Origin of the sequence: Streptomyces sp. NPDC014676 (assembly GCF_043084105.1) — a bacterium.
GTDB lineage: Bacteria > Actinomycetota > Actinomycetes > Streptomycetales > Streptomycetaceae > Streptomyces.
Genome location: NZ_JBIBZI010000014.1, coordinates 1 through 111,702, shown reverse-complemented (window position 1 = coordinate 111,702; position 111,702 = coordinate 1). Strand labels below are relative to the sequence as shown.

The following is a 111,702-nucleotide window of genomic DNA, read 5'->3' as shown; positions in this document are numbered from 1 at the left end:
TGAGCCCGCGGGCCGGGACCACGCAGGGGGAGCCGTCGTGCGGTTCCCGCCCGACACCCGCCGCTCGGGGGAAGCGCCCGGACGAGGTGGAGCGGACCACCCTCACACGACCGAAACCGCACCTCTGAATACGTCATGTGACGCATTGACCTCAGATCACCCTCACGATTGCATGCTCGTGGTCCTCCGGTGGGGAGCCGGAGAAGGGACCATGTCCTTACTGGGGGGAAAATGAGGGGAAACACGAACCGGAGCACCACCAGACGGGTGCGGACCGCCCTGAGCGCGGCGATCGCGGTCTGCGCGGTCACGGCGGTGCTGCCCGCGGCCGCCGCGAGTGACGGCGGAGCCGAGGTCGAGCGGATCAGTGTCGCGACCGACGGCACCCAGGGCGACGGCGACTCCACCGGCGCCACGATCACGGCCGATGGCCGACGTATCGCCTTCTCGTCGTCGGCGAACAACCTCACCTCCGCCGACCCGGTGACATGGAAAAGGGTGTTCGTCCGTGACCGGCGGACGGGCCGGACCACGCTGATGAGCACCAACACGCCCCCGATCGAGCGCCCGGTGATCAGTGGCGACGGGCAGTACGTCGCCCTGTGGGGGCTGTTGTTCAGGGACACGAAAACCTTCCTGTCCCAGGTGAGCTCGGGAAGCACGATCGGCATCAACTGCCCGGGCCTCAGCTGCAGCCAGCCGTCGCTGAGCACGGACGGTCGCTCCATCGCCCAGGCCGCCACCTCCGGCCGACCTCCGTCCCGGCAGCGCGTCGAGGTACAGGACTGGCACGCCGGCACCGCGCAGATCATCGCCGAGTTCGAACACACCGTCTCGTCCCGGCCGTCCCTCAGCGGCGACGGCCGCTACGTCGCCTACCAGGACGGCCAGGCCCAGGACGTCTTCGTGTGGGACCGGACCGGCGGCACCACCTCCGGCCCGATCGAGGGCCCGTCGAAGGCGGCGGAACTCGTCCAGCTCAGCAAGGACGGCGGCAAGGTCGTCTACCTCTCGGGCTCCGACACCCACGTCCACGACATGAGCTCGGGCACCGACCGACTGGTGCCGGACGTGCGGGGCGTGGCCATCGATCCCACCGGCCGCTACCTCCTGTACGCCCCGCACGGCACGGACGGGCCCTCGCTCGTGCTGCGCGACCTGGAGACGGGCACCGACGAGACCGTCTCGGACCGGCCCGCCTCGGCCGGGACCGACGCGGTCAGCGCCGGCGGGCGCGACGTGGTCTTCCACTCCGCGGCCGACGACATCGTGCCCGGTGACACCAACGGCACGTCGGACGTCTTCGTCCGCCGCTACTACTGAGAGCCCCGGCACCCGGAGAGGACCTGTAGTCCCAGTTCGGGCACCAGGGAACAAGCAACCCACGGGTAGTTCTCAGGGCTTCGCCGCGGTGGTCTTCTTCGGCCGGCGCGGCACGGTTTTGATCTTGTCAGGGTGCCCGTACACCGTGGAGCGGGGCACGCCGGACATGCCGGCGATCTGGGCGAGCCCGTCATGGGTGTTCGCCACGATCAGCTCGCGCTGAAGGTCGGTGTCACCGGAACCGGGACGAGCCGACTCGCGCAGTTCTCTGCGGTTGGCTGGGACGTGGTGGCCGCGCTTCCGTTTGAGACCGGCGCCCAGGCCCTGATCGTGGAGACTGCGGTCAAGCGCCGACTGATCACTGAACTTGGCCTGTCACCCTTCCTTACGGCTGAGGTGGGCAATCTCGGCGGGCATACGGAGACGTTCGACTCGGATCGGGTGTCGCCGTCCGTGTTGCTCGCCATGGCGGCGGAAGAGCGCAGCCGTGTCCCCGTCCAACGCGGACACGGGAAGGTCAAGACCACAACGGTGTCGTGGCACAGGCGACGCTCGGTCCAGGCGCAGTATGTATGTCCGAGCCCACTTGTTCCTGCGCCGATCCACCGAAAGTGGGGAACTCGGTGAGCAAGTCTGGCCAACACCTGAGCAGCGGATGGGGAAATTCAAAGAGCCCCATCAGTGCGGAAGTACTTCCACCCGTCCCCGGAGGCGATCGCCGAGGTCACCAGCCTGCTCGCCCCCGGTGACAGCCGACGCTGATCGTCAAGTGCTGGCGAGACGCCAAAGCGAAGTGACTTCCGCGGCGCGGGCAGCATGGAGGGGATCAGCGGTGTCCCTCGCTCGCGGATGCCGCGGCCGGGTGTCCGTTCTGTCCACCACGTGCAGACCCGCTGCCTTGATGCCGGCCAGAAGTTCGCTGCGCGCCCTGAGTCCGAGATGCTCGGCCAAGTCCGACAGGATGAGCCATCCTTCACCTCCCGGTTCGAGATGCGCGGTGAGTCCGTCCAGGAAGCTGCGGAGCATGCTGCTGCCCGGGTCGTAGACACCTTGCTCCACGGCGGAGGTGGGCCGGGCTGGAATCCAGGGCGGGTTGCAGACGATGAGGTCCGCGCACCCTTCGGGAAACAGGCCAGGGCCCACGATGTCGATACGCCCGGTGAAGCGCAGTCGGCGGACGTTCTCGCGTGCGCAGGCCAGGGCACGCGGGCTGATGTCGGTGGCCACGACGTGGTCGATCCCCCGGCGGGCCAGGACGGCGGCGAGTACTCCCGTCCCCGTCCCGAGGTCAAATGCGGTACGGCGACCCGCGCGATGGGCCGCCGGTGCGGGGAGCGGTGCATGTGCAATGAGGTCGACGTATTCGCCCCTGGCGGGGGAGAACACGCCGTAGTGCGGGTGAATGCGAGCGTCGAGGGCCGGTACCTCCACACCCTTCGTGCGCCACTGATGCGCTCCGATCACGCCCAGTAGTTCTGTGAGCGAGATGGCCATCGGCTCGGACGGCGGACCGTACGCCTCGGTGCATGCCTGGCGTACATCGGGGGCCCTGCGCAGGTTCAGGCGGTAGTCGTCTTCCAGCAGGACGAGGAGTCTGCCGAGCACGCGGGCACGGTGGCCGCGGGCCTTGCGGTGCGGGTGGAAGGAGTCTGCTGGGCTGCCGTCTTGCCGGGAAGGTTTCCGGTCGATACGGCGGCCCATCGCTTGCAGTAGTTGACGTGCGTTGTGGAAGTCGCCCCGCCACAGAAAGGCAGTTCCCTCGCAGGCCAGGCGGTAGGCAGTGTCGGCTTTCATACGGTCGTCCGCGCCGATGACCCGGCTGGGAGGCGGTGTCGCGCTCTCGGAATGCCAGTGGGCGGAACGGGGGGTGTTCGTCTCGGTCCAGTGGATCGTGGACACGATGTACTCCTCGTGATCGAACGTGCAGGGGCACGAAGAGCACTTCGACGAGGAGCAGGGCAAACGGCCCGTGCTGCAGCACGGGCGCGTGTGTCAGGGCAGGTAGGGCTACCGCTCCCGCGTCGAAGCGCGAGAGGAGGAGTCGCCGAGAACCATGCCAAGCGTCACGAGCAGCCCTTTCAGAGAGATGAGGTAAGAGGCTCGCACAGCCCTCTCTCCGCAGGCAAACCAGCGCATGGGCTGGGCGGGGAGAGCTGTCCCCGCCCAACACAGCTCGTCACTCCTCGGTGGCGTCCTTGTTGCGCAGCGGGCGCAGCCCGCCGGGCAGATCGGGCAGTTGGAAGGAGTACCGGCCGTGCATGTTGACGTGATGCCGCACGAACAGCGAGAGGCGGGCCACGTCCTCGTCACGGACGTCGAAGCAGTCCGCGCGCAGCTGGTTCACGGCGGCGTCCATGTACCTGGTGTTGAAGAGCACGAGTGCGTTGAGGACCAGGCCGAGGGCACCGATCCGGTCTTCCATGCCGTCCTGGTAGCGCTGGTAGAGCTGCCCGTTACGGCCGTGGAAGATCTTCCGGGCGAGGGAGTGGCGGCCCTCCTGGAGGTTGGCCTGGCTCTTGATCTGGCGGCGTAGCCGGGCTCGTCGGCCAGGCGCAGAATGTGGAGGGACTTGGCGATCCGCCCGTAGTGGGCGATGACGTCGCCGAGCGGGGTGGGGCGGCCGTCGCGGGACAGCATCCGGATCACGTCGTAGGCGCGGACGGCGCCGGTGTGGACGGAGAAGCCATCGACATCCAGCACGGGCAGTGCCTCCCGAACTGCCCGGGAAACGCTGCTCCTCATCATCGACAGAGCCATCAGTTCGCCGAATGGGGTCGCGGTCGACGACAGCAGCCGCCACGGGACCGTGAGCCAGGTGCCCTCGCGGTGGTCACGCAGCCGGACGAGCCGGATGGCGCAGGCGTCGACCGCCTGGATCGGATGCCACCTCCGCGCGGTGGATGGCATCCGACTGGCCGGGCGCCGGAACCGGCTACGCGCTCCGGGTCAGCAGACCGGCGTCGATGACCTCAGCGATAAGGGCGGCGCCGCGGCTGTTCTGGTGGATGTGGTCGGTCGTGAGCACGAGACCTCGCCGCCGCGAGATCGTGTCGAGGCTGCGGCGCAGCACCGCTTGCTGGACGAGGACGCCGACGGCCGCTGCGGGCGTCACTTCCCGGTATGAAATCGGCGGCGGGTCCGCTTGGCGCAGTTCCTCGATCTGGCGTTCGTGGAGCGGAAGGTAGGCCACCTCGTTGGTGGCGGCGACCTCGGCGATCATCCGGCTGTACGCCTGCGACGCCTGTGCCGCTGCTCCGTCGAGTCGTTGGCCGAGTACCGGTAGCGACAGCAGACCGATCGTCGCGTCGGTCTCCGCTCGCAGCCGTGCGACGACGGCTCCCAGGCACTGTTGGAACCAGCCTGCTGACGGACGATCGGGGAGCTGCTTGCGCTTCATGGCCCGCTCGACGGGGTAGCCGGCAAGGCTCGCTCGGGCGTCGTTGGTCCCGATCAACACGGTGATCACATCGGGTGGGTTCGTGACGACGGCGTCGAGGCGCTGCAAGAGGTTGTAGGCGAAGTCGCCGTTGGCGCCGAAACGGGCAAGCCGCACGTCACCGGGAGGGTGGCGTCGTCCGAGAAGATCCAGGTAGTCGACGCTGAACTGCGCGCGGGTGAGGCTGTCGCCGAGGCACGCGATGCGTGTCGTCACGGCGCTTCCTCCGGGCTGGGCGTGCCGACGCGTTCGGTCGGGCGGGTGTCGGTCCGAGGACGGTGGCCGGTGCCGAGGGTCGCAGTGATGGCCAGGAGGGACGCCGGCCTCTCCATGTCGACCACGTGCCATACCCCGGCCGGGTTGATGGTGGCCTCGCCCGGCCCGAGCAGAACGCGGTCGGGCACCCCGTCCACGTCGCGGGTGACCGTCACGGACCCGCTGAGGCAGACGACCAGTTCGTCGCCTGCGGGGTGGCTCTCCCAGTGGTCGCCGGGCCCGTCGCCGTCGAAGATCATCACCATCCGGCCCTCGGCGCCGTCTGCCGCGACCGCGGCGCTGTAGGCCTGGAGCACCTCCGGGTCCCAGGTGAAGCCCTCGACGGGTTTCGCTCTCGATCCCAGTCCGAGGTGCACGGGGGTGGTCCGCAGGTCCATGGCATTGCGTTCGTGGTGGACGAGTCTCATGCCGGCGATCGTCCACGCCGGCGATCGGGCGGTCTTGAAGAAAAGGGAAGAGAAGCCGACGCGACGGGCAGACGGTCGGCGGCTACCCGGCTCCGAGGAGGACTTCGCCGCGACGCCAGGCCGTCGGCGATCGGCCCGTGAACTCGCGCCAGTCCCGTACGAGATGGGCCTGGTCGGCGTAGCCGGAGACGGCTGCCGCATCGCCCCACGGGAGCGGGTCCTGCGCCGCCGCCAGTTCGTGCGCGTGCTCGAAACGCAGGACTCGGGCGAAGGTCTTCGGCGACAGGCCCACCTCACCGCGAAACCGCTCGGTGAGGTACCGACGGCTCCAGCCGAGTTCCGCGGCGACCGCACCGACCTGGACTCGACCCCGCGCGGCGACGAGGCGGCGCCACGCCTCGGCCACCTCGGGACGCACCCGGCGCACATGGTCGCCGCAGGCGCCACGGCCGACAGCTCGGAGGAGCAATTCGTCCAGCGCGGTGAACCGCGCCGCCCATGTCGTCGCCGATCGGAGCCGGTCGACCAGCTCGACGGCAAGCGCTCCGAGAAGCTCGTCGAGTGGGACCAGTCGGTGGGCGAGCTCGGCGGCGGGCATGCCGTAGACGGCCCGGGCCCCGAGCGGTGTCAGCGATATCTGAACACCTTGCTGGCGTCCGTCGTGGTGAATCGCGACGGACCGGCACATCAGACCGCCGGCCACGCTGCCGAATCGGGTGACCGGTGACCCGTCGTCAACGCCCGCCGCCACCTCCAAAGGGTCTGACAGGCTGATCACCGCAGTGAGCGCGCGGCTCGGCGGGCCGCAGTGCACCCCCGTCGGGAGCCCGCGGAGGTCGAAGCCGACATACGAGTCGACGTACTGCCGCAAGACGGGCGCCGGATGTGCAACGATCCCGGTGGCCGTGTGGTCCTCCATCAGGACCTGGCCAGGGGACGTTCCGCTTCAGCGGGGTGGGGAATGGCTTCTTGCACTGCTCTGACCTCGGCTTTCTGTACGGATCCGCACGGTTGTCAGTGGGGCCCGCTAGGTTGTCTGGACTGACTGTGACCGTGTGATGACGACAGGGGGTGGTTGGGGTGGTGCGTGCCTACAAGTTCCTTCTGCGGCCCACGGTGCGCCAGGAGCAGGCGCTTGCCGGGATGCTGGCCGATCACTGCTCGCTGTACAACGGCGCGTTGCAGGAGCGTCGGGACGCCTACCGGCACAGCCTGAAGACCAGTGTTCGGTACGGCGGTCAGTCCGCGCAGCTGAAGGAGATCCGGGCGTTCGATCCGGAGCGGCAGGGCCGATGGTCGTTCTCCTCCCAGCAGGCCACGCTGCGCTGTCTGGACAGGGCGTTCCAAGCGTTCTTCCGCCGGGTAAAGGCCGGTCTCACGCCGGGATACCCCCGGTTCAAGGGCGTCGGCCACTTCGACACGGTGGTCTTCCCGAAGGACGGGGACGGCTGCCGCTGGGACTCCACCCCGCACGAGGGGCAGACCCGGGTGCGGCTGCAGAGGGTCGGGCATGTGCGGGTGCACGGGCACCGGCCCGTGCGCGGCCGGGTCAAGACGATCAGCGTGAAGCGGGAGGGCCGCCGCTGGTACGTCGTCCTCGCCTGCGACGACGTACCGGCCGAGCCGCTGCCTCCGACGGGGAGCATCGTCGGCATCGACATGGGCGTGACGCACTTTTTCACCACGTCCGACGGTGAGCACGTGGACAACCCGCGCTTTGTGGAGACGATGGCGAAGGAGCTGGCCGCCGCCCAGCAGCACCTTGCGACGTTCCCCCACCGCACCCGGCAGCGCACGAAGAAGCACCGGGCCGCCGCCCGGAAGGTCGCCACCATCCACGCGAAGATCCGCAGGCAGCGGCTCGACCACCACCACAAGCGGGCGAACGAACTGATCCGCGACCACGACGTGGTCGCCCACGAGAAACTGAACACCGCCGGGATGACCAAGAGCCCGGCAAGCAGGCCCGACCCCAGGCAGTCCGGCGGCTTCCTGCCGAACGGAGCCGCCGCCAAAGCCGGACTCAACCGCAGCATCCTCGACGCGGGTTGGGGATGTTCCTGGGAATCCTGGCGCAGAAGGCTGAGAGTGCCGCTCGCCGCGTGATCCCGGTGGACGCCCGCAACACTCCCCCGCAAGCGGGAGGTACCCCCACCCGCACCTGCCCCCACTGCGGGCATGTTGCCAGGGAGAACCGCGTCACCCAAGCAAAGTTCGAGTGCACCGCGTGCGGCTTCCTCGCCAACGCCGACCACGTCGGCGCGCTCAATGTGCTCAGCAGGGCCGGGCTGGTCCTCTGCGACGGTGCTTAGCTACCGACGCAGGAAGCCCGCCGCTTCAGCGGTGGGTGGAGTCACCAGAGGCACCTTCAGCTCCACGTAATTCCCCAGTTGGTTGCAGCCGGTGACGGGCCGCCCGACTGCTGAGTGTGGGGCTGGACAGTGCCCTCAAGGGCGCCTTCGGCGGCACTCCGCGCTGGGCATTCGCCCACCCTTGACCGCCCTGACGAGCCCTGATGATCAGCGGCTGTCAGGTGGCCCGGAAACCGGGGGTTGAGGAACATCGGCGTCCGATCGTGCGCCTGTACGCTCCGTGATCACCGCGCCGCAGGTAATGCGCCGTTGTATGCGCAGTGCGGGGCGCCTCCTGCCCAGATGAGATGCAGGGATCATCGGCATGCAGAACACTAGTGCCGCTGGATAGCGTCATCATGGGGAGTGTCTGTGCAAGAGCGTCAAATTGGACGCGACTTGAGATTCGGGCGGACCGTTGAATCCGTGACGGGGATCGCTGCGCCACTCTTGGCGGCTGGTGCTGTTGCGATGCTGGGCGTGGTCGCTGCAGACGTAGAGAAGTTCCGATGGCCGGGCCCGGCTCTGCTGCTTCTGGCACTGTCAGCGATCTTCCTTGTGCTCTCGGTGCGTTGGGGATACCGGGCTAGGCCCTACCTGTACTCCATGGCTGAGGTTGAGCAATGGCTCAGCTCGCCACTCTCGGCGGTGGAACGTGCGCGATATGTGCAGCAGCAAGGTGTCGATCTCAAGCGCTGGCGGCGCAGAAGCCGCTTCGCTGCCTACTGCTACACCCTGGGACTGGTCACGCTGGGTACCGGAATCGCGTTGGTCTTGGCCCCCCAGCGGCCATCTGACGGAACACTGGCAGGGTGGCGCTGGGCGGCTTTCTGGGTCGTTTTGTTCGCCGTGGCTGTAGAAGCGTTCTGGACGTTGTTGAAGTGGGGCGACTCGACGTCCCGCGCCTGGGAACAACGGCGGCGGATCCGCCGAGCGCAGATCAGGCAGGCCACAGGAAGGGGTGGGGCAAATGGGTGAGGCGTTCGATGACGATTACGAAGAGGACTACTGCCCGTTCTGTTACGCGGTGTACAGAGGGTTCTTACACGGGAACAAGCATGCGGATGGATGTCGCATCGCCGTGCTGCCCTTGAGGCATGTGGCGGGATTGAATGAAACCGACGCGCTGCTGCTGCTTGCAGATCGCAGGTCAACGACCTCCGACTCTGAGCCCGGATCCACCGGTTGATGTGCGGTGCTGATCATTCTTGGTGACTGAGTCGGTGTGTCCGGCTGAGGGCATGGGTTGGCCGCTGGTCTGCTCAGCATTGCGGGGGTTGAGGAAGAACCGCGCCGAATCGTGCGGCAACGGCCTGCGGCGTGATACCGCAGATAACAGGGCTGCTTCGCGTGCCGCCCGCATCTCGTCTGGGCCGGTGGCGCCCCGTACTGCCGCAGATAACAGCGCATTACATGCGGCGCGGTGGTCACGGAGCGTACAGGCGCACGATCGGACGCCGATGCTCCTCAACCCCCAAACCCTGGTGACCGTGGGGAACGAGGAGCAGCTCCGGCGTCCGCATGGGAACGAAGGCGTCGGCGCCGTGATTCCCCTGGCCCCTTTCGTGAAGCTCCGGCTGGGGAATTACGCGACGTTCCACAACCCGGGAAGATCACCATCCAAGGGCTGATCACCGCCGTTTGCGGCTGGTGACGCGGTTCTTACCGGCACCCCCTTTGGTGCGTATCTCGGTCACACCCCGGGTTGGGGCAGCGGTGCCAGTACCGACTGGGACGGCCTACCGTGCCGGGCCATGACCACTTTGATCATCGGCGGCAGCGGTTTCCTGGGTGCCGAGTTGGTCCGGCAGGCGGCGGAGGCCGGGCACATGACAGCCGCGACGTACGCGACGAGGCCGGGCGACGCCTCTTGTGCCGTGTGCGGCCTCGGGGAACATCGGTACAGCGGTTAACGCTAAGCCGGTGATCATGGCGTCTAGCACAGGCGGCAGGCCCGACGGTGAAGTTCGACGGAAGATCCCTGAGCGGCTGCGGGCGCCGATAGCGTCGCGCTCGTGCCCGTGGAGTTCCTGACCGACGAGCAGGCGGCGTCGTACGGGAAGTTCGCCGAGGAGCCGACCCGGCCCGAGCTGGAGCGGTTCTTCTTCCTGGACGACGTCGACCGCGACCTGATCGCGAAGCGGCGCGGGGACCATAGTCGGCTCGGGTTCGCCCTCCAGATGTGCACGGTGCGCTACATCGGCCGGTTCCTCCCGGACGACCCGCTGGACGTGCCGTGGGCCGTGATCGAGCACCTGGCCGCGCAGCTCGGCATCGAGGACGTCTCGTGCGTGAAGCGGTACACCGAGCGCAAGCCGACGCCGTACGAGCACGCGTGGGAGATTCGGGACGCCTACGAGTACCGCGAGTACGACGATGCGGAGTGGTCCCGGCGGTTCTGTACCTTTCTGCACGGGCGGGCGTGGACGCACGCCGAGGGGCCGGTCGCGCTGTTCAACCAGACGGTGGGCTGGCTGCGCCGTCACCGGGTGCTGCTGCCCGGGGTGAGCGTGCTGGCCCGGCAGGTGTCGGAGGCCCGGAAGGTCGCCGGGAAGCGGCTGCACGCCACCGTCGCGGGCGCGGCCCGCCGCGCTGATCCGGCGCGCTTCCCGGCGAGCTGGTGGCGACGCTGAAGACGCCGGAGGGGGCGCGGTCTTCAGAGCTGGAGCGGCTGCGCCGGCCGCCGACACGGACGACGGGCACGGCGTTCGCCCGCGCGCTGGAGCGGGTGGACGAGATCGGCGCGTACCGGCTGGGGCGGCTGAGGCTGTCGCGGATCCCGCCGAACCGGATGGCGGCGCTGGCCCGGTACGCGCTGGGGTCGAAGGCGTCGCTGCTGGAGCGGGCGGCGGAGCCGAAGCGCACGGCGATGCTCACCGCGGTGATGCGGCACCTGGAGGCGAAGGCCATCGACGAGGCCCTCGACCTGTTCCAGGTCCTGATGGCCACCCGGCTGCTGAACACCGCGAAACGCAAGACGGAGAAGGAGCGGCTGTCGACGCTGCCTCAGCTGGAGAAGGCATCGCGGGTGCTCGCGCGGGCGGCGAAGGTGCTGTTCGAGGAACTGGAGCTGGTCGAGGAGCAGGAGGCGGACCTGGACGTGGTCGCGCTGTGGGCGGCGGTGGAAGAGGTCGCCCCGCGCGCCGCCGTGATGACTGCGGCGGCCACCGTGGTCACCCTGGTGCCCGAGGACGAGAACACGGCCGATGTCGCGATGCGGGCCGCGCTCGCGAACCGGTACGCCACGGTCCGCCCGTTCCTCGCGCTGCTGGGCGAGTCGAAGGCCCTGGACGCGGCGAGCGCGGGAAAGCGGGTCCTGGCCGGGGTGCACGGGCTTCCGGCGCTGGCGCGGCGGAAGGTGGGCATCAAGCCGCTGCTGCCGCGAGGTGGACGACAAGCTCGTGCCGCCGGTGTGGCGCAAGGCGGTGTACGCCAACCCCGATCTGCCGCAGGGGTCGGTGGACCGGGACGCGTACGTGGTGTGCGTGCTGGAGCAACTGCACCGGCCCCTGAACAACCGCGACGTCTTCGCCTCGCCCTCGCACCGATGGTCCAACCCGCGCGCCCGGCTGCTGGACGGGCCCGACTGGGCCGCGGTCGAGGAGGACGTGCTGGCCGGGCTGAGCCTGGACATGCCCGTCGGACAGCACCTGGCGGAGCTGGTGCGCGGCCTGGACGCCGCCTGGAAGCAGCTCGCCGAACGCCTGGAAAAGGCGGGGCCGGCGGCGAAGGTCTCCATCGAGGTGCAGGACGACGGTCGGGTGAAGCTGAACGTCGCCAAGCTCGGTGCGCTCGGCGAGCCGAAGTCCCTGACCTGGCTGCGCAAGCGGGTCGAGAAGATGCTCCCGAAGATCGACTTGCCGGACCTGCTGTTCGAGGTGAACGCCTGGACCGGCTTCCTCGACGCCTTCGTCCACCTCGGCGACGGCACCACCCGGATGAAGGACCTGTCCACCTCCATGGTCGCGCTGCTGGTCTCCGAGGCGTGCAACATCAACCTGGCCCCGGTGGTCAACCCCGGCTACGAGGCCCTGACCCGGGCCCGGCTCGTGCACGTCGACCAGTACTACCTGCGGGCCGACACCATCGCCGCGGCGAACGCCGCGCTGATCGCAGCCCAGGCCGAGATCCCGATTGTGCAGTTCTGGGGCGACGGGCTGCTGGCCTCGGTGGACGGCCTGCGGTTTTGTCGTCCCTGTCCGGACCGTGAACGCGGCGCCGTCGCCGAAGTACTTCGGGTTCAAGCGGGGTATCACCTGGCTCAATGCCGTCAACGACCAGGCCGCGGGCATCGGACAGATGGTCGTTCCCGGCACCCCGCGCGACTCCCTGCACATCCTGGACGCCTTGCTGAACCTCGATGGCGGGGTGAAGCCGGAGATGGTGGTGACCGACAGCGCCTCGTACTCCGACATGGTGTTCGGCCTGTTCAAGATCCTCGGCTACAACTTCAGCCAGCGGTTCCGCGATCTGGACGACCAGCGGTTCTGGCGGGCCACGATGCCCGGCGTCGAGACCGGCCACTACGGCGCGGTGGAGGACCTGGCCCGCAACCGGGTCAACCTGAACAAGGTGATCACGCACTGGCCTGACATGCTGAAGGTCGCCGGTTCCCTGGTCACCAACCAGGTCCGCGCCTACGACCTGCTGCGCATGTTCGGACGCGAGGGGCGCCCGACCCCGCTCGGGGCGGCGGTCGCGGAGTACGGGCGGATCGCCAAGACCGAGCACCTGCTACGCGTGGTCGACCCGATGGACGACACCTACCGCCGCCAGATGAACCGCCAGCTCACCGTGCAGGAGTCCCGCCACAAGCTTGCGCGGGACGTGTGCCACGGCAGGCGCGGCACCATCCACCAGGCATACCGCGACGGCATGGAGGACCAGCTTGGCGCGCTCGGCCTGGTCCTCAACGCCATCGTGCTCTGGACGACCCGCTACATCGACGCTGCCGTCGCCCAGCTCCGCGCGGAGGGACACGAGATCCGGGACGAGGACGTCGCCCGGCTCTCCCCGCTCAAGCACAAGAACTTGAATTTGCTCGGCCGCTACAGCTTCACCGCCAGTGTTCCCGCCGCTGGCGCCCTGCGCCCGCTTCGGGACCCTGATGCGCCAGAGCTGGACGAGGATGAGGACGAGTCGGTCGGCTCGGAGTGAGTTGGGGCTGTCACTGCCTGCCTCCCTACCGGCCGTCGCCCGGCGTCACAGGAGGGCGCCGCCGGAGACCTCGATGCGCTGGGCGGTGACCCAGCGCAGTCCCTCGGAGGCCAGCGTGGCGATGGCGTCACCGATCTCCTCAGGTTCGCCGACGCGGCCGAGCGCGGTCTGTCCGGCCAGAACCTGGCGCATTCCGGCGTCGTCCCGCATCGCTCCGCCGTTGAAGTCGGTGGCGGTCGGTCCCGGGGCGATGGAGTTGACCCGAATGCCGCGCGGGCCGAGTTCTGCGGCGAGGGTGCGGCTCAGAGCTTCGACGGCGGCCTTCGATGCGGAGTAGACCGAGGTGGCGGGGCTGGTGTGGCGGGTCAGTGACGTCGAGACGTTGATGACCTGACCACCCTGCGCCAGCAGCGGCACGAGCGACTGGATGAGGAAGAACGTGCCCCGGACGTTGGTGCCCATCACCGTGTCGAAGTCGTCGATCGTGACAGTCTCCAGCGGCCCGAAGACGCCCACCCCCGCGTTGTTGACCAGGATGTCGAGCCGCGAAGTATCCCAGCGCTCCAGCTGCGCGCCCAGTTCGGAGGTGAAGGACGCGAAGGAGGAGACGTCGCTGATGTCGAGCCGGAGAACAGCGGCCGTCCCACCCACGGCCTGCACCTGTTCCACCGTCTTCTCAGCCCCGGCCGCATCACCGCGGTGGGTGACCACGACCCGCACCCCGCGTGTGGCCAGGGCGATGGCCGCGCTGCGCCCGAGGCCGCGATTCGCACCGGTCACCAAAGCGATCTTGTCGACTGTCATGAACTTCCTCCACCGTGCGACAACCAGGATGCGCCCAGGTGCCACAGATCAGATGCGAGTCACTCGACTCGCCTTGCTGGTGCACCGTAAGCGGGCCCCCGAGGCGAGTCAAGTGACTCGCCTCGGGGCTGCGGCATACTCTCCGCATGGCAGCAGAACTCACCGCGCATCACCGCAGGCTCGCCCAGCAGAAGCGCGAGGCGATCACCTCCGCGGCCACAGAGCTGTTCCTGAACCGTGGCTACGACGGCACTTCCCTCGCACGGATCGCCGAAGCAGCCGGGGTCTCGAAGTCCACCCTGTTCAAGCAGTTCCCCACCAAGGCGGCCCTCTTCGAGGCCATCGTCACCGAGTCCTGGCAGCGCGACGCCGGCGATACCGCCGCGCGGCCGCAGGCGGGAGATCTGCGCTCCGGGCTGACAGCCATCGGCCACCGCTACGCCGACCTGATCGGCCAGCCCCGCATGGCAGGTCTGTTCCGGATCGTCATCGCCGAACTGCCTCGTTTCCCCGAGCTGGGACGGATGCAGTTCCAGCTCGGCAAACTGCCCTACTTCGCCTCCGTCCAGCACTACTTGGAATCCGAGCATGAGGCGGGCAACGCTGATGTGCCCGACGCCGAGAGCGCCGCGAACCAGTTCCTCGGCATGATCGCTAACTACGTCCTGTGGCCCCGCATGCTGCTGACCGGCTGGAACCCCGCAGCCTCCGACATCCACAACGCCGTCGAAGAGGCAGTCCAGACCATGCTCGCCAGATACACCCCCGACCCGCCGGCCTGACCCGAAGCCGGAATTCCCACACTGACGCACAATGCCCAAGACCGCGACGCCTTCACGCGGGATACCTGTCGGCAAACGATCGTTTGACGACAGGCGGGCGACGCGCCCAATGAACCCGTGCAATCCGGGGGTTCGAGGCGGCGCGAATCCAATCAAATCCGATGGTGATAGCTGACAGGGTTTGACGACAGATAGGGTCCGATCCTCCGTACGGAAGGGGCCCCGAGTGGCGAACCTGGTCTACAAGCGGGTCTCGACCGACCAGCAGTCGACCGCCCGGCAGAACCTCGTCCTGGACGAGGCCGGCCTCGAAGACCCGGTCGTCTTCGAGGAGGACGGCGGCACCTCCAGCCGTCTCCCCCCCCTTCAGCGCCCGAAGTTCCGCGAACTGCTCACCTACGCGCGGCCGGGCGACACCGTGCACATCGCCGAGATGTTCCGCCTCGTACGCGGCACCGGCCACATCCTCGACGTGCTCGACGTCCTCCACCGCGACCAGGTCGCCCTGCGCATCCACGACGGCGCGTTCTCCGCCATGCACCTCACCGCCCGCCACCCGCGCACCGGCGAACTGCTGTCCACCGTGAAGTTCATGGTGCAGACCCTCGCCGCCGCCGGCGAACTCCAACGCGACCTCCACCGCGAGCTGACCTACGACGGACTGCGCGCCGCCGAGGCCAAGGGCAGCAAAGGCCGCCGCCGCCCCGCCGTGGCGGCCGACAAGACCACCGACGTGCGCACCGCGTACCTGGAAGGCCGGTCCATCGCCGCCCTCGCCCGCGACCACAGCGTCAGCCGCGGCGCCATCCGCACCGCCGTCGCAGACCTCCTGCCCGACCACGCCGCCGCCGCGGAGGACTCCCCTGCGCCGGAGCTGCCGGTCACCCTCGACATGCCGGGCAAGGTCGCCGACTTCCTCCTCGCCGCCGAGCTGGAGCCAGCCGAGCGGGCCGCGCTCGACCAAGGGTGACCGTACGCCGCGGCCAGGGCTACACCCTGCGCGTCAGCGCCGTCCCCGCCGTGCACCTCAGACTCCTCACCCGCTGCCAGCCGCTCGACGGCGGCCCCGGCACCCCCGCCATCCCGGCCCAGCGCAAGGCCCGCCGCGAGTACGAGAACCGCGTCATCGCGCTCACACCGACCGGGCCATGATCACCGGCTTAGGGTTAACCGCTGTACTGATGTTCCCCGAGGCCGGTGTGGCACGAGCTCGACCTGCGGGATGCGGCGCGTATCGACGCCGTCATGGCCGGGCTCCGCCTGCGCTTCGTCGTCAACGCGTCGAGCGGTGCCGCCGACTGGGCGGTCACCGCGGAGGGGCCTGTCCGGCTCGCGATGGCCGCGGCGAGGTACGGAAGCCGCCTGGTCCACGTGTCGAGCGATGCGGTGTTCTCCGGTGCCCGGGTCCACTACGACGAGTTTTGTCTGCCTGATCCCGTCACCCCGTACGGTGCCGGGCGTGACGGGCTCGACGCTTCCCGGCTGCCTTCCGGGCTTCGGGTGCGCAGCGCGCTGCCCGGCGCCCTCGAGGGGTGCCTGGACAGCCGGGTGACCCAGTGGAGGCTGAGCACGAGGCTGCGTGGCGCGCGGCGGTTCTGCGGGCCAAGGCGTGATCGCCCAGCAGGTGACCGGATCTCCCGACTCTCGTTAATAAAAGCAAGAAGCCGAACACCCTGTAATCAGGGTCGACCGAGGCGGGAACGTATGTGGCCGGGAGGTCGGAGGACCGTATTGTACGTACCGGATCGACACGTACGTTTCGGTTCGACACGAGCCGAGACGATGGGCTCGCCGGAGGACGAAGCGGAATGATCAGTAGCTACTTGCTGTTATTTAATAGTACTGCAGTCGGATGCGGCCAAGGAGGAAAGACGTTGCCGAAGCTGACCCACCTCGCCGGGCCGGGCGCCTCATGAGCGTCCCCGACCGCGCCGTCACCGCCGTGAACCGGTTCCTCGACACCCTGCGCTCCGAGGCCACCCGACGCCAGCGCCGCGCCTACCTCCAGGAATACACCTCCTGGCTCGCCGCACAACGCCAGTGCGACACCGACCGGCTCACCACCGAAGACCTCCTGGACGAGGACAACGCCCTCGCCTGGCTCACCGCCGCCCAGCGCGGCACCACCCGGCGCCGCCCCGGCCTCCACGGCCCCACCGCACCCGCCGCCGCCAACTCCATGGCCGCCCGCACCAGCTCCCTCAACACCTTCTCCCGCCACTACGGCCACCCCCTCGACCTCCAGCCCCCCGCCCCCCACTTCGCCCCACGGCTCACCCCCACCGAAGCCCACCGCACCCTGCGCCTCCTCGCCGGCCACCACCCCGCCGGAACCCTCGAAGCCACCTGGCAGCGCTCGGTCGCCCTCATCGCCCTCGCCGTCTGCACCGGACAGGGCATCAGCACACTCCACCCCATGCGGCTCACCGACCTGGACCTGGACCGCCCCCTGCCCCGCGCCCGGGCCGCCGGCGAGTGGTACCCCCTGGACACCGTCTCCCGCGACGCCCTCACCCGCTGGAAAACCACCCACCAGGCCCTGACCGCCGGCCACCTCACAGCCCTGAAGGGCGGACGGGTCGAACACCTCTGGATCACCACCTCACCCGGCCGCCCCCGCGACGGACAACCCGCACTCCCCGCAGGCCTGCCCGCCGCCGTACGCACCCTGGAAGCCGCCCACCGCAAACTGACCGCCACCGCACTGGGCACACCACTACTACTCGAACAGTTCTGCGGAACCGAGGGCCCGCTCCCCCCGCCTGCCGACCGGTCACGAAGGAAGAACCACCACCCCGGGCCCACCCCGGCCCCATGACACCGAGTGAGCCGGCAGGGCGGCCGATCGCGGTCTGGGATGATCTCGCGGTGAGTGATGCGAGGGAGCCGGCCGCGGAGGCCGTCGAGGCACACGTCCGGGCGTTCTTCGCAGGGCACTCCGTGGAGGCCGTCGACCACGACCCCGGGCCGCAACGGCGAGCGGTGGTGCCCGGTCTGCGCGTTCTCGTCGCGGGCCCCGGTCCCCGCGGCGACGGCTGGGCCTATGTGACCGCCGGATGCTGGGCCGCGACGGAGAAGGACGGTCACGGCCTCGAGTTCGTCATGACCGCCCACGTCCGCGACCGGCGGTTCGTCGACCTCATGGCGATGATCGCCTCCTACCACCGCGGAGGACACCGGCTCGGCCTGGAGCACAGCATGCCGATCGGTGAACCGTGGGTGCCGGGGTCAGCCTGCGATCACCTGTTGATCAGCCTGCCCTACCTCCACGGACCCGACCTGGAACACTGCCCCGTTCCCGGAGGCCACGCCCGCATCCTGTGGACCCTGCCCGTGACAACAGCCGAGATCGAGTTCCGCCGGCGTCACGGACACGAGGCGCTGGAGCAGCTCTTCGACGAGGCAGGGATCGTCCCCACCGATCCCTTCAGGGCGTCGGCCGCCTGAGGTTCCGGCCTCCGGAAGTCACCGCTCGTGCCCGCCGGGGGCGTATCGGCTCCGGGTTCCGCCGGCCCCGGTGACCAGGCGGGCGAGGAGGCGGACAGCGTGATGCCGCGTTCGGCCAGGTGCGGCATGAGCTCGGCGGCGGTGAACACGCCGCGGGCGGCCATCAGCTCGCGCGGGCACCACCGGTGGCAGACCCGGCGTGGCATCACGAAGTCCTCCCCGGCCGCGGAGCGGCCTCGATACACCTCAGCGGGCGACGCGAGGCGAGAGGTGTTCGTGGTCGAGATCATTCACCGTCTGGTGTCGTTGCCGGGTGAGGGATGAGCGATGCCTCATGGGCCGCAAGCTGTTCGGGGGTTCCCACGAACGCCGGGCCCGCGTTGGCCGGCAGCCTCGCGATGACCATGGCGACGGCGGTTTCCGCGGTTGCGGCCGGACCGACTGTTTCGGTGCGCAGCGGACCCGGGTGTGAGTAGTTGCGGTACAGGAAGTGCCGCTGAGATTGATCTTGCTTGGGTCTGCCTACTTCGCGGGTGCTTCGAGCTGACGGGGCACTGTGTCGGCGCGTAGCTCGCGCAGGTCGGGGATGTGGTTGTAGAGGGTGCCCGGGGAGACGCCCAGCAGCTTGGCGATCGAGGTGATCGAGCGGCCAGGGTCGGGCAGCAGGTCGCGGGCGGCACGGATGACTTCCTCGGTGGCGACGCTGGGGCGTCCGCCGACCCGGCCGCGCTCGCGGGCGGCGGCTAGGCCCTCGTTGGTGCCGATGACGATGAGTTCGCGGATGAACTCGGCCAGGGCAGCGAAGACGTGGAAGACGAGGCGGCCGCCGGGGGTGGTGGTGTCGAGGTTCTCGTGCAGCGAGGTGAAGCCAATGCCTCGAGTGCGGAGTTCGGCGACCATGCTGATGAGGTCCTGGAGGCTGCGGCCGTAGCGGTCCAGACTCGGGACGACGAGGGTGTCGCCGGGGTCGAGGAAGGCGTGGCACGCCTTCAGCTCGGGGCGGAGCGCGTTCTTGCCGGACTTCTTGTCTGCGAAGATCTTCCGGCATCTGGCGGCGTTGAGTGCGTCGAGCTGTCGTTCGAGTTTCTGCCCGCTGGTCGAGACCCGGGCGTATCCGATCTTGATCTCGGTGCGGACGAGCGGTTCGGCGACGAGGAGATCCGGCTCGGCCGGTTCGGGGGCGGTCATGGCCCCGGATCATGTCAGAAAACGGTGGTCCGAGGTTGTTGAACGAGCCCGGTTTTTGAAGGGGTTTTTGAAGGCCGTGGGGGGTCCGGGCGGCCTTGCGGGGCGATCTTCAGAAAACGAAGGTTTTTTGAAGCTCGGAGGGTTCCCTCTCTGCCGCGTCGCCGCCGTGGTCGTTACGGTGCCGGCCATCAGGAGGCGGCGAGTTGGTTGATGTGGGCTGTGGCCAGCACACGGCGGGACACGCCGCCGCGTGCGGTCCGGATCATGGCCTGGCCCAGTTGCAGGCTCGTGGTGACGTAGCGCGGCGCGATGCGCCGCAGCACCGGGTAGAGCGGGCCGATCACCTTGTACAGCAGGACGTAGGACGCAGTCTTCGCCCTGGTGCCGGGCAGAGGAAGGATGAACGCGGGGCGGAACATGTGGGCCCGCGGTGACAGCTCCAGCAGGGTGTTCTCCGTCTCGCCCTTGACGCGTGCCCACATCATGCGGGTCTTGCCGGTGCCGTCGGTGCCGGCGCCGGAGACGTAGGTGAAGACGAGGCCGGGGCTGGCGGTCAGCAGGGCGCGGGCGGCGGCCAGGGGGAAGTCGTAGGAGACCAGGCGGTAGTCGGCCTCGTTCATACCGACGGCGGAGGTGCCCAGGCAGTAGAAGCAGGCGTCGAAACCGGCCAGATGGTCCTGGACGGCGGTGAAGTCGGTGAAGTCCTCGTGGTGGAGTTCGCGGAGCTTGAGATGGGCGCGACCAGTGGATGTACGGCCTATGGCGAGGACGTCGGTGACCTCCTCGTCGCGCAGGCAGGCTTCCAGCACTCCCTGCCCGACCATGCCGGTGGCTCCGAAGATGACGATGCGCACAGTGATCCTTTTTCTGCCGTACGGGGTGGTCGGCCGGATTGCCTTGGATGGGTCAGACGGGGAAGCGGACGTCGGTGAGCTGCTCGGATGCGCCCCGAGGCGCTGTTGGACCGTCGTGTCGTGGGACTTCTTGCCGGAGGCGACCGGCTCGGGGTAGCCGCGGGTTCCGCCCATGCCTGCGGGGCCGTAGTAGTGGACGCCGGTGACGGCGGGGTCGGTGGCCGCGCGCAGGATGGGCAGGGCGCCCATGGAGGCCGGCTGGGTGATCAGCTGGAGCTCCAGGTCCGCGGCCTTGCGCAGCGGGCGGGGCAGGTTCTGCCGGAGTTCGGTGGTGGCGGCGCCGGGGTGGGCGGCGACGGCGATCGTCGTGTGGTGCCGGGCAAGGCGGCGCTGGAGTTCGTAGGTGAACGTCAGGTTGGCGAGCTTGGCCTGCCCGTAGGCGGCGACGCGGTTGTAGGAACGGTCGAACTGCAGGTCGTCGAAGTGGATGTCGGCCTGGATGCGGTGGCCGAAGCTGCTGACGGTCACCACCCGCGAGCCGGGCACAGGCAGCAGTACCTCCAGCAGGAGGCCGGTGAGCGCGAAGTGTCCGAGGTGGTTGACGCCGAACTGCTTCCCTTTCATGGCGAACGGGAGCGGTTGCGTGGCCGCGAATGTCGCCCGGACCACGCGACCGCTTCCGCCGGAGGGTGTCAGACCGTCGCGTGCGCGGTCTGCGCCGCGAGGTTCTGGGTGAAGAACGGGAGGAGTTCGGTGGCGACCTGGGGTACGTAGCGGTCGTAGAGGTCGACGTGACTGGCTCCTTCGACCCAGTGCAGCCGCTTGGGCTCGTTCGCCTTCTTGACCGCTTCCTCGGACATCCAGGCGGTGGCCGCTTCGTTGCCGGCGACCATCAGGAGCGGTCGCGGGGCGAGCAGGCCGATGAGGTGGAAGGCGTCGAAGTTCACGATCTTGTCGACGCTGGAGAAGGTGAACTCGCCGGCCTGGCGCGGGTGCCGGCCGCGGTCGGTGCTGTAGTACTCCCAGGCTTCGTAGGAGTAGCGGCCGCCGGCGCGTGCCTCTTCCTCGGTTGGGAGCACGGACATCGTCGGGAGCGGCTCGTCGGCCGCCTCGGTGGTGCGTGCCGCGGCCGCCGCGTCGAGCAGCGCCTGGAGGACGGCGGGGTCCTGGGTGCCGTCGGGGCCGACCCGGAAGTACAGTCCGAGGTCGACGGCGCTGACCGTCGCGACCGCGCGGATGCGGTGGTCGGTGACCGCGGCGGGAATGACGTAGCCGCCGGAGGCACAGATACCCAGGGCGCCGATCCGGTCGGAGTCGATCTCCGGGCGGGTGGTGAGGTAGGAGACGGCGTTCTTGATGTCCTCGACACGCTGGGCGGGGTCCTCGGTGCCTCGGGGGGTGCCGCCGCTCTCGCCCTGGTAGGCGGCGTCGTAGGTGAGCGCGACGAATCCGGCGTCGGCAAGTCGCTGGGCGTAGGCGCCGGCGGTCTGCTCCTTGACGCCGGCGCCGGGGTGAGCGACGACCACGGCGGCGAGCGGGCCGGCGGCAGCGGTGTCGGGGGTGTACAGGTGGCCGGCGAGGGGGATCCCGGCGCTGGTGAAGGTCACATCGGTTCGCATGACCCCACCGTGCCCGCTGTGACCCGTGTGCGGGAGAGGAAGGTTCCTGCCTGGGAAAGGCGTGCCGGGGAAGATTCTTTCCCCCCTTGACGGCCCGAGTCCGCGGCACGGTGGACGCATAGTGGTGTCATGTCCGATTCGCGTTCATCCCGATCCGAGTTCGGTGCGTTCCTCAAGGCTCGCCGGGCCGAGCTGACGCCCGCGCAGGTGGGTCTCGCCGATGACGGAACCCTGCGGCGTGTCCCGGGGCTGCGCCGCGACGAGGTCGCCCGCCTTGCCACGATGAGCACCGATTACTACACCCGCATCGAGCAGGGGCGCGTGCGGGCCTCCGCGACCGTCCTTGCCTCCCTGGTACGGGCGCTGCGGCTCGACGAGGCACAGCAGGCCTACCTGTACGAGCTGGCGGGCAAGACCCCCGCCCCGCGCCGCCGCACTGGGCATCGGGTGCGGCCGTCGGTGCAGTGGATGCTCGACGCCCTCGGCCACTTTCCGGCGATGGTGCTGGGCCGCTACAACGACATTCTCGCCTGGAACACGGCCGCAGCGGCCCTCTACCAGGACTTCGGCAAGCTGACGCCATCCGAGCGCAACTACACCAGACTGCTGTTCCTCGACCCGGCCATGCGCAGCCTCTTCACCGACTGGGAGGACGCGGGCCGGCTCAGCGCGGCACTGCTGCGGATGGAGACGGCCAGCAACTCCGACGACCCGCGCCTGGCCACGCTGGTCGGCGAGCTGTCGGTACGCAGCCCCGAATTCCGCGAGTGGTGGAACGGACGGATCGTCTCCGACACCACCCACGGCCTCAAACGCTATCGGCACCCCCTCGTCGGCCCCCTCACCCTCGACTGCGACACCTGGACCAGTCCGAACGACCCCGACGTCATGTTCATGGTCCTCACCGCCGAACCTGGCACCCCTGAGGACCACGCACTGCGGATCCTCAGCTCCTGGCAGACCGCCCCCGCCCCGACTACACATCCGGCCGACACCCCCCACGACTGATCCGGCGATCCGACGCGTCCGGACCCGCCACCCGAAGGGCTGGACGCCGCGGCCCGCAGGCAACCACGGCGGCCGGCCGCCGGCAGCGGATGCGGTACTCAGGCTTCGTCCTCGGCGTCCTCCTCCGCGTCCGGGTCCCGGAAGGGCCGCAGGCCCTGGCCGGGCCCGCTGGCCTTGATGTTGAACAAATAGCGGCCCAGGAAGTTGATGTGCCGGTCCTTGAGCGGGGAGAGGCGGGCCACGTCCTCGTCCCTGATGTCGTGGCCCTCGGCGCGGAGCTGGGCAACGGCGGCGTCCAGGTAGCGGGTGTTCCACAGGACCACGGCGTTGAGCACGAGACCGAGGCTGGCCAACTGGTCTTCCTGGCCCTCGCGGTATGCCTGACGGATCTGGCCCCGGCCACCGTGGCAGATCGCGCGGGCCAGGCGATGGCGGGACTCCTGGACGGTCAGCTGCCGGTTCATCAGACGCCGGTAGGTGTCGTCGACCGGGTCGACCAGGGCGAGCAGGTGCATGGTCTTGTCGATGCGGCCGTACTCGGCGAACGCAGCCCCCAGCGGGGTGGGGTGGCCCTCGCGGCCGAACATCCGCAGCAGGTCGTAGGCGCGGACCTGGTTGGTGATGAGCGATCCGGCGACGCGGAGCATGTCCGGCCAGTGCGTGGCGATGCGCTTCAGGTTGACCTTGTTGCGGGCGAGGGCCTCCAGTGGCCCGTACCCGGCGGCCAGCTCCTCGCCCCCGGGGAGGTCAGCCCGCCAGAACCGCTGGTCGGCGAGGTCGCGGAAGCGCGGGGCGAAGCGGAAGCCGAGCATCTTGTACAGGCCGAAGGCCATGTCCGAGTACGAGGCGTTGTCCGTCGCGACCATCTCGGGGCGCACGCCGCCGTCGAGGTTGAAGAGGGTGTCCAGGGTGAACAGGCTGTCGCGCGGGGTGCCGCGTACGACCATCGCGCCGATCCCCGCGACCTGGTCATTGACGGCGTTTAGCCAGGTCAGGCCCCGTTTGTATCCGTAATATTTGGGTGAGGGAGCGGTGTTGATGCTCTTGACGGGGACGACGAAGCGCAGCCCGTCGACGGAGGCGAGCAGCCCGCCGCCCCACATTTGGGCCAGTTCGATACGGGACTGCGCGGTGATCAGCGCGGCGTTCGCCGCGGCGATGGTGTCCGCGCGCAGGTAGTTCTGATCCACGTGAGACAGCCGCGAGCGGGTCAGCGCCTTGTTGGTGGTGGTGGCGTCGATGACCGGGGTCAGGCCGATGTTGCAGCTCTCGGCCACCAGCAGCGCCACCAGGGAGACGAGCAGCCCTTCCATGCGGGTGGGCCGGTCGGACACATGCTTGAAGAAGTCCAGGAAGCCGGTCCAGGAGTGGACCTCGAACAGCAGGTCCGGCAGATCGATTCTGGGGAGCATCGCCTCGGTGGTCTGCTTCAGCCAGGTCAGCGACTCCGGCTCGCCCACCGCACCCAACTTGTCCACCGACAACTTGGCCCGGCCGCCGCCCTCGGGGACGACGACCTCCACCTTCGCCTCGTCCCCGGCCTCCTCCAGCCGGTCGGCCATCTGCCGCCACGCAGCATCCAGGCCCCGGACCAGCTGGTCCAGGTGCTCGGCGGCGTCCTCGGACAGTGACATGCCCGCCAGCACGTCCGCCTTCATCGCCTCCCACCGCGGCCCGTCCAACAGCCTCGCGCGAGGGTCCGCCCACCGGTTCGACGGCGAGGCGAACACGTCCCGCCGGTTCAGCGCACGGTACAGCTGCTCCAGCACGCACACCACGTACGCGTCACGGTCCACAGAGCCCTGCGGCAGCTTGGAGTTGGAGAACACCGCCCGCTTCCACATCGCCGGCACGAGTTCGGCGTCGACCTCACAGGGCAGCAGCGGCCGGTCCTTCACCCGCCGCCGTGACAGCGCGGGCAACCGGCGCACCGCCGCGAGCACCCGCCGCCCGGCCGGGGCCGCGCCGAGCGCATCCGACTCACCCAGCAGGGAAAGGAATGGGCGCACCGTGTTGTACCGCAGGGCCAGCTTCTCCCGCATCGCCGCCTCGGCCGACCCGTCGTCCTCCGGCACCAGAGCCTCCACAGTCGCGACCGCCCCAGCGACCGCCGTACGCGGCACGGCCTCCTCCACCGCCGCCCACAGCGCGCCCACGTCCAGGTCCGTCCCGGCCTCGGTGACCAGGTCCAGCTCCTTGGTCAGGATCTTCGACGCCTTCGCCAGGATGCGCGCCGCCTTCTCCAACTGCGGCAGCATCGCCAACCGGTCCCGGTCCGACGCCCGCCGTGCGGGGCTGATCAGCCGAGTCGCCATGAGCACTGCGAACAGGTCCAGCGCGTCATCAACCGCCTGCGCCTCCAGCTGGCGCACCACCGCCGTCAACAGAGCGGTCTGCCGCGGCTCCGGCGCCCGCTCGATCGTCTGCGCCTTGCTCAGCTGCCCGTACCGGGCCAGCGTGTTCAGCCGGTTCACCGGCACCGATGCGAGATTCACCCGCCCCAGCCCGCTAGTGTCCTCAGCCATGACCGAGCCGACCTGCCTGCATGCCACCCGCGTGGCCTACGACACCGTTGCCGAAAACTACGCCAAGCTCGTGCCCCCCGCGTTCGAGGACGACCTGTACGGCCGCGCGATGATAAGCACGTTCGCCGAACTCACTCGGGCTCTCGACGCCGGGCCCGTCGCTGACCTCGGCTGCGGGCCCGGCCACGTGACAGCACACCTTCAGTCCCTCGGGGTGACCGCGTTCGGCATCGACCTGTCCCCGCAAACGGTTGCGGTTGCCCGGCGCAGGCATCCGGAGCTGCGATTCGACGAAGGGTCGATGACCGACCTGGACCTGGCTGACGGCAGTCTTGGCGGCGTCATCGCCTGGTACTCCACCGTGCACACCCCTCCGGAGCTGCTGCCGGTCGTGTTCGCGGAGTTCCACCGCGTGCTTGCTCCAGGCGGCCATCTGCTGATCGCCTTCAAGGCCGGTGACAGGCTCCGGAACCTGGAGAACGCATACGGGCATGAGCTGTCCCTCGACGTCTACTGGGTCTCTCCCGACCGCATCGCCGAGCTGCTGGGTCAGACCGGGCTGCTGGTGGATGCCCGGCTGATCCGCGAGCCGAACGAGCAGGAGAAGCCCCGGCAAGGTCAGCAGGCGTACCTCCTGGCCCGGAAGCCGGCGAAGCCTGGAACAAGGGTTACCGACACCCTCGCTTGACGTGCTCCCTCGCCGGCACGGGAGGTATCGCCGGGGCATTCATCGCGCGCCGTGTCGCCGAAAATCGTCGGCTGCCGCCCAACAGCTTTGCACAGTCGAGTAGTTGGCCGCCCTGAACTGTCAGTACCGGCCGCTACTGTCGAATGTTGCGCCGAGGAAGACCCCGCCCCGTCCCAGCCCCGCGACGAAACCCGACCACGCACTCCGCGGGAAGGCGAGCCGGGGTCCGCCGCGGTCCTTGGAGTCGCGGACGTGTATGGAGGTGGTGTCGGGGGCGACTTCGACGCATTCGCCGCCTTCGTCGCCGCTGTAGCTGCTCTTCGACCAGGTGAGCCGTGCGGACTGTTCGGTGTTCATAGGTCTCCCAGCATCTTCTCGATGAGGCGCAGGGACTCGCGCGGGGTGAGCGCCTGCCCTCGGATGCTGCCATGTTTCGCGGCCAGGACGCGTACCTCTTCCTGGTCAGTGATGAGGCGGCTGATGTGCTGGACCTCCAGATAGGCCACCTGTGGCTTGCCTTTCGGGGTGAGCAGGGTGAACGGTCCGCCCATGCCTGCGTGCTCTTCACTCGCGGTAGGCATGACCTGGATCTCCACATGACGCAAGCGGCCTGTCCGCAGCAGTTGTTCCAGCTGTCCGCGCTGTACGTCCGGCCCACCGAAGGGATGGCGCAGAATGCTTTCCTGGATGGTCGCACTTACGGTCGGCGGTGGCCATCGTGTCATCAACTCCTGCCGAGCCATCCTCGCGATCACCCGTTGTTCGATGGTCTCCTCATCGAAGAACGGCTGTCGACTGGCGAAGACGGCGCGGGCGTAGTCCGGGGTCTGGAACAGGCCGGGCACCGCCTGGTTGGCGAAGTAGCGCAGTTCGACCGCCTCCGCCTCCAGCCGCGCGTAGTCCCGGAACCACTCCGGATGGCGAACCCTTCGCCGTGTCTTCGCCCGCTCCACGTCCTCCGCCGCGGAGGCCAGCAGGCCCCCGCACTCCAGCAACCGGTCCACGGCGACGAGGAGTTCCGGTTGCGGGGTGCGCCGGGCGCGCTCGACGGAGGAGACGGTCTCCTCGCCGTACCCGAGCCGGTCGCCCAGTTCCTTCTGGCTCAGTCCGGCCCGCTCCCGGGCGACCTTGATCTGGCGGCCGAGGGCCCGGAACAGGTCCGCTACCCCGTCCGTGCCGTCCGTCTCGCCGCCCGTGGGAACCCCCGCACCCGGCTGTGCTGTCATGCCGTACCACCACCTTGTTCCTTGTGCTGAGGACGAACCGGCGACAGCACGGTCAGGTCATGGCCGTACGCCCGTACTTCGCACCGTCCGCACCGGGACAGTCACCCTGCGTACCGCCCGGAACGCTCCACACGGTAGGACGCGTCGATCACTCTCGGTGAGGTGAATCAGGAAACTGTCACCGCACCCGGTGAACCGGCCGTACTCACCCGCCACTTCCGCACCCTGTTCCCCGCCACGGCGCGGGGCGCGCACGGCGCCCGCCACGCCGCCGAGCGCTGGCTCGCCGCGCAGTGGGAACAACCGGAGGCGGCGTCCGGCGAGGAGGACACGGCCACGGCGTCCCTCCTCATCGCGGAACTGACCGCCAACGCCGCCCTGCACGGCCGGGTGCACGGCAGGGACGCACGTCTCGCCCTCACCCTGACACCCACCACCCTGCGCGTCGAGGTCACCGACGCGCGCGGCGACCGTTTGCCCGTACGCACGCCGGACGCCGACACCGATGCCGACGGCGGCAGCGAGTCCGGGCGGGGCCTGCTCCTGGTCACCGCGCTCGCCGATGCGTGGGGGTGCGAGCCCCACCACCCGGGAGGCAAGACGGTGTGGGCGGAGTGCGTCCGGGGGACCGCCGGGGCCGGGCGGTGGACGGCAGGGGCCGGGGACCGTCCTCCCCGCGTTCCTTGACCGGCACTGGGCCGTCAGCGCTACCGGAAGGCGTCGTCATGAGTCTGCTGTGAGCGGCGCCGCTCGGTAGGATCTTGCCGGCCTTCCCGTCGCGGGAGGACGGAGGCCGGGGCGAGGCGGCGGGGCCGGGCAGGGACGGGATCCGGCCGTCTCCTGTTCCTGTTCCTGCTGAGCGCCTGCCCGGGTCGACGGGGCGGGCGGAGACACGAGAGACGGGGGCAGCGGTGGATGCGGCATCGATGACGCTGCGCGGACTGTTCGGACCGGACCAGCGGCTTGTCGTACCGGTCTTCCAGAGGCCGTACGTATGGACCGAAGGCAGGAACTGGCGGCCGCTGTGGGAGGACGTCACCGCTCTGGTCCGCCGGAGGCTGGCGGGGGACAAGGTACATCCGCACTTCCTCGGCGCCGTGGTGCTGGATCAGATGCCGACCCCCACGGGGTCGATGCCCGCCCGGCAGGTCATCGACGGCCAGCAACGGCTGACGACGCTGCAGGTGCTCCTCGCGGCGATCCGCGACGTGGCGAGGGAACTCGAGGTCGACGACAGGTACGTGCGCGCGCTCGCCAAGCTCACCGCCAACGACGACGACATGGCCGACGACCCGTACGCCCTCTACAAGGTGTGGCCCACCCACATCGACAGGGCGTCCTTTCGCGACATCGTGGACGGCCGGCTGCGGCGGGCCACCGACGTCGCGGCACCGGCCGCTCCGGGCGCCTCGGCGATCGTCCAGGCGTACTGGTTCTTCCGCGACCGCACCGTCGAGTGGGTACAGGAGCTGACGTACGCATACACGGTGGACGAGATCTTCGACGCCGTGGTGCGCGTGCTGCGCGACACGTTCGAGCTCGTCGTCATCGACCTCAAGCCCGAGGACAACGCCCAGGTCATCTTCGAGGCGCTCAACGACCGCGGCACCCCACTGCAGGCCTCCGACCTCGTCAAAAACCTGGTCTTCCAGAAGGCGGAGGAGCAGGGGCTGCCGGTGGAGGAGCTCTACCGGGACGTGTGGGCCCGGTTGGAGACGCCCGACTGGCGCAAGGAGGTGCGGCAGGGAAGGCTGAAGCGCCCTCGGCTGGACGTCTTCCTCACGCAGTATCTGACCTGCGAGCTCGCCGAAGAGGTGCTGGCTCCCGAGCTGTTCCTGACCTTCCGCAGGTACGTGGCCGGTTCCGGCACGCCCCTGGTCGACCTGATGCGGCGCATGGTGGACCGGGCAGGCGCCTACCGGCAGTTGACGGCCGAGGAGCAGCCGGCCACCCCGGAGGGCCGGCTCCTGCGCACCGTCGGTGTCCTGGACGCCAACACCGTTCTGCCCGTGCTGCTGTGGCTGGTCACCCGCTTCGACGAGGACGACCGGGCCGATGCGATGCGGGCCCTGGACTCCTATCTGCTGCGTCGCACGGTCTGCCGGCTGACGACGAAGAACTACAACCGGCTCTTCCTGGAACTGCTCAAGGAGTTGAAGGCCAAGGACGACCCGGCGGTGGTGACCGACTTCCTGCTGCGTCAGGACGCCGACTCCGGCTACTGGCCCCGCGACCGTGACATCCGGGACGTCTTCCGCTCACAACCGCTGTACAAGCACCTCACCCGCGCCCGGCTGCGGCTGGTGCTGGCCGAGCTGGAGGCCACGTTGTACTCGGGCAAGACCGAGCGGATCGTCCACGACGGGGAACTGACGATCGAGCACCTGTTGCCCCAGTCCTGGGAGGCGCACTGGCCGCTTCCCGACGACGCGGGCCGCGGCAGCGTCGAGGCTCATCAACGCAGGGAGGCACTCGTCCATACCCTGGGGAACCTGACGCTGCTCACCCGCAAGCTCAACCCGGCGGTCTCCAACGGCCCCTGGGAGCACAAGCGGGCCGAGATCCTCCAGCACAGCGCGCTGTCCCTGAACCGTTCCCTGGCCGCGCGGTGGGACGAGGAGACCATCCTGGCCCGGGCGGACCATCTGACGGAGGCGTTCTGCCGTCGCTGGCAGCGCCCGGAGGGAGGCGCACCCGCTCTTCCGGCCTCCGGGCCGGCGACACAGGAGAGCGCGCCCGTCGGCAGGCCGGCGACGGTGAAGGTGCCCCAGACCCGCCGTGACGTCGCCCTCCACATGCGCGAGGCCTTCGCGGGTCTCCCGGTCGGGAGCGTCCTGACGGTCGCGCAGATCGTGGCGGTACGCACCAGTCAGTACGAGGCGGGCGAGATCAGCGCCGGCGCGGTGGCCGCCAGACTCCACAGCGGCACCGTTCCCGGCATACGGGTCGTTCCCGGCTCCAGCCCGCTGTCCGCCCGCAAGATCATCTGACCCGCCGCCGTGGCGGAGCGAGTGATCGTCGGACGGCCCGGACAGCTCTGCGACGGCTCCCCGCGGGCTGTCGCGGAGAACGTCAAGCGGCCCGCAGCCACGGACCGAGGATCGTGAAGTCCTGGTCGGTCAGACCGCGGGACGACGCGACGTGGTGGAGGAGCGCCTGCGCCGGGTGATGGGCGGACACCCAGTCCCGGTCGGCGTCGGTGATCTCGTCGTCGACCCAGGCGAACGGGCGTCCGTCCGCCCACGCGACGATGGCTCGGGTCTTCCAGTGGAGCCCGAACCACTGGTCTTCGTGCACGTGGGCGGCCGAGGGCTCCGGCCAGAGCACGGCCGGAAGCCGCGGCAGACCGAGCCGCGGCGCCAGCTCGGTATGGGCTTCCTCTCCCCAGGTGGTGGCCCAGACCAGGTCGCACGGCAGCGCTGCGAGCCGCGGTCCGAGCCTCGGGTCAAGGCGTGCCAGGTGCGCGTTCGGTCCGGTGCCCGTCGGCGCGTACTGCGGGCCGGCACCGAAGGGCAGGAGTGGCCCGTCGACGTCCAGGAAGAACAGGGGGCGGTCACGGTGCATGGTCATGCCGCCACCTTGCCGCAGGTGACGGCAGGAGCGGCGGGTCGTACCCACACCGTACGCACGGAGCATCGCGCCCTCGAGACCCCGGCGGGGGCAGGACGTCGTCCGGGCCCTCACCTTCGCCGGACGCCCCGCTCCTCCTGACCGTGCGGGGCTACGGCTCATCGTGCTTCTCGTCCGCCCAGGTCCGAGCCCGTCGAAACGTTCGCCGCCGTTCCACGGGCCCACGCCCGGCGGCGCGCGTCGCCGCTTCCGGTGCGGGCTGCTCGCAGGAGTCCTTCTTCTCCATGCGGCTCTTTGCCCGAAGGAGTGCTCGTGTCGCCCATGCCCGACCGACGATCCCGCCGGCCGGCGGTGTCGGGTTCACTGTCCGTCGTCGCCGGGCGCGAGCATGGGTACACCCTCGGTACTCCGTGCGAGCACACGGGAAGAGGGGTGGGCGAGGTCGACGGCGGCCGGGATGCGCTGGGGGCGTCCGGCTGCTCGCGGAGTTCTACCGCGGGTAGAATCGGAGGTATGGGCAAGCCGACGAGCATCAAGACCAGCGAGGAAGTGCGGGACCGACTGCGCGTCCTCGCCGAAGAGCGCGGCACCACCATCACCGAGCTGCTGGAAGAGCTCGCCGGCCGCGAACTCACGGCGGCCGAGCGGGAGCAGCGTGCTGTCGAGGCCGCCCGTGAGCTCGGTATCGAGTACGGCGAGCAGGTGCGGCAGGCCGGCCAGGACGCCTGGGCGAGGATCCGCGCCCACCAGGGCGACGCCGCAGCATGAACCTGACGGCCGTCCTGGACCACACCGCTCTGACCGCCCTGTACCGTGCGGACCCTTTCTTCACCGGCCTCTACGTCGAAGCCTCGCGCGGCACCGGCCGCGTCCTGATCCCGTCGCTCTCCCTTGTCGCCGCCGAGCGGCAGGACGCCGGCGCTGGCAGGCACGCGGCATCCCTGCGATTCGCCGAGAATGTCCCGTTCACCGCTGCGCACGCGGCGGACGCGATGGGCTGGGCGAGCACGGACTGGCCGGTGGCTCACGCGGCGGCGATCGCCTGGCACGCGGTCAAGGCGGGAGAGCCGCTGACGGTCCTGTCCCTGGAACCCGAACTGTACGCGGGCACCGGCATCACTCCGTTGAATCCCACCTGACCCGACGCCCGCCCCGAACCGCGAAGCAGGGAGAGTTCCCCGCCCGGCCGGTCCGTCGGGCAGCGCCTCGTTCGACCGGGCTGTACCCGGTGGAACTGTCGTGTGACCTGCTCGCGGCCGCCTCGGTGGCCCTGTGCCGCGACCACCACGCCGAGCCGCCCGCGCCCGGGCCCGCTCCAAGGCCCTGGCCGCCGAGGAAGGCCCCGACGGGGGCGGCGCACATGGCCGGCATGCGGGAGGTGGAGGCGACCCGGCCCATGAGGTGCGCCGGTACGATCGCCTGCCTCAGGGAGGGCCCGAGCACCATCGTGGCCCCCATGGCGGCCCCGCAGACGGCGGGCGCCGGCCGGCCGCGTACGGGTTCGGGGCAGCAGCGAGGCCCAGGATGGCGAGCCCTTCGACCGCGGCCGTGCAGGTCAGTGCGGTGCCGGTGCCGAGTTGTCGGCCGAGGCGGGAGGCGATGCCCGCACCGAGCAGGCCGCCGGTGGCCTCCGCCGTGAGGAACAGGCCGAAGCCGTGGGTGTCGGTGCCGAAACGGTCGTGCGCGAAGAGGGCGAGGACGGTCTCCACGGCGAGGAAGGCGACGTTCCCGACCGCCGGCCGGAGCGCGAGGCCGAGCGGTTCGTCGCGGCAGTCTGAACGGGAACCCGGCGGATACTTGCCGGATGGACGGATCAAGGGCTTCTTGGGTCAGCACCACGCACGATTGGGCCGGCACCGTGGACGTGGACCATCTCGACCGGATCCGCCGGGGGCCCGCGGAGTTCGCGCCGGGCGGACCCGGACACCTTGTTCTCGAGGTCGTCGCTTACGCCGCTGACGAGGCGGCGAGCCGGGGCGGCGGACGGTGTGTGGTCACGCTGCATGCCGACGGCTCGGTGTCGGTGAAGGACGACGGCCGGGGCACCGACACTCGGGTCGACGAGCACGGCCACGTGGTGAAGAAGCCGGTCATGGCCACGAAGGATCTTCGGTTCTTCGACCTCCCGGAGGCGGAGCGGCTTCCGGACGGACATCCGCGTCGCGGCATGTCCGTCGTCGCAGCGCTCAGCGAGTGGCTGATTCATACGAACCGTCGTCTCAACGGATCCTGGAGCCGGCGCTATGAGCACGGCGTCCCGGTGACCGGTCTGCGGCCCGTCGAAGCCGACGGGACCACGGGGACCTGCGTCCGCTTCCTGCCGGACGAAGCCCTGCGTTCGCGGTGGTCGTTGACCGCGGGCGATTTGGTGCGGTGGTCCGAGCACTGGCCCGCCCTGGCTGTCCGCCTCGACGATCAGCGCGACGGCGAGGACCGGTCGGCTCCGTGACCGCGGGGCGGCACGGCCGGGCCGCATCGGGGGGAGCGGCCCGGCCGGCTCCCGACCCGCGGTTCTGGTGCCCGGCCCCGTGGTGTGGAGGTGGCAGGCGTCAAGGCCGGTCTCGGTCCGCCGCAGCGGGGACCTCCTCGGCCGCATGGTCGGTGACGCCTGCCGCGCGGGAGGACGAGCCGGAAGAGGAGTGAGCGTCGCCGTTCAGCCGCCGCAGGCGCAGCCCGTGGCAGCCGGCACCGGCGCGGTGCCCGCCTCCTGCCCGGCGCAGCAGGCGTCACCGCCGGCGACGGGACTCTTGCCCAGCCGGTCGGCGTCGGCCTTGACGACGTAGACCTCCCACGGCTCCTTGCCGGGGCCGGTCACCCACACCTTGTCCTGAAGCGCGTAGCAGCAGGAGGTGTCGTTCTCCTCGAAGGTCGCCAGCCCGGCCTCCTTCAGCCGGGTCGTGGCGGCGTCGACCTGCTCGGTGGAGGCGACCTCGACGCCCAGGTGGTCCAGGCGGGTGTCCTCGCCGGGCTCGCCCTCGATGAGGACGAGCTTGAGCGGGGGTTCGGTGACGGCGAAGTTGGCGTAGCCCTCGCGGCGCTTGGCCGGCTCGGTCCCGAACAGCCTGGAGTAGAAGGCGATCGAGGCGTCGAGGTCGGCGACGCGCAGGGCGAGCTGGACACGGGACATGGCGGTCTCCCATCGGACGGCTTGTTTCGATGTCTGTCGATACAGTCGACCTTGCCACCGGGATCGACGGCTGTCAATATTGAAGAATGTCGAAACAAGCTGGTCTGCCGGTGCTCGGACAGGACGATGCCGCGTGCTGCGCGCCCATGGTCCGCGAGCCGCTCGGTGAGGAGGCCGCGGCCGAGCTGTCGCGGATGTTCAAGGCGCTGTCGGACCCGATCCGGCTGCGGCTGCTGTCGTTGATCGCCTCGTACGAGGGCGGCGAGGCGTGCGTGTGCGACCTCATCGGCCCGTTCGAGGTCTCCCAGCCGACGATCTCCCACCATCTGAAGGTGCTGAGGGAGGCCGGCCTGGTCGGCTCCGAGCGGCGCGGAACCTGGGTGTACTACTGGGTGCTGCCCGAGGCCCTGGCGAAGCTGTCCGACCTGCTCCGGATCCCCGCCGTTCCCGCGAAGGTCCCGGCGTGAGCGCGCCCGCGCCGTTGGCACGGCGGGCGGTGGCCGAGGGGCTCGGGACGGCCGCGCTGGTCGCGGTGGTGGTCGGCTCCGGCATCCAGGCCACCGAACTGACCCACGATGTGGGAACACAACTGCTGGCCAACTCCCTCGCCACCGTCTTCGGCCTCGGCGTGCTGATCGCCCTGCTCGGCCCGGTGTCGGGGGCGCACTTCAATCCGGCGGTCACCCTCGCCGCCTGGTTCACCGGCCGCCGCACCGGCGAGGGCCCCGCCCTGCGCGAGGTCGCGGTGTACGTGCCCGCCCAGGTCGCCGGGGCGATCGCCGGCGCGGTGCTGGCCGACGCCATGTTCGGCAGGCCGCTGGTGCGCCTCTCCACCCACGACCGGTGGGCCGGGCACCTGTGGCTGGCGGAGACCGTGGCCACCGCGGGGCTGGTCTGGCTCGTCTTCGGCCTGGCCCGCGCCGGCCGCGCGCACCTGGCGCCGCCGCTGGTCGCCTCCTACATCGGCGCGGCGTACTGGTTCACCTCCTCCACCAGCTTCGCCAACCCGGCCGTCACGATCGGCCGGACGTTCACCGACACCTTCGCCGGCATCGCCCCCGCCTCCGTGCCGCCCTTCCTCGCCGCCCAGCTGATCGGCGCCGCCGCCGGTCTCGGCCTGGTCGCCGTCTGCTTCGGCCGCCCGGCCGCCGCGGGCGAGGACGAGGCCGTCGTCCCCCGCACCGGGCAGCAGCCCGCCGCCCCCGCCCGTTCCACCGAAGAAAGCGGCCTGGCCCGATGAGCACCTCCGCCGTTCCCTCCGTGCTGTTCGTCTGCGTGCACAACGCCGGCCGCTCCCAGATGGCCGCCGCCTTCCTCACCCACCTCGGCGCGGACCGGGTCCAGGTCCGCTCGGCCGGATCCGCCCCCGCCGACACGGTGAACCAGGCCGTGGTGGAGGCCATGGCCGAGGTCGGCATCGACATCTCCGCCGAGATCCCCAAGGTCCTCACCACCGAGGCCGTGCGGTCCTCGGACGTGGTGATCACCATGGGCTGCGGTGACGCCTGCCCCTACTTCCCCGGCAAGCGCTACCTGGACTGGCAGCTCGAGGACCCGGCCGGGCAGGGCGTCGCCGCGGTCCGGCCGATCCGCGACGAGATCGAGCAGCGCATCCGCGGCCTCCTCACCGAACTCGGCATCAAAGCGGCGTGACGGCCACCGGGACCGGCCCGCACATCGCGCCTCTGCGGCCGGGGCGGGCCCGGGACCGGTGCCCTGCCGGACCGTGGGCGGGCCGGACCGCCGGTACCGGGGTTCGCCGGCCGGCGCTGAAGCCGGGGCGGGACGCCCCGGCGACGTTGTGTCGATCACGGGGGACGTCCCGCGTCACTCGGGTCCGGTCGCCGGTCACGGGCGCGGCAGCGCACCGCCGTCGTGGTGCGGGGACGCCGTGGGCAGTTCCACGGTGACGCGGAGCCCGCCGGCGGGGCGCGGGGTGAGGACGAGTGTCCCGTCGTGCGCGTGGGTGATGGTCTTGACGATCGCCAGGCCGAGGCCGACGCCCGCGTGATCGGTGTGCAGGCGCTCGGTGCCGCGCCGGAACCGTTCGGTGAGGGTCGGGACCAGGTGCGGGGTGAGCCGCTCGCCGGTGTTCTCGACGGTGAGCACCGCGGTCCCGGCGTGGGCGCTGGTGCGGATCCACACGGTGCCCCGTCCGGGCAGGTTGTGGATGATCGCGTTCTGTACGAGGTTGGCGGTCAGCTGCAGCAACAGCGCCTGCGATCCGATGGCGGGGGTGATGTCGCCGGACGTCTCGATGGTGACGCCGTGCTTCTCCGCGAGGGGGAGGAGCGTTTCAGCGGTCTCTTCCGCCACGAGGGACAGGTCGACGTGTTCTCGGGTGAAGGACCGCTGCTCGGCGCGGCTGAGCAGGAGCAGCGCCTCGGTGAGGTCGATGGCCCGGGTGTTGACGGCGTGGAGGCGGTCGAGGAGCGGGTCGGCGGCGCGGTCCGGATCGGCGCGGGCCGCGTCGAGAAGCGACTTCGAGACCGCCAGCGGGGTGCGCAGCTCGTGGGAGGCGTTGGCCGCGAACCTCTGTTGTTCGGCGACGCGCGCTTCGAGCTGCGCGAGCATGGTGTCGAAGGCGTCGGCGAGTTCGCGGAACTCGTCCTTGCGGCCCGGCAGCCGGATCCGGTGGGAGAGCGACCCGTGCGTGGCCGTGCGGGTGGCGTGGGTGATGCGGGTCAGGGGGGCCAGCATGCGGCCGGCGAGGATCCATCCTCCCAGGAGGCCGAACACCAGCAGGAACGCCAGTACCGCGGCCGCCCGCGGAGCGAAGACGTCCAGGAGGGCGCTCCGGACGGGAAAGACGCCGCTCGTGAGTTCGTCGTCGGGGTTGATGAGCATCGCACGGTCGGGGACGTACCGCAGGAGGAACACCCACACCGCCGCGAGCATCAGGACGCCGGCGAGCATGAGGAATCCGGCGTAGCTGAGGGTGAGCTTGAGGCGCACGCTCAGCCCGGGTGCCCTATCCACGGTCTCCTCCCGTGCCGCCGGCCTCCGGTCGCGTGTCGATGCGGTAGCCGACGCCCGGCACGGTGGCGATGATCCAGGGTTCGCCGAGCCGCTTGCGCAGGGCCGAGACGGTGATGCGTACGGCGTTGGTGAACGGGTCGGCGTTCTCGTCCCACGCCCGTTCCAGGAGTTCCTCGGCGCCGACCACCCCGCCTTCCGCGGCGACGAGGACGTCGAGCACCGCGAACTGTTTGCGGGTGAGCGCCACGTAGCGGCCGTCCCGGTGGACCTCCCTGCGGAACGGGTCCAGGCGCAGGCCCGCGATCTCCCGCACGGGCGGCCTGGTGTGGGCACGCCTGCGGTCGAGCGCTCTGAGCCTGAGCACGAGCTCCCGCAGCTCGAAGGGTTTCGTGAGGTAGTCGTCGGCGCCGAGTCCGAAGCCGGAGGCCTTGTCGTCGAGACGGTCGGCCGCGGTGAGCATGAGGATCGGTGTGCCGCTTCCGGAGGCGACGATGCGTGTGGCGACCTCGTCACCGGACGGTCCGGGGATGTCACGGTCGAGGACGGCGATGTCGTAGGCGCAGACGCTCAGCATGTCCAGAGCGGTGTCGCCGTCACCCGCGATATCGGCCGCGATCGCCTCCAGGCGCAGGCCGTCGCGGATGGCTTCCGCCATGTAGGGCTCGTCCTCGACGATCAGCACGCGCATGCGTTCGATGCTACGAGTCGGCGCATATCGTCCGCGTATCGAGAACCGCATACGGGCCGGCAACATCGTGTCGCCTTGACTGGCGGCATGCTTCCCAGCACATCAGCGGCACGAGCCACCGCCCGGACGTCCGCGCACGTCCGGGGCGACGCGGTCGGCCCCGGGGACTCCGATGCGACGGCGTGGCTGTCCGGCCCGGTACGCCGGCCCCGCCCGGGGCCCGGGGGCGCGGCCGTGACCAGGACACCCGGCGTGCCCCGGCGCACCCGCCGGCCTCTCTCCTCGTGCGGGTACCGCCCGCGAACGGTGAACCGCGGGCACCACCCGCGAACGGTGGACAAGGACGGACGATGCCCCAGGTGAAGACGCCGAAGACGCCGAAGACGGCGGAGGCCGGGCAGGACGGCGCCGGCCGCCGGAACGCCGGCGCCGGTACCGGCCGGCCGGCCCGGTGTGTGCGCGTCCGCCGGGCGGTGGGCGGTCTCTTCCGGCCAGGGCCCTGGAAGCGCGGCCCGGTGCTCGTGGTGTCGGCGGTGCTCCTCGGCCTGATGCTGCTGCTGCACGCGCGGATCACGGACCGCTGGGGCCTCGGCAGTCTGGTGGAGACCTTCCTGCCGTGGTTCGGCCTCTGCGTACCGGTGCTGCTGGCCGGGGCGCTGTGGCGTCGTTCCGCCTCGGCGGTGGTCGCGCTGCTGCTGCCGGCCGGGGTGTGGCTGCACCTCTTCGGCGGGCTGCTCGGCACCGCCTCCCACCCGGGCGGCGACGCCGTCCTCACCGTGGCCGAGCACAATGTCGGCGCCGGCAACCCCGACCCGGCCGGCACCGCCCGCGATCTGGCCGCCTCCGGGGCGGACGTGCTGGCCCTGGTGGAGCTGACCGGGCAGGCCCGGGGCACGTACGAGAAGGAGCTGGCGAGGACGTACCCCCACCACACGGTGCTGGGCACCGTCGGACTGTGGAGCAGGCTGCCGCTGTCGGACATCCGGCCGGTCGACACCGGGATCGACCACGGGCCGCTGGCGGCCACCAAGCCGGCCGACGTCAGGATGACCTACAACCGGGCGCTGCGCGCCACGGTGGCCACGGACCACGGGCCGCTGGCGGTGTACGTGGCCCACCTGGGATCCGTACGGCTGATGCCCAGGGGCGGCTTCTGGACGGACAGCCGGGACCGCAACGCGCAGGCGCTCGGCGAGGCCCTCGCCGCCGAGCGGAGCGAGCGGGTGGTGCTGCTCGGCGACCTGAACGGCACGGTGGACGACCGCGCGCTCGACGGCATCACCTCGCGGATGCGCTCGGCCCAGACGGAGGCCGGGGACGGCTTCGGTTTCACCTGGCCGGCGAAGTTCCCGGTCGCGCGGATCGACCAGATCCTGGTCCGCGGTGCGGAGCCGATGAGCTCGTGGGTCCTGCCGGCCACCGGCAGCGACCACCTGCCGGTGGCGGCCGGGATCGGCTGGTGAACGTGGTGGAACGCCCCGGGATCCGTCACGCCTCCCGCGGGACCGGCCGCCGCGGGGCCCGAAGGACGGCTGCGGGGCCGGGCATCCGCGGTTCGGGTACGGGATCCCGCCGGCAGGCGGAGCCGGGGACGATCCGCGCGGGGGCATGAACCGGCGAGGGCGCCGCACCCTCGGGAAGGCGGCCGAGGGGGGAGCCGGGGCCACGGCCATGCCGTCGTCGTCCGCCGGGAGAGCCGCACGGGCCCGCGTCGGGCACTGACCGCCGGCCTCCCGGCCCGTGCCGGGACGGGCCGGTGGCGTCAGAGGCGGAAGAGCTCCGTGAAGCGGGTGAGGAGGGACTCCGGGCCCTTGAGGGCGATGCTCTGGCCGGCGAGTGCCTCGGCGGGGGTCAGGGTGGCGCGCATGAGGTCGAGGACGGGATGACCGGAGCGGGTCTCGATGACCAGGTCGGGGTCGGGGTGGGGGCCGTGGGCGACGCTGAGGCGGTCGCCGTCGACGGACAGGGCGAAGGTCGCGTCCGCCATGCGCACCTCGTAGCCGAGGGTCTCTCCGGCGGCGGCCTCGGGGCGGAAGGCCGTGTGGAAGGACAGGGCGCGGCTTTCGGTGGTGGTGATCTCGCCGGGGCGGGGCCCGGTCATGGTGCGGGCGCCCCAGCGGCCGAGGGCGGTCACGGCCGGCTGGAGCGCGTGGCCGTGTTCGGTGAGTTCGTAGACGACACCGCGGTCGGGGTGGGGCAGGGCGCGGCGGACGGCGACGCCGTGGGCCTCGAGCTGCTTGAGGCGGGTCGCGAGGATGTTGGTGGGGATGTTCGGCAGGCCGTTGCGCAGGTCGGTGTAGCGCTTGGGGCCGAGCAGGAGGTCCCGGACGATCAGCAGGGTCCAGCGCTCGCCGACGACCTCCATCGCGCGGGCGAGGCCGCAGAACTGGCCGTACTCCTTCACCGTCATGGTTCACATTCTAGTTCCCGCGCCATAGCGCGAACAGGGCTTGCGTTTTACAAGTAGACTTCAGTCTGCTTAGTTGGTTCCACCGGCACGGTCGGCATCGGCAGAGGGAGTGGGAGAGGACATGTCCTTTCAGGCGTACCTGGACAAGATCGAGGACAAGACGGGCCTGACGCCCCGGCAGTTCATCGCGCTCGCGCAGGAGCGCGGCTACGACAGCCCGGACACCAAGGCCGGCGTCATCCTGGAGTGGCTCAAGCAGGACTACGAGCTGGGCCGCGGGCACGGGATGGCGCTCGTGCACGTCATCAAGAACGGCGCGAAGATCTCCGACAAGCACGTCGGCTCGGGCGGGACCCACCAGGACGAGTCGGACACGCTCTGGCTCGACGGCAAGGCGAACCGTCCCTGAGACGGGCGCGGGGCTCTTCCGGCAGGTGGGGTCCGCGCTCCGGAGGTCCGTGGGAAGACCGCCGCTCCCGGTGGAGCGGCGGTCTTCCCATGTCCGGGGCGGTTCCTCAGCCGGCCACCGGCCCGCGCCGGGCTGCGGCCACCAGCAGGGCCGCGCAGACGACGCCGAGGACCGCCAGGGCGGTCCCGGCCCCCATGGCGTCGGCGTAGCGCAGCGTCGTGCCCGTCGCCGGGTAGAGGAAGGCGCCCACCACGGCGATCCCGGCGGCGGCCCCCAGCTGCTGGGCGGTGCTGAGCACGCCCGAACCGGCGCCGGCGTCCTGGGGCGGCACCTGGGCGAGCACGATGCCGGTGAGCAGGGGGACGATCATTCCGTTGCCGAGCCCGTAGACCGCGAAGCCGGCCATCAGCGGCAGGATCGCGTCGTCCGGTGTGCCCAGGCCGACGGTCGCGAGCGCCGCGGCGAGGCCGGCCGCGGTCAGGGCGGCGGCGACGACGAGCACCCGGATGCCGTAGCGCTTGTGCAGGGCGGGGCTGAGGCGTGATCCCACGGCGATGGCGACGGCCGCCGGGGTGAAGACGAGGCCGGCGGCGGCCGGACCGAGGTGCGACTCGTCCTGGAGGTAGAGGCCGAGCATGACGGCGAACGGCACGCTCGACATGTACAGCAGGAAATTCAGCAGGACGCCCAGGCTGAATGTCCGGCTGTGGAAGAAACGGACGGGGAGCAGCACGGGGTGGTTCTTCCCGCCGCGCCGCGTCTGGTGTCCGACGAAGAAGGCGAGGAGCAGGACGGCGGCGAGGAGGAGGAGCGGCCCGGTGGGCAGGAAATCCCCTTCCCGCAGGGTCGCGAGCGGCAGGAGGAGCAGGGCGAAACCGGTGGCGCTCAGGGCGATGCCGACACCGTCGATTCCCTGTCCGGTGCGCGGGGTGCGGTCGGCCGGCGCGGTCCGGGCGATGGCGATGTGGGCGAACGCGCACAGCGGTACCGCGACGAGGAAGACGGGACGCCAGCCCAGGCCCAGAAGGTCCCAGGAGGGAATCGCGCCGCCGAGTATCTGCCCGCTGACCATGCCCAGGCTCATGGAGACGCCGTACCAGGACAGCGCCTTGGCCCGCTCGGCGGGCGGGAACTGGACCCGGATGAGGGCCAGCACCTGGGGCTGGAGCACGGCCGCGGAAGCGCCCTGGGCGAGGCGCGCGACGATCAGGACCGCCGGTGACCAGGCCAGCGCGCACGCCAGCGAGGTCACGGTGAACAGGACGAGACCCAGGCGGTACATGCGGCGGCGGCCGAAGAGGTCGCCCAGCCGTCCGCCGGTGATCAGGCCCAGCCCGTAGACCAGGCCGTATCCGCCGACGACGGCCTGGAACTCGAAGGGCGACAGCGTGAACGACCGGTTGATCGAGGGCGCCGCGAGGTTGACGCAGAACTGGTCGAACAGGGAGAGGAAGGGGCCGATGGCCAGGACGGCGAGCGCCTGCCACCGGCGGGGGTTCAGCGGCGCCTCGTCCGCCGCCGGGGGCGGGACGGGGGTGCCGGCCGGGGACGGTGCGCGGCCGGCTGTGCGGGGGGCGGTGACCGTACGGCCCTGTTTCACGGGATTCTTCTCCTCACGCGGCCGGTCATGACTGCCGATTCGAGGAGCGGTACGGATCGGCGGTTCATCCAATCCACCGGTCGCCGCGCTCACAAGCGGACTTGGCGAAGTCTCCGCGGCGGCCGTTGTTCGCGGCGGCTTGCGCAACTCCGCATGGACAGCCTCGTACGGGCACGAACATCCTTCCGGTGGCAGCGTCCCCTTTCAGGAAGGCTGTGCCGTGGAAAGCCATCGCTCGGCGTCCCTGCTTTTCGGGGAGAAGCACCAAGGCGAGAAGGACCAAGGCGAGAAGGACCGGCAGGAAGAGGCCCGCTCGCTGTTGCTGCGCGTTCTGGACGGCTCCGTGCGTTCCGATCCGTATCCGGTGTTCGACCGGATACGTGAGGCCGGGCCCTTGTGGTGGGACGGGTCGACCGTCGTCTTCTCCTCGTACGAGCACTGCTCGGCCGTGCTGCGGGCGCCGGAGGCCGTCGCCCGGCGGGCCGACGCGTGTCCCGCCGGGCGGGACGGCCGGCCGGAGGGGCTGGCCGTCGCCGCGGCGGGCTCGGCGGAGCACGTGTGGCTGCGCCGGCTGGTGGCGCGGGTGCTCACGCCGGAGCGGCTGCGCGCCCTCGTCCCCTTCGTGCGCGCCCTCGTCGACGACCTCCTCGACGGGGTGGCGGCGCGCGGGCGGCTCGAAGTGGTCACGGACCTGGCGTATCCGCTGCCGGCGGCCGTGCTCTGCCGTCTGCTGGACCTGCCGCAGGAGGACGCGTCCTGGCTGCACCGGCAGGCCCTGCTGCTCTCCCCCGCCCTGGACCCGCACCCGCTGCTGACCGGCACGGCCCCGCCGGGGGGCGAGGCCCGTCTGCGGGCGGAGGAGGAACTGGCCGCCTACCTCGGCGAACTGGTGCGCTCGCGGAGCGCGCGGGGCGGCGAGGATCCGCTGTCGGTGCCGAAGGGCGCGGACGGGCCGTCCTCGGCGGTGCGGCTCGCCGCCGCGTGCCGGGCCCTGCTCGTCGCGGGGCACGAGACCAGCGTCGACCTGGTCTCGGGCGGCGTCCTGGCGCTGCTGCGGGCCCCGCACGTACGGGAGGCGGTGCGGCGGGACGCCCGGTACGCGGGCCAGGTGGTCCAGGAGGTCCTGCGCCTGGATCCGCCGGTCCAGCTCCTCCACCGTCACGCCGTCGCCGATCTCGACGTCCGCGGCACGCGGGTGCCCGCCGGGACCACCCTGCTGCTCCTGCTGGCCGCGGCTCACCGGGATCCGCGGGTGTGGGACAGCCCCGAGGTGTTCTCCCCGGACCCGGCCGGGGCGCCGCACGCCGCCTTCGGGCTGGGGCCGCACGCGTGTCCGGGTGAACCGGTGGCCCGGCTGATCGCCGAGACGGTTCTCATCCGGTTCGCCCAGCGGGTCACCGGTGCCCGCTTCGCCACCGGGACCCCGTCCTACCGACCGAACGTCACCCTGCGCGGCCTGCGGGCGCTGTGGGTCGATTCCGACGGCTTCGGCGACCGCGGTCTGCCGTGGCCGCCCTCGTGACGCACCCGCCGCTTCGCTTCGCAGCGCTCACCCGGCTCACCCATGGGAGCAAACTCGTGACAGTCCTTCACACCGCTTCGCGCACCCTGACGCTGGACTGCGTGTTCGACACGCCCGCCGGCGAGGACCGGGACGTCCTGGCCGGCCGGCACGTCCTGGCCCGCATCGTGTACGGGCACCACGGCGGGCAGCCGACGCTGTACCAGGGGTCCCCCCGGCTCGACGTGCACATGATGGCCGCGTCCGGCGTCCCGTTCACGGAGGCCTGGGTCACCGACCGTCCCGTGCGCTCCGGACTGCAGGACAACCTGGTCTACGCGGAGGACGGCGAGCACTTCTTCTGCGCGGTGCGCGTCGAGGAGAGCGGCGTGTACCGCGACGCGGTGCACGCCGCCTACAGTGCCGCGTTCCGGATGGCCTGGCAGCAGGGGTACACCGACCTGTTCCGCATGTGGAACCTGGTCGGCGACATCACCGGCGACAACGCCGAGGGCACCGAGATCTACCAGGACTTCTGCGCCGGCCGGGCGCTGGCCTTCGAGGAGTGGTCCGGGCGCTTCGAGGGCATCCCCGCGGCGACCGGCATCGGCTCCCTGGGGACGGGCATCGACCTGTACTTCCTGGCCTGCCGCCCCGGACGCACGACCCATCTGGAGAACCCCCGGCAGACCCCGGCCCACCGGTACCCCGACCGGTACGGGGCCCTGCCGCCGAGCTTCGCGCGCGGCACCCACCTGGCGTCCGAGGGGTACGGGACGGGGGCCCTCTACGTGTCGGGCACGGCCAGCATCCTCGGGGACGACACCGTGCACCCCGGCGACATCGAGCGGCAGCTGGACGTCACGCTGGCCAACATCGAGGCGCTGGTGAGCGGGGAGAACCTGCGCCAGCACGCCGTCGACGCCGGGTACGGGCTGACGGAGCTGGACAGCGTCAAGGTCTACGTCCGTGACGCGGAACATCTGCCGGCGGTGCGGGCCCGGTGCGCCGAGGTGTTCTCCGGCGCGGCGGACGTGGTCTTCCTCAACGTCGGCATCTGCCGGCCGGACCTGCTCGTCGAGATGGAAGGGATCTGCCGGTGACCACCGCCCCGCCCCGCCCCGCCGGTGACGCCGTCGCGCCGGCCTCGGTCTCCGGGACCCGCAGCGGCAACTTGGTCGAGCTGCTGGAGGAGACCGCACGCGCGCACGGCCTGCTGGACCGCACCGCCTACATCGACGAGGACGGCGAGCACTCCTTCCGCTCGGTGTACGAGGGGGCGGGCCGGGCCGCCGCGGCGTTCGCGGCGCGCGGTCTCGGGCCCGGCTCACGGATCCTCGTCGCGCTGCCCGACGGCATCGACTTCGTACGGGCGTTCCTGGGCGCCGTACGCATCGGCGCGGTGGCGATCCCCGTCAACTCGATGTTCCACCCGGACGAGATGGCGCGGGCCTCGGAGATCGCCGAGCCGGCGGCCGTGGTGGCCTCGCCGGAGTTCGACGGGCTGTTCACCGCGCCGGTGCTGACCGCCCAGTCGTTGACGCGGGACGACGGCGGTGCGGTGCCCCCGTACGCCGACTGCGCGCCGCACACGCCGGCGTTCGCCGCGTTCACGTCGGGCACGACCGGCGGCCCCAAGCTCTGCTTCCACACGCACGCGGACGCGGAGGTCCTCGACCGTGCGGCCGGCGAGGCGATCGGGGTGCGGGAGGACGACGTCTGCTACTCGGTGCCGCGGATGAACTTCGCGTACGGGCTGGGCAATTCGCTGTTCTTCCCGCTGCTGCGGGGTGCCGCCACCGTGCTCACCGGCCGGCGGCTGGGCCCGGCCGACTGCCTCGCCCTCATCGCCCGGCACGGCGTGAGCGTCTACTACAGCCAGCCCACCTTCTTCGCGCACATGCTCGCCCACCCCGACGCGGAAGACGTCCTCGGCCGGCTGCGCGTGGCGGTCGTCGCCGGGGAGGTGCTGCCCCAGGCGCTGGAGCGGCGGCTGCGCCGCATCATGGGCGAGCGCCTGCTCAACGTGTACGGCACGACCGAGATCGGGCACGCCCTGCTGGTCAACGGGGCGGGCTCCTACCGGGAGTTCACCCTCGGCAGGGTGCTGGCGCCGTACCGGCTGCGCGTCGTCGACGAGGAGGGACGCCCGGTGGCCGCCGGCGGCGAGGGCCGGCTGGAGCTGGCCGGGCCCACCATCGGTCCGGGCGTCGCCCGGGGAAGCGACACCCCGCTGCGGACGGCGCCCCAGGAGTGGTACGCCACCAGCGACGCGGCGACGGTCGACGCCGACGGGTTCGTCCGGGTGCACGGGCGTCTCGACGACGTCGAGATCGTCGGCGGCATCAACGTGCACCCCACCGAGATCGAGGACCGTCTCATGGAGCACCCGGCCGTGAAGGAGGCGGCGGTGTGCGCGGTGCGGCGCGACGACGGGGTCTCGGTGCTGCGGGCCTTCACCGTCCTGCGGGCGGGTGTCGACGCCGCGGCCGCGCAGGAGGTGCGCCAGGAACTGCTCGCCGCCTGCCGCAAGTCGCTGACCTGGTACAAGGTCCCCGAGGACGTCTTCTTCGTGACGTCGCTGCCCCGTAACCACATCGGCAAGCTGCTGCGCCGCACGGTCCGCGCGCAGGCCGCCGACGGTTCGTTCCGGCCCTGACATCCGCTGCCCCGACCTGTCCGCCGGTTCCTCGTCGGGTCCGGCCCCGTCCACCTGGAGTGAGAGCGTTGACAACAGCTGACACCGGCACCACCACGGTCACCTTCGACGGTGAGAGCCTCACCACCGACGCGGTCGGCCGTGTCGCGGAACTGGGAGCGCCCGTGGGGGTGTGCCCCGGTGCCGTCGCCAAGGCGCTCAAGAGCCGCGCGGTGCTCGAGGACCTGGCGGAGCAGAACATCCCCATCTACGGCGTGACCACGGGCTACGGCGAGATGATCTACATGCAGATCGACAAGTCGAAAGAGGTCGAGCTGCAGACGAACCTGGTGCGCAGCCACAGCGCCGGGGTGGGCCCGCTGTTCGCCGAGGACGAGGCCCGGGCCATCATGGCGGCGCGTCTGAACACGCTCGCCAAGGGGCACTCCGCGGTCCGCCCGGAGATCCTGGACCGCCTGGCGCTGTATCTGAACGAGGCGATCACACCGGCGATACCGGAGATCGGTTCGCTCGGCGCCAGCGGTGACCTCGTGCCGCTCTCGCACCTCGCCGGCACGCTCATCGGCGAGGGCCAGGTGCTGCGCGACGGCAAGCGGCGGGAGACCGGCAAGGTCCTGCGCGAACTGGGCATCACCCCGCTGCAACTGCGCTTCAAGGAGGGCCTGGCGCTGATCAACGGGACCTCCGCCATGACGGGACTCGGCTCCCTCGTCGTGGAGCGGGCGTTCACCCAGGTCCGCCAGGCGGAGATGGTCTCGGGCCTGCTCAACGACGTACTGCGCGGGTCCAGGAGCCCGTTCCTGGCCGAGGGCCACGACGTCGCCCGGCCGCACGCGGGACAGATCGACTCGGCGGCCAACATGCGGACCCTGCTCGCGGGCAGCCGGCTGGCCCTGGACCACGCCGACCTGCGCCGCGAGCTGGAGAAGGCCAGGCAGGGCGGCGGTGACGTCCAGCGCACCGACGTGTACCTGCAGAAGGCGTACACGCTGCGCGCCGTGCCGCAGATCCTCGGTGCGGTGCGGGACACCCTCGAGCACGCGCGGGGGCGGCTGGAGACGGAGCTCAACTCCGCCAACGACAACCCCCTGTTCTTCGAGGGCGAGGAGATCTTCCACGGGGCGAACTTCCACGGCCAGCCCATCGCGTTCGTCATGGACTTCACCACGATCGCGCTCACCCAGCTCGGGGTGCTCGCCGAGCGGCAGGTCAACCGGCTGCTCAACCGGCACCTCAGCTACGGTCTGCCGGAGTTCCTCGTCGCCGCCGACCCGGGCCTGCACTGCGGTTTCGCCGGCGCGAACTACCCGGCGACGGCCCTGGTGGCGGAGAACCGGACCATCGGGCCCGCCAGCACCCAGAGCGTGCCGTCCAACGGCGACAACCAGGACGTCGTCAGCATGGGCCTGATCGCGGCCCGCAACGCCCGGCGGGTGCTGCAGAACAACAACCGCATCCTCGCGGTGGAGTTCCTCGCCGCCGCCCAGGCCGTGGACGTCTCCCGGCGGTACGACGACCTGAGCCCGGCGAGCCGGGCCACGTACGACGCGGTGCGCTCCCTGGTGCCCACCCTGGGCGTGGACCGCTACATGGCCGACGACATCGAACTGATCGCCGCGGCGCTGTCGCGGGGTGAGTTCCTGCGCTCCCTGAGCCGGGAGGGAATCTCGCTGCGCTGATCCGGCGTACGGCGGTGCGGGGGACGGGGCACGACCGGTGCGCCGTCCCCCGCACCGCGTTCGGGGCCCTTCAGGGGCCCGGAAACACCGCACGTCCCGTCCCCTGTTCCGTCCTCTTCGGCGAAAGGCGTTTCCATGACTCAAGTGACACAGCGTCCCACCCTGGACGCCCCGGCCCCGCCGCAGGCCGGCACCTCGCGCACGCCCTCGTTCTTCTTCAACGGCCACGCGCCGCGACGGCGGCTGCTGGTCGCCGTGGTCAGCGCGCTGTTCGGCTTCGCCCTGACGGTGGTGTGGTCGGCGGAGTTCGTCGACAGCACCATCGGCGACAACGTCGCCGACACCCTGCTCGGACACCACGCCAAGGACAGCCCCATCGCCGGCGCCCTGGCCGGTCTGGCCTTCGCCGTGGCGACCGGGGTGGCGGGCACGTTCACCGCGTGCAACGTCGCCGTGTTCAGCGCGCTGGCCCCGCTGACCGGCGGCCCGTCCTCACCGCGCCGGCGGCTGACCGCCGCACTGCAGCCGCTGAGCGGACTCGCCCTGGGCGCGATCACCGTGTCGGCGCTGTACGGGGTGCTCGTCGCGCTGGTCGGCACCGGGATGCCGCAGTTCGACGACACCCCGTCCGGCAGCGGGCTGTCCGGCCGTCTGATCCAGGCGATGGTGGTGTACGGGCTCATCGGCCTGTGCATGCTGGTGCTCGGGCTCTCCGCGCTGGGGGTGGTGCGGGACCCGCTCGCGCGGCTGACGCGACGCTTCCCCGGCGCACCGATGCTGTTCATGGGCGCCCTGGTCGGGGCGTTCCTCATCGGGCGTCCGTTCCCGCTGTTCCGGCAGCTCTTCCGGGACGCGGCCGAGAGCGGCAACCCGCTCTACGGGGCGGCGGTGTTCGTGCTCCAGACGCTCGGCAACCTCGCCGTCGTGGCGGTGCTGTTCCTCCTGGTCACCGTCGCCTTCGGGGACCGGTTGAGCCGCTGGCTGACGGCCCGGCCGAGCCGCGCCTCGGCGCTGATGGCGGCGGCGTTCATCGCCGCCGGCGTCTTCATGCTCCTGTACTGGGACCTGCGGATCCTGGCCCGCCGCGACCTGATCTGGTACCCGATGGCCCCCTGGGCGCACTGAGGTACCGGCGGCACGCGGACGGGCCGGGCGCGGGGTGCGCACCCGGCCCGTCCGCACACCCACCACGCCGTCCGGCCCCTGCGTCTGATCGGCGGGCCGGACTCAGGACGCCCCGGCGTCGTCGCCGGAGCCGGCCGTCTCCTCCCGCGCCATGCCGAGGAAACGCCGGATCGCCTCGACCGGCATGTCGAGCCCCTCGGACGCGGACTGCTCGTCGCCGAACACCTGCACGGCCTCGGCGACCGCCCCGGCCAGTTCCATCTCCGCCTTGCGGACCTTCGCCTCGGCCTTGTCCACGGTGTCGACCACCGCCAACTGGCGGCGCTGCTTCTCCTGGAGCCGCTGCTTACGGGAAAGGGTCTTGTCAAAGCTCTGCACGGACATGACCAAGATCATAATCAGTTCACGTGAGCGTCCGACGCCCTCTCGCCTCCGCCCCCGGTTCCGTCGGCGGCTCCTCAGGCGGGCAGTTTCATGTCGATGACGAAGCCGATCTCGACGACCTGGCCGGGCAGGGTCAGTTCGGTGAGGCCCACGACCGTGCCGGCCGGGCGGTGGTCGCCGAAGTACGCCAGGTTGCCCTCCGCCGTCGCCGCGGCGTTCTGCCGCAGGTCCACCACGTACAGGGTCTGCGAGACGATCTGGTTCCGGGTGGCGCCGTAGTGGTTCAGGACCTTGTCCATGTTGGTGTGGGTCCGCTCGAGCTGGGCGGCGAAGTCGCCCGCGTGGAGGAACTCGCCCGCGTCGTCGAACGCGAGCTGTCCGGAGACGTGGACCAGCTCGCCGGACCTGATCGCCTGCGCGTAGCCGAAGTCGCTCTCGGCCGGTATGCCGTAGCTGAAGACATCGAGGGTGGTCATGGGGCTCGCCCTTCCGATCGACTCTCTTGTGGTTACTCGGGAACTGTAGGAGAGTGAGGGCTGACCTGGAAGAACGCACTTTTCGGTGACTGAGGAACCTCATGGTGACCAAGCAACTGCTCGAGGGCCTGCCCGAGGACGCCGACCTGCGGCGCGCGGACTCCCTGGCGCGGGAGATCTTCTCGGACGTCGCCAACAAGTGGGCGCTGCTGATCATCGAGGCGCTCGGCGAGCGCACCCTGCGCTTCAGCGAGCTGCGGGACGAGGTCGAGGGCGTCAGCCACAAGATGCTCACCCAGAACCTGCGCATGCTGGAGCGCAACGGCCTGGTCGACCGGAAGGTGCACCCCACCGTGCCGCCGCGGGTCGAGTACACCCTCACCGAGCCGGGCCGGGCCCTGCGCATCGCGGTCGACGTCATATGCGGCTGGACCCAGCAGCACCTCGGTCACATCGAGAGCGCGCGCGGCCGTTTCGACGCCTGACGGGCACGCGGCGGCACCCTCGGCAGAGCCGGCCGACCGGTCCTCCCGGGCCCGGTGAACGGCGCCGGCCCCGCTCCGGACAGTCCGGGGCGGGGCCGGCGCATGGGCGGGGCCGGTGTTTCAGCGCCGGGGAGGTTCAGACCGCCGCCGGCTTCGGCGCCGGCTCCTCCGCGGTCTCGGTCTCGGTCTCGGTCCCGGCTTCGGGCTCCGGCGGGGCCTCCTCCTGGCCGACCGGCGGGATGTGCCGCATCAGGACGACGAAGAAGGCGCCGGCGACGGCGATGAGGGCCGCGCTGACCCCGGCCACCGTGTGCAGGCCACTGGTGAAGGCCACGCGCACGGGCTCCATCAGCGTCTCGGCGAGCGGTCCGGACAACCCGTCGGTGGCGGCCGCGGCACCGGCGACGCTGTCGCGGGCGGCGTCGGCGGCGCCCTCGGGCACACCCGCCGGGACGGTGTCGGCGATCTCGCTCCGGTAGACGGCCAGGCCCGCGGTGCCCAGGGTCGCCACACCGAGGGCGGCTCCGAACTCGTTGCTCATCTGGGACAGGGCCCCGGCCGAACCGGCCTTCTCCACGGGGACGGTGCCCACGACCATGTTCGTGCCCAGCGCCACGATCGGAGCGCCGCAGAAGGAGAACACGGCGAACCCGGCGATCAGCACGGCCGTGCCGGAACCGGCGTCGAGCTGGGTGAAGGTGAGCAGGACGGCGGTCACGCCCGCGATGCCCGCGCCGATGACGTACGCGGGACGGACCTTGCGGGCGATGATCGGGCACACCGCGAAGGAGACGGTGGCCGCGGCCATGCCGGGCAGCATGCCCAGTCCCGCCTCGAACGGGGACATGCCCTGGGCGGCCTGGAAGTACTGGGTCATGAAGAGCATGACCGTACCGCCGATGAGGCTGTAGGCGAGCAGGCTGAGCAGCGCGGCGGTGAACCGGCCGTGGGCGAACAGGGTGACGTCGAGGAGCGGGCTGCTCAGCCGGCGCTGGCGCTGGACGAACAGCACGCCGATGACGAGCCCGGCGACCAGCACGGCGACGGGCAGGGCCTCGATGCCGTCGCGGGCGAGTTCCTTGATGCCGTAGATGACCGGGACGGTGCCGCCCAGGCTCAGCAGGACGCTCGCCGGGTCCAGGCGGCCGGCCTCGGGGTTCTTGAACTCGGGCAGGACACGCGGGCCGACGATCAGGGTGAGCACCATCACCGGGACGCCGATCAGGAACAGCGAACCCCACCAGAAGTACTCCAGCATCACGCCGCCGAGCAGCGGGCCGACGATCGCGCCGATGGTGAAGCAGCTCGCCCACAGGCTGATGGCGACCGTGCGCTGTTTGGCGTCCTGGAACATGGTGGTGATGAGGGCCAGGGTGGACGGCGTCAGGCTGGCGCCGGCGATGCCCAGGAGCACGCGTGCGGCGATGAGCATGCCCGGACTGGTGGCGAAGGCCGCCATCAGGGACGCGGCACCGAACGCGGCCGAGCCGATCAGCAGCAGCTTGCGGCGGCCGATGCGGTCACCGAGGGTGCCCATGGTGACCAGGAAACCGGCGACCATGAAGCCGTAGATGTCCATGATCCACAGCTGCTGGTTGGAGTCGGCGCCGAGATCCGCGCTCAGGTGCGGCAGCGCCAGGAGCAGTACGAAGACGTCGAGGGCCACGAGGAGGGTCGGCAGAGCGAGGATGCCCAGCCCGATCCACTCCTTCCGCCCGGCTTTGGGAGCACCGCCTGCAGTCATGTGCCTGTTACTTCCCCTCGTCATGGGTCGTGCGCGTGTGGGTGTGGGTGTGGGTGTGGTGGCGCCCGGGTGCCGCGCGTACCGCGCGTACCGCGTGTGCCGCGTGCCCTCGGGCCCACCCGTCACCGTCCTCCGGGGCCTGCCGCGCCCGCATCTCTCTGCGTGCTGAATCCGGATGCGGAATCCGCGAGTTGCATGAAGCAACTTGGAAGATGCCCAGGCGGAAGCAGGGCCCGTAACTTCATGGACACAGCAGCCGGAACGCCCGGCTCGCCACGATCCGCAGGGAGTCAAGGACATGACCGTCAAGAACAAGCTCGGCCTCGTCACCCGTGTCGGCGCCACCGCCGCCCTCGCCCTCGGCCTGGGTGCCGCGGTCGTCCCCGGCGCGTCGGCCGCGGCCGCGGCCCCCGTCGTCTCGGTGACGCCGGCCACGGGCCTCAGCGACGGCACCACGGTCACGCTCAACGCCTCGGGGCTGACGCCGGGGACCGTCTATCACGTGGGCCAGTGCGCCTTCGTCGACGGCGGGCAGTACGGCTGCAACAAGGCCACCGCCCTGGACGTCACCGCCGACTCCTCGGGCAACGTCAACACGAAGATCACCGTGAACCGGTCCTTCCAGGCCGTGGTCGGCTCCGCCACCACCCCGTGGGGCACCGTGGACTGCAAGGTCACCGCCTGCCAGGTGGGCCTGGGCAGCGACAAGGGGGAGGGCGGTGGCCAGCTGATCTCCTTCTCCTGACACCGGTACCCGGACCGGTCGCCTTCTGAGGCGCGGTCAGCTCACTGACGTCGGCCCGCTCTCCGTCCCCGCTCCGCCACGGCCCTCCCCCTCTGGGCCGCGGTGGCGGGGGCGGAGAGCCGCTTCAACTCCGCGGGTCGGTACCGAGACGGTGGCCGTGCCGGCGCCGGGCGGGCCGGGGCCGACGCCGTACGGGGCAGGGCCGGACCTCCAGCGCGGGCGCGGACGCGGCTGCGGCAGGAGGTACGGGGGTGGGGGTGGGAGACGCGGGTGTGCCCGGGGAAGCGGGCCGCGGGGCGGCAGACGCCTTCGGCGGACTCTCGGTCCCCGGCAGGTCTTCGGCGTCCGGCAGCCCGATGTCGAAGTCGCGCCAGGCCCAGGCCCAGGCGGCGGCCCGCCGGAAGGGCCCGTCGGGGCCGTCGTCGAGGCGGGCGCCGGCCGGGGTGCTCATCGTCCGGCCGTCGTCGGGGAGCCGCCGGCCGTGGTGCGCACCGGCGCGAGGCCGTAGCGGACGCCGGTCAGCGCCTCCGACAGTTCCCACAGACGGAGCCGCGCCGAGGCGTCACGTGACGCGCGGCTGGAGGACGCGGGAGCCGGCGCGCCCCGGCTCTCGAACCGTTCACCGGGGCCCAGATAGGCCCCTCCCGGCACATGGGGGTCGGTGGCGGCGCGCAGCACCGGCAGCATCGCCCGCTCGGGCGGCTGTGCCAGCAGCCGCAGCGCGATGCCGCTCACCGGGCGCAGCCACGCGGGCGCCTCCCCCTCCCACAGGGCGGTCGTCGACAGACCAGGATGCGCGGCGACGGAGAGGGTCTCGGCTCCGCTGCCGGCCAGCCGCCGCTGCAGCTCCCGGGCGAACATCAGATTCGCCAGCTTCGACCGGCCGTAGGCGCTCAGCGAGCGGTGGCCGGCGCCGTCACGGGCCCCCGGTCCGTCCACGGCGCCCCGGCCGGCCCGGTGGGCGAGGCTGGCCACCGTCACCACGCGGGAGCCGGGAACCGGGCGCATCAGGTCCAGCAGCAGTCCGGTCAGGGCGAAGTGACCGAGGTGGTTGACGCCGAAGTGAGGCTCGAAGCCGTCCTCGGTGCGCGGGCGGGAGGGGAACATCACCCCCGCGTTGTTCACCAGCAGGTCGAGCCGCCGGTGCCGGCGCCGTACCTCGTCCGCGGCCCGGCGTACCGAGTCCAGGGAGGCGAGGTCGAGACGGACGACCTCGGTGCTCCCTCCGATGAGGGCCGCGGCGGCCCGGCCGCGTGCGGTGCTGCGGCAGGCCAGGACGACGTGCGCACCGCGTTCGGCGAGTGCCCGGGCCACCTCGAGTCCGAGGCCGCCGCTGCCGCCGGTGACCAGTGCCGTTCTGCCGTACTGGCCGGGGACGCCGGCCGGGGACCAGTGCATGGGAGTCCTCCTCGGGTGGCGGCGTGCGCCGTGGAAGGTCAGGCCGCGGCTCCGTAGCCGTGCCGGACGATGAAGTCCGCCGTGACGTCGTAGTAGGCCGGGTCGGAGGGCGCGTCGGTGGCCAGGCCGCTGACGTAGCGGTTGTACATGCAGAAGGCCGCCGCGATCAGCACCGTGTCGTGCAGGTGGGCGTCGGTGGCGCCCTCGGCGCGGGCGGCGCGGACCGCCTCGTCGGAGACGGGACGGGCGTGGGCCCGCACCTCGGCGGCGACCCGCAGCAGGCTCTTCAGCAGTGCGGAGACCGGGGCGCCCTCCGGGTCGGCGAGGACCGCCCCCACCACGTCGGCACCGCCCTCCAACTGGGCGGCGGCGAACGCGCTGTGGGAACGGGCGCAGAACGGCGTGCTGTTGAGGTGCGAGACGTAGGCGGCGATCAGCTCGCGTTCGCCGCGGGTCAGGGGCGAGTCGCCGCTGCGCAGCAGCGTCTCCGCGAGCCGGTTCAGCGGGGCGCCGGTGTCGGGGCGCTGGGCCATCAGGCCGCTGATGCCGGGCAGGTCGTTGTCGATCGCGATGTGCGCCATCGGAGCACCCTTCACTGGGGCGGGCTCGGTCGGTGCCATCGTCGTCAGCGGCCGGGAGGGCGGCCAACTCCGAGGATGCGCAGCCCCGGTACCCACGACGGGCGGCCGTCGAAGGTGCGCACGCTCGGAGTTGGCCGGAACCCGTGCCGCTTTCCACGATGGGCACCGGCCGGCCGCCCCGGGCAGGGGCGGCCGGCCGCCCCTGCCCTTCGGGGCCGCCCAACGACTTACGGAGCCCCATGCCCGCATCCGTGTCCGCGTCCATGCCCGCGTCCGTGCCCGCGCACGGGAAGGCCCACCGGCGCTCGGTCGCCGCGACGGTCGTCGGCAATTTCATCGAGTCCTTCGACTGGCTGGCGTACGGGCTGTTCGCGCCGCTGTTCGCCGCCCGGTTCTTCCCCTCCGACAACGCCCTGACCTCCGTACTGGGGGTGTTCGCGGTCCTCGGTGCCGGTGTCCTGATGCGGCCGCTCGGCGGTCTGCTGCTGGGCCGGTTCGCCGACCGGCGCGGTCGGCGGCCGGCGCTGATGCTGGCCATCTCCCTCATGGCGGGCGGCTCGTTCCTCATCGGGGTCACCCCGACGTACGAGCGGATCGGACTGCTCGCGCCGCTCGTGCTGCTCCTGGCGCGGACCGCCCAGGGCATCTCGCACGGCGGCGAGTGGCCGGCCGCGGCCACCTATCTGATGGAGGTCGCGCCGGAGCGGCGCAAGTGCGCGTACGGCAGCCTGTTCTCGCTGACCACCTGCGCCGGCGCGTTCACCGCCTCCCTGCTGGGCGGCGCGCTGACCGCCACGATCGGTTCCGAGGCCATGGCGGCGTGGGGGTGGCGGGTGCCGTTCCTGGTCGGCGGCGTCCTCGGCCTGGTGCTGCTGGTGCTGCGCACCCGGCTGGCCGAGACCGACGTGTTCCGCCGCGAGGTGAGCAGCCGGACGGGCCGCGGCTCGGTGCGCCGGGTCCTGGGCGCCCACCGGCGCCAGGTCCTGCTCGCCGTCCTGTTCGTGGCCGGTACGGGCACCGTCGGCGGTACCTGGACCGCGGTCGTCCCCGCGCTGGGCGGGCGGATGGCCGAGCCCGGCACGATGATGTGGGTCGCCGTGACCGCCACCGCGTTCCTCATGGTGGTCAACGTCCCGCTCGGTCTGCTCGCGGACCGGATCGGGGCCGCCCGCTTCCTCGCCGCGGCGAGCGTGGTGTTCGCGGTGGCGGGCTCCTGGTCGTATCTGACCATGCGGGGCACCTTCACCAGCCTGCTGCTCGCCTACGGCTCCGGCGTGGTCTACCTGACGTGCGCGACCACGGTGCTGCCCAAGCTCCTGACGGAGATCTTCCCGCCGCAGGTGCGCGCCCTGGGCATCGGGCTGCCCAACGCCGTGACCAGTGCGGTGCTCGGTGCCGTCATGCCGGTGTCGGCCACGTTCGCCGCCGAGCGGGACGCCTCCGGCTGGTTCATCGCCGCGGTGATGGCGGCCGTCCTGCTGTCGCTGCCGGCGGCGGCGCTCTCCCGCCGCCCGGGCGCCGCCCGCCCCGCGCTGGACCGGGCCGGGCTCACGCTCACCAAGTGAGGGAGGAGAGCGGATCAGAGTTCGGGTTCGCGGTGGAAGTACGTCACCGCCCGTTCACCGCGGACGCCGAGGTCCCGGCGCAGGGCGTCGGGGTCGAGGAGCTGGGCCGTGTCGACGGCGACGAGGGCCTGTGCGCACCCGCGTCGGCGCAGTTCCGTGAGGGCCGCCGCCACCAGGGCGAGACCCACGCCGATCCCGCGCAGGGCGGGGGCGACGGCGGCCTCCAGGACGCGGCCCCGGTCGCTCGCCGCGTACGCCAGGACGTGACCGGCGGGGTGGCCGCCCACCTCCAGGAGCAGCGCGAACCCGGAGAACTCGCCCAGCCGCCGGATCCGGGCCCGGAAGAGGGCGGGGTCGTACGTCTTGGGGACCCGGGAACGGCTGCGCAGGTGCAGGCCGTGCAGCACCTCGGTGTCCTGGTCCGGCACGGCCGCCCGGATGTGCCCGGCCGGGGGCAGGGCCGCCGGCGGCGCCCCGTGCGACAGGTCGACGTCGTACTGGGTGAGCGCGGCGGCGCGTACGAAGCCGGTCTCCTCCAGGACGCGGGGCAGCACCGGGTCGCCTTCGAGGATCCCGCCGACGTCCAGGCCCAGCGGGGTGCCTCCGGCCAGTCCGAGCGCGTCCGTGCGGTCCAGCAGGTGCAGGATCAGGAAGCGGGCCGCCGGGGCGCTGCGCGGGCCGGGCGGGACCGTGAGGGCCGCCTCGGCGGCGGTGCCGCCGCCGAGGGCCAGTGACGCCCAGGCCAGCAGTTCGTCGCCGGGTCCGGTCAGGCACCAGCTGTTGTCCGCGTAGTGGGGGTGCGAGAGCGTCAGCCGGATGTCCTCGTGGGTGCACGCGGCCGTGCCCGTACTGCCTTCCTCGTACGCCCTGACCAGTCGCACCAGCGTGTCCACGGAGACGTCCGCGGAGCGTCTGAGGACGAATTCTCCCGGCACGGTCATGGAAATTCGTGCCCCTTCCTGGGGGATCGGTCGTGGGTCGGCGAGTCATCGCCCGGGGCGGTCGGCAGCGGGTGGGCGGCGCGGACGGGAGGGCCGGGTGCGCGCGGGCGCCCCTTCCCGGTCGCGGAGCCGGCGGAAACGGGGTCGCCGGACACACCGTGGGCCGTACGGGGTCGTCAGCGTCTGCGTCGTCCGGTGCGGGCGGGCAGCGATCCGGTGGAGAGCCGGACCGTGTCGGGCGCTCGGCCGGGTAAGGAGCCGGGGCGGAGGTGCGGACACCGCGCGGCGCGGGGCCGCCCGGGGGCAGCCGCGGAGGCAGCCGGGATGTGGCGCGGGGCGCCGGCACGGCGTCCGTCGAACGCCATGGCACCTCACCGCCCTTCGCTCCGGCCAACACCCTTCGGCGTAGTCGGATGCTACTTGGCGAAGTCGTTCCGGATCTTCTTCCAGATTGCTCTCTGCCTTCGTGACGTGCGGGAATTGTCCCCGTCTGCCGGACGGAAGCCGTTCGGGGACACCATGTCCACCGTGGCGGGGACGCCCGCCCGGAGAAGAAACGACGTGCTCGGACACCCTCGCGGGCGCCGGGCCGCCCACCCGCCTACCGCGGTTCACGCCGGACCGGACCGGCCGCGCCGGGGGCGACGTCCCCGGCGAACACACCGTGCGGGTCGACGCGGGCCCGCACCCGGCCGGCGGCGGCCGCGCGGTCCTGGTCGAGGTGGAGCTGCGGACGCCCGTACCCCTCGACCAGGGACGGCACGGTGCTCCCCGTGTCCCAGGGTGCGAGCGCCTCCCGCACGGTGGCGCAGTGGTCGTGCAGGGCCTGGACGGTGACCGGTCCGAAGGGCGGGCCGGACCCCATGTACGCGTAGGCCGCGTCCACCCCGGACAGCGCGCCGCCCTCCGGGTGGGCCTCGGCGAACGCCCCGCCGAGCTGGCGCAGTGTGGCCACGGCCAGCGGTGAGCCCGACCCTTCGCCGACGGCGCCCAGGAAGGCTTCGGCGCCGGCGTCGTCCAGCTCGCGCAGCAGCAGGTGGTCGCCGATGAAGGGGACCGGTTCGGCGGGGTCCATGTGGGCGTCCAGCACCCCGGCGGGTCCGGTCGGCGCCCAGGTGTCCAGCAGCGGCTCGGCGATGTCGCGCAGCGGGCCGAGGAGCCCCGCCGCCGTCTCGCGGGCCGTCGCGGTGTCCTCCGCACGGCGTGCGAGGACGGCGCCGTCGACGCAGAGCACCGGGCCGGCGGCGAGCTGCGGCGGGACGCCGGGGACCGGGGGCAGGTTCATGATGCGCAGGGACGTGGTGGCCTCGCGCGGCGCGTGGCGTGACCAGGCGCGCCACCGGTCGAGCAGCGGCCGGGCGTGCGCGGCGGACCAGTAGCAGGCGCCGGTGACGACCCGCGCGACGGGGAAGAGGCCGATCTCGACGCCGGTGACGACGCCGAACCCGCCTCCTCCGCCGCGCAGCGCCCAGAACAGCTCGGGGTCGTTCCCGGCGTCGGCGCGCACCGACTCCCCGTCGGCGGTGACCAGTTCGACGGCGCGGACGGTGTTGACGGCGAGTCCTGTACTACGGCCGTAGAAGCTGACGCCGCCGCCGAGCAGGTAGCCGACGACGCCGACGCCCTCGGCCGAGCCGTGCGCGGCGGCGAGCCCGTAGGGGGCCGCCGCGCGGACGACCTCGCCCCAGGTGGTGCCGGCCGGGACGCGGGCGGTGCGGCGGACGGGGTCGATCTCGACGCCGCCCGCGAGTGCGGTGCGGATGAGCAGGGCGCCGTCGGCGGGCCGTACGGCGCCGGAGGCGTGCCCGGTGCTGTGCACGCGCACCGGCAGGGCGGCCCGGACCGCGGCGCGCACGGCGGCCCGTACCTGAGCGGGGGTGCGCGCGGTGACGGCGGCGGCCGGACGGGGCGGTGCGGCGAGGTTGAACGCGGCGGTGGCCCGCTCGTACTCCGGGCTTCCGGGCCGGGCGAGGGCCGCCTCCCGGACGTCGGAGAGGGACATGGACGGATTCCTTCCGTAGCGGGCTTCCGTATCGGACTTCCGTATCGAGCTTCCGTATCGGCTTCTGCGGCGGCGGCCGGCCGGGCCGTCAGGCCTCTTTGACCGCGGTGAGGAACACGAAGGTGCCCGGCCCGCTCTCCTCGCGGACCGTCAGGCCCGCCTCGGTCAGCCAGCGCCTGAGGTCCCGCGGATCGAACAGCCGCAGTCCGCCCTCGTGCTGCGGGAAGCGGTGGGCCGACTGGAAGTAGCGGTAGACGGGGTCCTCGGAACGGCGGAACGTCATCGCGGTGAAGGTGCCGCCGGGCCGCAGGATCCGGCCGGCCTCGGCGATGGCGGCCGGCGCCTCGTCGTAGAAGGCCTGCAGGGCGTTCCAGCACACGACCGCGCCGACGGAGGCGTCGGCGAAGGGCAGGTCGGCGGCGCCGGCCAGCACGGCGGGCACGTCGGGCAGCCGGCCGCGCAGCACGTTGAGCATGGGCAGCGAGCTGTCGACCGCGACGAGGCGGTCGGCGCCGACGGCCTCGGCGACCACGGTGGTCCACCGGCCGGCCCCGGCGGCGAGGTCGACGACGGGGCCGTCGACGGGGATCACGTGCTCGGCGATGTAGCGGTCCTCGTCGTCGGGGGTGACGGCGCCGCCCCAGTTGGAGCCGGCGACCCGGAGGAACGAGGGGCGGGCCACGGCCTCGTAGAACAGGCCCATGCTGGGCACCTGGGACAGCTTCTCCAGGAAGTCGTCCACGCCCGCCTCCTCGCCGACGGGGGCGGTCAGGTCGAGGATGCCGCCCGCGGCCGGATAGTCCGCGGCGCAGCCGGTGCAGGTGAAGCGCCCGTCGCCCGGCTCGAGTTCCTTGTGGCAGGCGGGGCAGCGCAGCGCGGCGGTGTGCGCGGCGATCAGTTCGGGTCCGGCGGCGGGGGCGGTGGCACGGGCCCGGTCGGGGACGGCGGCGGCCGGGGCGTCGGCCGGGTCGCCGTGGCACACCGCCCAGTAGGCACGGGCCCCGGTGCAGCCGAGGACCGTGCGGGTGTCGTTGTCCCAGGCGGCCAGGAGCTGCTGCGGGCTCAGGGCCTTCACCCAGCTCTGGTCGAAGGCGACCTCGTCCTCGTTGAGGGTCCACACGGACGGGGAGGGCCACACCCGGCCCAGTCCGGGCCGGCCGGGGTCGAGTTCGCTCAGGGCGCGGTCGAGGCGGGAGAGGTCGGCGGGGTCCAGTTCCAGGCCGGATACGGCCGCGAGGATCTCGTCCCGGTCGGCCGGGAAGTGCGACAGCAGGTAGAGCAGGGCGAGGGTCAGCGGGGTGCCGATGCCCTCGGTGCGCAGCAGCTCCAGGTACGTGTCCAGGTGGACGCGGACCGCGCGGGCCACCGGCCCGGCGACGGTGGGGTGTTCGGACTCGGCGAGCAGACCGAGCAGGATCGCCAGGTGCCCGCGGCGCCCGTCGCCGGCCCGCTCGAGCGCGGCGGCCAGGGCGGGTACGGCGTCGAGGGCCGACGCGGTGGGTTCGCCGTCGTCCCACACCGCCTCGACCAGCGTGCGGTAGTGGTGCTCCGCCTGTTCCGGCGCGGCGTTCACGAAGGCGTCGATCAGGGCGTCGGTGGCGTGGGCGGTGGCTGCGTTCACGGGGCGTCCTTCCTGCATCGGTGCGGCGTCACCGGCATCACCCGGCTCCCTGCGTGACCGGCGCGCTGACCTGCGACGAAAGGGGCCGGTCGTGGGGATGCTGCCAGTGCCGCACGCGCCGTCGCATCTTCTGGGCTGCCCTCCTTGCGAGGGTCGCGGGACCGTCGGCGGACGCTGTCGGCGCACCCCCGAGGGACAGCCAGGGCACGCCGCGACGGAGAGCGATGGAGAGCGACGGAGAGCGAATCTCCAGGCAGAACAGCCACAAGTGGCGTTGCCGCCTGGAGATTCGCTCCCATCAGCGCCCTGTGACGGGACGCGCCGCCCTGTGACGGGACGCGCCGACAGCGACCGCGGAACGCCGGGGACCACGGAGCAATCGACAAGATGCGGGGCCGTTCCGCGGCGGCGCACGATACGGCTGGACGCACGTGTTTCGGGATCCGTCCCGCCGGGCGAGCCCTGTGACCTCCTTCAGTGAGCCGCGGCCTTCACGCGCGGACCGACTCTCCTCGGAGCGCTTCATGCATCCCTTCCGTATCGACATCCCGCAGGACCAGCTCGACGACCTGCACCGACGGCTGGAGGCGACCCGCTGGCCCGACGAACTGCCCGGTGTCGGCTGGAGCCGCGGGGTGCCGCTCGGTTATCTGAAGGAGCTCGCCGAGTACTGGCGCACGTCGTTCGACTGGCGTGCGGCCGAGGCGCGCCTGAACGCGCACCCGCAGTTCGTCACCGAGATCGACGGCGCCCCCGTGCACTTCCTGCACATCACCTCGCCCGAGCCGGACGCGACGCCGCTGCTGCTCACGCACGGCTGGCCGGGTTCCGTCGCCGAGTTCCTCGACGTGATCGGCCCGCTGTCCGACCCGAGGTCCCACGGCGGTGACCCGGCGCAGGCGTTCCACCTGGTCATCCCGTCGATCCCGGGCTACGGGTTCTCCCGTCCGCTGCCGGAGAAGGGCTGGGACACGGGCCGTATCGCCCGCGCCTGGGCCACGCTGATGGAGCGTCTGGGGTACGACCGGTACCTGGCGCAGGGCGGTGACGCCGGCGCGGTGATCTCCCTGGAGCTCGGACGGATCGACCCCGAGCACGTCATCGGCGTTCACGTGAACATGCTGATGACCTTCCCCTCGGGCGATCCGGCCGAGCTCGCCGGGCTCGGCCCGGCCGACCAGGCCCGCCTGGGCAAGCTGGCCCGCTTCGACGCGGAACTGTCGGGCTACATGAAGGTCCAGCAGACCCGCCCGCAGACGCTGGCCTACGCGCTGACCGACTCGCCGGTGGGCCAGCTCGCCTGGATCGTGGAGAGGTTCCTGGACTGGACCTCGGCCGAGCAGCGGCCCGAGGAGGCGGTCGACCGCGACCTGCTGCTGACCGTCGTGTCGATCTACTGGCTGACGGCCACGGCCGGTTCGTCGGCCCAGTTCTACTTCGAGGGCGCCGAGGGGGTACGGGCCGCCGCCTCCGGCGCGGTCCCGCCGCCGCTGACGGTGCCGGTGGGCGTCGCCGTCTTCCCCGACGACATCTTCGTGCCCGTCCGGAGCCTCGCCGAGCGCGACCTGCCCCACCTCACGCACTGGACCGAGTTCGAACACGGCGGGCACTTCGCCGCGATGGAACAGCCGGCCGCCCTGACCGGCGACATCCGCGCCTTCGCCCGCTCCCTCACGTCCGCCACCGCCACCGCCGCCTGAGCCGACACCCGTTCAGACAGAGAAGAGGCCGTACATGACCACCCCGACCGTGATCGACGTCTGGCTGGGCGACCTGACCTTCCCCGGCTACATGGACCGGTTGCACCGGCTGGGCGCCGAGTTCGAGAAGGCCCACCCCGAGTACCGGATCAACATCGAGGGCCGGGACTTCCGCAACCTGTCGAAGGAGATCGCCGAGGCGGCCGACGCGGGCCGCCCGCCGGCGATCGGCGAGTTCTACTTCGCCGTCACCCAGGCCGCGTACGACATGCGCGGGCGTGACGGCAAGCCGCTGTTCACCTCGGTGCAGCAGGCGATCGCCGGCCGTACCGAGATCCTCGGCGAGCCGGTCGTCGTCGACGACCTGCTGCCGGCCGTGCGCGAGCACTACTCCCGCGACGGCGACCTGGTCTCGATGCCCGCCGTGGTGACGGCGATGCTGATCTACGGCAACCAGGACCTGCTGCGCGCCGCCGGCGTCGAGCGTCTGCCCACCACCTGGGAGGAGCTGGAGGCGGCCTGCGAGGCGGTCGCGGCGCTCCCGGACGGTCCGCGCCACGCGGTGACCTGGGCCAACCACGGCCTGTTCTTCCAGCAGGCGCTCGCCGTCCAGGGCGGGCACCTGGCCGACCACGACAACGGCCGCTCGGGCCGGGCCTCCCGCCTGGACCTGTCGTCCAAGGAGATGCTCACCTTCGTCGAGTACTGGCAGCGGCTGCACCAGGAGGGCCACTACCTGTACACCGGCAAGATCCCGGACTGGGAGGGCAACCTCAAGGCCTTCGCCGACCAGGACGTGGCGCTGCGCATCACCTCGTCCAACGACCTCAACTACATGGCCCAGGCGGCCGAGCACGCCGGCTTCGAGATGACGGTCGGCCGCTTCCCCGGCCGGGCGGGCGAGCCGTACGGCGGGAACATCATCGCCGGCACCTCGCTGTGGCTGACCGCCGGTCTCGACGAGGTGACGCAGGACGGCGCCCTGGCGTTCATGCAGTTCCTGAACAACCCGCGCAACGCGGCCGACCGCCACATCGCGAGCAGCTTCGTGCCGGTGACCCGCTCCTCGTACCGGCTGCTGGAGGACGAGGGCTGGTTCGAGGCGAACCCCTTCCACCGGCTGGCCAGCGCCCAGCTCGGCAGCTACCCCGAGGGCGAGGGCGTGCCGCCGTGCCGGGGCGCGCTGTTCGGTGACTTCGCCGGCGCGCAGGACGTGATGACCCGCGCGATGGGCGACGTACTGCTGCGGGGCGCGGACCCGGCGTCCCGGTTCGCCGAGGCGACCGCGGAGGCGCAGGAACTGCTCGACGCCTACGAGCGCGACCGCGTCGACAACGGCGTGCGCAGCCCCGAGAGCCTGCGGGTGGAGTACTTCACCGGCGCCGAGGCCTACACGGGCGCGCAGCTGGAGAACGCGGTGCGCGGCAGCAACGGCTGACACCGGACACGCTCGAAGGGGCGCCCCCGGGTGGGGGCGCCCCTTCCGTGTGACGTCAGGCCACCAGAGTGCGGGCGGGCTCGCGGTAGTAGTCGAAGTCGACGGCCTGGCCGTCGAGGGCCAGGCGCAGTTCGGCCAGGCAGGTCCGTACCGAGGCGAGGACCGCGGGCACCTGGACGGTGTCCGCGAGGTGGGTCAGGGTGCGGTAGCTCTCGATGAGGTGGAGCTCCTGCTCAGCCGTGAGAGGTGAGGACGCGTTCGTCATGGAGTCGTGCCGCCTTCCATTGTGATCGGGGCAGGCTGCCGGCGGGGGCGAGCTCCACCACGGGTCGGATGCCGATCTCGCGCTTGAACTCCTCCGCGATACGGCCGCACAGCGCGTCGGCGACCGGGCCGGCGAGCTCGCCCGCGTCGACCCTGACGTGGACGGTGTCGAGCCCGCGTACGGTGCGGAGGGACGACTGGAACTCGTTGACCTCGTCGAAGGAGCGGACGACGTCCTCGATCATGACCGGGGTGACGGACACCCCGCGGATCTTGCGCATGTCGTCGACGCGCCGCAGGATGCCGCCGTCGTAGAAGTCCCAGGTGCGGCCGCAGCCGCACTCGGTGTGCGGGCGCCTGACGACGATGTCCTCGGTCCAGTGGCGGAAGAGCTGGACGCCCTCGCGGGAGAGTCCCGTGGTGACGCGGACGCCCTCCTCGCCGTAGCCGACGGGCTGTTTCGTCTCGGGGTGGAGCACCTCGTCGTAGCAGGACTGTTCGTTGATGTGGCAGGCGTTGCGCCGCGCGGGACACTCGAACATGAAGACGCCGCCGAACTCGGTGGTGCCGGCCGCGTTGAAGACGCGGGCGCCGAAGGCCTCCTCGATGGTGCGGGTGGTGAAGTCGGAACGCGGCTCGGCCCCGGCGAGGATGATCCGTACGTTCGCCTCGCGGGCGAGGTCGACGCCCATCTCGCGGGCCGTCTCGATCAGCCGCATGGCGTAGCTGGGGGTCAGGCCGAGGACCTCGATCCGCTGGTCCACCAGCAGGCGGACGCGGGTGCGGGAGTCGAGTCCGCCGGAGGGGAAGACGGTGCAGCCCATGCGTTCCAGCGCGTAGTGCATGCCCCAGAAGCCGGCGAGCAGGCCGTAGCCGAAGCACACCATGCCCTTGTGGTGCGGGCGCACCCCGTTGGCGTACAGGGCGGTGCAGAAGGTGTCCACGCACCACACCCAGTCCCGCTCGGTGTCGAAGGTGCGCACCGGCGGGTTGCCGCTGGTGCCGCTCGTCTGGTGGTGGCGCACGCCCAGCGACGGGTCGAGCGAGGGCCAGGTGCCGTACGGCGGTGCCTGTTCCTCGGCGGCGAGCAGGTCCGCCTTGTACAGCAGCGGCATCCGGGCGGTGTAGTCGGCGAGCGAGGTGATGCCCTCGGGTATGCGGGCGTTCCAGAACGGTGAGGAACGCCGGGCGTGGTCGAGGGCGCGTTCGAGGCGCTGCCACCGCCAGGCCTCCAGCCGTTCGCGCGGCATGGTCTCCGCTGTGCTGTTCCAGTAGTCCACGTGTGTCTCCCCCATGTACGCCCGGCGGCTGGTGACACCGGGAATCCTGACGTCCGCCGGCCCGGCGGCGCATCTTTGCGCGTGCGGTCCGTGGGCTCACGCCGAGCGGCGGTTGTCACGGCGTGATGATCCGGTGAGGGCCGGTCGTCTCAGGCGGCCGTGACGGTGGCCGCCCGGGTGCTGAACTCGCGTACGGTGCGCAGGTAGTTGGTGATGATGTCCATGCCGTGTTCGGTGCGGAAGCTCTCGGGATGGAACTGGACCGACTCCACGGGCAGGGTGCGGTGGCGCAGTCCCATCACATAGCCGTCGTCCGCCGAGCGGGCGGTGACCTCCAGGCAGTCCGGGACGGTCTCCTCGGGCACGACGAGGGAGTGGTAGCGGGTCGCCTCGAACGGGTCGGGCAGGCCGGTGAACAGGCCGCGTCCGTCGTGGCGGATCCGGCTGGTCTTGCCGTGCACGAGGTGCTCGGCGGGCACCACGCCCGCACCGTGGGCGCGTCCGATGGCCTGGTGTCCCAGGCACACCCCGAGCAGCGGCAGACGCCCGGCGAAGGCCCGTACGAGTTCCACGTGGCCCGACGCGTCCGGGTGCCCGGGGCCGGGGCCGAGGAGGATGCCGTCAAGGCCCATGGCGGGCACGTCGGCCGGGGTGAGCGCGTTGGAGCGGACCATGAGGGGGACGGCGCCCGCCGACATCAGGTACTGGCGCAGGATGTCGACGAAGCTGTCGAACGCGTCGACCACCAGGATCCGCGGGGGCGGACCGGAGGCGGGCCGGACGGTGAACATCCGGGTCACAGCAGTTCCTTTCCGGTGACCGCCCAGTGTGCGGCGCTCATCTTGGCCAGCGTCTCGCGCCATTCGGCGCGGGGCTCGGAGTCGGCGACGATGCCCGCGGAGGCGCGGGTGCGGTACACGCCGTCGCGGTGGAACAGGGTGCGGATGCACAGGGCGAGGTTGGTGTAGCCGCCGACGTCGAGGACGCCGAGGGCGCCCGCGTACAGGCCGCGGCGGCTGCGCTCGACGGATTCGATGATCTCCATGGCCCGGATCCGGGGGGTGCCGGTCATGGTGCCGGCGGGGAAGAGGGCGGCGATCGTGTCGAAGGCGTCCTTGTCCGGTTCGGCCTGCCCCAGCACGGTGGACACCAGGTGCAGCACGTGCGAGTAGCGTTCGACGGTGAGCCGGTCGGGCACCTGGAGGGTGTCGGCGCGGCAGATCCGGCCGATGTCGTTGCGGCACAGGTCGACGAGCATGGTGTGCTCGGCGATCTCCTTGGGATCGGAGGACAGCCGCCGGGCGCCGGCCTCGTCGTCCCCGGTGCGCGGCAGCGTGCCGGCGATGGGCCGCATGGTGACGGTGCCGTCCTCGATCCGCACGAACAGTTCGGGGCTCGCGCCGATGACGCACTGGCCCGCCAGGCTCGCGAGGTACATGTACGGCGAGGCGTTGCGCCGGCGCAGCCGCTGGTAGACGTCGGCCGGGCGGGCCGGGGAGCGGATGGTCAGCTCGTGCCCGATCTGCACCTGGTAGACGTCGCCGGCCGCGATGTGCTTCAGGCAGCGTTCGACGTCGGCGGCGAACAGGTCGGGCCCGCTGTCGTCGGTGACGACGGATGCGGGGAAGGTGTCGGCGGCCGGCTCGGGATGGGTCTGTTCGGCCCGCGCGAGCAGGCCGAGGACGCCGTCCTGGTCGAGGGGTTCCCAGTGCGCGGACTCGTGCAGCAGCAGCTCGGCCCCGCCGCCCTCCAGGTCGGCGACGACGCAGCCCTGGTGCAGGACGAGGTGGACGTCGGGCAGGTCGGGGCGCTCCTCGATGAGGTGCGGGAGGTCCTCGACGTAGCGGACGGCGTCGTAGCCGAAGTAGGCGAGGAAGCCGAAGCGGAAGCGGGTGGCCGAGCCCTCGGCGTCGAACATCCGCTGGGCGGTGCGCAGCAGCGCCCACAGGTCCTTGAAGGAGCGCAGCCGCGCGGTGGCGTGCCCCGCGCCGCCGGCCGTGTCGGTCCCGTCGGGTGCGAGCAGCGGCCGGGCGCGTTCCAGCAGCAGCCGTACGAGGCCGGGGCGGCCCGCGACGCGCACCGTCCCGTCGGTGACGGACAGCGACAGCAGGGTGCCGAAGCCGGCGAACTGGTAGCGGCGGTCGCGCAGCGGGCCGGCGGCGGACTCCAGGAGGTACACCTGGTCGGGCCCGAAGCGTTCGGCGAGGGCACGGTAGGCGGGGAGCATCGCCGGCTGGGGCAGGGCCCGCGCATGTGTCGTCACGCGGACCGGGGCGGGCGCCGCCGGGTGCTGGTCGGTCATGACAGGTCCTCGGGGGTCAGGTGGTGATCGCGTAGCGGTGCGCGACCTGTCGGGCGGTGCGCGCCGCGCCGTCGGGCCCGGTACGGCGGTCCAGGACCCGGGCCGCCTTCCAGCTGACGAACGAACCGGTGTGGGTCACGGGGTCGATGTCGGTGTCGACCACGACGGTGCTGTGCGCGCCGGTGCGTTCGCGCAGCCGGGCGGTGACGGCCGCGGCGACCCGGTCGGGCCGTGCGGCGCCGGGGAGGAGGTCCATGCGGACGGTGACCCGGTCGCCGCCGTCCGGTGCGCTGTCGACGACGACCTGGTAGCCCAGGCAGCCGCGGACGTCGGTGAGCACCGCCGCCTCCAGTTCGGCCGGCCACAGCAGGCCGTCGCCGAGCGGGATGCGGTCGCCGGCGCGTCCGACGACCTCGACGACCGGGCCGGGCAGGGCGGAGCCGGGCGGGGCGGGGGTGAGCCGGACCAGGTCCCCGGTGCGGTAGCGGATCAGCGGCTTGATGCCGTCGACCAGCATGGTCAGCACCAGTTCGCCGGTGCCGTACGGACCGAGCGGGGCGCCGGTGTCCGGGTCCACCAGTTCGGCCAGGTAGTTGGGCGAGGACAGGTGCAGGGAGCCGCTGTCGGCGCCGGAGGCGATGCACAGGGCCTCCTGCGAGCCGTACAGGGCGGGCCGTACGACGGCCTGCGGCCAGACCGTGGAGACGTTCGCCGCGAACTGCGGGGTGCAGATCTCGCCGAGGACGAGGAACAGCCTCACCGGCAGCGCGGCCGGGTCGTAGCCGTGGTGCAGGGCGGCCTTGGCCAGGCTCAGGCACAGCGCGGGCGCGCACACGACGACCTCGACGCCGAGTTCCTCGATGAGGCGCAGCGCCTTCCTGAAGCCGACGCGCGGCGACTCGGGCCAGATCTTGACGTGGCAGAGGTCGAGGGTGGCGGCCACGTCGGTGAACACGTCGCCGAACGCGTACAGCTCGGACGGCCCCATGAGGCCGACGACGGGTTTGCGGTCGCCGAAGCGGGTGCGCAGCAGGTGGCGCCAGGACTGCTCCACGGCGGTGTTGGAGGCGGCGATGTCGCGGGCGCCGCGCGGGCAGGGGGTGGCGGCCCCGGTGGTGCCGTTGGTCTCGTAGTAGATCCGCGCGTCGGCGAGCGGCCCGGACAGGACGTCGTACATCTCGCGGCGCAGGTCGTCCTTGGTGGTGAAGGGCAGCGTGGTGAGCGTGGCGGGGGTGACGGCCTCGATGTCCACGCCGGCCAGGTGGCGGCGGTAGAACGGGGAGCGTGCGGTGACGTGCCGCAGTACGGCGGTCAGCCGCTCGGCGTGCCAGTCGGCCAGCGCCCGCTCGGTGAGGGTGCCGTCGTGGAAGGAGTCGCTGATCCGGCGGTGGGCGGCGAGGAAGGCGTCGGTGCCGGCGGTGCCGTCGGCGGTCACGGCCGGGCCTGCGCGGAGAGGGCGGGCTCGGGGGTGGGCTCGGGGGTTTCCTCGAACTCGGCGGCGTTCAGGGCGAGTCCCACGCGTTCGTTGGCCTCGCCGGTGTGGATCGGGCCGTCCTGCCCGGTGAGCCTGCGGTGCTCGGCCAGCAGCTCCATCATGTCGATCATCCGGTCCACGAGCCGGGAGACGTTGGTCAGTCCCTCGTCGTCCTTCAGCGCGTCGCCGCGGTGCAGGGCGTGCACGGTGGCCGGGAATCCGCTGCCCACCACGATCATCCGGTTGAGCAGGGCGTTGACGGTGAGCTGCGCCCACACCTCGCCGGCGCTGTAGCGGCGGGCGACGGAGACGACTCCGGCGACCTTGTTGGTCAGCGGCCGGTCGAAGCGCAGATGGCCGACGCCGGCCCGCTCGATGAAGGTCTGCATGAGGCTGGCGGTGCCGAAGCCGTGGACCGGCGCGGCGAAGACGATGCCGTCCGCCTCGATCATCCTGGCCACCACGTCGGCGACGCCGTCCTCCACCGCGCAGGGGACCGTACGGGTGTTGCAGTCGCCGCACGGGCCGCAGCGGTCCATGCGGACGGAGCGCAGATCGACCGTCTCGAACTCGACCCCGCGCCGCGCCGCGACCCCGGCGGCGTACCGCAGGACGTCGGCGGTGTTGCCGTCACGCTCCGATCCGTTGATCGCCAGGATCCTGAGTGGTGCTGTCACGGGATGACTCCTTCGCATGCGAGGATTCGGCGGTTCCGGCGCAGTCGGCGGTGGGCCGCCGGAGAGCAGGGCGCGGAGGGCGGGATGCTCGGCTTCACCAAGTCGTCGTGGGGCCTGCCGACTTACCTGAATCGTCACGTCTGCGGGCGTGAGGGCGCATCTCTCTAAATGCTGTGCGAGAATCCCGGCCCCGCGGGCCCGCGGGAGGGGCGGCGACGCAGGTCAGGCACCGAGCACGAGGGGATACGTGTCGAGTCCGCGGACGACCCACCGGTCGCGGTAGACGGGGGAGGCGGCGGCCGTCAGGCGCGGGAAGCGGCGCAGCAGCCGGGGCAGGGCGATCCGGGCCTCCAGGCGGGCCAGGGGGGCGCCGAGGCAGTAGTGGGGGCCCGCGCCGAAGCTCAGGGGCCCCGGGGCGCCGCCGCGCGCGGGGTCGAAGCGGTCCGGCGCGGTGAAGCGGCGCGGGTCGCGGTTGGCGGCGGCCAGGATCAGGGTCAGCCGGGTGCCGCGCGGGACGGCGGTGCCGAGCAGTTCGGTGTCCTTCGCGGCCCAGCGGCTGGTGACGTGGACGGGCGGCTCGTAGCGCAGGATCTCCTCGACGTAGGCGTCGGCGAAGTCCGTGTCGTCGCACAGCCTCCGCGCGTACGGGGCGTGGTCCAGGGCGATCATCAGGCCGTGGCCGATGAGGAAGCTGGTGGTCTCGAAGCCGGCGGTGAGCAGCACCATGAGGTTGCCCATCAGCTCTTCGTGGCTGAGCCGCTCCGGTGCGTCGTCGTGGGTCGCGACGAGGAGGGTGAGGAGGTCGTCGGCGGGCCTGCGGCGGCGCTCCTCGGCGAGCCGGCCGAAGTAGCCGGCGAGGGCGTCCATCGCGGCATCGGCCCGGTTCAGGGCCGTGGGGTCGGAGAGGCCGTCGGTGGACACGGCGATGGTGGAGGCCATCTCCCGGAACCAGACCTGGTCCTCCTCGGGGAAGCCGAGCAGGGCGCCGATGACGGCGATGGGCAGCCGGGAGGCGAACTCGGCGATGACGTCGACGGGGCTGCCGTCGGCGCCGAGACGGGCCATGCGGTCCAGCAGGCGGTCGGCCATGTCCTCGACGACCGAGGTGAGTTCGCGCACCCGGGGCGGGGTGAAGGCGAAGGCGGCCAGGGACCTCAGACGGGTGTGGTCGGACCCGTTGCTGTAGAGCATGGAGCTGGTGAAGGCGCGCAGGGAGGAGTGGGAGCGCCAGGCCGGACCGGCGGCGTCGTAGGCCGTACGGTCCTGGACGTGCAGGCTGTTGTCGCGCAGGGCGCGGGCGCACTCGTCGTACCCGGTGACGACCAGCTTGCCGGGGCCGCGCCGGGTGAGGTCGCCGTGGGCGCGGATCGCCTCGTACAGCGGGTAGGGGTCCTGCCGCCCCCGCACGGTACCCAGGGCGGCGAACGCCTCCGTCAGGGACAGGGGGGCGGACTCGGCCATCCGGGGTCTCCTCTGCGGCGGGCCGCTCGGCGCGGGCGGGCGGGCCGGTCACGTGGTACGGGCGGGCGGGTCACACCGTGCCGGCGGGCCGGCCCGTGGCGCGGCCGGCGACGGTCACGTGGTGCGGTCTGCGGCGGTCAGTTCGATGATCGCCGAGGGGCCGGCGGGGTGAACGGCCGCCACCTTCAGGCCGGCGTCGGCGGCGAGCGCGGCGAACTCGGGCACGCCGCGCTCCTGGGCCCCGTAGACGCACAGCATCCGCAGGTCCATCCCGGTGTGCGGGGCGTCGCCCTGGGGGCCGACCGACTCGATGACGAAGACGGAACCGGTGCGGCCGGCGGCCTCGGCACAGCGGCGCAGGATCGCGGTCGCCGCGGTGTCGTCCCAGTCGTGCAGGATCAGCGAGAGCACGTAGCCGCCGGCTCCGGCGGGCAGCGGGTCGAAGAAGCTGCCGGTGACGGCGTCGGCGCGGTCGTCCAGGCCGGAGGCGGCGAAGGACCGTTCGGCGTCGAGCGCGGCCTCCTTCAGGTCGACGACCGTGCCGCGCAGACCGGGGTGGGCTTCGAGCAGGGCGGTCAGCAGGGAGCCGTCGCCGCCGCCCACGTCGACGACGTGGCCGAGGCGGCCCCAGTCGTAGCCGGTGACGATGTCCGGGGCGCGGACGGCCACGTCGGCGCCCAGCAGGGAGTTGAAGGCGGTGGCCCGCTCGGGGTCGGCGGTCAGGTCGTCCCAGTAGGAGCGCCCGTAGCGCACCGGGAAGGCGGCCTCGCCCGTGGTGACGCTGTGCAGCAGTTCCACGAAGGAGAGTTCGCCGCGCCCGCCGGTGTGGATGTCGAACCAGGCGCGCAGACCGGCCGGGTGGTCCTCGCGCAGGGGCCGGCCCAGGGCGGTGAGGTCGTACCGGCCGTCCTCGTCGCGCTCGAGCACCCCCCGCACGGCCAGGTAGCGCAACAGCCGCTCCAGGGCGCCGGGATGGGCGCCGACGGCCTCGGCCAGGGCCGGTGCCGTCCGGGTGCCGGCGGCCATGTGGTCGGCGATCCGCAGGGTCGCGGCCACGCGCACGGCCATCGGCGTGCCCAGGTTCGCCATCCGCCACAGCGCGGCGGCACTGCCGTCCTCGTCACCCAACACAGCGATGCCCTCCTTCACCGCGGGCACAGCGGGGCCCGCGGTGCCATCCTCGCGGAGCGGCGGGCGGGGGCCATCTCCTGGATTGCGCTCCTGGGATGCCGGGTTGTACGGGGGTGCGGCGGGCGGTCCTCGGCGTCACGCCGCGAACGCGCCCCTCCGCGCGGGCCGTTGACGGGTCGGCACGGCACAGAGGGCACCCCGGCATGCAATTGACAAACCACACTTGCAAAAGACAAGCTCACTTCCAATTCGGATGTCACGAGTTTCCACGGGAAGCTCTTCCAAGGAGTGATCGCATGACCGCAGGGCGCAAGATCGTGGCCGGGCTGTTCCTCTCGCTGGACGGTGTCGTGGAGAGCCCGGAGAAGTGGAGCATGCCCTACAGCACCGCTGAGACGACCGAGGCGTTGATGCGGCTGTTCGACGACGCCGACACCGCCCTGCTGGGCCGCAGCACCTATCAGATGTGGAGCACGTTCTTCCCGCACGCCACCAACGAGCAGGTGCCCACCGCCGGCTGGATGAACGCCGCGCCGAAGTACGTCGTCTCCTCCACCCTCACCGAGGTCGGGGAGTGGCAGGGCAGCCACCTGGTCACCGGCGACGACGTCGCCGGCCAGATCCGGGCCCTCAAGCAGCAGCCCGGCGGCAACATCAACGTCGGCGGCAGCATCACCCTCGTCCAGTGGCTCATGAGCAACGGCCTGCTGGACGAGCTCTACCTGCAGATCGCCCCCGTCATCGCCGGCACCGGCCGCACCCTCGCCAACGGCGAGCAGCTCCCCATGCGCCTGGCGTCCACGCGCGCCTTCGACAACGGGGTCGTCGAAGCCCACTACGTCCCTCAGCCGCGCTGATCCCGGCCGACCGCCTGTCCTTGTGGCCATGACAGCCCGGCCTCCCGAGCCTTCTCCGCGCCCTGCTCCACCGGGAGGGCTCCGCGCCTCTCACGACGACGGGGAGGCGTCTGCCGTGGACGGTCGACCGCGCGTCGGGGCGGGGCACGGGCTCAGCCCTTGCCCGCCCCGCGCCGGGGCGCAGGCGTGTTCCGCCGGGAACGGTGACTCGCCGAGAGCACCCTGTCCATCAGGCGGTCGGGCAGGTGGCGGGCGAGGGGAATGGTGAAGGCGGCGTCCACGCCGAGCGTGTACCGCGTGCGCGGTCGGGCTTTCGTCGCCACTTCGGCGATCCTGGCTCCGGCCTTCTCGGCGGGCATCGCCCGCTTGAGGAAGGCGGTGTTCGAGGCAACGGTCGATCTGACGAGGCTGCCGTAGAGGCGCTGGTGCTCGGGGCTCATCCTGTCGGCGAACTCCAGGGAGATGTCGCCGCTGTGGGCCGCCATCTCGGTCCTGACGCCGCCCGGTTGGACCACGACCACCTGGATGCCCTGCGCTTTGACCTCGCGGCGCAGGGCGTCGCTGGCCGCTTCGAGCGCGAACTTCGTCCCCGCGTAGGCACCGAAGATCGGGAGTGCGGCGACCCCGCCCACCGAGCTGATGTTCACGATCCTGCCTCGGCTGCGCCGCAGGAACGGCAGGAGCCGCTTGACGACGGCGATGTGTCCGAACAAGTTGACCTCGAACTGTTCCCGCCACAGCTCGAGCGGCAGTACCTCGACGGGCGCGTTGATCTCGATCCCGGCGTTGTTGACGAGGGCGCGCAGCGGGCGCTGCTCGGGGTCGTCGGCGATGCGCTGTGCGAGGGCCTCGATGTGCTGGGGAACGGTGATGTCCAGTGTGACGGGCTCCACGCCGTCGGCGCGGATGGCGTCGGCCTCCTCGCCGGTGCGCACACCGGCGAGGACGTGGAATCCCATGGAGGCGAGTTCGTGCGCTGTCGCGGCGCCGATGCCCGTCGCGGCCCCGGAGACGACCATGAGCTCTTTGCTGTGCGACTGCGTCATGACAGGAGGCCTCTTCGGGGAAGGGAGGGAGGAATCGAACACGGCCCAATGTAGTCATTGACAACAATGTCGTCAATGTAAACATGGGCTCGATATGCTGGCTCCATGCCTGAACCTGCTGGACATCGGCCCTACCATCACGGGAACCTCCGGGCCGCACTCCTCGACGCGGCCGAACACAGCCTGAGAGCACACGGAGCCGACCGGCTCTCACTCCGGGATCTGGCCAGGGAGGTCGGCGTCAGTCACGCCGCGCCGCGCCGGCACTTCGCGGACCGCCAGGCAGTGCTCGACGCCCTCGCGGAGGCCGGATTCGTCCGCCTGGGCGCTGCTCTGCGCGCCGCGCTGACCACGGGTGAAGGCGAACACGACTTCCCCACACGCGTACGGAACGCCGTATCGGCCTACGCCCACTTCGCGACCGAGAACGCCGCGCTCTGCGAGCTGATGAACACCAGCAAGCACCATCCGGGAGCGACCGTGGTCACCCAGGCCGCCGCGACCGCGTTCGGGCAGATGACCCACCTGATCGAAGAGGGGCAGGAGCTCGGCGAACTCGAGCAGGGCGATCCCGAACAGGTCGGGCTCATCCTCTACGCCACCGTGCAGGGCATCACCGCCATGGTCAACAGCGGCGCGATCGGCAAGGAGCAGCTCGACGGACTCGTCGACACCGCGGTGTCCCAGTTCCTACGGGGCGCCCGTCCCCTCCCCGACCGCCGGTGAGGTCTGCCGGCGACGACGCTCTCGCGCGTGACGGTGCCGTCCACCGGGCCGGCGCGCGGACAGGACGCCGGGCTTCCGCCGCAGCAGGGACGACACGGTCCCCGGGCGCAGGGACGACAGGGGAAGGAGCAGCGGAATATCCGGTGTCCCGCACGCTCCACGGGGACCCAGGATGGGGCGCATGACTTTGGCCACCCCCGTACTGCACACCGCCCGCCTGCGACTGCGGCCCTTCACCGACGCCGACGCGGACCCCCTCTTCGCCCTGCACGGCAACGCCCACGTGCTGCGCTACTGGGACTCCCCACCCTGGACCGAACGGGCCCGCGCCGAGCGCTTCGTCGCGATGTGCCGGAAGACGGCGGACGAAGGCACCGGGGCGCGGGTGGCGATCGACCGGGCCTCCGACGGGGCCTTCGCCGGCTGGTGCGGCCTGGTCGACTGGAACCCGGTCCACCGCAGCGCGTCGCTGGGCTACGTCCTCGGCGAGGCGATGTGGGGCCACGGCTATGCGACGGAGGCCGCGCACGCCCTGCTGCGGTGGGCCTTCGACACGCTGGACCTGAACCGGGTCCAGGCCGAGGCGGACACGCGCAACGCGGCGTCCGCCCGGGCCCTGGAGAAGCTCGGGTTCGTGCGTGAGGGGACGCTGCGGGAGGACTGCGTCGTCAACGGCGAGGTGTCCGACTCCTGGGTGTTCGGGCTGCTCAGACGCGAGTGGCGGCCGTCGGCCGTGTCGCGTCCGGACCACTGAGCGGTCGTCGAGGAGGGTGCGGCCCACACTCACTCGTGACGCGGGCGCGGCGGCTCCCGTTCGGCCTCCTCGATCCGGTCTGCGGTCAGGCCCGGCGGGTGCAGCTGGGGCAGCGTCCCTCGGCGCTGGTCGGCTGGGCGTCGGCGGGTGCCCGGAACGGCCGGGCGGCTCAGGAGAGTTCGTGCCGCGTGCCGTCGGCGACCGCGTGGAGCTTGTCGGGGTTGGCCACGTTGTGGATGGTCGAGATGCGGCCTTCCGCATCGAAGTCGAAGGTCAGCGTGGCGACCACGCGGTCCGGGCCGCGGAGGACCACGCCCGGTCCGCCGTTGATCCAGGTGATCTCCGCCCGCATCTGCCCGGGCTCGATGCCCTGGTAGGTCGCGGTGCCGAGCGCGGCGAACCAGCGGGCCACGGTCTCCATGCCGACGACCGGCTTGAGGGCCTGGCGGACCTTGCCGCCGCCGTCGGTCCACAGCGTCACGTCCGGGGAGACCAGCTCCATGAGGGTGTTGATGTCGCCGCCCGCCACCGCCGCGAAGAAGCGCTCGGTGACGTCGCGCTGGCGGGCACGGTCCGCGGTGAAACGGGGTCGGCGGGCCCTCACGTGCTCGCGGGCGCGGTGCGCGGCCTGCCGGACCGCCGCCTCCGAGCGTTCCACCGCCTCCGCGATCTCCACGTAGCTGAAGGCGAAGACCTCCTTCAGCACGAAGACCGCGCGCTCCAGGGGGCTCAGCGTCTCCAGCACGACCAGCAGGGCCGTGGAGACCGAGTCCGCCGTGGCCACGTCGTCAGCGGTGTCCGGGCCGGTGAGGATCGGCTCGGGGAGCCACGGCCCGACGTAGGTCTCGCGCTGGTGACGGGTCGAACGAAGCCGTTCCATCGCCAGGTTGGAGACGATCCGGGTCAGGTAGGCCTTGGGGTCGGCGACCCGGGAACGGTCGGCCGCCGACCACTTGAACCAGGCGTCCTGGACCACGTCCTCGGCGTCGGCGGCGGAGCCGAGGATGCGGTAGGCGACGGAGAAGAGCAGGGTGCGGTACTGCTGGAAGGCGAGCTGGTCGCGGTCGGCCTGCTGCGGCTGGGTCACTTGGCGCTCCGGATCCGGGTGTGGCGGCCGCCGTGCGGCCAGAACGCGCCCGAGACGGGCATCTTCTTCATGCAGGCGAAGGTCGGCCACGGCGCTGCGGTGACCGCCTCCTTGTACTTCACGGCCCGCCTGCCGGTCAGCACCATCCGGCGCGGGCTGTCGTCGGGGTGGGTGAACTGTACGACGGCGTCGTTCCGGCCCAGGCTGACAGGGGTGTGGTAGTAGCCGAAACGGAAGGGCTTGGGCTCCTTGCCGGCCAGCACCCGCAGGATCGAGAGGGCCGCGTGCACGCCGGTGGGCATGCCTCCCTGACAGGTCCCGTGCATCACGCCGTAGCCCTGACGGATCGCCGCCGCGTCGCCCACGGCGTAGACGTCCGGGTGGGAGACCGAGCGCAGCGCGCTGTCGGTGACCACGCGGCCGCGCTCGTCGACGGCCAGGCCCGCGGCGGCGGCCAGCGGCGGGACACGGGTGCCGCTGGTCCACAGCACCGCGTCCGCCGGGATGCCGGAGCCGTCCGCGAGCTCGACCCTGTCCGGCAGCACCTTGGCCACCTCGACGCCGCTGCGCACCCGCACGCCGAGCCGGGCGAACGCCGCGTCCAGGTGGGCCCTGGCCTTCGGGTGCATGCCCGCGCCCGGCTCCTGCCGGCCCAGCAGCACCACCTGGAGCTCCGGGTGCCGCTCGGCGATCTCCGCGGCGGCCTCGACACCGGTGAGGCCGCTGCCGGCGACCACGACGGTCCCGCCGTCGAGCCCGGCCAGCCGATCGGCGAGGACGGCGGCGTTCTCCGGGCCGTCGAGGGTGTGGGCGTGGTCGTCCGCGCCGGGGACGGCGACGGTGTCCGCGACGCCGCCCAGGGCGTAGACCAGGGTGTCGTAGCGCAGGACCCGCTCGTCGTCGATCCGGACGGTCCTCTCCTCTACGTCCACGGCGGTGACCCAGCCACGGACGAAACCGGCGCCGGTGCCGTCCAGCAGCTCCGGGATGTTCATCTCGGCCGTCTCCTGACCGGTGGCGGTCATGTGCAGCCGGAGCCGCTCGGTGAAGGTCTCGTAGGGGTTGACCAGCGTCACCCGCAGGTTCCCGCGCTTCCTGGTGCGGGCCGCGAGCTGGATCGCGGCGGAGAGCCCGGCGTAACCGGCACCCAGGACCAGGACCTCGTGCCGCTGCGCTGCTGTCGCGTTCATCGCTCTGTTTCCTCTTCCGTGTCGGTCGTTCCCGCTGTGCGGACGACCAGCAGACGCAAGTTGGCCTTCCGATCGTGACGTCGGTCCGATATGACCCGCGTCACATCGAAGAGGAGGGAGAGCGTGCACGGCACCGGCACTCCGAGCACCGCGACACGCTGCGCCCGATCATGATCGACTGATTCCGCACGGGAACCGACGGAGCAAGCGAAAGGCATCGTCCCGGTGGTCCGCCGCAGGTACGAGTGCAACGGGCGGGACGGCCTGTGCGACCGCCCCGTCGACGTCCAGGGCGACCGGTGCCCCGCGTGCGCGCGGATTCCGGAGCCCTCGCGATGAGGGCCCCCGCACACGGCTCCACCCGCCGCCGAAGAATTTCGGGGGCGGGCTGGGACACAGGGCGGGTTACAGGGTGGCGGGCTGCAGGTCGAAGGTGGTCGGTTCGGTGGTGCCGGCAACGAGGGCCTGGTCGAGACAGGTCATGTCGCCGGTCCCGCACAGATACACGCGGGCACCGGTCTCGGCGGCCAAGTCGGCAAGCCTCTGGGATCGGCCTGACCGGGCAGGCAGGCAACTGCTGGTGAGGCCCCTGGCCCTCCCAGCCAATTCGGTTGAGCAGGACGCGGGGGGAGGTCTCGGCGACAGCTGCTGTCCTACCGGGGCCGAAGGCTTCCAATACGGGGTCCAGGGAGGCTCCCCGCCTTTTCAGGCCTTGGCCACCGCGACCTCGCGCGCCCGGCCGGACAGCTCCCGTACCGCACGCGTCTTGGCGTACGGCGTGAGTTCCTTGCGCATCGTGGCGAAGTGGTCGTCACCACGGACGGACGACACGTGCTCGTACTCGTCGAGGAACCGGCCCCACGACTCGCATGACGCCTCGACGTGCCCGTACCGGAGCTGCCGCTGCGCCAGAAGCGCGTAGGCGTGGACGCGGCCCTGTCGTTCGTTGGCCGGCTGCACCTTGATGGACTGCTGCAGGGCGCTGATGCTGCCGGGCAGGTCGTTCTCCTCCGACAGCACGTGGGAGACGTGGAAGAGGTAGGCGGTCCGGTCGTAGCCGCCGATCGCGTCGCGCCGGTTGTCGGCCTTCGCGAGCGCCGTCTCGGCTTCGCGAAGCCGGGTGTGGGCCTGGCGACGGTCCCCGACCATGCTCGCCGCGTGCGCCTGCTGTCCCCGCAGGAACGCCACCAGACGCGGCCCGGCCGACGGCGCGGCCTCGGCCGCGGAGTCCGCCAGCTCCAGCGCCGTCCGTCCGTGCCGCAGGTTCGACGCCTGGAGCGACATGCCGCGCAGTGTGCGGCAGTAGGTGACGTGGTCGCTCGCCTCGTCGGCCAATTTGAGCGCTTGGACGTAGTACTTCTGGCCCAGTCCGTGAGCCTTCTCGTACATGGCCATCCACCCGGTGAGGTACGTCAGGTCCGACGCGGCGGCGAGCATGTCCTGCTTCACCGGCTCGGATGCCTGCGCCTTGAGCCACGGGCCTACGGTGTTGACGAGGAACGCGGCCGCCATGGGCCGGGCGTGGCCGGCGCCGAACTCGTCGAGGATGTCGGCGATGCGCTCCGTCATGGATCGTACCGACGCGACTTGGGATGCGCCGATGCGGGTGGTGACCTTGCCCGGGGTGACCGGGTCGTCGGCCGCCCGCGCCGTGTGCTGGAACGCGGGTACGGAGAGCGCTGCGGAGAACAGAGTGGCGGCCAGGACGCCGCGACGGGACGGGTCCATGTCCGCCCTTCCTAGGTCGATCAACTCCTCAACAGTGTCCACTGGTTGTGAGCCGTCAGTGGATACGGCGGGTTGCAGGCCGGCCTCCGCGTGAGTGACCGGCCGTCCCAAGCGAGCGGACAGTGCCTCCAGGATCAATGGCCTGACCTCGGGTTTCGGCGGGGTGCCGGCGATCCAGTGGGCGACTGCCGTTCGGTCGTACGAAAGATGCAGCCCAGCCTGCGGGCCGAGCCTGTTCACCTGCTGGGCAAGTTGCGTGCGCGTCCATCGGGCCTGTTCAAGCAGCCTGTCCAAGGCAGGATTGGGCGTGCGTTTTCTCGTGGCCATGCCCTCAACTCCCGACAGCTCCATGGCGTTCACGGTGTTCACGGTCCCACCTGCCCTCAACGGTACACACAGACAGTGATCACGCGGTTACCTCTTACGAGTCAAGCACCGATCTCGGCCCTTGGGAGCAGAGGTGACCAGCGCACCACCACTGAGAAGAGACACCGCCGCAGCGGCAGACGACCTCTGTCGTGAGCGCCGACCCGAGCGTCCACGGCTGACCGACGACCGGGTGAGCGTGTCCTTCGAGGTCCGCCCGCCCCGGGCCGGGGACGGTATCCACGAACAGGACGCGCTCCGCGTGGGGATGGCCCGGCGGGTGACCGCGGCCCGGCTGCGGTTCTGCGGCCTGGGACCGCTGGTCGACGACGCCCAGCTCATCGTCTCCGAGCTGGTCACCAACGCCATCCAGCACGGCGACGGCACGCGCGTCACCTTCACCATGACGGTCCGCGACGGCTTCCTGTGCCTGGCCGTGCACGGCGGGACACCCGGCCGGCCGGTCGTCCGCCACGCCGACCACGACGCCGAGTGCGGCCGTGGCCTCTTCCTCGTCGACCACCTCGCCACCGCCCACGGCGGCACCTGGGGGAGCAGCGACGACGGAACCACCACCTGGTGCAACCTTGCCGTCCACGAGGGCCGACCGTGACCGCCCCCCGGCCGGCGTTTCCTCCACCCCGTACGAGAAAGAACACTGTGCGCACCGAGCCGCCCCTGGTCCCCTTCGTCGTCCAGCGCGAGGGGGAGGAAGCCGCCCCCGACAACCTGGAGCTGTCACCGATCGGACGAGGCCGCTACCGGCTGCGCTACGCCGACGAGGACCCCCGCGACCGGGACCTGCGCGGTGTGCTGTGGGCCCGCTGCTCCTTCGGCCCCGTTGACGACCTCGGGAAACCGACGGGCCGGCCCCAGTGGCGGCTGATGCATCCCCTACGGCAGCGAGGGACGATGCAGACGCTGCGCTGCCAGGTCTGCGCCGAGCGCGCCCGGACTCCACTCGGTCACATCTTCCTCGCTAGGCCCGACACGGTGGACCCGGACGACCCGATGATCCTCACGAACCAGCCACCAGTGTGTCCCCAGCACGTGCGCCCCGCCGCTGAGCTGTGCCCGCACCTCACCCCCGACCCGCTGGTACTCCTCACACAGAGCGCCCCCCCTGTACGGGGTCAACGGCGTCGGCTACGGCTGGGGCGATCACGGTGTGCAGGTCGTCAAGCGACCGGATGGACCGATCCCGTACGGCCACGAACTCCTGCCGACCGTCCTCGCCTCCCAGATGGTGCGCCGGCTCAGCTCCTTCCGGCTCGTCGGCCTGACCCAACTGCTGTGGGAGCTGGAGCGCACCGCATAAAGCCCCTGTCCGGCGGCCCGGATGTCCTCCGGCCGAGCCGCAGGGCAGACAAGCCTCCTGGCGGGTCTCACTGACCGACTCGTGTCTCCCACGGCGAGGCCACTGTCCCGCAACCTCCTTGTGCCGCTCTCCTCCCGTCAGGACGCACAAGGAGGAGCCCGACCTTCACAGACGGTCTGGAGTTCAGCATGCAAAAGCTGCCCCTATCCGTGGAAACCGACACCATCGACTTCACGGCCCTGCAAAATTTCGCCGCCCTGCGCGGGCAACTCCGCGTCTCCCTCACGCCGCAGTGCAATATCGCCTGCTGGTTCTGCCACAACGAAGGCGACGTCCCGCCCCCACGGATCCGGGCGGACCGCTCCTTGCAGCCGCGCCCCCGGGCCCTGGACACAGAGGACTACCTGAGGCTGATCGGCGCCCTGATGGACGCAGGGCTCAAGCGGGTGTACTTCACCGGCGGGGAGCCCCTGACGTCTCCCATGGCCCGGCCGATCCTGGAAGGTCTGCCGGAGCCGAGCCCCGACGCCTCTTACACACTGATCACCAACGGAACCCGGACCCGCACCCATCAGGCGTGGCTGTCGCACACCCGCCTGGACAAGGTGAAGGTGTCGCTGCACTACTTCTCAGACGAGACTCTGCGCGCCATCGCCGGCACCCGCATCGGCATCACCACCGTCCTCGACGGCATCGAGGCGGCCCGGGAGATCTTCCCGCGGGTAGAACTCAACACGCTCCTGCAGAGGGAAAACGCGCACGAGGTACCGCGCATCCTCGACTTCGCCCTGGAGCGGCGTCTGCCGGTGCAGTTCATCGAGCTGGTGGGTACGGACTTCAACAAGACCCGCGCCTCTTCCGCGGTGTCGGCCGACGCGGTTGTCGCCCACCTGCGCACCCTCACCTCAGACGAGCACATTGAGATCGCCGGGGTCGGTCAGGGGCGGCGCGTCTTCCATGTCGACGGTGTGGAGATCGACGTCATCCACCGCAACCTGGGCCGTCACCACGTCGGCCAGTGCGGTACCTGCCCCCTGCGCCCTCAGTGCGTCGAAGGATTCTGGGCCCTGCGCATGGACCACAACGGCGGCGTCCAGCCCTGCCTTCTGCGCGATGACCTGCGCCTGAACGTGACCGATCTGCTGTCCGACCCGGAGCGGCTTGTCTCGACCGTCGCCGAGCACATCACGTCATTCACCGAAGGAACCCTATGACGCACCTGCCGCCGCCCTACCAGCCCTTCTCCTACTCGAGCGAGCCGTACCCGGCCATCGTCTTGGAAGGCGTCTCCGGCATCGGTAAATCCACGCTGGCGGACCTCCTCACCAAGCAGCTGAAGGCATCCGGCCTGCACACGCTTCCAGACCCGCACACCGGCTGGTCCCCCACGGCCAACAGCAAGCTGCGCTCTCTGCCGCAGTTCGCGTTCTACCTGTCCGGGCTGCTGCACGCCTCCGACCGACTACGCGTAGCCCGAGTACACGGCCCCGTGGTGGCAGACCGCTACCTGTCGTCCATCATCGCCTGCCACTCCGCCGTCCACCACGTGCCGGTGGACGTGGTCACCGATCTCGTGGGGCCCTTCCGCTCCTATCTGGAGACACCGACCCGCACCTACTACCTGCGTTGTTCGGAGGAAGAACTGCGCACGCGGATAACGGTCAAGACGGACGTGAAAAGCGACGACACCGACTTGTTCGAAGTCCCCGGCCGGCTCTCGCGGCTGCTTGCCAACTTCGCCCAAGTCGCTGCGGCAGACCAGACCGCGGTTTGGGTCGAGACCGACGGCAGGACACCGCAGGAACTCGCCGACTGGATCATCGCCGACTTGGAGCTCAACCATGCTTAACCCCATCGACACCGCCGCCGTCATCCGTGACGGCGGCGCGGTCGGACAGTACCCCGGCCAGATCCATGAGGGTGTGGGGTGGTGGCTGGGCGCCTGCCTGGTCGTCACCCTGCACGCTTCGCACCTTGCCGTGGCCCACGACGGACACCCGGTCAGCGCCGCATTCACCGACCGTCTGTGCCAGGGAGCGATCAACGCCCAGCACTACGCGTGCCACGTCCACCACCTCGGGCAGCAGCACGAACGGGACCTGCTCTCCAAGGCAGGCGCCCGCCAGACCCCAGGGGCGTGGCTGACCACGGAGACCACCGACGGTGTGACCACCGTGCGGGTCCGCCTCCACACCTCGCACGGCGCCCTGCTGGACGAGACCAACGGACTCGCGGCCATCCGCAACCTCATCGCCCAGGACCGTGTACCGATCCCCGTGAACTCCCAGGCCAAGGGCGTGATCGAGGCCTCGCACCACGAGATGACCGATGGAGTCCGCTTGTGATCGACGCAGCGCAGATCATCGCCTCCCGCACCGGCATCCTGTTCGTGACGCTCGACTCCCTGCGCCACGACGTCGCCCGCGATGCGCTGGTGAATGGCCTCACGCCGCGCCTCGCCGGTCTCCTGCCGGGCGGGCAGTGGGAACACCGGCAGACCCCCGGCACCTTCACCCTGCCCGCGCACATGGCGTTCTTCTCCGGTTTCCTGCCCAAGTTGCCCCAGCCCGAGCAGCCGACACGCCTGTGGGAGTGCCGCCCACCGGCCTTCAAGAAGGTGCCGTCCGAGACGTTCGTGTTCGACGCCCCGAACCTCCTCGACGGGCTCGCCCTGCACGGCTATCGCACCGTGTGCGTGGGAGGTGTCACCTACTTCTCCCGGGAGACTCCCCTCGGGTCGGTGCTGCCTGCGATGTTCCATGAAGCGCGCTGGCGTCCCGAGTTCTGCTCACCGGAGACCGACTCCACTCGCCACCAGGTGGACCAGGCTCTCGACATCGCCGACCGCTACCACGGTCGACGGCCGCTGTTCCTGTTCGTCAACGTCTCCGCCACACACGTACCTCACGGCCACTACCTCGGGAGCAGCCAGGACAGCACCGCCTCGCAGGCCGCAGCGCTCGCCTACGCGGATGGGCACGTGGGCCGACTGCTCGACGGGCTCAGTACCCGGGGCCAGTGGCTGGTCATCATGTGCGCCGACCACGGCGATGCCTACGGAGAGGACGGTCACCACGGCCGCGGCATCGCCCACCCCACCGTATGGAACGTGCCTTTCGCCGCCTGGGTGCACGGCTAGCCGCTACGCTCGCCCCGCATGAGCGATGGACATACGCGCGACGCCTCCGTGGTTGTAGCGCGCGACGCAGAGGGCCTGGTCGCCCTGCTGAGCGCTTCCTTTCCCGCCCACGGAGGCGAGTACCTGTTCCTTCCCGGCGGTCGCCGCGAGGAAGGGGAAACCTCTCTGGAATGCGCCCGCCGCGAACTCCGTGAAGAAGCCGGCGTCACCGCCCGGCAGTGGCGCCTTCTCGGCTCCCACGCGATCACGCTGTCCTCACTCGCACGCGTCCACCTCTTCGAGGCCCACGACCTGACGCTCGGCCCACAGGAACTCACCGAATCCGAGCAGGACTTCAAGCTGATGTGGTGGCCGATGAACGATGCGCTCCGGGCCGTCCGCGAAGGACGGTTCCTCCTTCCCGCCGGACCACTCGCCCTGCTCCTGGCGGATCAGCACCCCGCAGACGACTGACACGCCGCCCAAACACATTTCTGAGCACCCCGTTAAACGACGGGAAGAAGTACCGCGTGGAAGACGAGCCCTCAAGGACTCATCGGAGGTCGGCGCTGACCCTCTCACGCTCCCCGTAAGTAATACCAGATGAGGAGTGTGTTACTGCCGGGCGCAACTATAACTGGCGCACATGCCATACATAGTGGCACTCGGCAGGTTGAAGGCAGCCTGTGAGGTACGTCGCCGGTCGGTAGGGACTTCCCGGCCGGCGATTTCGCCGACCCGGATGCTTCACCACGGGCGCTCGCGTGGCACCTGACCACACTTCAGAGCACGGGCCGAAGCCGCGTCAGCGCAGGACTCACCGCTGCTCAGCCCTCCTTGCACCCCGGCTGGACCTCGGCCACCGAAGGTCAGCCCGCAGCGGATGGGACAGCCAGGCGGTCAGGCATGCGCGCACCCCAGCCATCACCCTCCGGAAAGCAACCAAGCGCTCTCTGCCCGGTATCCGACTGCCCTAAATTAGGCGTTTTCGATTCCTGACCTCAAGGCCGACGGTACCGCCCGCCCATGAAATGCCCGACCACCCGGTCGAATCGAACATGAAAAACGTAGCCGATTCACCATTTATAGTAGTGAAGCTTCATCAGAAAGCAGTAGGGGCACCGACCTCGCCCGGTCGATGCCCCTCGATCCCTACCCAATCAATAACCAGAGAGCGGTTACTGCACCAATAAACAGAGAGCGTTTACTGCACCAATAACCAGAGAGCGGTTACTGCACCAATAACCAGAGAGCGGTTACGGCACCAATAACCAGAGAGCGGTTATTGCTGGGCACCGAGCATACAGGTTATGTGGCGCGGACACAGGCTCCGCACCTATCTGTAGCGTCTCGATACGCAGTATCCGCCTCTCTGTTCGAATAGAGAGAGTGTTCATGACCGTCAAGCACATCGCGATGGCGTTCGACGCCGAAGGACTCGACGGGGCGGAGAAGCTGCTCCTGATCGCGTACTGCAACTACACCGACGCCCACGGGTACTGCTGGCCGGGTCAGCAGCGTCTCGCCGACGACTGCGGGACGTCCCCGGCCACGGTGAAGCGCGTGAAGAAGAGGCTTCTCGACAAGAAGCTCATCCTCTCCCAGCGGCGCATCGACCCCCGCACCGGCGAACCCATCTCCAACCTGACCCGCGTGAACCTCGAACTCCTGGCCGCCATAAGGCGTACTGACGCGGGTTACGACGACAACGTGTTGGAGCAGCTCACCTTCGATCCCGACGCGCCCTTGCCGACCAAGAGGAAGAAGGTCTCGAAGGCCACCGAACAGGGCGCTGACCTGCTGATGGCTCATCTTGAGCCCGACCCTGTGGATAACCCGGACACCCCCTCTGACCTGCTGATGGCTCAAGATGAGCCCGACCCTGGGCTCAAGATGAGCCCGACCCTGGTTCAAGTTGAGCCCGACCTCGGGCTCAAGTTGAGCCCGACCTGGGTTCAAGTTGAGCCCCTAACCGTTATTGATCCCCCAGAGAACCCCCAGGGATCCGTCCGTCCCTCCGTAGGTTCCACGGACGCCCCCGCGACGGAGGGAAGGACGGACGGGAAGAAGTCCCCCCGGCGAGAGATCCCCCTGACCGAAGGCGTGCGGTTCCTGCAGGAGCTCGGCAGCCGGAATCCGGAGTTGATGATCACCGGCAGGCCGCTGCGGGATCAGGGGCTGGTCGTCGACGAGCTGTTCGCCCGCGGCTGGAAGGACGAGGTGCTGTGGGAGCTGCTGACGCGGCCCCTGCCGCAGCCGCTGCGCAAGGACGTGAGCGCCGTCATCGCCAAGCGGCTGCGGGACGTCGGCGACTCGCCGATCCCCGGACCGCGCCGGACACGGGAGAACGAGCCGACCCCGACGCCGAGGCCGTACGCGGAGGGCGTCGACCCGGTGGTTCGCCACAGGTACGAGTGCGACGGGCGAGACGGCATGTGCGGCCGTCCCGTCGACGCCCGGGGCGACCGGTGCCCCGCGTGCGCGCGGATCCCGGAGCCCGCGTGGTGACGGCCCCCGCGCACGGCACCGCCCGCCGCCGGAGGGTTCCGGGGCGGGCGGGGACGCAGGGCGGGCTACAGGGTGGCGGGCTCCCGGTCGGAGGTGGTCGGTTCGGTGGTGTCCGGGGTGGCGGGGTCCTGGGACGTGGCCGGGCGGGCCGGCCACCAGAAGCGGCGGGCGCCCAGGTCGAGGGCGAGGGCCGGGACCAGGACCGTGCGGACCAGGAAGGTGTCGATCAGTACGCCGACGCCGACGATCACACCCATCTGGGCCATGGCGACCAGCGGCAGCACGGCGAAGACCGCGAAGGTCGCCGCGAGGACGAGGCCCGCGGAGGTGATCACGCCACCGGTGCCGCTGAGGCCGGTGACCACCGCTTCCCGGTGTCCGCGCAGCCGGGACTCCTCCTTGACCCGGTGCATGAGGAAGATGTTGTAGTCGACGCCGAGCGCCACCAGGAAGACGAAGCCGAGCAGCGGCACCGACCAGTCGGTGCCGGAGTAGCCGAAGACGTGCTCGAAGAGCAGGCCGGAGGCGCCGAGCGCGGAGAAGTACGAGACGACGACGGTGGCCAGCAGCACCAGCGGGGCCACCAGCGAGCGCAGCAGCCAGACGAGTACGAGCAGGACGACGAGCAGGACGGCCGGGACGACGGTCCTCAGGTCGCGCGCGGTGGCGGTCTCCTTGTCGAGGCTCTGGGCCGCCGTGCCGCCGACGAGGGCGTCGGTGCCGGCGCGCAGCGCCTCCACGGCGTCCTTGGCGGTCTCGCTGTCGGGCGTTCCCTCCAGGACCACGGCCAGCCGGGTCAGCTTCCCGTCGGCGGTGGTGGCGACGGTGGTGACGTCGACGACGCCGGGGGTGCCCTCGGCGGTCTTCGCGACGTCCGCCGCCTTCGGGCTGTCGGCGATGACGACGGCCGGGTCGCCGACGCCGGAGGGGAAGTGGGCCGAGAGCCGCTCCTGGGCGACGACCGACTCCGGCTCGTTCTGGAACCACTCCGACTGGTGCAGGCCCATGTTCAGGCCCAGCGCGCTCAGTGCGAGGCCGCCGGTGACCAGCAGGGAGACCAGCCAGGCGCGGCGCGGCCTGCGGGCCACGGCCTCGCCGACGCGGCGCCATCCGTCACCGGTGCGCGGGGCGGTTCCGTGGCGCGGCACGAGCGGCCAGAAGACCCAGCGTCCGGCGATGACGAGCAGGGCGGGCAGCGCGCTCGCCATGGCGAGGAAGCCGAAGAGGACGCCGATGGCGCCGACCAGGCCCATCGAGCGGGAGGAGTTGATGTCGGCGAGACCGAGGCAGAGCAGGCCGACGGCGACGGTGGCCGCGGAGGCCAGCACGGCGGGGAAGGTGCGGCGCAGGGCGACCCGCATGGCCGCGTGCCGGTCCTCGTGGCGGTGCAGCTCCTCGCGGTAGCGGGCGATGAGCAGCAGCGCGTAGTCGGTGCCGACGCCGAAGACCAGCACCATCAGGACGCCGGAGCTCTGCGGGTCGACCTGCAGTCCGGCGTGCTTGGCGAACAGGTAGGTGAAGGCCTGGGTCAGTACGGCGGCGAAGGCGACGGCGAGGACCGGGAAGACCCACAGCACGGGGCTGCGGTAGGTGAACAGCAGCAGGACGATGACGATGAGGCAGGTGATCCCCATCAGGGTGGCGTCGAGGGTGTCGAAGACGGTGAAGGCGTCGGCGGTGGCGCCGCCCGGGCCGCCGACCGCGGTGTCGAGTCCGGGCGGGGCGTTGGCGGCCGCGACGGTGCGCAGCTCCTCGACCTTGTCGGCGAGTTCGGCCTGCTCCTCGCCGGACAGCGGGACGACGAGCATCAGGGCCCGGCCGTCCTCGGAGGTCACGGCGGGCGGTACCTGCTGTCCCGGCTCGGCGATCTTCGCGAACGCCGCGCGGTCGGCCTCGACCTTGGAGCGGACCGCGTCGGTGACGGGCGTGTCGCCGGTGTAGACGGCGACGGCCGGCATCAGGTCGTGGCTGCGGAACTTCTCCAGTTCGGTGTTGACCTGCGCGGATTCGGCACCGCGCGGCAGGAAGGCGTTGGCGCTGGTGTCCTGCACCTCGCCCAGTTTGCCGGCCAGTGCTCCGAGGGCCATCGCGGCGAGCAGCCAGACGGCGAGGACGAGCCACTTGCCGCGCCGGCCACCGGGCACGGCGGTGCTCCGCTCGAGCCATGTGGACATGGGGGGTTCTCCTTCTGGGGTGGGGACGTACGGCGGTGCGCGCGGGGCCGTGCCGTCACGGCGGGACGGCGGGCGGGCCCAACGCGGCGGCGCCCGTGGGGCCGAGGCTCCACGGGCGCCGGGGCGGTGGATCTCAGCTCTCGAAGAACTCCTTCAGCACGGGGGCGAGGACCGGCGGCTCGACGGCGATGCCCTGGCCCGCCAGGGAGCGGTGCCGGGAGTCGGGTACGACGTCGGCGACGGCGCGGGCGCTCGCGTGCAGCCACGCGTCGGCGTCGCCGCCGTGGGCGACGAGGACGGGCACCTTGACGGCGGCCAGTTCCTCGGCGGGCAGGGCGAAGTCGTCGCCGGTGATCGTGGTGTCGTACGGGAGGGTGTGGGCCAGTGCCTCCAGGCCCGCCCAGAAGGGGGCGAACCGCATGCCCGCGACGGCCTCGGCCGGGGCGCCCATGCCCTGGGTCATGAAGAACGCCACGGCCTCGCCCCGGTCGGTCGCGGCGAGTTCGGTGAGCTTCTCGGTGAAGCCGGCCGGCGGCTTCGGGCCGGTCTCGTCCACCACGAACGGCGGGTCGTAGACGGCGACCCGGGTGATGTCCACGCCGGCCGCGGCGGCCTTGAGCGCCAGGACGCCGCCCGCGGACAGGCCGAACACCTTCGCCGATCCGCCCGCCTCGGCGATCACGGCGGCGAGGTCCTCGATCTCCCGCTCGACGGCGTACTCGGCTGCGTCGGCGCTGTCGCCGCGCCCGCGCCGGTCGTAGTTGTAGACGGTGAAGTGGGGGGCCAGTTCGGCGGCCAGCTCGGTCATGGTGGGGTGCGCGCGCTCGCTGAACGAACCACCGACCAGGACGAGGGGCTCGCCCTCGCCGGTGCGGTCGTAGGCGATGGCGGTACCGTCGGCGGACTGGACAGTGTTCATTGCTCTCCCGATACTGAGCGGCTTGGGGGGGCACATGCGGTGGTGCCGCACTCAGCGTCCCGGGTGGCGGGTCGCGGCCGCATCTTCGAGATTGCTGCCTTCGTGTTCAGGGCGGAGGATGTCGTGGTCACGCGGTGGGCGGCCGTCGGGACAGGCCGCCCACCGCGTGGGGTTCCGTCGTCACCGTCAGCGGGTGAGGACGTGCTCCTCCTTGGCGGGCGTCGCGGGCGCCGGCGCGGCGGCAGATGCGGCCGCCTCCTTGCGGCGGGCCCAGCGGCCGACCGCGTTGATGACCGGGCGTTCCACCAGGTAGTGGCTCAGCGACGCGGCGAGGATGCTGCCGACGAGCACCGCGGACATCAGTTCCGGGAAGGAGATGGTGCCGCGCAGCTGCTGCATGAGGGCCGGCTCGGTGCCGAAGACGCTGCCCGTCTCGAACCAGAAGTACATGACCGCGAAGTGCCACAGGTAGATGCCGTACGAGATGCGGCCCAGGTAGCGGGCGACGGGGTTGGCGACGACCGCGTCGATGACCCGTGACTTCGCCTCGGGGACCGACAGCGGCATCACGACCAGGAAGGAGAAGGCCAGCAGCAGGAAGTACTGGGTGACGGCCAGGCCGACGCCCTCGTAGTCGCCGTAGCCGGGGCGGCCGAAGGGCTGCGTGCAGTTGACGGCGTAGAGGGCGACGGCGGCGCCGCACAGCAGCAGCGGCCGGCGGGCGGCGATGCGGTACAGGGCGGGCCGGTCGTGCGGCTTCATCTCCGCCAGGACGTGGACGACGGCCATCGCCATGCCGAGGGCGAAGGCGCCGCCCACGGCGAACGGCCACCAGTACTCCTCCGGGTAGACGCCCATCTCGGGGCGGTGGATCCACCACGTCCACACCGCGGACGCCATGGTGATGACGGCCGGCGGGATCATCATGCGGCGGGCCTTCTTCACCGGGTCGGCGGTGCGGCCCGCCATCCAGTGCATGAGCACGGCCAGGAGGGGCAGGGCGAGGTAGTACTGCATCTCGGCCGGGACGGTCCAGGCCGGGTCCATGCCGGCGATCCACGTGTAGTCGTAGACCTGGAGCATCAGGATCGGCCGCAGTACGTACCAGGGGCCGTCCACGGCGTCGTAGTTGAGCAGGAAGACGCAGACCAGGGCGAGCAGGATGTACGCCGGCCACAGCCGGGCCAGCCGCTTGGCCAGGAAGGGGCCGAGCCGGGGCCGGCTGCCGCCGGTGAGGGTCCAGCGGGCGAAGGGGCGGTAGAGCAGCATCCCGGACAGGACGAAGAAGGGGCCGAGGGCCAGGGGTCGCAGGCCGGCCAGCAGGGTGGCCAGGACCTCGTTGCCCGGTTTGGCGGTGTAGGCGCCCATGACGCCCGCGGCGAAGGAGGTGTGGACGGCGGCGACGCCGAGGGCGCACAGTGCCCGGACCCCGTCGAGCCGCCCGACTCTCTTTGGTTGCTGGGCCCTTGCGGTGGCCCCGTCGGCATTCACTACGTCAGCGCTCCTTTGTCGGTGGCCCGTTCAGCATGGGTGTGGCTCAATACCGGTGCCATCTTCTGAAGTGCGGTGTTGGCGGTACCGGGCATTCCGCGGGTGCTCAGGCCACGGACGGGTGCGGCCGTACCAGCGGGGCGGCGTCGCCGAGCACCGACTTCAGGTGGGCGGGGTCGAAGTTGACCGCGCTGCACCAGCGGCCGTCGGTGAACCTGAACCAGACGGAGCTGACGATCTCGCCGACCGGGTTCTCCCCCTCGACGACCTCGTCGCCGAGGGCCCAGCCCTCGGCGGTGTGGGCGGTGACGCCGTCGGGCAGCAGCAGGTCGACGACCGGGCTGTCCAGCGAGGGGCCGCTGCGGACGTTGGCGTCGCGCCAGACCGGGCCGGGGGTGCTGGGGGCCGGGTGGTAGGAGGTGGCGGGCATGGGCGTGCCTTTCGGTGGGACGGACGGGTGGGCCGGGAGGGGGCGGGTTGGGGGGCTCCGAGGAGCGGAGGCAGGCCGTTGGGCCCCGGTGAGTGGGAGGGCGGGACGGTGACGGTGACGGCCGGGGCCGTGCCGGTGCCGCCGGCCGCCACCGGACCCCGGCGAGCGCGGGCGGGCCGGGGTCAGGCCGCGGCGGAGACGCTCCTCGTGCCGTCGGCCGTCGCCGCGCGGACGCCGGCCAGCCACAGCACCTGGTGGACCATCTCGTCCAGGCGTGCCTCGTCCGGTGCCTGTTGCCGCTCCACCGCCGCCGGTGCGGGTGCCTTGGTGACGGCCACGCCCAGCGGAGCGGGCCAGCCGCGCAGCGCGTGGGCGATGGTGCGCAGGGTGGTGAGGGTGGTGGCGGCGCCCTGGGGGCCCGCGCCGACGGCGACCGTGCCGATGGCCCGCCCGTCGAGGAGGGGCTGTGGGCCGTCGATGTCGTTGACCGCGTCGAGGGCGTTCTTCAGCAGGCCGGAGACGCTGGCGTGGTAGGTCGGGGAGACGAGCACCACGCCGTCGGCGCGGCGCAGTTCGTCGAGGAACCCGGCGACGCCCGCGTGGCAGGCCGCCAGTCCGGGCCGGTAGGCGGGGAAGTCCAGTTCCGCGCCGGTGAAGACCCGGGCGGTGGCGCCCTGGGCCGTGACGCGCTGGGCGCACCACTGCGCCACCCGGTCCGAGGTCGAGCCGGCCCGCAGGGAGCCGCTGAGCAGGACGATGTGGGGGGTGTGCACGATGTCGTCACCCTTCCGTGGGGCGGAGGCGTGTGCCGGGTCGGCGGCCAGGGGTGCGGGCCGCCAGGCGGCGATGTCGAGCGCGTCCTGGTCCTTGCGGCCGGCCGCCCGCATACGGGCGTTGCGCCGCTGTTCGCCGTCCCGGTCGGCGCCCTGGTCGAGGGCGCCCTGGCGGCGTGAGGACAGGACGACGGCGGCGGTGCGGTCCATGCGCTCGCGGGCGTAGGCGGCGAGCGCGGTGGGGACGTGGGCGCAGGCGCCGAGGCGGTCGGCGAGCACGGCGGCGTCCTCGAGCGCCATGTTGGCGCCCTGTCCGAGGGCCGGGACCATGGGGTGGGCGGCGTCGCCGAGCAGCGCGACCCGGTGGTCGGTCCAGCGTGCGGCGGGGTCGCGGTCGTGGATGTCGGTGACGACGACGTCTCCGGGGTCGGCGGCGCGCACCAGGTCGACCACGGGCGGGTACCAGCCCTCCAGCGCGGCGAGCAGGGCGCGCCGGGCCTCCTCGGGGCCCTTGGCCGGCCACTCCCCCTCCGCGGCGGTGATCTTGGCGGTCCAGTAGAGGGTGTCGTCGCCGACGGGGGCGACGAAGAGCTGGATGCCGCGGCCGTTGACGACGTGGCCGCGCTGTCCCAGTACGGAGCCGCGGGTGCGTCCGCGCACCGAGGTGTAGCCGCGGTAGACGGGGGGTCCGTCGCCGAGCATGCGGCGCCGCACCGCGGAGTGGATGCCGTCGGCGCCGATCAGTACCTGGCAGGTGGCGGCGGTGCCGTCGGAGAACCGGACGGTGACGTGGTCGTCGTGGCCGGTGTAGTCCTCGACGGTGGTGGCCATCCGCAGGGCGGCGCCCGCGGTGACGGCCTCGTCGAGCAGGGCCCGGTGCAGCGCCGACCGCAGGACGGGCATCGGCGGGCCGCCCGCCGGCCCGCCGGCGGCGCCGACGGGCTCCTCGGCGAGCACCGTCCCCCGGGCGTCCATCAGGACGCGCACCTCGTCGGGGGCGGTGGCGTGCCCGGTGGCCCGGACGCGGGCGCCGACGCCCGCGCCGAGCGCGTCGGCGGCGCGCAGGCCGTTGGGCTGGATCATGAGTCCCGAGCCGCCCTCCCGGAGGGTGGCGGCCCGTTCGATCACCGTGACGTCGAAGCCGCGCGCGGCGAGTCCCGCGGCGGCGGCGAGGCCTCCGACGCCGCCGCCGGCGATGAATACGGTCTGGCGTTGCGTCATGGCGTCGGAGCCTCCGTTCCGGCCGTGCCGGCCGAGGGGGTGGGGGCGGCGGGCGCCGCGCCCAGCAGACGGCCGTCGGGTGCGCCGTAGGAGCCCGTGGACGCGTCCCACACGGTGCGGCCCGCGCGCAGGGTCCGTTCGATGCGGCCGGTGAAGGTCCATCCCTCGTACGCCGACCAGCCGCACTTGCTCTCCACGTCGCCCGCGGACAGCATCCAGGGCACGTCGGGGGCGAGGAACACCAGGTCGGCGTCGGCGCCCGCCTCCAGCCGGCCCTTGCCGGGCAGCCGGAACAGCTCGGCCGGCCGGGCGGACAGGTGACGGGCCAGCCGTACGGCGGCCGTGTCGGGGTGTTCCTCGGGCCAGCGTCTGCGCATGCCCGTCCAGACGGCGACCGCCAGTTCCTGGACGCCGGGCAGTCCGGGCGGCGACTGGGCGACGCCGCGGGTCTTCTCCTCGACGGTGTGCGGGGCGTGGTCGCTGCCCAGGGTCGCCAGCTGGCCGTCGCGCAGGGCCCGCCACAGCCGGTCCTGGTCGCCGGTGCCGCGGATGGACGGGGAGAGGCGGGTGCGGGCGCCCAGGCGGCGGGTGTCCTTGTCGGTGAACGACAGGTGGTGGCCGGTGACCTCGAAGGTGACGGGGAGCCCCGCCGCCCGCGCCGCGCACACCAGGTCGGCCTCCTCGGCGCTGGACAGGTGCAGGATGTGGGCGCGGGTGCCGTGGCGGCGCACCAGCTCCAGGACCTTGGCGACGGCGACGATGCCGCCGGTGCGCGGGCGGCGCGCCTCGTACTCCAGGTAGCTGCCGGGCTCGCCCCACCAGGAGTCCAGCAGGGCGAACAGTCCGTCGTCCTCGGCGTGCAGGACCAGTTGGACGCCGCCCTGGGCGGCGGCGGCGAACGCCTTCTCCAACTGGTCCGGGTCGCGCACCACGGTGGGTGCCGTGTGGTGCCCGGCCATGAATATCTTCACGCTGGTGGCGACGCGTGCGTCCAGGTCGGCCAGCAGTTCGGGGCGGTCGGGGTCGAGTCCCAGGTGGAACCGGTAGTCGACCAGGGAGTGCCCGTCGATGAGGGCCGCCTTGGCGGACGCCGTCTCGGGGGTGAGCGTGGGCGGCACCGTGTTCGGCATGTCCATCACGGTCGTGACACCGCCGCGTACGGCGGCCCTGCTGCCGTGTTCCCAGTCCTCCTTGTGGGTCAGGCCCGGGGTGCGGAAGTGGACGTGGGAGTCGATGAGTCCGGGCAGCACGTAGTGCTCGCCCGCGTCGAGGCGGGCGGCGGCGGGCCCGGGGTCGGTGTCCGTGACGGCGGTGACGCGTCCGCCGGTGACGCAGACGTGGCCGGGGCGCACGCCCTGCGGGGTGACCAGCCGGCGTCCGCTGACGACGAGTTCGGGGGTGGGGGTCAGCCGGTCCACGACACCGCCACCAGTTCCCGGCACAGGTCGTTGGTCGGGCCCATGAGGGAGACGCCGCGCGCGTCCGCGAGCAGCCGGCCGATCCGCGCGCCGTCCCGGTATCCGGCCGAGCCGAGCATGCGGGCGACGTCGAGACAGATCTCCTCGGCGGCCTCGGTCGCGTGCAGCTTGCTGTGCAGGGTGGTCAGGCCCGGGTCGGCGGAGGTGCGCGCCCCCGCCCGCTCCACCACCGCGCGGGCCGCCTCGAGCCGGGTGGCCAGGCCCACCAGCCGGTGCCGTACGGCGGGCAGGTCCATGAGTCCGCGGTCGTGGGCGTGCGCGACGGCCAGGTCGAGGGCGGCCTGCGCGGTGCCGACGGAGACCGCGCCGAGACTGGCCCCGCTCTCGCGGACCGAGGCGATGACGGTGGCGGCCTGCCCCTCCGGGCCGAGCCGGTCGTCGTCCGCGACGACGGCCCCGTCGAGGGAGACCAGCCCGGTGGCGGAGCCCCGCATGCCGGCCAGGTCCAGGCCGAGTTCGGGGACCAGTCCGGGGTTGTCGGCGCCGACGAGGAAGAAGGTCTGCCCCGGCGCTCCGTAGCCGGCCGCCGGTGCGGCGTCGGGCCGGGCGGTGCGGACCAGGACCAGGTAGAGGTCGGCGACGCCCGCGCCGGTGGTGAAGGCCTTGGAGCCGTTCAGCACCCAGGTGCCGTCCGTACGGCGTTCGGCGGTGGTGGACAGGTTCTGCTTGGCGGCGCCCGCGCCGCTCTCGCTCCACGCGGAGGCGGCCAGCCAGGTCCCGTCGGCCAGTCGCGGCAGCCAGCGGGCCTGTTGCCGCGCGGTGCCCCAGTCGGCGATGCGGGCGCTGACGGCGAAGTGCTGGAACGCGATGATCGCCAGGGAGGGGCTGACGGCGGCGATCTGTTCGACCAGCGCGTTCACCGCGGCGGCGTCCCGGCCCGCACCGCCGTGTTCGGTGGGGACGGCGGTGGCGAGCAGGCCGCTGGTGCGCAGCGCCGTCAGCGCCTCGCGGTCCACCTCGCCGGCCGCTTCGGCCCGTTCGGCGCCCTCGCGCAGCAGTGCGCGCAACGCGGGCGTGAGCCGTGGGCTCAGCCGGCTCCCGACAACGCCAGGCATTGGGCGACCTCCTCGAATTGAAGGTGACTCAGGGGTGCCAGGGCGAAGGAGCCCTGGAAGGTGACGTGTTTGCCGGCGACGGAGGACCACAGCAGGGCTCCGTCGCCGTCGGCGGCGCCGGGCGGGGAGACGGCCGAGGCGCCGGGCAGGGAGACGACCGCGGTGACGGCCGTCCGGCCGCCGGGGGTGGTGATGTCCAGGGGTCCGTCGCCGGCGTCCGCCTCACGGGTGATCCGCCAGGGCACGGTGCCGGGGATCCGCGCGGCCGTGCCCAGGCACACGGCCCCGGTGAGGGCGAGGGCGGGGTGCCAGCCGGGCACGGTCAGGGCGCGGGCCGCGATGCCGCCGCCGGCGCCGGGCAGTACGGCCGCGATCTTGGGGAAGGCGCCGCCGGGCGGCCAGCCGAGCAGTTCGGCCGCGGCGGCGCGCAGCGACTCCAGGCGCCGGAGCAGGTCGCCGCCGGCGGCGAACAGGGCGGCCTCGTCGGGCACCTGGAGCGAGCGCGCGTCGACGAAGACGTAGGTGTTGGCGCTCGCCACCATCGACACCTCCACGCGCCGCCCGTCGGCCTCCAGCACCGTCCGGGTCCCCCCGGTGGGCAGCAGTTCGGCGAAGGGCACCGGGCGCGGCTGGACGAAGGTGACGGTGAAGCCGGCCTCGTCGCGTTCGGCCCGGTCGACCTCGCACACCACGCTGTCGCCGTTGTTGCGCACCCGCACCCGCACCCGGGCGCCGGGCACGAGCCGCGGCAGCATGCCGGAGCGGGCGGCGGCGACCACCGACGCGAGCGCCGAGTGGCCGCAGGAGCCGCGCAGGTCGAACCGGTCGGGCGCGCCGGGCAGGGCCTGCACGAACCGGTAGTCCAGGTCGAACATCGGGTGCGCGGACGGTTCCACCAGGGCGATCTTCAGTACGTGGGCGCCGCCCGCGGAGGTCAGGTAGCGGCGGGCCTCGGTCAGATGGCCCAGCAGCGCCGTCTCCTCGCGCGGCAGCCGGGCGGCGTCCAGTACGAACGTCGGGCAGGGGGCGCCGGCGGCGTGGGCGAGGTGGCCGATCATGCCGCCACCGCCATGGCGGGTGGTGCGAGGTCGCCGGCGGCGCCGTGGAACCGCTCCCGCCACACCTCGTGGACGAGCAGCGCCCACAGCGTCGACGAGGTGGTGTCGTCCGGACGGTGGGCCTGTACGTCGAACAGGGCGTCGACGGCGGCGCCGTCGAGCCGTCCGTCGGCGGCCAGCCGGGTGGGCGTGAGCAGGTCCCGCGCGTGCTCCCACAGGGCGGTTCCGGGGGTGAGCATCGCGGTCACCGGCAGGGTGAAGGGCTGCTTGGGCCGGTCGAGCACGGTGTCGGGCAGCAGCCCCCGGGCGGCCGCGTACAGGGTGCGTTTGACCTGTCCGCCGCCGATGCGCAGCGCGTCGGGCAGCGCCCGGCCCAGGGCCACCACGGACCGCTGGCAGAACGGCAGCCGCACCTCGATGGAGCCGGCCATGCTCAGGTGGTCGACGCGGCGCAGGTGGTAGGCGGGCAGGCGGTGGCCGAGTTCGAAGCGGGTGATGCGCTCCAGGACGCTGCCGGGCCCGTGCAGCAGGTCCTGGCGGGCCGCCTCGGGCAGCGGGGGGACGTCCCGCAGGTGGTCGCGGTAGGCGTCGGTGTAGAGCCCGGCGCGCGTCGCGGCCGGGGCGGCGGAGAGCGCGTCGAGGTAGGCGGTGCCCCAGTCGCCGCCGGCCGCGGCCGTCTCGGCGGCGGCGCGCATCCGCGCGTAGCCGCCGAACACCTCGTCGGCCGCGTCCCCGGTCAGCGCGACGGTGAACCCGGCCTGCCGTACGGCCCGGAACAGGGCGTACGTGCTCAGGGTGATCGGGTCGGCGTTGGGCTGGCCGAGGTGGCGGACGGTCTCCTCCAGCAGGGCGGGGAAGCCGGCCGGGTCGATCTCGACCTGGTGGTGCTCCGTGCCTGCGTGCTCGGCGACGGCGCGGGCGAAGTGCCGCTCGTCGAACGGCCAGTCGCCCCGGTAGGCGATGTTGAAGGAGTGCACGGGGCCGTGCTCGGCGGCCAGGGCGGTGACCAGGCTGGAGTCCAGGCCCCCGGAGGTGATCAGGGCGACGGGCACGTCGGCGACGAGCAGCCGGCCGACCTCCTCCCGCAGCCGTTCGCGCACCCGCTCGGGGGCCCGGCCGGGCTCGGGCAGTTCGGCGGCGGTCGCCACGCGCCGCCTGCGGCGGGGCGTGCCGCCCAGGTCGCACACGAGCGTGGTGCCCGGGGCCAGCACCTCGATGTCCTCGAACATGGTCTGCTCGCCGAAGGGCGTACGGGTGGCCAGGTAGGCGTCCAGCGCGGTGTCCCGCATCCGGGTGCCGACCGGGCCGAAGCCCAGCAGGGCGGGGATCTCGGAGGCGAAGTGCAGGGAGCGGGCGGCCTCGTCCCACCGGAGGTGGAGCGGCTTCATGCCGATCTCGTCGGTGGCCAGCAGCAGCCGGGGCACCTCGCCGCGCCGGTCGACCAGCGCGATGGCGTACATGCCGTCGAGGTGGTCGGTGAAGTCCTCGCCGTACTCCAGGTACAGGGCGGGAATGACGTTGCCGTCGCAGCGGTCGGTGAAGGTGTGGCCGCGGGCGCGCAGCCGGCGGCGCAGCTCGTCGTGGTTGTAGATCTCCCCGTTGAACACGGCCTGGACGGGGCCGCCGAGCCCGTACGGCTGCTGTCCGCCGTGCGGGTCGACGACGGCGAGCCGGTCGTAGCCCAGGCCCCAGCCGGGGGCCCGGGTCATGCCGGTCGCGTCCGGGCCGCCGTGCCGCTGGAGGGCGGCGACGGTGCACATCTCGTGCGGTGTGGCCACCGCGTTGAAGTAGCCGTGGATCCGGCACATGTCTGCCTGTCTTTCCGTGCGGAGACGACGGGTCAGCGGGGCGTCGTCGACAGATAGCGCTCCCCGCTGTCGGGGAAGACGGTGACGACCGTGGCGCCCGCCCAGCGGGGGTGCGCGGCCACGGTCCGGGAGGCCCACGCGGCGGCCCCGGAGGACACCCCGACGGGCAGTCCGGTGGCGCGCACCACGTCGCGTACGGTGGCGGCCGCCGCCTCGTCGGGCACGGCGAGGACCTCGTCGACGAGGGTGAGGTCGGTGATCTCGGAGACGTAGCCGGCGCCGATGCCGGGGATGCCGTGCGGGCCCGGCTCGCCGCCCGACAGCACCGCGGAGCGGGCCGGCTCCACGGCGACGACGTGCACGTCGGTGCGTTCCTTGAGGTAGCGGGCGGTTCCGGTGAGGGTGCCGCCGGTGCCCACCCCGCACACCAGGACGTCGACGCGACCGCCGGTGGCCTCCCAGATCTCCGGTCCTGTGGTGTCGTAGTGGGCGCGGACGTTGGCCGGGTTGGTGTCCTGGTGCGGCACCCACGAGCCGGGCAGGGAGCGCTGGAGCTCCTCGGCGTGCGCCCAGGCGGCCATGAGGCCGTCCCCGTGCGGGACGAGGACCACCTCGGCGCCCAGTTCGCGCAGGATCAGGCGGCGCTCCTCGGTGGCGTTGTCGGGCATGACGACGACGCAGCGGTGGCCGCGCCGGGCGCACAGGGCGGCCAGCGAGATGCCGGTGCTGCCCGAGGAGCACTCGATGACGGTGCCGCCGGTGGCGGGCAGCCGCCCGGACTCCTCGGCGGCGCGCATCATGGCGAGCGCGGCCCGGTCCTTGACGCTGGAGAGCGGGTTGAGCATCTCCAGTTTGGCGAGCAGGGTCACGCCGTCGGTGAGGCCCGGCAGGTCGACCCGCAGCAGCGGGGTGCCGCCGACCAGGTCCTCCAGCGACCGGGCGATGGAGGCGGCCCGTGTGGCCCGTGCGGGCCGCAGGTCTGTGTCTGTCGTCACTGTTCCCCCAAGTCGTGTGGTGCGGCGGCCGGTTCAGGCGGCGAGGTGCCCTCCGGCGGCCGTCAGGTGACGGGCCGCGGCCTGCTGCAGGTGGGTGATGTCGCTGGAGACGGTGGCGAAGGTGAACCCCTCGGCGAGCCGTTTGGCGGCGCTCTCGCCGTCCAGGACGTGGATGCCGCAGGCGATGCCGGCCCGGTCGGCGGCGTCGGTGACGCGGACCAGCGCGGCCTCGAGCGCGTCGGCGGTCGCGGGATCGCCGAACCAGCGGGCGCCCAGGGCCGCGGAGAGGTCCGCGGGGCCGACGTAGACGGCGTCGAGTCCCTCGGTGGCGCAGATGGCGTCCAGGTTCTCCAGCGCGGCCGCGGTCTCGATCATGACGATGCAGGCGACCTGGTCGTCGATCTCGGCGGGCACGTCGCCCAGGCGCAGCCCCGCGCGCACCGGCCCGGCCAGACTGCGGGTCCCCGCCGGGTGGTGGCGGCAGGCGCGTACGACGGTGAGGGCCTGCTCGGGCGTCTCCACCATGGGCACGACCACGCCGCGGGCACCGGTGTCGAGGGCGACACCGATGGCCACCGGGTCCGGCGAGGGGACCCGGATGATCCCGGCGGAGCGGCCCCGGGCGTCGACGGCGAGCATCGCGGCCTGCCAGCCCGGCTGGTGCATGACACCGTGCTGGCCGTCGACGCCGAGGTAGTCGTAGCCCAGGCCGGCGATGCGCTCGGTGGCGGCCGGGTCGTTCAGGGCGATCCAGTAGCCGACGAGCCGTTCGCGGTCGCGCAGGCGCTGGGCGAAGGACCCCGGCCCCTGGGCGCGGGAGCCGCTCATGCGCCCTCCTCGATGATGGCGTAGCTGCGCTTCCCGTCCAGGCCCACCGGCACGTCGCCGTTGATGGAGACCCGGTGCAGCACGCGCCGGTGGCGGTCGTAGTCGTTGACGGCGTAGTGCTGGGTGGCGCGGTTGTCGAAGATGAGGACGTCACCGGGGCGCCAGGTCCAGCGCGCGGTGTTCTCCGGGCGCCGTACGTAGGACTGCAGCACGTCGAGGAGGGGGCGCGACTCGCGCGGCGTCAGGCCGACCAGCCACTGGGCGAAACCGCCGAGGAAGAGGACCGGCTCGCCGGACTCGGGGTGGACCCGGACCACGGGGTGGGCGGTCTCGAACCGGCGGGCCAGGAAGGCCTTGCGGACCTCCTCGCCGCGCTCGGTGCCCAGGCGCGGCTGCTCGGCGTGGTTGGTGTGCACGGCCCACAGCCGGTCGGCGATCTCCCGCAGCTCGGCGGGCAGGTCCTTGTACCCCGCGACCGCGTTGGCCACGAGGGTGTCACCCCCGTACGGCGGGAGGACCACGCTGCGCAGCGTGGTGCCCAGGGAGGGGGCGGTGGTGAAGCTGATGTCGGTGTGCCAGTGGTCGGCGCGCTGGTCCTCGCCGTCGACCGGGATCACCTGCGCGGCGGCGTCGACGGTCCGCATCATGGGATGCTTCCGCGTCAGCGGCCCGAACCGGCCGGCGAAGGCCAGCTGCTGCGCGTCGGTGATCTCCTGGTCGCGGAAGAAGAGCACCTTGTGCTCCAGGAACGCCTCGTGGATCTGGCCGAAGACCGAATCCGGCAATTCCGTGGAGAGGTCGACGCCCGTCACCTCCGCGCCGATACGGCCGCCGATTCTGCGTATGTCAAAAGAGGACACCAGTTTTCCTTCCGAACTCGTTCAGAAGTCCGCGTCTCCCGGGATGGGTCTCACGGTCCGCCGCCTGGAGAAAAAGGGGGCGCGGACCGGCCACGGGAGCGGTTGCCGGCAGCACGGAGCAGGGTCGGCCGGACTGGACGGCACCGAGCAAACCACGGAGCGCTCGCTTCCGGCCATGGATTCCCGTGTGAGTGCGACGACTTGGCCAACTCGCCCGCCGGGCCGCCCGGACGGGCCGGCGGGCCCGACCTGTTCAAGTCGTCGGCACCCCGGTTCTCCCCCTTGCCGCCGCGCCGGCCCGCGTGGTGGGCTCGGGAAATCCCGAATCACCTTGCGCCGCTGCCGAATTCCCCCTCAGCAGGCGGATTCACCCGCGTGAAAGGGTCCCCATGAGACTCGGCGAGCTGCACCCCAACATCCGGCTGCGCATCGGCGTCGGATTCGTCCAGCGTCTGCTGGCCGTCATGCTGATGCCGCTGCTGGTGATCCGCCTCTCGGAGCTGTACGGGGCCGCCGCGGCCGGTGCGCTGACCCTGGCGGTCGCCGGTGCGGGCATCGCCGCGAACTTCCTCGGCGGCCACCTCGCCGACGTGTACGGGCGCCGCCCGGTGCTGGTGGCCGGCGAACTCGGCGCGACCCTGACCTTCGCCCTGCTGGCGCTGGCCAACTCGCCCTGGTGGTCCTCCGGCTGGGCGACGTTCGCGCTGTTCCTGCTCAACACCTGCTGCGCGCAGCTCGCCACCCCCGCCGCCGAGGCGATGATGGTCGACGTCTCCACGCCCGAGAGCCGGCCGCTCGTCTACACGATCAACTACTGGTCGGTGAACCTCGCCTTCACCGTCGGCGCGCTCATCGGCGGTTTCCTCTACGAGGGCCACTTCGCCCGGCTGCTGACGGGCGCGGCCGTGCTGAGCGCGCTGACCACGGCCGTGATCGGACGCTGGCTCAGCGAGACCGCGCCGCGCACCGGCAAGGACGTCGCCCGCGGTGTCGGTGCCATGCTGCGCGGCTACCTGGCCGTCGCCCGCGACACGGTCTTCCTGCGGGTACTGGTCGCGGCCGCGCTGATCTCGTCCGTCGAGATGCAGATCGGCTACTACATCGCCGTCCGGCTCTCCGACGAGTTCCCCACCCAGGTCCTCGCCCGGATCGGCTCCTGGGCGCCCGCCGTGGACGGCACGGCGATGCTCGGCATCCTGCGGGCGGTCAACGCCGCCCTGGTGGTGGTGCTGGTGCTGTTCGCCAAGAGCCTGCTGACCCGGCTGAGCGACCGGGCGCGGCTGTACGCCGGCATCACCGTCTTCGCCGTCGGCTACATGGTCTGGGCGGTCAGCAACACCGGCTGGGTGCTCATCGCCGCGGCCGTGCTGCTCACCGTGGGCGAGATCGCCGCGGTCCCGGTGCGCCAGGCGCTGCTGGCCGACCTCGTCGACCCCGAGGCCCGCACCAAGTACATGGCCGCCTACGCCCTCAACGCCCGGGTGGGCCTGCTCGTGGCCTCCCTGTGCGTCACCCTGGGCGCCTTCGTCCCGTCCCTGGCCATGAGCCTCCTCTACGGCACGGCCGGCCTGGCCGCGATCCTCCTGTACCGCTCCCTGCTACGGGTACGCGAGGACCGCCGCTCCACCGAGCGCGAACAGACCCCCGCCCAGGCCGTCTGAGGGCGTCCTCCGCGGGCAGTCGCATGCCGCGTCAGCCGCGGGCAGTCGTGCCTCCCCCAGTGCCTCAAGGGCCTGGGAGGTACCCCCAGGGCGGCACGGGTGGGCGGTGGGGGTACCTCCCGCTCGAGCGCAGCCGAGAGTGGGGGAGGCGCCCCGCCAGCGCCGGGCAGCGCAACCCACCCCCGGCCCACACCGACGCGGGGCACCCACAAAGCACCGGTCAGCGCGACCGCCCCCGCCCCACACCAACACGGGGCACCCCACGGACAAGGCCCCGTGCCAACGGCTGAGCAGCCTCAGAGATGCCCCCACCCACCCCCACCCCAGAGCATGGTCGCCGCGGGCAAGCCGCCCGGACCTTCTCCCGGATGAGGTGCTGAGCAGTGACGGTGGACATCGCACAGAGCAACACGCGCGGCATTGCCTCGCTCTTCAACTCGGCCGTGGCCGCCTGGGCCATCGCCGCGGCCTGGGAGATCGGCGCGCTCGACGAACTGCACCGCGCCCGCACCCTGGACACCGCCGACTTCGCGGACCGCGGCGGCCTGGACCCCGCGTCGACCACGGGCCTGTTCCGCGCCCTGTCCGCGGTGGGCCTGGTGCGACGCGAGGGCACGGTCGTCACCGCGCTGGACGGCTTCGACGAGATGTACCGCAACAAGTCCTTCTTCCACTGGCTGGCCCGGGGCAGCGCGGAACTCTTCCAGCAGATCCCGGCCGTGCTGCGCAACGAGAACCGCACCGGCTCCTTCTACCGGCGCGACTCCGCCGCCATCGCCTTCGCCTGCCGCGAGATCGACCAGGTCACCTACGCCCCCGCGTTCTGGGCGGCGATGGGACGGGTGGAGTTCCCCTTCACCCGGGTCGCCGACCTCGGCTGCGGCAGCGGGGCCCGGCTGATGCAGATCCTCGACCGCCACCCCGGCACCACCGGCACGGGCATCGACATCGCCCGGCCCGCGCTGGAGGTGGCGCGCGCGGAGGCGGACGCGGCGGGCCTGGCCGACCGCACCGCGTTCCTGCACGGCGACGTCCTGAGCCTCGAACCGCGGCCCGAGTACGCCGACGTGGAACTGCTGACGTGCTTCATGATGGGCCACGACTTCTGGCGGGACGGCCGGCGCGAGAACGCGATCGCCACCCTGCGACGGCTGCGCGAGGCCTTCCCGTCCGCCCGCCGGCTGCTGATCGGCGACGCCACCCGCACCGACCTGCCCGACACCGAACTGCCCGTCTTCACCCTCGGTTTCGAGCTCGGCCACGACCTGATGGGCACGTTCCTGCCCACCGTCGCCGACTGGGAGTCCGTCTTCGCCGAGGGCGGCTGGGAGCTGGTGCGCACCAACCGCATCGAGATGACCGTCGGAGAGGTCATCTTCGAACTGGCCTGACCCGGAAGAGGCCCAGCCATGACGACATTCGCGACCGCGGTCGCCCGGACCCTGGCCGGCTGCGGCATCGACCACGCCTTCGGCCTGGTCGGCGGCGGCAACATCCTGGCCACCGCCGCGCTGACGCGGGCCGGTGTGCACTACACGGCGGCCCGGCACGAGGGCGGCGCGATGGCCATGGCCGACGCCTACTTCCGGGCCACCGGGCGGGTCGCCGTGTGCACGACCACGCACGGGCCGGGGCTGGCCAACACGGCGACCGCGCTGGCCGAGGCCGCCAAGAACCGCAGCGCCGTCGTCCTGCTGTGCGGCGACGCCCCGGTGGCGGGCCCGCGCGCCCACGACATCGACCAGAGCGCCCTGGCCGCCTCCCTGGGCGTGCCCGTCGTCCGTCCGACGGACCCGGACACGGCGGTGGCGGACACCGTACGGGCCGTGCGCACCGCGACCGCCGACCAGTGCCCCGTGGCCCTGTTCCTGCCCGGCGACCTGACCGACCGCGAGCTGTCCGCCGTACCCGTGGCGCCGCCGCAGGCCCACTCCGAAGAGTCCGCCGAGGCCGACAGGACCGACGAGATCCTCACCCTCCTGTCCGCCGCCCGCCGCCCGCTGCTCCTGGCCGGGCTGGGCGCCTGGCGTTCGGGGGCGGCGAAAATCCTCACCGACCTCGGTGACCGGCTCGGCGCGCTGCTGGCCACCACGGTCATGGCGAACGGCATGTTCGCCGCGCACCCCGCCGCGCTCGGCCTGTGCGGGGGGTTCGCCTCCCCGCCGGCGGCCGCCCTGATGGGCGAGGCGGACCTGGTGCTGGCGTTCGGCACCAGCCTGGGCGACTTCACACTGCACGGCGGACGGATCCTCGACCCGGCCGCCCGCGTCGTCCAGATCACCCTGGAAGGCGCCCGCGCGCCCCGCGCGGACCTCGCCGTACGCGGTGACACGGCGGCCGTGGCCACCCGGCTGCTGGACGCGGCCGACGCGCACGGCATCACCCGTTCCCCGTGGCGCGAGCGGGCCGCCGCCTCCGGTGCGCTCCGGCGCGCCGCCGACGGCTGGGCCGCCCTGTCCCACCCCGACGCCTCCGGCGGCGGCCGGATCGACCCGCGCACCCTGACCCGGGAGCTGGCCCCGCTGCTGCCCGCCGAACGCACGGTTGTCCTGGACGGCGGCCACTTCATCGGCTGGCCGGCCATGTACTGGCCGGTGCCGGACCCGGCGGGGCTGGTGTTCACCGGCGCCGCCTTCCAGAGCATCGGGCTGGGCCTGGCGGGCGCGGTCGGCGCGGCCGTGGGCCGGCCCGACCGCACCACGGTGGCCGCCGTCGGCGACGGCGGGGCGCTGATGGGCCTGCCCGAACTGGAGACCCTGGTGCGCTCGGGCCGGTCGGCCCTGGTGGTGGTCTACGACGACGCGTCCTACGGCTTCGAGGAGCACATGTACGTGCCCCGGGGCGCGGACGCGGCCACGCTGCGCTTCGGCGACACCGACTTCGCCGCGGTGGCACGGGCGTTCGGGGCACAGGCCGTCACCGTCCGCGACACCGGCGACCTGGCCGCCGTACCGGAATGGACCGCCCGGGGCGCGGAGGGCACGCTGCTGCTGGACTGCAAGATCTCCCGGGGCGTACTGGCCCCGTTCCTGTCCGACCTGCTCGGCCACTGAAGGCAGAAGGAACGGCAAAAGGAGCGGCCGGGACCCCTTTCCGGGGTCCCGGCCGCCCGCTCGGCGCCGCGGGGGATCAGCCGCCGAGCAGACCGGGAAGAGACCCGCGCAGGTGGTCGAAGGAGACGAGGTCGGGGGCGGTCCAGCCGTCCAGGTCGTACTCGGACAGGCACTGGTCGGCGAACGCCTTGTAGTCGTCGAGCTGCCCGGAGGCGGTCTGGGCGAACAGCAGCTCGGCCCGGGTCGCCTCGTGATTGCCGGCGTAGTTGCGCTCGTACAGCTCGTGCCGGCCGCCGAACTCGGTGCCCACCGCGTCCCACAGCAGCTTCAGCACCTTGACCCGCTCCTCGGCCCCGATGCCCCCGGAGCCGCGCAGATAGGTGTCGAGGTAGGGGCGGATCTCCGGGTTCTTGAAGTCCTCGGCGCTGGAGTTGAGGTAGATCAGCCCGCTGGCCACGTCCTGCTGGACGATCTCCTTGACGCGCGGGTAGCCGATCTGCATGAACCACCGGTACGCCATGCCGTACTGCGGGTTGGGCAGCACCGCGCCGTTCCGCCACTTCACCGGGTTGCGGGCGGCCGCGTCGGACAGCCCCCAGAACAGGTTGCGCCAGGCGAGCACCTCGCCCAGCCGGGTCTGGACGCCGCGGAAGTCCTGGGTGCCGGTGATCTCCAGGGCCTTGGCGAGGAGCCCGGCGATGAACTCCAGCTTCACCGCGAGGCGGACGCAGCCGTGGAAGGTGAAGCGCTCCATGAAGCCGGACTGCCCGGAGAACATCTGGACCTTGGCCGTGTCGCCGTAGACGAACACGTTCTCCCAGGGGACGAGGACCTTGTCCAGGACGAGGATGGTGTCGTTCTCGTCGAGCCGGGAGGAGAGCGGGTAGTCGAAGGGGCTGCCCATCACCGCGGACGTCGCGGTGTAGGAGGGCCGGCAGATCAGTTTCACGCCCTTGTCGCCGGTGGGCACGGTGGCGATGAGGGCGAACCTCTTCTCCTTCACCGGCAGTCCGTGGTGGGCGATGAAGTTCGCGTGGGTCAGCGCCGACCCGGTGGCGACCACTTTGGCCCCGCTGACCACCAGGCCCGCGTCGGTCTCCTTCTCCACGTGCACGAACACGTCGGAGACCTTGTCGGGCGGCAGGTTGCGGTCCACGGGCGGGTGCACGATCGCGTGGTTCCAGTACAGGACCTTCTCCTGCGACTCGCGGTACCAGCGGCGCGCGTTGTCGTCGAAGGGCGCGTAGAAGTCGGCGTTGGCGCCCAGGGTGCCGAGGAACGCCGCCTTGTAGTCCGGGCTGCGGCCCATCCAGCCGTAGCTCATCCTCGACCAGGCCGCGATGGCCCGCTGGTCGGCGACCAGGTCCTCGGCGGAGCGCGGGGTGGTGAAGAAGCGGTGCGTGTAGCCCGCCGCCGCTCCGCCGTCCGTGTGCGTGGTCAGCACGTCCCGGTGGGCGGGGTCGTGCAGGGCGTCGTAGAGGCGGGCCGTCATCCGCGCCGGGTTGGCGAACGCCGGGTGCGCGGTGACGTCCTTGACCCGGTCGCCGTAGAGGAAGACCTCGCGGTCGTCGCGCAGGCTCTCGAGGTACTCCTCGCCCGTCAGCGGCCGCGTCCGGGGTCCGTCCGCCGGGTGAGCGGCGGCATCCTGCTGATCGGTCATGCGTCTCATCGTGGCAGCCGGGACACCCCCCGGGCTTCTTCCCCCGTGCGGCACTGGGACCGGTCCGCGGGCGACGTGCCGAAGTCGCGGCCAGGGCGCGGCAGCGCAATCCGGAAGGTGCCCCGGCGGCCCTCCGCGGTGTGAGGTCGGGTCAGCACCGCCTGGTGGTACGACCTGTCACGTCCCGGGAGGACTTCACGATGCTCACCGCCGACATCCCCACGCGTGCGCGGCTTGTTCAGCGCGCGGCCGACGTCGCGCCGCTGCTGCGCGAGAACGCCCAGAAGGCCGAGGACGACGGACGGCTCCAGGACGAGACGATCGAGGCGCTGGCCGGGGCCGGCGTCTTCAAGCTGCGGGTGCCCAAGCGGTACGGCGGCTACGAGGCCGACACCCGCACCCTGGTCGACGTGGCCACCGAGCTGGCCCGCGGCGACGGGGCCGCCGCCTGGACGGCGTCGGTGTACTGGATCCCCACCTTCATGACGTGCCTGTTCCCCGACAGCGTCCAGGACGAGGTCTTCGCCACCCCCGACGTGCGCGTCTGCGGCACGCTCAGCCCGTCCGCGCACGCCGTCCCCGTGGAGGGCGGCATCGTCGTCAACGGCAGGTGGAGCTTCGTCAGCGGCGCCCGGCACGCCCACTGGCAGGAGGTCATCGCCGCGCAGGAGATGGCACACGGCCAGCACCTGCCGCTGATGGCGCTCGTGCCGGTGGACCAGCTCGAGATCGTCGACGACTGGGACACCTCCGGACTGCGCGGCACCGGCAGCGTCTCCACCGTCGCCAAGGACGTGTTCATCCCCCAGGAGCGCGTGCTGCCGCTGCCGGCCGTCCTGACCGGCAAGTACGCCTCCCGGCTCAACGCGGACTCCCCGGTCTACCGGGCCCCGCTGCTGCCGGTCGCCGCCGCCTCCTCGGTCGGCACCGCGGTGGGCCTGGCCCGCGCTGCCCAGGACGTCTTCTTCGAGCGGCTCCCGGACCGCACCCTGACCTACACCTGGTACGCCAAGCAGGCCGAGGCCCCCCTGACACACCTCCAGGTGTCCGAGGCGGTGCTCAAGGCCGACCAGGCCGAGTTCCACGCGCACCGCCTGGCCGACCTCGTCGACTCCAAGGGCGTCTCGGGCGAGGAGTGGACGGTGCTGGAGCGGGCCCGCGCCCGCGCCGACATGGGCGCCGCGGTCCGCCTGGCCAAGGAGGCCGTCGACATCTTCGCCTCCGCCTCCGGCGGTTCGTCCGTCTACCGGGACGTGCCGATCCAGCGGATCACCCGCGACATCCAGGCCATGAGCCTGCACGCCCTGATGAACCCGAACACCAACGCCGAGCTGTACGGCCGCATCCTGTGCGGCCAGCAGCCCAACACCCTCTACATCTGAGCGACTCCCGCCCGCGACAGAAAGCAGAGAGCACACCCATGACCACGCAGACCCCCGCCCCCGCCGTCGAGATCTCCGACGAGGACAAGGCCGCCGTCGCCTCCATCCCCCAGCGCATCGTCGAGGCGTGGGCCGCCTACGACGCCGACGCCTTCGCCGAGGTGTTCACCCCCGACGGGACCCTGATCCTGCCGGGCGTGTACGAGAAGGGCCGCGACGCCATCCGCGCCTTCGCCGCCGCCGCCTTCGCGGGCCCCTACAAGGGCACCCGCGTCATCGGCACCCCGATCGACATCCGCTTCGCCAACGAGGGCGCCGGCGTGCTGATCACGCGCGGCGGCATCCTCGCGCCGGGCGAGACCGAGCCGGCGCCCGAGCGCGCCGTCCACGCGTCCTGGGTCGTCGTCAAGCGGGACGGCCGGTGGTTCCTCGGCGCCTACCAGAACAGCCCGCGGCACGCCGCGTGAGCACGACGGACCACTTCACGCGAGAGGAAGAGAGAGGTGACAGCGATGGCCGGCGCACGGGGTGACCGCGCGGTGGTGCTCGGCGGCAGCATGGCGGGGCTCCTGGCCGCACGGGTGCTCGCCGATTCCTACGGCGAGGTCCTGGTCGTCGAGCGCGACGACATCGGCGGGTCCACCACGGCGCGCAGGGGCGTGCCGCAGGGCCGGCACGTCCACGGGCTGCTCGCCCGCGGGCAGCAGATCCTCGACGAGCTCTTCCCGGACTTCACCGACGAGGCCGTCGCCGCGGGCATCCCGACCGGCGACCTCGGCGAACTGCGCTGGTTCTTCGGCGGCCGGCGGCTCAGCCCCCGCGCCACCGGGCTGGTCTGCGTCTCGGCCACCCGCCCGCTGCTGGAGAGCCGGGTACGCGCACGTGTCGCCGCACTCGGGAACGTCACCTTCCTGGAACGCCACGACATCACCGGCCTCGTCACCGACGAGGACGGCGCGAACGTGACCGGCGTCCGGGTGCAGGGCCACGACGCGGACTCGACGGAGCGCACGCTCACGGCGGACCTGGTCGTCGACGCCACCGGCCGCGCCTCCCGCACCCCGGTGTGGCTGGAGGAGCTGGGCTACGGGCGCCCCGAGGAGGACCGGATCCGGATCGACCTGAGCTACACGACCCGCCTGTTCCGGCTGCGCGACGAGTCGGTCCTGGACGGCGACCTGTCGATCAACCCGGTCACCTCGCCGACCCACCGGCGCGGGGCGTTCCTGTCCCGCATCGAGGACGGTCTGGTCGTGGTCTCGCTGACCGGCGTACTGGGCGACAGCGCGCCCGCCGACCTCGACGGCTTCCTCCAGTGGACCCGGACCCTGCCGGTGACGGACATCCACGACGCGATCCACGACGCCGAACCGGTCGGCGACGGCACGGTCTTCCGGTACCCGGCCAGTGTGCGGCGCCGGTTCGAGCGGCTGTCCCGCTTCCCGGGCCACTACCTGGTGCTCGGCGACGCCGCGTGCAGCTTCAACCCGGTCTACGGCCAGGGCATGACGGTCTCCGCACTGGAGGCCCTGGTCCTGCGCGACCACCTGTCCCGGGGCGAGGTGGACCCGCTCGCCTTCTTCCAGGACATCGCCGGCGTCATCGAGGTGCCGTGGCAGTTCTCCGCGGGCGCCGACCTGGGCTACCCGGA

The 111,702-nt window shown here is 71.8% G+C and carries 100 protein-coding genes and 8 pseudogenes (1 of these 108 only partly in view); 52 read left to right on the top strand and 56 right to left on the bottom strand.

Annotated elements, in window-relative coordinates; all coding sequences use genetic code 11:
- Nucleotides 1–3, top strand: partial view of an anthrone oxygenase family protein gene (locus tag ACF1DX_RS31010; protein ID WP_391794453.1) — the 3' portion only. 444 nt of this gene lie to the left of the window's left edge; 3 of the gene's 447 nt are visible here — the last part of the coding sequence; its start codon lies off the left edge, out of view; it ends in the stop codon at nucleotides 1–3.
- A 264-nt stretch (nucleotides 4–267) separates the two neighbouring features.
- Nucleotides 268–1,323, top strand: a complete 1,056-nt coding sequence (locus ACF1DX_RS31005; RefSeq protein WP_391794452.1) for a hypothetical protein — start codon at nucleotides 268–270, stop codon at nucleotides 1,321–1,323.
- 72 nt (nucleotides 1,324–1,395) lie between these two features.
- Here ACF1DX_RS31005 and ACF1DX_RS31000 read toward each other — a convergent pair whose 3' ends face one another.
- From ACF1DX_RS31000 to ACF1DX_RS30975, 6 genes and pseudogenes are all read right to left on the bottom strand, one after another.
- Nucleotides 1,396–1,530, bottom strand: coding sequence for a hypothetical protein (locus ACF1DX_RS31000; RefSeq protein ID WP_391794451.1), 135 nt, complete (start codon nucleotides 1,528–1,530; stop codon nucleotides 1,396–1,398).
- A 558-nt stretch (nucleotides 1,531–2,088) separates the two neighbouring features.
- A complete protein-coding gene (locus ACF1DX_RS30995) occupies nucleotides 2,089–3,222 on the bottom strand; it encodes a methyltransferase (protein ID WP_391794450.1) in 1,134 nt (377 codons plus the stop codon).
- A gap of 277 nt (nucleotides 3,223–3,499) precedes the next feature.
- Nucleotides 3,500–4,002, bottom strand: a pseudogene (locus ACF1DX_RS30990) (Tn3 family transposase); the annotation flags it as partial.
- A 253-nt stretch (nucleotides 4,003–4,255) separates the two neighbouring features.
- Nucleotides 4,256–4,975, bottom strand: a complete 720-nt coding sequence (locus tag ACF1DX_RS30985; RefSeq protein WP_391794449.1) for an SGNH/GDSL hydrolase family protein — start codon at nucleotides 4,973–4,975, stop codon at nucleotides 4,256–4,258.
- Nucleotides 4,972–5,442, bottom strand: a complete 471-nt coding sequence (locus tag ACF1DX_RS30980; RefSeq protein WP_391794448.1) for a cupin domain-containing protein — start codon at nucleotides 5,440–5,442, stop codon at nucleotides 4,972–4,974. The genes ACF1DX_RS30985 and ACF1DX_RS30980 overlap by 4 nt, the downstream gene beginning before the upstream one ends.
- Nucleotides 5,443–5,524: 82 nt before the next feature.
- Nucleotides 5,525–6,361, bottom strand: coding sequence for a helix-turn-helix domain-containing protein (locus tag ACF1DX_RS30975; RefSeq protein WP_391794447.1), 837 nt, complete (start codon nucleotides 6,359–6,361; stop codon nucleotides 5,525–5,527).
- A gap of 161 nt (nucleotides 6,362–6,522) precedes the next feature.
- Between ACF1DX_RS30975 and ACF1DX_RS30970 the strand changes: the two are divergent.
- The 5 genes and pseudogenes from ACF1DX_RS30970 (at nucleotide 6,523) to ACF1DX_RS30950 (ending at nucleotide 12,950) form a co-directional block, all read left to right on the top strand.
- Nucleotides 6,523–7,754: pseudogene (locus tag ACF1DX_RS30970) on the top strand (RNA-guided endonuclease InsQ/TnpB family protein).
- Nucleotides 7,755–8,399: 645 nt separating this feature from the next.
- Nucleotides 8,400–8,771, top strand: coding sequence for a hypothetical protein (locus ACF1DX_RS30965; protein ID WP_391794446.1), 372 nt, complete (start codon nucleotides 8,400–8,402; stop codon nucleotides 8,769–8,771).
- A complete protein-coding gene (locus tag ACF1DX_RS30960) occupies nucleotides 8,764–8,982 on the top strand; it encodes a hypothetical protein (RefSeq protein ID WP_391794445.1) in 219 nt (72 codons plus the stop codon). Before ACF1DX_RS30965 ends, ACF1DX_RS30960 begins: the two co-directional genes overlap by 8 nt.
- Nucleotides 8,983–9,547: 565 nt before the next feature.
- A pseudogene (locus ACF1DX_RS30955) lies at nucleotides 9,548–9,658 on the top strand (dTDP-4-dehydrorhamnose reductase); the annotation flags it as partial.
- A 150-nt stretch (nucleotides 9,659–9,808) separates the two neighbouring features.
- Nucleotides 9,809–12,950 (top strand): annotated as a pseudogene (locus ACF1DX_RS30950) (Tn3 family transposase).
- 45 nt (nucleotides 12,951–12,995) lie between these two features.
- Here ACF1DX_RS30950 and ACF1DX_RS30945 read toward each other — a convergent pair.
- On the bottom strand, nucleotides 12,996–13,754 hold the full coding sequence (locus ACF1DX_RS30945; protein WP_391794444.1) for an SDR family NAD(P)-dependent oxidoreductase: 759 nt from the start codon (nucleotides 13,752–13,754) through the stop codon (nucleotides 12,996–12,998).
- Between the two features lie 146 nt (nucleotides 13,755–13,900).
- Here ACF1DX_RS30945 and ACF1DX_RS30940 point away from each other — a divergent pair, with 146 nt between their 5' ends.
- The 6 genes and pseudogenes from ACF1DX_RS30940 (at nucleotide 13,901) to ACF1DX_RS30915 (ending at nucleotide 17,983) form a co-directional block, all read left to right on the top strand.
- Entirely contained in the window at nucleotides 13,901–14,536 is a 636-nt protein-coding gene (locus ACF1DX_RS30940; RefSeq protein WP_359434189.1) for a TetR/AcrR family transcriptional regulator, read from the top strand.
- A gap of 226 nt (nucleotides 14,537–14,762) precedes the next feature.
- The gene (locus tag ACF1DX_RS30935; RefSeq protein ID WP_391794443.1) at nucleotides 14,763–15,506 is read left to right on the top strand and encodes a recombinase family protein; all 744 of its coding nucleotides are present in this window, start codon (nucleotides 14,763–14,765) and stop codon (nucleotides 15,504–15,506) included.
- A complete protein-coding gene (locus ACF1DX_RS30930) occupies nucleotides 15,503–15,688 on the top strand; it encodes a hypothetical protein (RefSeq protein WP_391794442.1) in 186 nt (61 codons plus the stop codon). The genes ACF1DX_RS30935 and ACF1DX_RS30930 overlap by 4 nt, the downstream gene beginning before the upstream one ends.
- Before the next feature lie 36 nt (nucleotides 15,689–15,724).
- A pseudogene (locus tag ACF1DX_RS30925) lies at nucleotides 15,725–16,132 on the top strand (sugar nucleotide-binding protein); the annotation flags it as partial.
- 316 nt (nucleotides 16,133–16,448) lie between these two features.
- On the top strand, nucleotides 16,449–17,354 hold the full coding sequence (locus ACF1DX_RS30920; protein WP_391794441.1) for a hypothetical protein: 906 nt from the start codon (nucleotides 16,449–16,451) through the stop codon (nucleotides 17,352–17,354).
- 50 nt (nucleotides 17,355–17,404) lie between these two features.
- Nucleotides 17,405–17,983, top strand: a complete 579-nt coding sequence (locus ACF1DX_RS30915; RefSeq protein WP_391794440.1) for a suppressor of fused domain protein — start codon at nucleotides 17,405–17,407, stop codon at nucleotides 17,981–17,983.
- A gap of 522 nt (nucleotides 17,984–18,505) precedes the next feature.
- Here ACF1DX_RS30915 and ACF1DX_RS30910 read toward each other — a convergent pair.
- The 4 genes and pseudogenes from ACF1DX_RS30910 to ACF1DX_RS30895 all read right to left on the bottom strand — a co-directional run bounded on the left by ACF1DX_RS30910 (nucleotide 18,506) and on the right by ACF1DX_RS30895 (nucleotide 21,644).
- The gene (locus tag ACF1DX_RS30910) at nucleotides 18,506–19,171 is read right to left on the bottom strand and encodes a recombinase family protein (protein ID WP_391794439.1); all 666 of its coding nucleotides are present in this window, start codon (nucleotides 19,169–19,171) and stop codon (nucleotides 18,506–18,508) included.
- 188 nt (nucleotides 19,172–19,359) lie between these two features.
- Nucleotides 19,360–20,025 carry an NAD-dependent epimerase/dehydratase family protein gene (locus ACF1DX_RS30905; protein WP_391794438.1) on the bottom strand — a complete coding sequence of 222 codons (666 nt, stop codon included), beginning with the start codon at nucleotides 20,023–20,025 and terminating at the stop codon, nucleotides 19,360–19,362.
- A 52-nt stretch (nucleotides 20,026–20,077) separates the two neighbouring features.
- Nucleotides 20,078–20,637 (bottom strand): annotated as a pseudogene (locus ACF1DX_RS30900) (oxidoreductase); the annotation flags it as partial.
- A gap of 80 nt (nucleotides 20,638–20,717) precedes the next feature.
- Nucleotides 20,718–21,644: an alpha/beta hydrolase gene (locus tag ACF1DX_RS30895; RefSeq protein WP_391794437.1), complete on the bottom strand. Its 927-nt coding sequence runs from the start codon at nucleotides 21,642–21,644 to the stop codon at nucleotides 20,718–20,720.
- 129 nt (nucleotides 21,645–21,773) lie between these two features.
- On the opposite strand from ACF1DX_RS30895, the gene ACF1DX_RS30890 reads away from it, so the two are divergent.
- Nucleotides 21,774–22,652, top strand: a complete 879-nt coding sequence (locus ACF1DX_RS30890; protein ID WP_391794436.1) for a helix-turn-helix domain-containing protein — start codon at nucleotides 21,774–21,776, stop codon at nucleotides 22,650–22,652.
- 98 nt (nucleotides 22,653–22,750) lie between these two features.
- Here ACF1DX_RS30890 and ACF1DX_RS30885 read toward each other — a convergent pair.
- Nucleotides 22,751–25,156 (bottom strand): annotated as a pseudogene (locus ACF1DX_RS30885) (Tn3 family transposase); the annotation flags it as partial.
- A 19-nt stretch (nucleotides 25,157–25,175) separates the two neighbouring features.
- Here ACF1DX_RS30885 and ACF1DX_RS30880 point away from each other — a divergent pair.
- Nucleotides 25,176–25,865 carry a class I SAM-dependent methyltransferase gene (locus ACF1DX_RS30880; protein WP_391794435.1) on the top strand — a complete coding sequence of 230 codons (690 nt, stop codon included), beginning with the start codon at nucleotides 25,176–25,178 and terminating at the stop codon, nucleotides 25,863–25,865.
- 120 nt (nucleotides 25,866–25,985) lie between these two features.
- Here ACF1DX_RS30880 and ACF1DX_RS30875 read toward each other — a convergent pair whose 3' ends face one another.
- Nucleotides 25,986–26,222, bottom strand: coding sequence for a DUF397 domain-containing protein (locus ACF1DX_RS30875; protein ID WP_391794434.1), 237 nt, complete (start codon nucleotides 26,220–26,222; stop codon nucleotides 25,986–25,988).
- Nucleotides 26,219–27,091, bottom strand: coding sequence for a Scr1 family TA system antitoxin-like transcriptional regulator (locus ACF1DX_RS30870; RefSeq protein ID WP_391794433.1), 873 nt, complete (start codon nucleotides 27,089–27,091; stop codon nucleotides 26,219–26,221). Before ACF1DX_RS30870 ends, ACF1DX_RS30875 begins: the two co-directional genes overlap by 4 nt.
- Nucleotides 27,092–27,253: 162 nt before the next feature.
- Between ACF1DX_RS30870 and ACF1DX_RS30865 the strand changes: the two genes are divergently transcribed.
- A complete protein-coding gene (locus ACF1DX_RS30865) occupies nucleotides 27,254–27,778 on the top strand; it encodes an ATP-binding protein (protein ID WP_391794432.1) in 525 nt (174 codons plus the stop codon).
- Nucleotides 27,779–28,002: 224 nt separating this feature from the next.
- Nucleotides 28,003–30,081 carry a DUF262 domain-containing protein gene (locus tag ACF1DX_RS30860; RefSeq protein ID WP_391794431.1) on the top strand — a complete coding sequence of 693 codons (2,079 nt, stop codon included), beginning with the start codon at nucleotides 28,003–28,005 and terminating at the stop codon, nucleotides 30,079–30,081.
- An 82-nt stretch (nucleotides 30,082–30,163) separates the two neighbouring features.
- On the opposite strand, the gene ACF1DX_RS30855 is transcribed toward ACF1DX_RS30860, so the two are convergent.
- The gene (locus tag ACF1DX_RS30855) at nucleotides 30,164–30,661 is read right to left on the bottom strand and encodes an HAD domain-containing protein (protein ID WP_391794430.1); all 498 of its coding nucleotides are present in this window, start codon (nucleotides 30,659–30,661) and stop codon (nucleotides 30,164–30,166) included.
- Between the two features lie 513 nt (nucleotides 30,662–31,174).
- Between ACF1DX_RS30855 and ACF1DX_RS30850 the strand changes: the two genes are divergently transcribed.
- Nucleotides 31,175–31,429: a hypothetical protein gene (locus ACF1DX_RS30850; RefSeq protein ID WP_391794429.1), complete on the top strand. Its 255-nt coding sequence runs from the start codon at nucleotides 31,175–31,177 to the stop codon at nucleotides 31,427–31,429.
- Nucleotides 31,426–31,800, top strand: coding sequence for a PIN domain-containing protein (locus ACF1DX_RS30845; protein ID WP_391794428.1), 375 nt, complete (start codon nucleotides 31,426–31,428; stop codon nucleotides 31,798–31,800). Before ACF1DX_RS30850 ends, ACF1DX_RS30845 begins: the two co-directional genes overlap by 4 nt.
- Before the next feature lie 187 nt (nucleotides 31,801–31,987).
- Here ACF1DX_RS30845 and ACF1DX_RS30840 read toward each other — a convergent pair.
- Nucleotides 31,988–32,418: pseudogene (locus ACF1DX_RS30840) on the bottom strand (MFS transporter); the annotation flags it as partial.
- A 101-nt stretch (nucleotides 32,419–32,519) separates the two neighbouring features.
- Between ACF1DX_RS30840 and ACF1DX_RS30835 the strand changes: the two are divergent.
- Nucleotides 32,520–33,110, top strand: coding sequence for an ATP-binding protein (locus ACF1DX_RS30835; protein WP_391794426.1), 591 nt, complete (start codon nucleotides 32,520–32,522; stop codon nucleotides 33,108–33,110).
- Between the two features lie 204 nt (nucleotides 33,111–33,314).
- Here ACF1DX_RS30835 and ACF1DX_RS30830 read toward each other — a convergent pair whose 3' ends face one another.
- The gene (locus ACF1DX_RS30830; RefSeq protein WP_391794425.1) at nucleotides 33,315–33,788 is read right to left on the bottom strand and encodes an ArsI/CadI family heavy metal resistance metalloenzyme; all 474 of its coding nucleotides are present in this window, start codon (nucleotides 33,786–33,788) and stop codon (nucleotides 33,315–33,317) included.
- Nucleotides 33,789–33,874: 86 nt separating this feature from the next.
- Between ACF1DX_RS30830 and ACF1DX_RS30825 the strand changes: the two genes are divergently transcribed.
- From ACF1DX_RS30825 to ACF1DX_RS30815, 3 genes are read left to right on the top strand one after another with little or no spacing between them, the layout of a single operon-like run.
- Nucleotides 33,875–34,255: an ArsR/SmtB family transcription factor gene (locus ACF1DX_RS30825; RefSeq protein WP_391794424.1), complete on the top strand. Its 381-nt coding sequence runs from the start codon at nucleotides 33,875–33,877 to the stop codon at nucleotides 34,253–34,255.
- Nucleotides 34,252–35,028 (top strand): aquaporin, encoded by a 777-nt coding sequence (locus ACF1DX_RS30820; protein ID WP_391794423.1) that lies wholly within the window; start codon nucleotides 34,252–34,254, stop codon nucleotides 35,026–35,028. The genes ACF1DX_RS30825 and ACF1DX_RS30820 overlap by 4 nt, the downstream gene beginning before the upstream one ends.
- Nucleotides 35,025–35,441, top strand: a complete 417-nt coding sequence (locus ACF1DX_RS30815) for an arsenate reductase ArsC (RefSeq protein ID WP_391794422.1) — start codon at nucleotides 35,025–35,027, stop codon at nucleotides 35,439–35,441. The genes ACF1DX_RS30820 and ACF1DX_RS30815 overlap by 4 nt, the downstream gene beginning before the upstream one ends.
- 195 nt (nucleotides 35,442–35,636) lie before the next feature.
- Here ACF1DX_RS30815 and ACF1DX_RS30810 read toward each other — a convergent pair whose 3' ends face one another.
- Both ACF1DX_RS30810 and ACF1DX_RS30805 read right to left on the bottom strand, forming a co-directional pair.
- Nucleotides 35,637–36,767, bottom strand: a complete 1,131-nt coding sequence (locus tag ACF1DX_RS30810) for a sensor histidine kinase (RefSeq protein WP_391794421.1) — start codon at nucleotides 36,765–36,767, stop codon at nucleotides 35,637–35,639.
- The gene (locus ACF1DX_RS30805) at nucleotides 36,760–37,455 is read right to left on the bottom strand and encodes a response regulator transcription factor (RefSeq protein ID WP_391794420.1); all 696 of its coding nucleotides are present in this window, start codon (nucleotides 37,453–37,455) and stop codon (nucleotides 36,760–36,762) included. Before ACF1DX_RS30805 ends, ACF1DX_RS30810 begins: the two co-directional genes overlap by 8 nt.
- A 350-nt stretch (nucleotides 37,456–37,805) precedes the next feature.
- Between ACF1DX_RS30805 and ACF1DX_RS30800 the strand changes: the two genes are divergently transcribed.
- Entirely contained in the window at nucleotides 37,806–38,918 is a 1,113-nt protein-coding gene (locus ACF1DX_RS30800; RefSeq protein ID WP_391794419.1) for an endonuclease/exonuclease/phosphatase family protein, read from the top strand.
- Between the two features lie 299 nt (nucleotides 38,919–39,217).
- Here the strand turns inward: ACF1DX_RS30800 and ACF1DX_RS30795 are convergent, their stop codons facing one another.
- The gene (locus ACF1DX_RS30795) at nucleotides 39,218–39,865 is read right to left on the bottom strand and encodes a winged helix-turn-helix transcriptional regulator (RefSeq protein WP_391794418.1); all 648 of its coding nucleotides are present in this window, start codon (nucleotides 39,863–39,865) and stop codon (nucleotides 39,218–39,220) included.
- A gap of 121 nt (nucleotides 39,866–39,986) precedes the next feature.
- Here ACF1DX_RS30795 and ACF1DX_RS30790 point away from each other — a divergent pair, with 121 nt between their 5' ends.
- Nucleotides 39,987–40,274 carry a DUF4287 domain-containing protein gene (locus ACF1DX_RS30790; protein WP_391794417.1) on the top strand — a complete coding sequence of 96 codons (288 nt, stop codon included), beginning with the start codon at nucleotides 39,987–39,989 and terminating at the stop codon, nucleotides 40,272–40,274.
- A 106-nt stretch (nucleotides 40,275–40,380) separates the two neighbouring features.
- Here ACF1DX_RS30790 and ACF1DX_RS30785 read toward each other — a convergent pair whose 3' ends face one another.
- Nucleotides 40,381–41,874, bottom strand: coding sequence for an MFS transporter (locus ACF1DX_RS30785; protein WP_391794416.1), 1,494 nt, complete (start codon nucleotides 41,872–41,874; stop codon nucleotides 40,381–40,383).
- 220 nt (nucleotides 41,875–42,094) lie between these two features.
- Between ACF1DX_RS30785 and ACF1DX_RS30780 the strand changes: the two genes are divergently transcribed.
- From ACF1DX_RS30780 to ACF1DX_RS30760, 5 genes are all read left to right on the top strand, one after another.
- Nucleotides 42,095–43,396: a cytochrome P450 gene (locus ACF1DX_RS30780; protein WP_391794415.1), complete on the top strand. Its 1,302-nt coding sequence runs from the start codon at nucleotides 42,095–42,097 to the stop codon at nucleotides 43,394–43,396.
- Nucleotides 43,397–43,452: 56 nt separating this feature from the next.
- The gene (locus ACF1DX_RS30775; RefSeq protein ID WP_391794414.1) at nucleotides 43,453–44,478 is read left to right on the top strand and encodes an FkbO/Hyg5 family chorismatase; all 1,026 of its coding nucleotides are present in this window, start codon (nucleotides 43,453–43,455) and stop codon (nucleotides 44,476–44,478) included.
- Nucleotides 44,475–46,034 (top strand): class I adenylate-forming enzyme family protein, encoded by a 1,560-nt coding sequence (locus ACF1DX_RS30770; RefSeq protein ID WP_391794413.1) that lies wholly within the window; start codon nucleotides 44,475–44,477, stop codon nucleotides 46,032–46,034. Before ACF1DX_RS30775 ends, ACF1DX_RS30770 begins: the two co-directional genes overlap by 4 nt.
- Before the next feature lie 68 nt (nucleotides 46,035–46,102).
- Complete coding sequence (gene cmdF, locus ACF1DX_RS30765; protein WP_391794412.1) at nucleotides 46,103–47,713, top strand: tyrosine 2,3-aminomutase; 1,611 nt, start codon at nucleotides 46,103–46,105, stop codon at nucleotides 47,711–47,713.
- A gap of 135 nt (nucleotides 47,714–47,848) precedes the next feature.
- The gene (locus ACF1DX_RS30760; RefSeq protein WP_391794411.1) at nucleotides 47,849–48,838 is read left to right on the top strand and encodes a hypothetical protein; all 990 of its coding nucleotides are present in this window, start codon (nucleotides 47,849–47,851) and stop codon (nucleotides 48,836–48,838) included.
- 102 nt (nucleotides 48,839–48,940) lie between these two features.
- On the opposite strand, the gene ACF1DX_RS30755 is transcribed toward ACF1DX_RS30760, so the two are convergent.
- The gene (locus ACF1DX_RS30755; RefSeq protein WP_391794410.1) at nucleotides 48,941–49,222 is read right to left on the bottom strand and encodes a hypothetical protein; all 282 of its coding nucleotides are present in this window, start codon (nucleotides 49,220–49,222) and stop codon (nucleotides 48,941–48,943) included.
- Between the two features lie 74 nt (nucleotides 49,223–49,296).
- Nucleotides 49,297–49,698, bottom strand: a complete 402-nt coding sequence (locus ACF1DX_RS30750; RefSeq protein ID WP_391794409.1) for a RidA family protein — start codon at nucleotides 49,696–49,698, stop codon at nucleotides 49,297–49,299.
- A 101-nt stretch (nucleotides 49,699–49,799) separates the two neighbouring features.
- On the opposite strand from ACF1DX_RS30750, the gene ACF1DX_RS30745 reads away from it, so the two are divergent.
- Nucleotides 49,800–50,183: a winged helix-turn-helix transcriptional regulator gene (locus ACF1DX_RS30745; protein WP_391794408.1), complete on the top strand. Its 384-nt coding sequence runs from the start codon at nucleotides 49,800–49,802 to the stop codon at nucleotides 50,181–50,183.
- 136 nt (nucleotides 50,184–50,319) lie between these two features.
- Here the strand turns inward: ACF1DX_RS30745 and ACF1DX_RS30740 are convergent, their stop codons facing one another.
- A complete protein-coding gene (locus ACF1DX_RS30740) occupies nucleotides 50,320–51,927 on the bottom strand; it encodes an MFS transporter (RefSeq protein WP_391794407.1) in 1,608 nt (535 codons plus the stop codon).
- Between the two features lie 298 nt (nucleotides 51,928–52,225).
- On the opposite strand from ACF1DX_RS30740, the gene ACF1DX_RS30735 reads away from it, so the two are divergent.
- Nucleotides 52,226–52,672, top strand: coding sequence for an enediyne antibiotic chromoprotein (locus ACF1DX_RS30735; protein WP_391794406.1), 447 nt, complete (start codon nucleotides 52,226–52,228; stop codon nucleotides 52,670–52,672).
- 124 nt (nucleotides 52,673–52,796) lie between these two features.
- Here ACF1DX_RS30735 and ACF1DX_RS30730 read toward each other — a convergent pair whose 3' ends face one another.
- From ACF1DX_RS30730 to ACF1DX_RS30720, 3 genes are read right to left on the bottom strand one after another with little or no spacing between them, the layout of a single operon-like run.
- On the bottom strand, nucleotides 52,797–53,123 hold the full coding sequence (locus ACF1DX_RS30730; RefSeq protein ID WP_391794405.1) for a hypothetical protein: 327 nt from the start codon (nucleotides 53,121–53,123) through the stop codon (nucleotides 52,797–52,799).
- On the bottom strand, nucleotides 53,120–54,070 hold the full coding sequence (locus tag ACF1DX_RS30725) for an oxidoreductase (protein ID WP_391794404.1): 951 nt from the start codon (nucleotides 54,068–54,070) through the stop codon (nucleotides 53,120–53,122). Before ACF1DX_RS30725 ends, ACF1DX_RS30730 begins: the two co-directional genes overlap by 4 nt.
- 38 nt (nucleotides 54,071–54,108) lie before the next feature.
- Complete coding sequence (locus ACF1DX_RS30720) at nucleotides 54,109–54,651, bottom strand: carboxymuconolactone decarboxylase family protein (RefSeq protein ID WP_391794403.1); 543 nt, start codon at nucleotides 54,649–54,651, stop codon at nucleotides 54,109–54,111.
- Nucleotides 54,652–54,890: 239 nt separating this feature from the next.
- Here ACF1DX_RS30720 and ACF1DX_RS30715 point away from each other — a divergent pair, with 239 nt between their 5' ends.
- Entirely contained in the window at nucleotides 54,891–56,216 is a 1,326-nt protein-coding gene (locus ACF1DX_RS30715; protein WP_391794402.1) for an MFS transporter, read from the top strand.
- A 14-nt stretch (nucleotides 56,217–56,230) separates the two neighbouring features.
- On the opposite strand, the gene ACF1DX_RS30710 is transcribed toward ACF1DX_RS30715, so the two are convergent.
- From ACF1DX_RS30710 to ACF1DX_RS30700, 3 genes are all read right to left on the bottom strand, one after another.
- On the bottom strand, nucleotides 56,231–57,157 hold the full coding sequence (locus ACF1DX_RS30710) for a GNAT family N-acetyltransferase (RefSeq protein WP_391794401.1): 927 nt from the start codon (nucleotides 57,155–57,157) through the stop codon (nucleotides 56,231–56,233).
- A gap of 601 nt (nucleotides 57,158–57,758) precedes the next feature.
- Nucleotides 57,759–59,159, bottom strand: coding sequence for an FAD-binding protein (locus ACF1DX_RS30705; protein ID WP_391794400.1), 1,401 nt, complete (start codon nucleotides 59,157–59,159; stop codon nucleotides 57,759–57,761).
- An 88-nt stretch (nucleotides 59,160–59,247) separates the two neighbouring features.
- Entirely contained in the window at nucleotides 59,248–60,780 is a 1,533-nt protein-coding gene (locus ACF1DX_RS30700; RefSeq protein ID WP_391794399.1) for a methyltransferase domain-containing protein, read from the bottom strand.
- A gap of 524 nt (nucleotides 60,781–61,304) precedes the next feature.
- Here ACF1DX_RS30700 and ACF1DX_RS30695 point away from each other — a divergent pair.
- Both ACF1DX_RS30695 and ACF1DX_RS30690 read left to right on the top strand, forming a co-directional pair.
- Nucleotides 61,305–62,480 carry an epoxide hydrolase family protein gene (locus tag ACF1DX_RS30695; RefSeq protein ID WP_391794398.1) on the top strand — a complete coding sequence of 392 codons (1,176 nt, stop codon included), beginning with the start codon at nucleotides 61,305–61,307 and terminating at the stop codon, nucleotides 62,478–62,480.
- Between the two features lie 34 nt (nucleotides 62,481–62,514).
- Nucleotides 62,515–63,918: an extracellular solute-binding protein gene (locus ACF1DX_RS30690; RefSeq protein ID WP_391794396.1), complete on the top strand. Its 1,404-nt coding sequence runs from the start codon at nucleotides 62,515–62,517 to the stop codon at nucleotides 63,916–63,918.
- 55 nt (nucleotides 63,919–63,973) lie between these two features.
- Here ACF1DX_RS30690 and ACF1DX_RS30685 read toward each other — a convergent pair whose 3' ends face one another.
- From ACF1DX_RS30685 to ACF1DX_RS30650, 8 genes are all read right to left on the bottom strand, one after another.
- On the bottom strand, nucleotides 63,974–64,183 hold the full coding sequence (locus ACF1DX_RS30685) for a DUF6052 family protein (RefSeq protein ID WP_391794395.1): 210 nt from the start codon (nucleotides 64,181–64,183) through the stop codon (nucleotides 63,974–63,976).
- Nucleotides 64,152–65,477 (bottom strand): phenylacetate--CoA ligase family protein, encoded by a 1,326-nt coding sequence (locus ACF1DX_RS30680; protein ID WP_391794394.1) that lies wholly within the window; start codon nucleotides 65,475–65,477, stop codon nucleotides 64,152–64,154. The genes ACF1DX_RS30685 and ACF1DX_RS30680 overlap by 32 nt, the downstream gene beginning before the upstream one ends.
- Before the next feature lie 134 nt (nucleotides 65,478–65,611).
- Nucleotides 65,612–66,253 carry an anthranilate synthase component II gene (locus tag ACF1DX_RS30675; RefSeq protein WP_391794532.1) on the bottom strand — a complete coding sequence of 214 codons (642 nt, stop codon included), beginning with the start codon at nucleotides 66,251–66,253 and terminating at the stop codon, nucleotides 65,612–65,614.
- A 5-nt stretch (nucleotides 66,254–66,258) separates the two neighbouring features.
- Nucleotides 66,259–67,764 (bottom strand): anthranilate synthase component I family protein, encoded by a 1,506-nt coding sequence (locus ACF1DX_RS30670; protein ID WP_391794393.1) that lies wholly within the window; start codon nucleotides 67,762–67,764, stop codon nucleotides 66,259–66,261.
- 16 nt (nucleotides 67,765–67,780) lie between these two features.
- Nucleotides 67,781–69,199 carry a phenylacetate--CoA ligase family protein gene (locus tag ACF1DX_RS30665; RefSeq protein ID WP_391794392.1) on the bottom strand — a complete coding sequence of 473 codons (1,419 nt, stop codon included), beginning with the start codon at nucleotides 69,197–69,199 and terminating at the stop codon, nucleotides 67,781–67,783.
- On the bottom strand, nucleotides 69,196–69,915 hold the full coding sequence (locus ACF1DX_RS30660; protein WP_391794391.1) for a flavodoxin family protein: 720 nt from the start codon (nucleotides 69,913–69,915) through the stop codon (nucleotides 69,196–69,198). The genes ACF1DX_RS30665 and ACF1DX_RS30660 overlap by 4 nt, the downstream gene beginning before the upstream one ends.
- Nucleotides 69,916–70,137: 222 nt before the next feature.
- Nucleotides 70,138–71,376, bottom strand: a complete 1,239-nt coding sequence (locus ACF1DX_RS30655) for a cytochrome P450 (protein WP_391794390.1) — start codon at nucleotides 71,374–71,376, stop codon at nucleotides 70,138–70,140.
- A gap of 114 nt (nucleotides 71,377–71,490) precedes the next feature.
- On the bottom strand, nucleotides 71,491–72,504 hold the full coding sequence (locus ACF1DX_RS30650) for a methyltransferase (RefSeq protein ID WP_391794389.1): 1,014 nt from the start codon (nucleotides 72,502–72,504) through the stop codon (nucleotides 71,491–71,493).
- A 299-nt stretch (nucleotides 72,505–72,803) separates the two neighbouring features.
- Between ACF1DX_RS30650 and ACF1DX_RS30645 the strand changes: the two genes are divergently transcribed.
- A complete protein-coding gene (locus ACF1DX_RS30645; RefSeq protein WP_391794388.1) occupies nucleotides 72,804–73,364 on the top strand; it encodes a dihydrofolate reductase family protein in 561 nt (186 codons plus the stop codon).
- Nucleotides 73,365–73,516: 152 nt separating this feature from the next.
- Here the strand turns inward: ACF1DX_RS30645 and ACF1DX_RS30640 are convergent, their stop codons facing one another.
- On the bottom strand, nucleotides 73,517–74,410 hold the full coding sequence (locus tag ACF1DX_RS30640; RefSeq protein ID WP_391794387.1) for an SDR family NAD(P)-dependent oxidoreductase: 894 nt from the start codon (nucleotides 74,408–74,410) through the stop codon (nucleotides 73,517–73,519).
- 105 nt (nucleotides 74,411–74,515) lie between these two features.
- Here ACF1DX_RS30640 and ACF1DX_RS30635 point away from each other — a divergent pair, with 105 nt between their 5' ends.
- The gene (locus ACF1DX_RS30635; RefSeq protein WP_391794386.1) at nucleotides 74,516–75,136 is read left to right on the top strand and encodes a TetR/AcrR family transcriptional regulator; all 621 of its coding nucleotides are present in this window, start codon (nucleotides 74,516–74,518) and stop codon (nucleotides 75,134–75,136) included.
- Nucleotides 75,137–75,317: 181 nt separating this feature from the next.
- Nucleotides 75,318–75,890, top strand: a complete 573-nt coding sequence (locus ACF1DX_RS30630; RefSeq protein ID WP_391794385.1) for a GNAT family N-acetyltransferase — start codon at nucleotides 75,318–75,320, stop codon at nucleotides 75,888–75,890.
- 169 nt (nucleotides 75,891–76,059) lie between these two features.
- Here ACF1DX_RS30630 and ACF1DX_RS30625 read toward each other — a convergent pair whose 3' ends face one another.
- From ACF1DX_RS30625 to ACF1DX_RS30610, 4 genes are all read right to left on the bottom strand, one after another.
- Entirely contained in the window at nucleotides 76,060–76,977 is a 918-nt protein-coding gene (locus ACF1DX_RS30625) for an RNA polymerase sigma-70 factor (RefSeq protein WP_391794384.1), read from the bottom strand.
- A complete protein-coding gene (locus ACF1DX_RS30620) occupies nucleotides 76,974–78,167 on the bottom strand; it encodes an NAD(P)/FAD-dependent oxidoreductase (protein WP_391794383.1) in 1,194 nt (397 codons plus the stop codon). The genes ACF1DX_RS30625 and ACF1DX_RS30620 overlap by 4 nt, the downstream gene beginning before the upstream one ends.
- 405 nt (nucleotides 78,168–78,572) lie before the next feature.
- The gene (locus tag ACF1DX_RS30615) at nucleotides 78,573–78,698 is read right to left on the bottom strand and encodes a hypothetical protein (RefSeq protein ID WP_391794382.1); all 126 of its coding nucleotides are present in this window, start codon (nucleotides 78,696–78,698) and stop codon (nucleotides 78,573–78,575) included.
- A gap of 174 nt (nucleotides 78,699–78,872) precedes the next feature.
- The gene (locus ACF1DX_RS30610; protein WP_391794531.1) at nucleotides 78,873–80,222 is read right to left on the bottom strand and encodes a hypothetical protein; all 1,350 of its coding nucleotides are present in this window, start codon (nucleotides 80,220–80,222) and stop codon (nucleotides 78,873–78,875) included.
- A gap of 232 nt (nucleotides 80,223–80,454) precedes the next feature.
- Here ACF1DX_RS30610 and ACF1DX_RS30605 point away from each other — a divergent pair, with 232 nt between their 5' ends.
- From ACF1DX_RS30605 to ACF1DX_RS30570, 8 genes are all read left to right on the top strand, one after another.
- The gene (locus ACF1DX_RS30605; protein ID WP_391794381.1) at nucleotides 80,455–80,874 is read left to right on the top strand and encodes an ATP-binding protein; all 420 of its coding nucleotides are present in this window, start codon (nucleotides 80,455–80,457) and stop codon (nucleotides 80,872–80,874) included.
- Between the two features lie 555 nt (nucleotides 80,875–81,429).
- The gene (locus ACF1DX_RS30600; protein WP_391794380.1) at nucleotides 81,430–81,579 is read left to right on the top strand and encodes a hypothetical protein; all 150 of its coding nucleotides are present in this window, start codon (nucleotides 81,430–81,432) and stop codon (nucleotides 81,577–81,579) included.
- Nucleotides 81,580–81,767: 188 nt separating this feature from the next.
- On the top strand, nucleotides 81,768–82,793 hold the full coding sequence (locus ACF1DX_RS30595) for a radical SAM protein (RefSeq protein ID WP_391794379.1): 1,026 nt from the start codon (nucleotides 81,768–81,770) through the stop codon (nucleotides 82,791–82,793).
- Nucleotides 82,790–83,428, top strand: coding sequence for a dTMP kinase (locus tag ACF1DX_RS30590; protein WP_391794378.1), 639 nt, complete (start codon nucleotides 82,790–82,792; stop codon nucleotides 83,426–83,428). Before ACF1DX_RS30595 ends, ACF1DX_RS30590 begins: the two co-directional genes overlap by 4 nt.
- Nucleotides 83,421–83,924: a hypothetical protein gene (locus ACF1DX_RS30585; RefSeq protein WP_391794377.1), complete on the top strand. Its 504-nt coding sequence runs from the start codon at nucleotides 83,421–83,423 to the stop codon at nucleotides 83,922–83,924. Before ACF1DX_RS30590 ends, ACF1DX_RS30585 begins: the two co-directional genes overlap by 8 nt.
- Nucleotides 83,921–84,718, top strand: a complete 798-nt coding sequence (locus tag ACF1DX_RS30580; protein ID WP_391794376.1) for an STM4013/SEN3800 family hydrolase — start codon at nucleotides 83,921–83,923, stop codon at nucleotides 84,716–84,718. The genes ACF1DX_RS30585 and ACF1DX_RS30580 overlap by 4 nt, the downstream gene beginning before the upstream one ends.
- Nucleotides 84,719–84,736: 18 nt before the next feature.
- A complete protein-coding gene (locus ACF1DX_RS30575; RefSeq protein ID WP_391794375.1) occupies nucleotides 84,737–85,171 on the top strand; it encodes an NUDIX hydrolase in 435 nt (144 codons plus the stop codon).
- Between the two features lie 921 nt (nucleotides 85,172–86,092).
- Nucleotides 86,093–87,205: a helix-turn-helix domain-containing protein gene (locus ACF1DX_RS30570; protein ID WP_391794374.1), complete on the top strand. Its 1,113-nt coding sequence runs from the start codon at nucleotides 86,093–86,095 to the stop codon at nucleotides 87,203–87,205.
- 65 nt (nucleotides 87,206–87,270) lie between these two features.
- Here the strand turns inward: ACF1DX_RS30570 and ACF1DX_RS30565 are convergent, their stop codons facing one another.
- The 12 genes from ACF1DX_RS30565 to ACF1DX_RS30510 all read right to left on the bottom strand — a co-directional run bounded on the left by ACF1DX_RS30565 (nucleotide 87,271) and on the right by ACF1DX_RS30510 (nucleotide 102,295).
- On the bottom strand, nucleotides 87,271–89,379 hold the full coding sequence (locus ACF1DX_RS30565) for an MMPL family transporter (protein ID WP_391794373.1): 2,109 nt from the start codon (nucleotides 89,377–89,379) through the stop codon (nucleotides 87,271–87,273).
- A gap of 133 nt (nucleotides 89,380–89,512) precedes the next feature.
- Nucleotides 89,513–90,298 (bottom strand): alpha/beta fold hydrolase, encoded by a 786-nt coding sequence (locus ACF1DX_RS30560; protein ID WP_391794372.1) that lies wholly within the window; start codon nucleotides 90,296–90,298, stop codon nucleotides 89,513–89,515.
- A gap of 186 nt (nucleotides 90,299–90,484) precedes the next feature.
- Complete coding sequence (locus ACF1DX_RS30555) at nucleotides 90,485–91,789, bottom strand: acyltransferase family protein (RefSeq protein WP_391794371.1); 1,305 nt, start codon at nucleotides 91,787–91,789, stop codon at nucleotides 90,485–90,487.
- Nucleotides 91,790–91,895: 106 nt separating this feature from the next.
- The gene (locus ACF1DX_RS30550; protein ID WP_391794370.1) at nucleotides 91,896–92,219 is read right to left on the bottom strand and encodes a hypothetical protein; all 324 of its coding nucleotides are present in this window, start codon (nucleotides 92,217–92,219) and stop codon (nucleotides 91,896–91,898) included.
- Between the two features lie 182 nt (nucleotides 92,220–92,401).
- Entirely contained in the window at nucleotides 92,402–94,213 is a 1,812-nt protein-coding gene (locus ACF1DX_RS30545; RefSeq protein WP_391794369.1) for an NAD(P)H-dependent oxidoreductase, read from the bottom strand.
- Entirely contained in the window at nucleotides 94,210–95,655 is a 1,446-nt protein-coding gene (locus ACF1DX_RS30540) for a dihydroorotase family protein (protein ID WP_391794368.1), read from the bottom strand. The genes ACF1DX_RS30545 and ACF1DX_RS30540 overlap by 4 nt, the downstream gene beginning before the upstream one ends.
- Nucleotides 95,619–96,746, bottom strand: coding sequence for an acyl-CoA dehydrogenase family protein (locus ACF1DX_RS30535; RefSeq protein ID WP_391794367.1), 1,128 nt, complete (start codon nucleotides 96,744–96,746; stop codon nucleotides 95,619–95,621). The genes ACF1DX_RS30540 and ACF1DX_RS30535 overlap by 37 nt, the downstream gene beginning before the upstream one ends.
- Nucleotides 96,719–97,804 carry a PrpF domain-containing protein gene (locus ACF1DX_RS30530; protein WP_391794366.1) on the bottom strand — a complete coding sequence of 362 codons (1,086 nt, stop codon included), beginning with the start codon at nucleotides 97,802–97,804 and terminating at the stop codon, nucleotides 96,719–96,721. Before ACF1DX_RS30530 ends, ACF1DX_RS30535 begins: the two co-directional genes overlap by 28 nt.
- Nucleotides 97,801–99,612 (bottom strand): asparagine synthase (glutamine-hydrolyzing), encoded by a 1,812-nt coding sequence (gene asnB / locus ACF1DX_RS30525; RefSeq protein ID WP_391794365.1) that lies wholly within the window; start codon nucleotides 99,610–99,612, stop codon nucleotides 97,801–97,803. Before asnB ends, ACF1DX_RS30530 begins: the two co-directional genes overlap by 4 nt.
- A 32-nt stretch (nucleotides 99,613–99,644) precedes the next feature.
- Complete coding sequence (locus tag ACF1DX_RS30520) at nucleotides 99,645–100,607, bottom strand: PLP-dependent cysteine synthase family protein (protein ID WP_391794364.1); 963 nt, start codon at nucleotides 100,605–100,607, stop codon at nucleotides 99,645–99,647.
- Nucleotides 100,608–100,640: 33 nt separating this feature from the next.
- Nucleotides 100,641–101,435 carry an HpcH/HpaI aldolase/citrate lyase family protein gene (locus ACF1DX_RS30515; protein WP_391794363.1) on the bottom strand — a complete coding sequence of 265 codons (795 nt, stop codon included), beginning with the start codon at nucleotides 101,433–101,435 and terminating at the stop codon, nucleotides 100,641–100,643.
- A complete protein-coding gene (locus ACF1DX_RS30510; RefSeq protein ID WP_391794362.1) occupies nucleotides 101,432–102,295 on the bottom strand; it encodes a TauD/TfdA dioxygenase family protein in 864 nt (287 codons plus the stop codon). The genes ACF1DX_RS30515 and ACF1DX_RS30510 overlap by 4 nt, the downstream gene beginning before the upstream one ends.
- A gap of 389 nt (nucleotides 102,296–102,684) precedes the next feature.
- Between ACF1DX_RS30510 and ACF1DX_RS30505 the strand changes: the two genes are divergently transcribed.
- The 3 genes from ACF1DX_RS30505 to ACF1DX_RS30495 all read left to right on the top strand — a co-directional run bounded on the left by ACF1DX_RS30505 (nucleotide 102,685) and on the right by ACF1DX_RS30495 (nucleotide 107,009).
- On the top strand, nucleotides 102,685–103,956 hold the full coding sequence (locus tag ACF1DX_RS30505) for an MFS transporter (protein WP_391794361.1): 1,272 nt from the start codon (nucleotides 102,685–102,687) through the stop codon (nucleotides 103,954–103,956).
- A gap of 383 nt (nucleotides 103,957–104,339) precedes the next feature.
- Nucleotides 104,340–105,347 (top strand): cyclopropane-fatty-acyl-phospholipid synthase family protein, encoded by a 1,008-nt coding sequence (locus ACF1DX_RS30500; RefSeq protein ID WP_073936204.1) that lies wholly within the window; start codon nucleotides 104,340–104,342, stop codon nucleotides 105,345–105,347.
- An 18-nt stretch (nucleotides 105,348–105,365) separates the two neighbouring features.
- Nucleotides 105,366–107,009 carry a thiamine pyrophosphate-binding protein gene (locus ACF1DX_RS30495; RefSeq protein WP_391794360.1) on the top strand — a complete coding sequence of 548 codons (1,644 nt, stop codon included), beginning with the start codon at nucleotides 105,366–105,368 and terminating at the stop codon, nucleotides 107,007–107,009.
- A gap of 76 nt (nucleotides 107,010–107,085) precedes the next feature.
- On the opposite strand, the gene ACF1DX_RS30490 is transcribed toward ACF1DX_RS30495, so the two are convergent.
- Complete coding sequence (locus ACF1DX_RS30490; RefSeq protein ID WP_391794359.1) at nucleotides 107,086–108,669, bottom strand: 4-hydroxyphenylacetate 3-hydroxylase family protein; 1,584 nt, start codon at nucleotides 108,667–108,669, stop codon at nucleotides 107,086–107,088.
- A gap of 200 nt (nucleotides 108,670–108,869) precedes the next feature.
- Between ACF1DX_RS30490 and ACF1DX_RS30485 the strand changes: the two genes are divergently transcribed.
- From ACF1DX_RS30485 to ACF1DX_RS30475, 3 genes are all read left to right on the top strand, one after another.
- Entirely contained in the window at nucleotides 108,870–110,051 is a 1,182-nt protein-coding gene (locus ACF1DX_RS30485) for an acyl-CoA dehydrogenase family protein (RefSeq protein WP_391794358.1), read from the top strand.
- A gap of 38 nt (nucleotides 110,052–110,089) precedes the next feature.
- Nucleotides 110,090–110,518, top strand: coding sequence for an SgcJ/EcaC family oxidoreductase (locus ACF1DX_RS30480; protein ID WP_391794357.1), 429 nt, complete (start codon nucleotides 110,090–110,092; stop codon nucleotides 110,516–110,518).
- A gap of 45 nt (nucleotides 110,519–110,563) precedes the next feature.
- Nucleotides 110,564–111,702, top strand: a 1,139-nt coding sequence (locus ACF1DX_RS30475; RefSeq protein ID WP_391794356.1) for an FAD-dependent oxidoreductase, incomplete at its 3' end; no start/stop codon positions are given.

Bases quoted from the DNA above. Each gene is read 5' to 3' on its own strand.
- ACF1DX_RS30980 (WP_391794448.1), bottom strand. From the start codon at position 5,442: ATGAGACTCGTCCACCACGAACGCAATGCCATGGACCTGCGGACCACC.
- ACF1DX_RS30975 (WP_391794447.1), bottom strand. From the start codon at position 6,361: ATGGAGGACCACACGGCCACCGGGATCGTTGCACATCCGGCGCCCGTC.
- ACF1DX_RS30965 (WP_391794446.1), top strand. From the start codon at position 8,400: ATGGCTGAGGTTGAGCAATGGCTCAGCTCGCCACTCTCGGCGGTGGAA.
- ACF1DX_RS30960 (WP_391794445.1), top strand. From the start codon at position 8,764: ATGGGTGAGGCGTTCGATGACGATTACGAAGAGGACTACTGCCCGTTC.
- ACF1DX_RS30945 (WP_391794444.1), bottom strand. From the start codon at position 13,754: ATGACAGTCGACAAGATCGCTTTGGTGACCGGTGCGAATCGCGGCCTC.
- ACF1DX_RS30940 (WP_359434189.1), top strand. From the start codon at position 13,901: ATGGCAGCAGAACTCACCGCGCATCACCGCAGGCTCGCCCAGCAGAAG.
- ACF1DX_RS30920 (WP_391794441.1), top strand. From the start codon at position 16,449: ATGAGCGTCCCCGACCGCGCCGTCACCGCCGTGAACCGGTTCCTCGAC.
- ACF1DX_RS30910 (WP_391794439.1), bottom strand. From the start codon at position 19,171: ATGACCGCCCCCGAACCGGCCGAGCCGGATCTCCTCGTCGCCGAACCG.
- ACF1DX_RS30895 (WP_391794437.1), bottom strand. From the start codon at position 21,644: ATGCGAACCGATGTGACCTTCACCAGCGCCGGGATCCCCCTCGCCGGC.
- ACF1DX_RS30890 (WP_391794436.1), top strand. From the start codon at position 21,774: ATGTCCGATTCGCGTTCATCCCGATCCGAGTTCGGTGCGTTCCTCAAG.
- ACF1DX_RS30880 (WP_391794435.1), top strand. From the start codon at position 25,176: ATGACCGAGCCGACCTGCCTGCATGCCACCCGCGTGGCCTACGACACC.
- ACF1DX_RS30875 (WP_391794434.1), bottom strand. From the start codon at position 26,222: ATGAACACCGAACAGTCCGCACGGCTCACCTGGTCGAAGAGCAGCTAC.
- ACF1DX_RS30870 (WP_391794433.1), bottom strand. From the start codon at position 27,091: ATGACAGCACAGCCGGGTGCGGGGGTTCCCACGGGCGGCGAGACGGAC.
- ACF1DX_RS30855 (WP_391794430.1), bottom strand. From the start codon at position 30,661: ATGACCATGCACCGTGACCGCCCCCTGTTCTTCCTGGACGTCGACGGG.
- ACF1DX_RS30850 (WP_391794429.1), top strand. From the start codon at position 31,175: ATGGGCAAGCCGACGAGCATCAAGACCAGCGAGGAAGTGCGGGACCGA.
- ACF1DX_RS30845 (WP_391794428.1), top strand. From the start codon at position 31,426: ATGAACCTGACGGCCGTCCTGGACCACACCGCTCTGACCGCCCTGTAC.
- ACF1DX_RS30830 (WP_391794425.1), bottom strand. From the start codon at position 33,788: ATGTCCCGTGTCCAGCTCGCCCTGCGCGTCGCCGACCTCGACGCCTCG.
- ACF1DX_RS30825 (WP_391794424.1), top strand. From the start codon at position 33,875: ATGTCGAAACAAGCTGGTCTGCCGGTGCTCGGACAGGACGATGCCGCG.
- ACF1DX_RS30815 (WP_391794422.1), top strand. From the start codon at position 35,025: ATGAGCACCTCCGCCGTTCCCTCCGTGCTGTTCGTCTGCGTGCACAAC.
- ACF1DX_RS30805 (WP_391794420.1), bottom strand. From the start codon at position 37,455: ATGCGCGTGCTGATCGTCGAGGACGAGCCCTACATGGCGGAAGCCATC.
- ACF1DX_RS30800 (WP_391794419.1), top strand. From the start codon at position 37,806: ATGCCCCAGGTGAAGACGCCGAAGACGCCGAAGACGGCGGAGGCCGGG.
- ACF1DX_RS30795 (WP_391794418.1), bottom strand. From the start codon at position 39,865: ATGACGGTGAAGGAGTACGGCCAGTTCTGCGGCCTCGCCCGCGCGATG.
- ACF1DX_RS30790 (WP_391794417.1), top strand. From the start codon at position 39,987: ATGTCCTTTCAGGCGTACCTGGACAAGATCGAGGACAAGACGGGCCTG.
- ACF1DX_RS30760 (WP_391794411.1), top strand. From the start codon at position 47,849: ATGACTCAAGTGACACAGCGTCCCACCCTGGACGCCCCGGCCCCGCCG.
- ACF1DX_RS30755 (WP_391794410.1), bottom strand. From the start codon at position 49,222: ATGTCCGTGCAGAGCTTTGACAAGACCCTTTCCCGTAAGCAGCGGCTC.
- ACF1DX_RS30750 (WP_391794409.1), bottom strand. From the start codon at position 49,698: ATGACCACCCTCGATGTCTTCAGCTACGGCATACCGGCCGAGAGCGAC.
- ACF1DX_RS30745 (WP_391794408.1), top strand. From the start codon at position 49,800: ATGGTGACCAAGCAACTGCTCGAGGGCCTGCCCGAGGACGCCGACCTG.
- ACF1DX_RS30740 (WP_391794407.1), bottom strand. From the start codon at position 51,927: ATGACTGCAGGCGGTGCTCCCAAAGCCGGGCGGAAGGAGTGGATCGGG.
- ACF1DX_RS30735 (WP_391794406.1), top strand. From the start codon at position 52,226: ATGACCGTCAAGAACAAGCTCGGCCTCGTCACCCGTGTCGGCGCCACC.
- ACF1DX_RS30730 (WP_391794405.1), bottom strand. From the start codon at position 53,123: ATGAGCACCCCGGCCGGCGCCCGCCTCGACGACGGCCCCGACGGGCCC.
- ACF1DX_RS30725 (WP_391794404.1), bottom strand. From the start codon at position 54,070: ATGCACTGGTCCCCGGCCGGCGTCCCCGGCCAGTACGGCAGAACGGCA.
- ACF1DX_RS30720 (WP_391794403.1), bottom strand. From the start codon at position 54,651: ATGGCGCACATCGCGATCGACAACGACCTGCCCGGCATCAGCGGCCTG.
- ACF1DX_RS30715 (WP_391794402.1), top strand. From the start codon at position 54,891: ATGCCCGCATCCGTGTCCGCGTCCATGCCCGCGTCCGTGCCCGCGCAC.
- ACF1DX_RS30710 (WP_391794401.1), bottom strand. From the start codon at position 57,157: ATGACCGTGCCGGGAGAATTCGTCCTCAGACGCTCCGCGGACGTCTCC.
- ACF1DX_RS30705 (WP_391794400.1), bottom strand. From the start codon at position 59,159: ATGTCCCTCTCCGACGTCCGGGAGGCGGCCCTCGCCCGGCCCGGAAGC.
- ACF1DX_RS30695 (WP_391794398.1), top strand. From the start codon at position 61,305: ATGCATCCCTTCCGTATCGACATCCCGCAGGACCAGCTCGACGACCTG.
- ACF1DX_RS30690 (WP_391794396.1), top strand. From the start codon at position 62,515: ATGACCACCCCGACCGTGATCGACGTCTGGCTGGGCGACCTGACCTTC.
- ACF1DX_RS30685 (WP_391794395.1), bottom strand. From the start codon at position 64,183: ATGACGAACGCGTCCTCACCTCTCACGGCTGAGCAGGAGCTCCACCTC.
- ACF1DX_RS30680 (WP_391794394.1), bottom strand. From the start codon at position 65,477: ATGGGGGAGACACACGTGGACTACTGGAACAGCACAGCGGAGACCATG.
- ACF1DX_RS30675 (WP_391794532.1), bottom strand. From the start codon at position 66,253: ATGTTCACCGTCCGGCCCGCCTCCGGTCCGCCCCCGCGGATCCTGGTG.
- ACF1DX_RS30670 (WP_391794393.1), bottom strand. From the start codon at position 67,764: ATGACCGACCAGCACCCGGCGGCGCCCGCCCCGGTCCGCGTGACGACA.
- ACF1DX_RS30655 (WP_391794390.1), bottom strand. From the start codon at position 71,376: ATGGCCGAGTCCGCCCCCCTGTCCCTGACGGAGGCGTTCGCCGCCCTG.
- ACF1DX_RS30645 (WP_391794388.1), top strand. From the start codon at position 72,804: ATGACCGCAGGGCGCAAGATCGTGGCCGGGCTGTTCCTCTCGCTGGAC.
- ACF1DX_RS30640 (WP_391794387.1), bottom strand. From the start codon at position 74,410: ATGACGCAGTCGCACAGCAAAGAGCTCATGGTCGTCTCCGGGGCCGCG.
- ACF1DX_RS30635 (WP_391794386.1), top strand. From the start codon at position 74,516: ATGCCTGAACCTGCTGGACATCGGCCCTACCATCACGGGAACCTCCGG.
- ACF1DX_RS30630 (WP_391794385.1), top strand. From the start codon at position 75,318: ATGACTTTGGCCACCCCCGTACTGCACACCGCCCGCCTGCGACTGCGG.
- ACF1DX_RS30620 (WP_391794383.1), bottom strand. From the start codon at position 78,167: ATGAACGCGACAGCAGCGCAGCGGCACGAGGTCCTGGTCCTGGGTGCC.
- ACF1DX_RS30610 (WP_391794531.1), bottom strand. From the start codon at position 80,222: ATGGCCACGAGAAAACGCACGCCCAATCCTGCCTTGGACAGGCTGCTT.
- ACF1DX_RS30595 (WP_391794379.1), top strand. From the start codon at position 81,768: ATGCAAAAGCTGCCCCTATCCGTGGAAACCGACACCATCGACTTCACG.
- ACF1DX_RS30590 (WP_391794378.1), top strand. From the start codon at position 82,790: ATGACGCACCTGCCGCCGCCCTACCAGCCCTTCTCCTACTCGAGCGAG.
- ACF1DX_RS30585 (WP_391794377.1), top strand. From the start codon at position 83,421: ATGCTTAACCCCATCGACACCGCCGCCGTCATCCGTGACGGCGGCGCG.
- ACF1DX_RS30575 (WP_391794375.1), top strand. From the start codon at position 84,737: ATGAGCGATGGACATACGCGCGACGCCTCCGTGGTTGTAGCGCGCGAC.
- ACF1DX_RS30570 (WP_391794374.1), top strand. From the start codon at position 86,093: ATGACCGTCAAGCACATCGCGATGGCGTTCGACGCCGAAGGACTCGAC.
- ACF1DX_RS30565 (WP_391794373.1), bottom strand. From the start codon at position 89,379: ATGTCCACATGGCTCGAGCGGAGCACCGCCGTGCCCGGTGGCCGGCGC.
- ACF1DX_RS30560 (WP_391794372.1), bottom strand. From the start codon at position 90,298: ATGAACACTGTCCAGTCCGCCGACGGTACCGCCATCGCCTACGACCGC.
- ACF1DX_RS30550 (WP_391794370.1), bottom strand. From the start codon at position 92,219: ATGCCCGCCACCTCCTACCACCCGGCCCCCAGCACCCCCGGCCCGGTC.
- ACF1DX_RS30545 (WP_391794369.1), bottom strand. From the start codon at position 94,213: ATGACGCAACGCCAGACCGTATTCATCGCCGGCGGCGGCGTCGGAGGC.
- ACF1DX_RS30535 (WP_391794367.1), bottom strand. From the start codon at position 96,746: ATGCCTGGCGTTGTCGGGAGCCGGCTGAGCCCACGGCTCACGCCCGCG.
- ACF1DX_RS30530 (WP_391794366.1), bottom strand. From the start codon at position 97,804: ATGATCGGCCACCTCGCCCACGCCGCCGGCGCCCCCTGCCCGACGTTC.
- asnB (WP_391794365.1), bottom strand. From the start codon at position 99,612: ATGTGCCGGATCCACGGCTACTTCAACGCGGTGGCCACACCGCACGAG.
- ACF1DX_RS30515 (WP_391794363.1), bottom strand. From the start codon at position 101,435: ATGAGCGGCTCCCGCGCCCAGGGGCCGGGGTCCTTCGCCCAGCGCCTG.
- ACF1DX_RS30505 (WP_391794361.1), top strand. From the start codon at position 102,685: ATGAGACTCGGCGAGCTGCACCCCAACATCCGGCTGCGCATCGGCGTC.
- ACF1DX_RS30495 (WP_391794360.1), top strand. From the start codon at position 105,366: ATGACGACATTCGCGACCGCGGTCGCCCGGACCCTGGCCGGCTGCGGC.
- ACF1DX_RS30490 (WP_391794359.1), bottom strand. From the start codon at position 108,669: ATGACCGATCAGCAGGATGCCGCCGCTCACCCGGCGGACGGACCCCGG.
- ACF1DX_RS30485 (WP_391794358.1), top strand. From the start codon at position 108,870: ATGCTCACCGCCGACATCCCCACGCGTGCGCGGCTTGTTCAGCGCGCG.
- ACF1DX_RS30480 (WP_391794357.1), top strand. From the start codon at position 110,090: ATGACCACGCAGACCCCCGCCCCCGCCGTCGAGATCTCCGACGAGGAC.